This is a genomic window from Pseudomonas sp. MWU12-2029 (assembly GCF_023242425.1).
Lineage (GTDB): Bacteria > Pseudomonadota > Gammaproteobacteria > Pseudomonadales > Pseudomonadaceae > Aquipseudomonas > Aquipseudomonas kribbensis.
This window is the reverse complement of record NZ_JALJDY010000002.1, coordinates 461374-575246: the sequence shown is the minus strand read 5'-3', so window position 1 is coordinate 575246 and position 113873 is coordinate 461374. Positions and strand designations below refer to the sequence as shown.

Below are 113873 nucleotides of genomic sequence, written 5' to 3'. Positions count from 1 at the left end.
GGGAGGGCGAGCATGACTGCCGTCGAATTACCCGCTGTACCCCGAGTCCTGATTGCCGAGGCCGACCCTTGGTCTCGTGACCTGCTCAAACAGGTTTTGCTCAACGTGCGCTGCGATGCGCGGCTGGATCTGTGCGCCGATGGCCAGGAGGCGATGTCTCTGCTCGGCGAAGTGCCCTATGACCTGGCGATCGTCGACTGGGAGTTGCCCGGCGTCGACGGTTTGAACGTGTTGCGCAGTGTCCGCCAGCGCAAACGCAATCCGCCGTTGCCGTTCATTCTGATGAGCAGCCGCAACGACAGCGCCAGCGTGCGCGAAGCCCTGCCACTGGCACCCACGGCCTATCTGGCCAAACCCCTGAACATGGAAAGCCTGACCGAGCGTTTGCAGGGGCTGCTGCTCAATGCCGGTCAGGAAGTATTCTGCGAAGTGCCCGCACTGGCGCCGGGCATGACCCTGTCGGTGTTCCTTGAGCGCCGTCGCGAGCAGGCTGACGGCGCGCCGTTGATGACCGACGTGCAAGTGGCGGTCAAACGCAGCCTCCACCCCAACGGGCTGGATCTGAAGCTGCTGGAAGAGGAAATCCGCACCGACCCGCAGATCACTGCGGTGTTGATCGCAGCGGCCAACAGCGCCGCTCAGCACCACGGCGCGGCGGTGCAGACCCTGGCCCAGGCGCTGCATCGCCTGGGCACCGGGCAAAGCATGAACCTGATTCTTGGCCTGGCGCTCAAGCGCAGCGCCCGACTTAGCGATCCGTGTCTGGCGGACTATGCGGAGCGCTATTGGGGCCTGTCGCTGCACACCGCCGAATACGCGCGCACCCTGGCGCGTCTGCTCGATCTGGATCAGGAGCGCTGCTATTGCGCCGGAATGCTCCATCGTCTCGGCGATCTGGCGCTGCTGCGTTGTTTGCAGGAGTGGAAGCAGGCCGGCGGCGAGCTGGATGAACTGGAAGAAGTCGGTGATGCGCTGGCGGAGTTCGGTGCCGCCTACGGCTCGGCATTGCGCACCCGCTGGCGCTTGCCACTGGAGCTGCGCGAGTTGATTGCCTCGGTCTACCAGCTCGGTGGCGGGGTGTATTCCCGTGAGGCGCTGGTGATGAACATGGCGGCGCAGATGGCGCGACTGACCGAGCACGAGGGCGTCGAGGAACTGGCGAAGAGCCGCACGGCGCGTCTGCTCAAGATCGGCTTGCCGGAGCTGATGCGGATGCGCAAATAGCTATTGTCCGGCATCAGCGCGGTGTTCAGGCCGAAATGATCCGGTTCTTGCCCTGACGCTTGGCCTCGTACATCGCTGTATCGGCCCGGGCGAACAGGCTGTCGAGGCTTTCGTCTTCCGGGGTGAGGTTGGTCAGGCCCTGGCTGACGGTGATGCCGAACGTCTGTTCGCCATGGCTGAAGCTCAAGCGCTGGATTTCCTGTTGCAGCCGCTCGGCCACCTGCATCGCCATGTCCGGCGCGCAGCCCGGAAAAACCGCAGCGAACTCTTCACCGCCAATCCGTCCGAACAAGTCTCCCCGGCGCAGCGAGGCACGCCCGCATTCGGCGATCCGTTGCAGCACGTTGTCGCCTTCCGGGTGACCGTAGGTGTCGTTGATCACCTTGAAGTCATCGATGTCCAGCAGCAGAAACGCCAGTTGCGCCCCCTGCAGGCGGGCTTCTTCAAACTCGCGGTTGGCGCATTCGAAGAAATGTCGACGGTTGCTGCTCTGGGTCAGCACGTCGGTGGTGGCCAGGCGTTGCAGCTCGGTTTCCATCTGTTTCTTTTCGGTGATGTCTTCGGCGATGCCGACGATGATCACCGGTTGCCCCGGCTCTTCCTGGCGGTTGATGAAGCATTTGTCGCTTATCCAGCGCACCTGGCCGTCGGCGTCGATGATCCGGTATTCGCGGTCTTCCACGGCGCCCTTGTGCAGCACTTCGGCGAGGCTGCGTTCGGCGTACTCGAGGTCGTCGGGGTAGATGCTGTCACGCCACTGGTTGTAGTCGGCCAGCAGCAGGGCGGCCGAGCGGCCGAAAATCCGCTCATAGGCGGGGCTGACGTACAGCACCTGGCGGGTTTCCCAGTTGAAGGCCCACAGCACGGCGTTGACGCTGACCAGCAGCGAGCTGAACAACTGTTCGCGTTCGCTCAGGCGCGCGACTTCGCCCTGGGCGTGCATCAATGCCATCAGGGTTTGTGCGGCCTCGGGCCACTGGGGAAGGGATGAGTCTTTTTGATTGTTGTTGACCATCGACACGGATCTCAAAGGGCGTGCCGGGAAGTCGACAACAGCCACGGGATAGCCCGCCGGGGTGGCGAAGTGTCTTTGAGATAGGGGATCGGGGGTGAAGTTCCGAAGGGGGCGCCCGGGAGCCGGGCGCACCGATCAACGGCATCAGACGGCGGCAGGGCGCAGCGAGTAGGTTTTCAACTGGTCGGCGAATTCGCGCAGGGACTGGATGCCACTGGCCTCGGCCTCGTGGACCCATTCCTTGATGGCCGCGAGCATGTCGTGGCCATTTGCGCTGGTCTTGACCCAGATCTGCTGCAGGGCCAGGCGTTTCTCGTAGATTACCTTCAGCGCCTGACTGTGCTCGAGCATGTTCTGGATGCGCGCGTGGTGCCGATCCTCCAACAGGCTGGTTTCACGGGAAAGCAGACGCTTGGCGCGGTGGAACTGGTGGCGTACCGAATGATCGACCTTGTCCAGCTCCTGCTTCACCAGCGGCCCGATCACCAGCTTGCGGTACTGGGCCATGATCTGGAAGCGGTTGTTGAGGATCGCCATGGCGGTGTCCATGTCCAGGCTGCCCTTGCCTTCGACGCGGTGGGCGATCGGCGCAACGCGCTGCACCTTGGCCAGACGCAGGAAGCTGAAGACCTGGATCCAGGCCCAGCCGAGGTCGAACTCCCACTTCTTGACCGACAGCTTGGCCGAGTTGGGGTAGGTGTGATGGTTGTTGTGCAGCTCTTCGCCGCCGATCAGGATGCCCCATGGCACCAGATTGGTCGCGGCATCGCGGCATTCGAAATTGCGGTAGCCGATGGCGTGGCCGAGACCGTTGACCACGCCGGCGGCCCAGACCGGGATCCACATCATCTGGATCGCCCAGATGGTGATGCCGATGGTGCCGAACAGCAGCAGGTCGATGACCGCCATGATCGCGATGCCCAGCAGGCGATAGCGGCTGTAGAGGTTGCGCTCGATCCAGTCTTCCGGGCAGTTCTTTCCGTAGATGCGCAGGGTCTCGGGGTTCTGCGCTTCTTCGCGGTACAACTCGGCACCTTTGCGCAGGACCGTGGACAGGCCCTTGACGACCGGGCTGTGCGGGTCATCCTCGGTTTCGCATTTGGCGTGGTGCTTGCGGTGGATGGCGGTCCACTCGCGGGTGTTCTGCGCCGTGGTCAGCCACAGCCAGAAGCGGAAGAAATGCTTCAGCCCGGCATTCAGCTCCAGGGAGCGATGGGCCGAGTAGCGGTGCAAGTAGACCGTGACGGCAACAATCGTCACATGGGTCATCAACAGGGTCACGGCGACCAGTGACCAGGCCGACAAGCCAAGAAAACCTTCGTACCACATAGGCTATAGGGCCCTCGATAGAGAAAAAACAGCCGTTGCATTATCACCAAGCACACAGATAAAACCAGTCGCCCTTTCAGATAAGAGATGGCTGGATGTTTCTTGACCTATAATCCCGACATTTTTGTAGGGACATGGACGGCCGAATGTCTGCCACATACCGCGATGCCTTGCGTGCAGCGCTGCTTTACCTGGTTCTTGCCGTTGTCTGGCTGCAAGGCATTGGCTATTTATTGAACAGTTTCTTCGATAGCTCTGATCAGTTGCTGCGTTGGCAACTGATCAACGGCTATGCCTTTGTGGTGTTCAGCGCCGGTTTGATCTTTCTTGCCCGGGCGCGCCTGTTCGAATGTCTGGGCATCGGTGCCCGGTTGCGTGAGCGCCAGGCCGATCGCGAACGCTTGCGTCAGGCCGCTGCTGTGTTCGATTGCACCCGCGAAGGCGTGCTTGTGACGGACCGGCAGGGGCTGATCGTGCACGTCAATCGCGCGTTCATGGAAATCACCGGCTACCGGCGTGAAGAAGTCATTGGCCAGCAGCCCAGCCTGTTCAAGTCCGGGCACCATCCTCCGGGTTTCTATCAGGCGATGTTTGCCACGCTGCAGGCGAAGGATGAATGGAGTGGCGAGATCTGGAACCGGCGCAAGAGCGGTGAAATTTATCCACAGTGGCAAACCATCCGGGTGATCCGCGACGAGGACGGTCGGCTCAGTCATTACGTCGCGGTGTTTTCCGACATCAGCGCCATCAAGGACTCCGAGCACGAGCTCAAGCACCTGGCCCACCACGACCCGCTGACCGATCTGCCCAACCGTCTGCTGTTCAGCGATCGCGCCGAGCAGGCGCTGGCATCGGCACAGACCCACAAGCGCGGCTGCGCGCTGCTGATGATCGATCTGGACCACTTCAAACTGATCAACGACAGCCTCGGCCACAACATCGGTGACCGTTTGCTCAAGGCGGTCGCCGTGCGTTTGCAGGCGCTGTTCGGATCGGGCATCACGCTGGCGCGCCTGGGCGGCGACGAGTTCGCGGTACTGATGGAAAGTTGTCCACAGCCGGCGCAGGCCGCAGCCCTGGCCCAACGGATTCTCGATGCGCTCAAGGACCCGTTCTGTCTCGACGGCCACGAATTGTTCATCAACGCCAGCCTCGGCATCAGCCTGTTTCCCAGTGATGCCCTGAGCGCCGAACAGCTGTTGCGCAATGCCGACGCCGCGTTGTTCAAGGCCAAGAGCAGCGGCCGCAATGGCTACGCGTTGTACACCGAAGAACTCACCGCTCATGCCCAGCAACGGGTCGAAATCGCCTTCGAATTGCGCCGCGCTCTGGAGCAACAAGAGCTGCGGGTCTATTACCAACCGGTCCACGACCTGCAGACCAGCCGCCTGATCGGCGTCGAGGCCTTGGTGCGATGGGAGCACCCACAGCGTGGCCTGGTGTCACCTGCGGAGTTCATCCCGATCGCCGAGCGCACCGGGATGATCTCGGAAATCGACGCCTGGGTGATGCAGCAGGCCTGCCGCCAGATGTGCCAATGGCAGCAGGCCGGGGTGGTGCTGTCGTTTGTCGCGGTGAACGTGTCGTCGCGACTGTTCGCCCGTCGCGAGTTGTATCAACAGGTGGCGCAGGTGCTGCACGACACCGGTCTCGATCCGGCGTATCTGGAGCTGGAAGTCACCGAAAGCGCAGTCATGGATGACCCGGAAGTGGCGCTGGAGCAGATGCATCGTTTGCGCGAGCTGGGGATTCGCCTGGCCATCGATGACTTTGGCACCGGTTATTCGTCGCTGCTGCGGCTCAAGCGCCTGCCGGTGCAGAAGCTGAAGATCGACCAGGGTTTCGTCGCCGGCCTGCCCTGGGACGAGGACGATGCCGCCATTGTCCGGGTGATCATCGCCCTGGCCCGCAGCATGGGCATGCAAGTGCACGCCGAAGGTATCGAGCAGGCCGAGCAGGCGGCGTTCCTGCTGGAGCAGGCGTGCGATCTGGGGCAGGGCTACTGGTTCGGGCGGCCGGTGCCGGAAGCGCAGATCGACTGGGCCAGAGCGCCGGCAATCGGCTGAAGGCTGTGCGCAGCGGGTTTGCGAACGGGCAAATCCGCCGCAAACCCTTGCTGCATCACATAATGTTTTCCAGTTATATAAACATTCTTAAATAGTCTTTTTAAGAATATCTGCGCCTCTCTTATATTGCTCCCACGCCGAACGCAGTGCCGCCCACTGCCAGGCATATCCCATACAAAGGAGCAGCACCATGAGCGCATCCCTGCGTAGCGTTGACGGTCAGGACGAAACCACCATCTTGCGTGAAATCCAGAGCGCCCTGCGCGACCTGCGTTTCGGCGCGGTGGAGATCACTGTGCACAACGCCCAAGTCGTCCAGATCGAACGCAAAGAGAAATTCCGTCTGCAGCAACCTGGCAACAAGCAGGCCTGAAGATCGCATCTGCGACAGCTCCTGCAGGGGGCCATGCGCAGGAGTTGCCGCAGGCGCGATCACTGAATGAGCAACCCGATTCCCGCAATACATAAGAAAAAGCCACCACCAAGAATTCCAGGAGCTTTCACCATGTCGTCGATTCGCCGTTACGCTCTGGCCGCCCTGGCCAGCGCTGTGTTTGCCGGTTCCGCGGTTGCCAAGGATTACGAACTGCTCAACGTTTCGTATGACCCGACCCGCGAGCTGTATCAGGATTACAACGCCGAATTCGTGAAGTACTGGCAGGCAGAGCATGCCGGCGACACCGTGAAAATCCAGCAATCCCACGGCGGCTCGGGCAAGCAGGGCCGTGCGGTGATCGATGGTCTGCGCGCCGACGTCGTGACCCTGGCGCTGGCCGGCGACATCGACGAAATCGCCAAACTCGGCAAGACCCTGCCGGCCGACTGGCAGAAGCGTCTGCCGGACGCCAGCACTCCGTACACCTCGACCATCGTGTTCCTGGTGCGCAAGGGCAACCCGAAAGGCATCAAGGACTGGGGCGACCTGATCAAGAACGACGTCTCGGTGATTACCCCGAACCCGAAAACCTCCGGCGGTGCACGCTGGAACTTCCTCGCGGCGTGGGCCTACGGCCTGAAAGCCAACGGCGGTAACGAGGCGAAAGCCAAGGAATACGTACAGACCCTGTTCAAGCACGTTCCGGTTCTGGACACCGGCGCCCGTGGCTCGACCATCACCTTCGTCAACAACGGTCAGGGTGACGTGTTGCTGGCCTGGGAAAACGAAGCCTTCCTGGCACTGAAAGAAGACGGCGGCAAGGACAAGTTCGACATCGTCGTGCCTTCGCTGTCGATCCTCGCCGAACCACCGGTGGCCGTGGTCGACAAGAACGCCGAGAAGAAGGGCAACGAGCAGATTGCCGAAGCCTACCTCAAGCACCTGTACAGCCCGGCCGGCCAGGAAATCGCGGCGAAGAACTTCTACCGCCCGCGTGACAAGGACGTGGCCGCCAAGTACGCCCAGCAGTTCCCGAAACTGGAGCTGGTGACCATCGACAAAGACTTCGGCGGCTGGAAAACCGCACAGCCGAAATTCTTCAACGACGGTGGCGTGTTCGACCAGATCTATCAGGCGCAGTAAGTTTTTATAGCCATAAACGAGCCCCGGATTTACCTTCGGGGCTTTGTGCGTTTCTTGACCAAGGACTTTTATGTCGCGTCGTATCTCCCCCGTCATACCCGGCTTCGGGCTGACGCTGGGCTACACCTTGGTGTACCTCAGCCTGATTGTGCTAATCCCGCTGGCGGCGATGTTCATCCACGCCTCACAGCTCACCTGGGATCAGTTCTGGACGATCATTTCCGCGCCTCGCGTTCTCGCCGCATTGAAGCTGAGCTTCGGCACCGCGCTGTGCGCCGCGATCATCAACGGCATCATCGGCACGTTGCTGGCCTGGGTGCTGGTGCGCTACACGTTCCCGGGGCGCAAGGTGATCGACGCGATGATCGATCTGCCGTTCGCCCTGCCGACCGCGGTGGCCGGTATCGCGCTGACGGCGCTGTACACGCCGACCGGGCTGGTCGGGCAGTTCGCCGCCGACCTCGGTTTCAAGATTGCCTACACCCCGCTCGGGATTACCCTGGCGCTGACCTTCGTGACCCTGCCGTTCGTGGTGCGCACGGTGCAGCCGGTGCTGGCCGACATTCCGCGTGAAGTCGAAGAAGCCGCCGCGTGCCTCGGTGCCAAGCCGTTGCAGGTGTTCCGCCACATTCTGCTGCCGGCGCTGTTGCCGGCCTGGCTGACCGGTTTTGCCCTGGCGTTTGCCCGAGGTGTCGGCGAGTACGGTTCGGTGATTTTCATCGCCGGCAACATGCCGATGAAAACCGAAATCCTGCCGCTGCTGATCATGGTCAAACTCGACCAGTACGATTACACCGGCGCCACTTCCATCGGCGTGCTGATGCTGGTGGTTTCCTTCGTCCTGTTGCTGCTGATCAACTTGCTGCAGCGGCGCATCGAAACCCCATAAGGAGGCGCGAACCATGTCCCAATCGTCTATTGCGGCCGCTTCCTCGGCCAACGCCGCTCGCCGTGGCAGCGCCACTTCGCGCAGAGTGCTGATCGGCCTCGGCTGGCTGATTTTCTTCCTGTTTCTGGTGCTGCCACTGTTCATCGTGGTGTCGCAGGGTTTGAAGAACGGCCTCGGTGCATTCTTCACCGCGATCTTTGAACCGGATGCCTTGTCGGCGCTGAAACTCACCGTGATTGCGGTGCTGATTTCGGTGCCGCTGAACCTGGTATTCGGTGTCAGCGCCGCGTGGTGCGTGAGCAAATACTCGTTCCGTGGCAAGAGCATGCTGGTTACGCTGATCGACCTGCCGTTCTCGGTATCGCCGGTGATCGCCGGTCTGGTCTACGTGCTGATGTTCGGCGCCCAGGGCCTGTTCGGGCCGTGGCTGCAGGATCACGATATCCAGATCGTCTTTGCCCTGCCAGGCATCGTGCTGGCGACGATCTTCGTCACCGTACCGTTCGTGGCTCGTGAGCTGATCCCGCTGATGCAGGAACAAGGCACTCAGGAAGAGGAAGCTGCGCGGCTGCTTGGTGCCAATGGCTGGCAGATGTTCTGGCACGTGACCGTCCCCAATATCAAATGGGGCCTGATCTATGGCGTGGTGCTGTGCACCGCGCGGGCCATGGGTGAGTTCGGTGCGGTGTCGGTGGTCTCCGGGCACATTCGCGGGGTGACCAACACCTTGCCGCTGCACGTCGAGATCCTCTACAACGAATACAACCACGTGGCCGCGTTCGCCGTGGCGAGCCTGTTGCTGATCCTGGCGCTCTTCATCCTGCTGCTCAAGCAGTGGAGCGAAAACCGTATCAACCGCCTGCGCGCCAGCGCCGCGGAGGAATAATTCATGTCGATCGAAGTGCGTAACGTCAGCAAGAATTTCAACGCGTTCAAAGCGCTGGACAACATCAGCCTGGATATCCACAGCGGCGAGCTGGTGGCGCTGCTCGGCCCGTCCGGCTGCGGCAAGACCACCTTGCTGCGCATTATTGCCGGTCTGGAAACCCCGGATAACGGCAATATCGTGTTCCACGGCGAAGACGTGTCCGGCCATGACGTGCGGGATCGCAACGTCGGTTTCGTGTTCCAGCACTACGCCCTGTTCCGCCACATGACCGTGTTCGACAACGTCGCGTTCGGCCTGCGCATGAAGCCGAAGAACCAGCGCCCGACTGAAAGCCAGATCGCGACCAAGGTTCACGAGCTGCTGAACATGGTGCAACTGGACTGGCTTTCGGATCGTTATCCGGAACAGCTGTCCGGCGGTCAGCGTCAGCGTATCGCTTTGGCCCGCGCACTGGCGGTAGAGCCGAAAGTGCTGCTGCTCGACGAGCCGTTCGGCGCCCTCGACGCCAAGGTGCGTAAAGAGCTGCGCCGCTGGCTGGCGCGCCTGCACGAAGACATCAACTTGACCTCGGTGTTCGTGACCCACGACCAGGAAGAGGCGATGGAAGTGGCCGACCGCATCGTGGTGATGAACAAGGGCGTGATCGAGCAGATCGGCTCACCGGGCGACGTTTACGAAAACCCGGCCAGCGATTTCGTCTATCACTTCCTCGGCGATTCGAACCGCCTGCATCTGGGGGATGACAACCACGTGCTGTTCCGCCCGCACGAAGTGTCGCTGTCGCGGCATGAGCTGGAGGATCACCACGCCGCTGAAGTTCGCGATATCCGGCCGCTGGGCGCGACCACGCGGGTGACGTTGAAGGTTGAGGGCCAGACTGACCTGATCGAGGCGGAAGTGGTGAAAGACCACGACAGCCTGACCGGTTTGGCGAAGGGTGAGACGTTGTTCTTCAAGCCGAAGGTCTGGCAGAAAGTCGCCAGCCTTTAAAAGCATCGCTCGTTCCCACGCCGAGCGTGGGAACGAGCGAATCAGCCTGTGGCTCAGACGGCCGCACGATTCGGATTGACCCGCACCACACCCGCTCGTGCCTCGATCTGCTCTTTCAGTTCATGGCGCATCCCGAGCATGAACGCCAGTTCCGCCACCACAAACAGCGGCCCGACGATCAACCCGCTCAAATCATCAACGAACGCCGGTTTGCGCCCTTCGTAGTGATGCCCGACAAACTGGATAACCCAGCCGATCACAAACATCGCCAGACCGCTGCTGAGCCAGACCATGGTGCTCTGCTGCGCCAGAACATGCCCAGCCCAGACCGACAACCCCATCAGCACGGTCATCAAAACCCCGAGCTTCAGCTCCAGACGCAGGTAAAACCACGCCGAAGCGAGGGCAGCGATCACCGCCGGGGAAATCCACAAGCCGCCCACCGACCATTCCGGCCGCGACAACAGTACGGCCACCGCCACCACAATCAGCGGAATCCCGATAAAGTGGCTGGCGATGTTGCGCGGGTCACGGTGGTAAGCGGCGTATTGACTCAAATGATCGACGAGGCTTTTCATTGTTGTTCCTCCTGTAGGGTGATCGAATCATGCCTCGGGTTCACGGCTTGCTCTGTCAGGCAGGCGACAATCTTTGGGAGAACGCATGGAAAAGGTCTGGCGCGAGCGCCTGCTGACCGGGCAATGGTTCAGTCATCTGCCTTCGTCCTTTCAGGATAGTCTGCTGGCAGCGGCAAAGGAGCGGCGGTTGGCGGCGGGGCAGCGCTTGTTCCAGCGCGGTGATGCGCCGTGCGGGCTGTACGCGGTGCTCGACGGCGCAGTGCGCATCGGCGCGGTCAGCGAGCAGGGCAAGGAAGCGTTGCTGAGCCTGGTGGAGGCGCCGCACTGGTTCGGCGAAATCTGCCTGTTCGACGGCCAGCCCCGCACCCACGATGCCTACGCGGTCGGGCCATGTCTGTTGCTGAATATCCCGCAAGCCGCGCTGTTGAAACTGCTCGACGAACATTCCGTTTACTGGCGGCATCTGGCCCTGCTGATGAGCCACAAACTGCGTCTGACCTTCATCAATCTGGAACAACTGAGCCTGCTGCCGGCCCCGGCGCGTCTGGCTCATCGTTTGCTGATGATCGCCGAAGGCTACGGTGAACTCGACCCGCCGCGCCGCGTACTGCAACTGCCTCAGGAACAACTGGCGTCGATGCTGTCGCTGTCGCGGCAGACCACCAACCAGATCCTCAAGGAGTTGCAGGGGCAGGGGATAATCGGCTTGAGTTATGGCGAGATCGAAATCCTCGACGCTGCGCGATTGCGGGCGCTGGCGACACTTTGATCGCCACCGATCAATGGCCTACGAACCGCGATAAGTGGAGAAGCCATACGGGCTCAGCAGCAACGGAATGTGATAGTGCTGATCTGTCTGCTTCACTTTAAAGATCACAGGAATCTCCGGAAAAAACGTCTCGTGCTTCGCCTTCTCGAAGTACTCGCCGGTCTTGAACACCACCCGATATTCACCCGCCTCGAACGGTTTGTTCGCCGGGTACAGTTCGGCGATCCGTCCCTGTTCATTGGTGGTGCCCTGCGCCAGCGGCTGCCAGTCCTGGCCCACATGACGTTCCAGCGTCACGTTGATACCCGGCGAAGGCAGGCCGTTTTCCAGATTGAGCACGTGCACGCTCAACGGGTTGCCGGCGGCCAGCGCCAGGCTTGAAAAAGCGCTCAGGCCGAGCGCGGCGAAAGTCATGCGGAGTGGGGTCATGGTGATGCTCCTGGGTTCAAATACGATTGATGGACAGGCCGACGATTTCGGCAGACTTGATCGCGCAGTTTTCGTCCTGCTCGCCGCCGCCGGAACCGGCCACGCCCATGGCGCCGACGAGTTCCTTGCCAGCGAACAGCGGGATGCCGCCACCGAGCAAAAGCAACTCGACCAGGGTGTTGAGATTGGCGGTTTCCGGATTGCTACGTGCGCGCTCGGCGAACAATCGGGTCGGGGTTTTCGTCGATAGCGCGGTGTAGGCTTTGCGTTGGCTGGCGACGGTGTTGTGCGGGCCGATACCGTCGCCGCGCAAGGTCGCCAGCAGGTTGCCGCCACGGTCGAGCACCGACACCGTGCCGGTGCAGTTTTCCAGTGCCGCGTCGGCCAGCAGCCGTGCGGTTTTCAGATCGAGATCGGCGTGCCGGGGCAACTCAGGCGCGGCGAACGCGGCAGTGCCGAGGCCGATTGCCAGGCTGGCAACCAAGTATTTAGCGGACATGGACAGGCTCCAGAAGCGAAGACCGCCACCTTATCTGCCGGCCCCCGTCGAAACCTCGTCAGTCGGATTACAAGTTTGTAATGGGCAACGCCGCCGAAGGCGCCTAGCCTGTGCCTCTGAATAATCGAGGTGTGCCATGCGTTTGCTGGTCGTAGAAGATGAAGCCAAAACCGCGAATTTCCTCGCCAAAGGGCTGGGCGAGTCGGGTTTCGCCGTGGACGTGGCGCTCAATGGCCTCGACGGGCGCTACTTCATCGAGCAGCAGGCATATGACCTGATCATCCTCGACGTGATGCTGCCGGGCCTCAACGGCTGGCAATTGCTCCAGCTGATCCGCCAGCGCGGCGCCACGCCGGTGCTGTTCCTGACGGCGAAGGATGCTATCGAAGACCGCGTGCGCGGCCTCGAACTGGGGGCCGATGACTATTTGCTCAAGCCGTTCGCCTTCGCCGAGTTGCTCGCGCGGGTGCGCACGTTGTTGCGGCGCGGGCCGATGCGCGAAGCCGAGTCGTACAGCATCGCCGACCTGGAAATTGACGTGCTGCGCCGCCGGGTCAGCCGTGGCGGCCAGCGCATCGCCCTGACCAACAAGGAGTTCGCCCTCCTGCATTTGCTCGCCAGCCGACAGGGTGAAGTGCTGTCGCGCACGCTGATCGCTTCGCAGGTGTGGAACCTGAATTTCGACAGCGACACCAACATGGTCGAAGTCGCAGTGCGCCGGCTGCGTTCGAAAGTCGATGATCCGTACATGCCCAAACTGATCCACACCGTGCGCGGGGTCGGCTATCAACTTGAAGCGCCCGATGATGCGCTCTAGGTCAATCGCCTGGCGCCTGGCCCTGGCATTCGCTGCAGTCTGTGCCTTGGTGCTCAGCGCGATTGGCGTATTCCTGTATCGCTCACTGGCCTCGGAAATCGCCTGGCGCGACGACATGGCCTTGCTCGGTCGTCTGGAACAGGTACGCGCGCTGCTCGCCGACAGCGACAGCCTCGACGCCTTGCAGGCGCGGCCACGGCTGTACCAGAACATGCTTGGCAACCTCGACAGTTTGCTGCTGGTGCGCCGCGTGGACGGTTCGACTGTGATTGCGATCAACCCTCGGCAACGCGCACTGCCAGCCGTGCAGGCCATTCCCCGGGATCAGCCTCCGCAACTCAGCGATGTGCTGACCTGGCAGGCGCCGGACGGTGTCGAGCTCGCCCTGTTGTCAGGTCAGGCCCAAGGCCCCAACGGCGAATCGCTGACCGTGATTGCCGGCAAGGTATTGAGCGAGCGCGCGCAGATGCTCGGCAGCTATCGCCTGCGCTTGTATCTGGCCGTCGGCGTGGGTGCCTTACTCGCTTTCACACTGGGCCTGGTGCTGCTGCGCCGAGGTTTGCGACCTCTGCGCAAACTCAGTGAAGCGCTCCGTGGCATCGACCTGCGCAGCCTCGACCAACGCGTTCCCACCGCCGGCACGCCGGCGGAATTGCTGGAGCCGGTGCACGCGCTGAACGGCATGCTCGTGCGGCTGGACGACGGCTTTCAGCGTCTCTCACAGTTTTCCGCCGACCTCGCCCACGAAATCCGCACGCCCCTGCACACCTTGCTCGCCAGCAACGGGCAGGCACTGAATTATCCGCGCAGCAGCTCCGAGTATCAGGAAGTACTGGCGTCGAACATGGACGAGTTCGAGCGGCTCAAGCGCATGGCCGAAAACCTGATGTTTCTCGCTCGCGCAGAGCAGGCCGAGCGGGCGCTCGATCTGCGCACGCTGAAGCTGCACGAAGTCGGCGTTGAGTTGTGCGACTACTTCGAAGCCCTGGCCGATGACCGGGGAATCCGCCTCGAAAACACATTCAGCGGAGAATTGCTGGCCGATCAGCAACTGCTGCAACGCGCCTTGGGCAATCTGTTGGCCAACGCCGTACGCCACGCTGATGCGGGTTCGGTCATCAGCCTGTGCCGGCGCGATGAGCCAGGCGTGTGCTGGCTGCAAGTCCACAACCTCGGCCCGGTCATCGCGGATGAGCATCTTGGCAAACTGTTCGACCGCTTCTACCGCGTCGACCCGTCCCGCGCGGAGCCGGGAGACTCCGGCGGCTTGGGACTGGCGATCGTGCAGTCGATCATGCAATTGCATGGGGGGCGGGTGCGGGTGAGCAGTGATGCGCAGGGCACGGTTTTTGAGCTTGGATTTGTAACCAGTCGCTGATCGACCCGCACATGCCGCTTCATCTGAGCTAGACTCGTCCTGAATTGGCATCAAATACGATGCATATAATTTTAATTACGCTTTATTGCACTGCATATAATGCACTGGTGTGTCATGGAACAGTTGGGCGAACTGATCAGAACTCTGCGCAAAGCGCAAAAACTCTCGCAACAGGCGCTGGCGCAACGTTACGGCATGAGCCGCGCCACCATTTCGGGTATCGAAAACAATACGATTTCTGAAATTGGTCTGCGCAAAGTCGAGGCGATCCTCAACGGCTTTGGCTATGAGCTGACGGCGGTTCCCGTGAGAGCGCAACGCCCGACACTCGACGCGTTGCAGAAGGTCAATTTCCATGACTGAGCCGACAGATCGCTTGCACATCACCGTCGCTGATAGCCCTGTCGGAACGCTCGGTCGAGGGCAGCCGGGGATGGACAGTGTGTTCAGCTATCGCGAGGGCGCCATCGATGAAAATGCGGTGTCGCTGACAATGCCGACCCGGCTGGAGAGCTACGGCTGGGAGCGGGGCATTCATCCCGTTTTCGAAATGAATCTGCCGGAAGGCGCGTTACGCGATGAACTGGTTCGACGCTTCAGTAAGGCCGTCCGCGGTTTTGATGATTTCGCTTTGCTCGCTATTGTCGGACCGCATCAGTTGGGGCGGCTGGCGATTACCAGCGAGTCGGCAACCGAGCGTCAGCCCGAAACATCATTGGCTGAGCTTCTGGTGCATGACGGTGCCCAGGGACTGTTCGATGATTTGCTACAGAAGTACGGCCAATACTCCGGGGTTTCGGGTGTGCAGCCCAAAGTGCTGGTGCGCGATAGTGCGGCAGCAGTTGATCGCCTGACCCACCGAGGCTCCACACATCTGGTCAAAGCCTTCCGTCCCGAAGAGTTTCCCGAGCTGGCGACCAACGAGTACTTCTGTATGCGCGCCGCGGCGCTTAGCGGACTCGAAGTGCCAAAGTTTGAATTGAGTGAGCAGGGCAAGTTTCTGGTGGTCGAGCGTTTTGACCTGATTGAGCACGGCTATCTGGGTTTCGAGGACTTTTGTGTACTCAACGGCTGGCCTTCCAGAGCCAAATACGATGGTTCTTACGAAGGTGCTGCCCGTCAGATCAAAGCCTTTGTTTCGCCTGCGCTGTTGAGTCAGGCGCTGGAAGCTTTTTTCAAGATCGTGGCGCTGTCAGCGGGACTGAAAAACGGCGATGCGCACCTGAAGAACTTCGGTGTGTTGTATGACCATTGCGGCGCGCAGGCCTCGATCCGGCTGGCCCCGGCTTACGACATCATCACCACATCGGTTTACATCAGGAACGATAGCCTGGCCTTGCTGTTGGGCGGGTCGAAGGCATGGCCCAAGTACAAGGCGCTGATACGCTTCGGCCGTACGGCGTGCAATCTCACTGAAGGCCGGTGCAATGAACTACTGCGACAGCTTGTTCATGGCATGCAGAAGGCGATGGAGGAAATGCTTGAGCATTGCCGAACCCATGAGTCGTTCGCCGAGGTGGGTACGGCAATGATCGAGCAGTGGGAGTCCGGGATTGAACGCAGTCTGACCAAGGGTTGAATGCCCCATGTGCGCTCAGCGCAACTGATCCCGAAACTGCCCCGGTGTCATCCCCGTCCAGCGTTTGAACGCGCGGCTGAAGCTGCTCGTATCGGCAAACCCCAGCAGATAACTGACCTCGCTCAGCGAGCATTGCGGATCACGCAGGTGCAGCAGCGCGAGGTTCTCGCGGCTTTCATTCAATAGCGTATCGAAACGACAACCCTCGTCCGCCAGGTGCCGTTGCAGGCTGCGCAGGCTCAGGTGCAGGGCCTGGGCGATGCGTTCGGCGCTGGGTTCGCCTTCGGGCAGTTGTTCTTCGATGGCGTCGCGCACCTTGCGCTCCCAGGTCAGCGGTTTGAGCTGGGCGAGGGTGCGTTTGAGCACGGCTTCGTTGTGCTCGGCCAGTTCCGGGTTGGCGTCGTCGAGGTGGCTGTCGAAGTCGGTGAGGGCGAATTCGATGCGGTCTTCTTCGGCTGAAAAATGCACCGGCGAGCGGAACACCTTGTGCCATTGATGCGCATCGGCCGGTTCCGGGCGGCGCAGGTACACCGCCAGCGGCGCGTAGTCGCGGCCCAGGCGATTGCGGCAGGTGCGCACATAGATCGCGGCAAAGGCGTCGATGGCTTCGAAGGCCGGGGCCGGGTTGTCGGCCGGGATTTTCAGGCGAAACCGGTAGCGGTCTTCGCTGCGGGTCAGCTCCAGCTCCAGCGCGTCGCTGACCACTTGGTGATAACGCACGATCCGCTCGAACACTTCCCGCAGGCTGCCGCTGGCCACCAAGGCGTAGCCCAATGCGTGAAACGTCGTGGGACTGACGAACCGCGACACCCGCAAACCGATCGCCGGATCACCGCTGACCTGCACCGCGATTTCCCACAGGCGCGTGGTGGCGGACAACGGATAGCGGGCGTTCGGGTCGTCCATCAATTGCGGATCGAGCCCGGCCTGCTGGCACAGGGCAGTGCTGTCCAGCCCCAGCGCATCGAGTTGCTTGCGCAGGGCACGGGTCCAGCTGGCGAGAGAAGTCGGTTCCTTCATGCTGATTGGCGCTTCCGGTCAACAGGTTGGCGTTCTCGGCTACCGCGTCCGGACCCTGCGCGGGGCAGGATGCGAACATCAATAACCAGAGGATGGAAGCATGGACCGTACTTCTGCAAGTCCCCAGCGACACAATGCTGCCCAGCGATCAGCGCATATTCGCGAAGTGGTGCTGGCCAAAGGCGTCGAGCTGCGCGAGCGTTACCCGATTCTCAAGCATCAGGACGCCCTCGGTGCGGGGATTCTGGCGTTTGCCCTGGCCGGGATGATCGGTTCGGCGGCGCTCTACATCACCGGGCACATGGCGTGGTGGGCGTGCCTGTTGCTGAACGCGTTTTTTGCCTCGCTGACCCATGAGCTGGAGCACGACCTGATCCACAGCATGTATTTCCGCAAACAGCGCGTGCCGCACAACCTGATGATGGGCCTGGTGTGGCTGGCGCGGCCGAGCACGATCAACCCGTGGATCCGTCGCCATCTGCACCTCAACCACCACAAGGTCTCCGGCACTGAAACCGACATGGAAGAACGGGCGATCACCAACGGTGAACCCTGGGGTTTCGCACGGTTGTTGATGGTCGGCGACAACGTGATGTCGGCATTCATCCGCATGCTGCGGGCCAAGACCTGGGCGCACAAGTTCAGCATCATCAAGCGTTCGCTGAAGGTCTACGCGCCGCTGGCGCTGGTGCATTGGGGGGCGTGGTATGTGTTTCTCGGGTTCCACGCGGCCAACGGCATCGCTTACTTGATAGGCTCGCCGATTGAATGGTCAGCGACCACGTTATCGGTGATGCAAGTGATCGACATCGCCGCAGTGGTGATCATCGGCCCGAATGTGTTGCGCACGTTTTGCCTGCACTTCATCAGCTCCAACATGCATTACTACGGTGATGTGGAGCCGGGTAATGTGTTGCAGCAGTGCCAGGTGCTGAATCCGTGGTGGCTGTGGCCGTTGCAGGCGTTCTGCTTCAATTTCGGCAGCAGTCACGGGATTCATCATTTTGTGGTGAAGGAGCCGTTTTACATTCGCCAGCTGACGGTGCCGGTGGCGCACAAGGTGATGCGGGAGATGGGGGTTCGGTTTAATGATTTCGGGACGTTCGGGCGGGCGAACCGGTTTGTTCGCAAGGAAGAAGTCCTGCAGAAAGAAGTGCAGACTGCTCAGGCTTGAAAGTATCCGAAGCTATCGCCGGCTGACCGGCGATAGCCCTGCATCAGCCACCCTCAATCCGGCTGAAACGGCGACTCGCTCAGAATCACCCCTGTCTCCTCCACATACCGCTGCCAATGCTCGATCAGCGCCTCAAGCTTCTGCGGCTGACTCGACGCCAGGTCATGAATCTCCCCCGGATCACTCCCCAGATCATAAAGCTGCCAGGTCGCCGGCCCCACCGGCACGGGGATCCACACCGCCTTCCACTGCCCCTGCCGAATCGCCCGGCGCCCGAACAGTTCCCAACCGGTGACGGTATGTTCGTCATGCACCTGCGCCGTCTCGCCGGACAGGAAACCCAACCACGATTTACCACGCAACGGCGCCACCGGTTTGCCGTGCCACTGTTTGCCCGGATGCCGCACGCCGGCCAGATCGAGGATGGTCGGCGTGATGTCCATCACTGTGCCGAAACCGTGGCTGATCTGCCCCTTCAGCGGCAACTGCGGATAGTGCAGCAGCGCCGGAACGCGAATCCCGCCCTCTGTAGTGAACGCCTTGAACAGGCGTGACGGCGCGGTCGCCACCTGCGCCCAGTTCGGCCCGTACCAGACGTAGGAATTGGCGCGGCCGATGTTGTCGAGGCTGTTGTCGTAATGCTGGCTCAGATACGTCACCAGCTCCGGGCCGAATTTCGGAAAGGCTTCCAGCAGCGCGCCTTCGGCACCGTTGTCGGACATGAACAGGATGAAGGTGTTGTCGAGCTGGCCCTGCTGGCGCAGATAGTCGACGACGCGGCCGATGTTCCAGTCCATGCGCTCGACCATCGCGGCGTAGACCTCCATCGCCCGTGCGGAAATCTGCTTTTGCTCATCGCTCAGGGCGTCCCATTGCGCGGTCAGCTGGATCAGCGGATGCGGTTCTACATCCGGTTCGATCAAACCAAGCGATTTGAGCTTTTCCAGACGCTCGAGGCGCAGCACTTCCGGCCCCGCGTCGTAGCGGCCACGGTATTTTTCGACGATGTCGGCGGGAGCCTGCAACGGCCAGTGCGGTGCGGAAAACGGCAGGTAGGCGAAGAATGGCCGGCTCTGGTCGCGCTCCTTGAGGTACTGCAACAGCTTGTCGCCGAACGCGTCGGAGGAATAGAAATCCTTCGGCAGTTCGTCGATGAAGGTGTCGTCTTCGATGTACAGCGCCGGGGTGGATTTCAGCAGGCCGGGCGTGTGTTCATCGTAGGTCGGTTCGAATCCGTAGTGGTTGGCCGCGCCGGGCAGCAGCGAGAACGAACGCTCGAAGCCACGGGCGTGGGGCGCCAGTTCGGCGGTCAGGCCCAGGTGCCATTTGCCGCTCATCAAGGTCTGGTAACCGGCCTCGCGCAGCAACTCCGGCAACGCGACGACACGGTCGTTGAGGTAACCCTCGTAACCCGGTTTGCCGATCAGCTCCGGGGTCAGGGTTTCGGCCATGGTGCCGATGCCGGCGATGTGGTGATCGGTGCCGGTGAGAAGCATCGAGCGAGTCGGCGAGCAGGTCGGTGCGGTATGAAAATCGGTCAGTCGCAGGCCGTTGTTGGCCAGGGTATCGAGGTTCGGCGTGGCGATTTCGCCGCCGAAGGCACCGATGTCGGAGAAGCCGAGGTCATCGGCCAGAATCACCAGAAAGTTGGGACGTTGCGGCATCAACAGGCTCCTGTTCAGCAGGCAATGAACGACAACGGCAGATCACGGATCTGTACCGGCGCGCTCGGTTGGTAATGGTCATCACTGGTCAGTTCGTGCAGCAGTTCTTCGCGCAACTGATGGAAGTCGAAACTGCTGCGCTGGCGGGGATGTGGCAGGGCAATGTCCACCACCTGTTTGATCCGGCCGGGGCGCGGTTCCATCACCACCACGCGGTCGGCGAGGAAAATCGCTTCCTCGACATCGTGGGTGACCAGAATCGTGGTGATCTTTGCCCGCTCGCGAATCGCCAGCAGTTCGTCCTGCATCTGCTGGCGGGTCAGCGCGTCGAGGGCGCCGAAGGGTTCGTCGAGCAGCAGAATGCGTGGGCTCGCCACCAGCCCGCGAGCAATCGCCACGCGCTGGGCCATGCCGCCGGAAAGTTGATGCGGGTAGGCGCGGGTGAAGTCGCTCAGGCCCACCAGCTCGATGAAATCGTTGACGCGTTGCTGCTTTTCAGCGGCGCTCAACGGCTCGTTGACCAGGCCCAGGCCGATGTTGTCGGCCACTGTCAGCCACGGGAACAAACGGTGTTCCTGAAACACGATTCCGCGCTCGCCACCGATGCCGCTGACGGCTTTGCCATCGACGCTGATCTGCCCGCGAAACTGCGTGTCGAGCCCCACCAGCAAGCGCAACAAGGTGGACTTGCCGCAGCCGCTGGAGCCGACGATGGCGACGAACTCGCCCTCGGCGATGTCGAGGTTGAATTCGCGAATCGCCTCCAGTTCGAAGCCATCGACGTCGAAGGATTTGCCTACGTGGGTGAAGCTGACAATCGGTGCGTTCATGCGTGTCTCCAGCGGGTGGCGCGGATTTCCAGGCGTTGGCCAATGAGGTTGAGCAGGGCGCCGGTGAGGCCGACCAGCAGCATCCCGGCCATGATCAGATCCATGCGCAGCAGTTGTTGGGCGCCGATCATCTGGCTGCCGATGCCGCCGTTGGACGGCATGAAATATTCGGCGCCGATGGTGCCGAGCCAGGCGTAGATCAGGCTCAGTCGAAGGCCGGCGAAAATCCCCGGCGCAGCGCCCGGCAGCACCAATCGGCGCAGGCGCTGGCCGAGGTTCAGGCGCAGCACCTGCGCGGCTTCGTTGAGTTGTGGCGAGAGGTTGGCGACGCTGCGTTGAGTCGCGACAAACAACGGAAAGAAAGCGGCGAGAGCGACGAACACCCACTTCGCCAGTTCGCCCAGACCGAACCACGCGGTGAGCAGTGGCACCCAGGCGAAAATCGCAATCTGCCGCAGGGCGGCGAGTGTCGGGCCGAGCACGCGTTCGCTGGTACGCGACAGCCCCAGCTGCAAACCCAGCACGAGGCCGAGGCCGCCGCCAATCAATAATCCACCGAGGGTACGGCCCAGGCTCAGGGTCATCCCCGAAATCAACGTGCCGTCGAGCAATCCGTTTTTCGTTGCCTCAAGCACCACCCATGGACTGACCAGAATGTTGGCATCGATCCATTGCTGATCGACTGCCAGTTGCCACAGCGCAAACAACCCCAGCGGCAACAGCCACGGCTGCACGCGTTGCCAGCCTTCATAGCGCGGGCCGCGACGAATTTCTGCCGTGGCCGGATGCGGCCAGTGCACCAGTTTTTTGTCCAGCAGACCAATGCCGCGATCCATCGCCACGCCGATCAGACCGATCACCACGATGCACACGAACACGATATCGAGCATGAACAGCTGTCGCGCCCAGACCATCAGGTAACCGATGCCCTCGCTGGAGGCCAGCAGCTCGACGGCGAGCAACGAAGTCCAGCCAGCGGCCAGCGCCAGACGCACGCCGGCCATGAACGCCGGGAGGGCGGCGGGAAGCACCAGTCGGCGGATCAACAGGCGTGGCGGCAGGCGCAACACGGCGGCGGCTTCGCGCAGTTTCGGTTGTGCGTCACGCACGCCGACCAGCGTGTGCAGGGTCACCGGTACCACAATGGCCTTGACCAGCACCACCAGTTTCAGCGTTTCGCCGATGCCGAAAAACACCATGAACAGCGGAATCCACGCCAGCGTCGGCACCTGGGCCAGGCCGGCGAAGGTCGGGAAAATCAGGCGTTCTAAACGACGGCTGAAGCCCAGCGCCGCACCGAGCACCGCACCGGCGGCAACGCCCGCCAACAAGCCCCAGAACAAACGTTGCAGGCTGATCCACAAGTGACTCCACAACTCACCCTGGGACAGCTCGATCGCGCTGTTCCACACCAGCGATGGCGCCGGCAGTATCTGTTCGCTCATCCATTGATTACGCGCCGCCAGCCACCACAGGGCGAACAGTCCGAGCGGCAGTATCCAGGGTAAAACGCGGTGGCTCAGGCTTGGCCAAGTGCGCCGGTTTTTCAACGGCGGTGCGGCCAGTGGCAGGCTGAGCAGGGATTCACGGGCCATGGTGACCTCCGTTGTCGGGTTGGATCGAGTCAGCGGAATTAGCTAAAAACCAATTGTTATAAGTGAATTAAAAAATAATCATTTTGGAGATAAGCAGCGCCATTTAAGGCCTCCAGCCCTGCACGCATCCAATGCATTCGAAGAATATTTTTGATGCTCTCCATGCATACGGCTCTGCATGTCCCGAATTTTCTGACTTAGCTTTAAAAGCTATAAAAATGTTCTTTTTAAGTATTTAAGTGCTGATGCGGATTGCGCCTACTTTCGGCTCCTCAATGCCCGCCGTGATCAGGAGCCGCACCCATGAACCTTCCCTTCAAACGTGTCATCAGTCTGTTTGCCGCGCCGGCGCTGGCGGGTCTGCTGGCGTTCTCTGTTCAGGCCGAGGAGCTCAAGGAAATCAGGATTGCTGTGCCTGATCTGAGCGCCGGCACCCAGCACAGCGGCGGGGGCATCGTGGACGTGCTGCGCGATCAGCAGATCTTCGAAAAGGCCTTCGCCGAGCAGGGCATCAAGATTCAGTGGAGCTTCTTCAAGGGCGCCGGCCCGGTGATCAACGAGGCGTTCGCCAACGGCCAGGTGGATCTGGCTTATCTGGGGGATCTGGCGGCCATCATCGGCAAGTCCAACGGGCTGGATACACGGCTGCTGAGTGCCAGCGCCCGGGGTGTGAAGCAATATCTGGGCGTGGTGCCGGGTTCGGGGATCAAGACGTTGCAGGATCTCAAAGGCAAGCGCGTGGCGATCTTCCGGGGCACCGCGACCCAATTGTCGTTCGATGCGGCATTGGCCAGCGTGGGCTTGAGCGAGAAGGACGTGAAGGTGATCAACCTCGATTTCAACGCAGCGGTTGCCGCGCTGGCGGCGAAGCAGATCGATGCGTCGTGGGGCAGCTCCGGGCTCACCGCCTTGCAGGCCAAGGGCCTGGCTGAGCTGCCATTGAATACCAAGGACCTCGGCGGCGCCGGCAGCGTGCAGTCAGTTCTGGTGGGCACCGGCAAGTTTGTCGACGGGCATCCGGAAGCCGTGGCGAAGCTGCTCAAGGCGCAGCAACAGGCGGTGGAGTGGCTGACCCAGGACAGCAACAAGGACGCTTACGTGCAGCTTGTGTCGGGGCTGGCGAGCTATCCGCCGGTGATCCTGACCCAGGATCTGAAGGATCAGAGTCTGAGCGAAGTATTCCCTTCGACACTGGACCCGCTGTTCCTCGAAAACCTGCAGGGCAAGGTGGATCTGGCAGCTCAGCAGAAGCTGATCCGCAAGCCGTTCAAGGTGAACGAGTGGGTCGCGCCAGAGCTGGCGGCGGCGAAGCTCTGAGTCATGCGGTCATTCCCGCGCAATGCGTGGGAATGACCCTCAAACCGCGACGCTGATTTCCTGTTTATCCATTGCCACCAACGTCTCGATCATCGCCCGCGCCGCCGGTGACAGCCGGAATCCCGTGCGGCTCACAATCCCGCACCGCGCATTCATGCTTTCCAGGTTCTGCGGCAGGTTGCGCCAGTGCAGCAGCGCCAGCGAGCCTTGGGCGATGTCCTCGACAAACGCCTCTTCAGTGCCCACACCAATTGCGTTGGATTGCAGCACCACTTTCACCAGCGCCGGAAAATGCTCGGTCTCGATGGTCGGCGAAAAATCGATCCGCCCGCTGAGGTTCGCCAGCAGTTTGCGAATGCCCGGCGGGATCAGCGTGGTCGCCAGCGGATAGTCGAACATATCGTTGGTCGACAAGCTTTCCTTGGCCAGCAGCGGATGCCCCGGCCGGCAGAAAAACACCCCGCGCTTGGGTGTCAGCGGCTGGGTCTGGAAGTTCGGGTCGGACTCGAAATGGCGGATGTCGGCGATGAAGAATTCGATCTCTTCGCGGCTCAGGGCGCGGCTGAGTTTTTCCCAGTTATCCACCTGAAAACAGGTGCGCACTTTCGGGTGCGCATTGATGAATTGCGCCACCGCGTCCGGCACCAGTTTCACCGCCGGCGCCGGACCGCAACCGAAGTGCAGTTCGCCGGCGTCGAGCTTGGTCATCTGCGTCACTTCGGCGCTGAGCAATGCTGCGCCCTGCACCAGGGTCAGGGCGTGTTGCAGCACCACCTGGCCTTCGGGTGTCGGGCGCAGATCCTTGTTGCCGCGATCCACCAGCACACAGCCGAACTCCTGCTCCAGCCCCTGAATACTGCGGCTGAACGCCGGTTGAGTGATGCCCATGGCGTCGGCCGCGCGGACAAAACTGCGGTGTTCGTTGAGGGCGATGAAGTAGCGCAACTGGCGAAGATCCATATGCTTTTCCGGCATCCTAAAAATAGCTCGAAGGCATTTGCGACGAGGTTGCTTGAGGTTTTAAATGCAAGCTCTTATTCCGTCAACGAAGCATGTGAATATCTATTAGATATAAATGGAATATAGATAGAGCGTTGTTTCGCTGCCGTTCAACCGCAAGCAGTCGATGAGGGTCTACCCATGAGCAATGCCGCACTCGCTGTAAAACCCGCTGTCCACGCGCTGGACATTCATCCGGTGGCCGGCCGTATCGGTGCCGAAATCCGTGGCGTGCACCTGTCCGGTGAACTGGATGCTGCAACGGTTGAAGCCATTCAACAGGCGCTGGTCCAGTACAAGGTCGTGTTCTTCCGCGAGCAGACCCAGCTCGACGATCAGCGCCAGGAAGCCTTCGCGCATCTGCTCGGCGAACCGGTGGCGCACCCGACCGTGCCGTCCCGCGAGGGTACCCGTTACCTGCTGGAGCTGGACGGCGCCGAAGGGCAGCGAGCCAACTCCTGGCACACCGACGTGACCTTCGTCGATGCCTACCCAAAGGCCTCGATCCTGCGTTCGGTGGTGGCCCCGGCATTCGGTGGCGACACGCTGTGGGCGAACACCGCGACCGCGTACAACGAACTGCCGACCGAGCTGCGTGAGCTGGCGGACAAACTGGTGGCCGTGCACAGCAACGAATACGACTACGCCGGGGCGAAGCCGGACGTCTCGGCGGAGAAGCTTGAGCGCTATCGCAAGATCTTCACCTCGACGGTCTACGAGACTGAACATCCGGTGGTCCGCGTACACCCGATCAGCGGCGAAAAAAGCTTGCTGTTGGGGCATTTCGTCAAACGCATCAAGGGTTACTCCCAGGCTGATTCGGCGCACCTGTTCGGCTTGTTGCAGAGTCATGTGATTCGTCAGGAAAACACCGTGCGCTGGCGCTGGAAGGCCGGTGATGTGGCGATCTGGGATAACCGTTCGACGCAGCATTATGCGATTGATGACTACGGCACTCAGGATCGCGTGGTGCGTCGAGTGACGCTGAAAGGTGAGGTGCCGGTCGGGGCGAATGGGCAGCGTAGTCAGACCATCAAAGGCGCTGAAATCGTCGGCGTCTGATCGGGCCTCATCGCGAGCAAGCTCGCTCCCACAGTTTTGCGGCGTACGCAAAACCTGTGGGAGCTGGCTTGCCATCAATGCTTTTAATCACCACACGCCAATCTGAACGAGCTTCTCGGTCTCCGGCTCCCCATAACGAAACCGCTGCCCCCGCAAATCGATCTCCTGATGACTGATGGTCGTGCGCCGCTTCAACCCGCGCACCCACTCGAACAGATACCCCGCATGTTCCTCGCGCACCGCCGCATACGCCGGGTCCGCGCCCAGATCCTGCAGCTCCTGCGGATCATTCAACAGATCGAAAAGCTGCGGCCGGAAGCCGTCGTACGCCAGGTATTTCCAGCGTTCGCTGCGCACCATGGTCATGCGGCAACGGTCGATCGGCTGGCCCAGTCGCTCCCGCGCCGGGGCCTGGAAGGCGTAGTCGTATTCGCTGATCGCATAGCGGCGCCAGTCGGGATTCTCGCCGTGCAGCAGCGGAATCAACGAGCGACCTTCCAGTCGATGCTCCGCGCCCGTCACGCCCAGTGCTTCGAGAAAGGTCGGCACGCCATCGATGGTTTCCGCCATTCGATCCTCCACGGTGCCCCGCGTGACATCCGCCGCCGTACGCGGGTCGCGCACGATCAATGGCACGCCCACCGCTTGCTCCAGCAAAAACTCCTTCTCACCCAGCCAGTGATCGCCCAGAAAGTCGCCGTGATCGCTGGTGAACACGATCAGCGTGTCCTCCCAGCGTCCGTTGCTTTGCAGGAAATCGAACAGACGACCCAACTGATCATCGACCTGTTTGACCAGGCCCATGTACGTCGGGATCACGTTCAGTCGTACCGGATCTTTGGAGAAATTCAGGCTTTCCTCATGCTGGCGAAAGGCCTGGTAGACCGGATGGTCGCTTGGAGAGGCATTACGTACCGGTTCGAGAATCGATTTCGTACTGTACAATGTGTGGTACGGCGCCGGTACGATATAGGGCCAGTGGGGTTTGATATAGGACAGGTGTAAAAACCACGGTTTTTCACCTTGCTCACCGATGAAGTCGATGGCTCGATTTGTAGTGTAGACAGTCTCTGAATGTTGCTCGGGAATTCGCGCCGGCAGACGGGCATGGCGCATTTTCCAGCCGCTGAGGATTTCGCCGTTGTCGCCTTCGGCGGCGTTGGCCCAGTCGTGCCAGGGGTTACGCCCTTCGAAACCTTGCTCGCGCAGGTAATGGGTGTACGGCGCGGATTCGCGTTTGTCATCGAACAACGGGTCGTCGGGGAAGATGCCGTCGTGGCGAAAGTACGGCTCGAAGCCGACTTCGTTCAGCACTTCGGCCTGGGCGCTTGCAGGGTTGATCGCCAGCCGCTGCAAGGCATCCACGTTGGCCGTGGCGTGGGTCTTGCCGACCAGCGCAGTACGAATGCCGTGGGGTCGCAGGTAATCGCCGATGGTCAGTTCTTCCAGCGGCAACGGCACGGCGTTCCACGCCACTTGATGGCTGCTGACATAGCGCCCGGTGTAGGCCGACATTCGTGACGGGCCGCAGATCGTGCCCTGGGTGTAGGCGCGACTGAAGCGCACGCCGGCGGCGGCCAGGCGATCAATGTTCGGGGTGTGCAAATGCGGGTGGCCGTAGCAGGACAGGTAATCGCGGCGCAGTTGATCGCACATGATGTACAGCACGTTGCGCACGGGGTTTTGCGGGTTGGACATGGGGTTCACCAGTCAGAAAGACAGGCGAGGTTTTTCGCTTTCGGCGAGGGTGTTCGGCAAGTGCATTCGGGGAATGCTTGCCATGCATGAAACGCATGGGGTTAGACGGCGAGGTTTGCCAGCGAACATACCTCCTCATCCACTGTGTCAATCGCCTTGATCTGCTCGATCATCGCCTCGGCCAGCGGCGATAGCCGATACCCCGCGCGACTGACAATTCCGTAACGGGTGTAAAGCTCCTCGAGATCATCCGCCAACCCCTCGACTTTCAAACACACCAGTTCGCCCCTGGCTTGATGCAACGCATCCGAATAGGCACCGACGATGCCGATCGCATCGGATCGCAACACCACGCCCAGCAGGCTGGCGCTGTTCTCGCACTCCACGTTCGGGACGAAATCCGGCCGGCCACTGAGGTCGACGATGACCTTGCGCAGGTTCGGCGGACGAATGCTCACGGCCAGTGGATAACTCATCAATTGCTCGGCCGTGACCCGATCCGATCCGGCCAATGGATGCCCCGCGCGGCAGCAGAAATGCCATTTGCGTGGCCGCAATCGATGGGTCAGATAATCCGGATCCGCCTCGAAGTGACGGGTGTCGGCGACAAAGAATTCGAACTCTTCGCTCAGCAGTCGCTTGCTCAGGCTCTGCCAGTCATCGACCTGGTAATGCACCCGCGCTTTCGGATAGCGGCCGATGAAGCTGCCGATCGCTCGCGGGATCAATCCTGCCGCCGGTGCCGGGCCGCAACCGAAGCGCAATTCCCCCGCCTCCAGCCCGTTGAACTGGCTGATCTCGTTGGCCATCTGCTGCGCACCGCTGACCAGCCGCCGTGCGTGTTCAAGCAGCACCTGGCCTTGTTTGGTCGGTGGCAATTCCTTGCGTCCGCGATCCACCAACTGGCAACCGACGCTGTGTTCCAGCGCCTGAATGCTGCGGCTGAACGCCGACTGCGACAGGTTCACCGCCTGCGCGCCCGCGACGAAGCTGCGCTGTTCGGCGAGGGCGATGAAGTGTCTGAGCTGGCGCAAGTCGATATGCATTTTTCACATAAAAAATATCCGGGAAATGCATTGGATATGCATTAGGTCGACTCCTTATAAAGGCAATCTCTTATGCAGTAAATCTTTGTAAAAACATAAATAAATAACTTTAAAGAATATGCGACGCGAACAATGTCTGCGTGTTTTTTGACCAGGAGCAGCCCCATGAGTCCGTTGAACCTTGCTTCACCGCCGCCGCCACGACGGCTCAAACGTCTGCCTCTGGCCCTGTTGCTGGCGGGGAGTGCCAGTTGGACCCACGGCTACGCTGCGGAAACCGAAACCCCTGTGCCGGTACCGGCAGGCAAGACTGCGACCGCCACTTCGCAACTGGAAACCGTGACCGTCACCACTCGCCGTCGCGAAGAAAGTTCGCAGGATGTACCGACGCCGATGAGCGTGGTCAGCGGCCAGACCCTGGAGACGCAGCGGGTCTATCGCATCCAGGATCTGCAGCAACTGGTACCCAGCGTCAACGTCGCCTACATGCATGCGCGCCAGTCCAGCGTGTCGATTCGCGGCCTGGGTAACAACCCGGCCAGCGACGGTCTGGAAGGCAGTGTCGGTCTGTACATCGACAACGTTTATCTGGGCCGCCCGGGGATGGCGGTGTTCGACCTGATGGACATCGAACAGCTCGAAGTCCTGCGCGGGCCGCAGGGGACGTTGTTCGGCAAGAACACCACCGCCGGGGTGATCAACATCAGCACCCGCGCGCCGAGTTTCACCCCGGAGCGCAGCATCGAAACCTCGGTCGGTGAGGACGGTTATTTCCAGACCAAGGGCACGCTTTCCGGGCCGCTCAACGATCAACTGGCCGGCCGAATTTCCGCCTATCGCACTCGCAGCGACGGCGACATCAAAAACGAATACAACGGCCATGACCTGAACGGCGGCTCCCGCGACGGCTTCCGTGCGCAGCTGTTGTTCAAGCCCAACGAGAACTTCAATCTGCGCTGGATCGGTGACTACAACGAAGAGGATTCCAGTGCCGGCACCCGCGTGCTGTACAACACCGGGCCGACCATCAATGGCGTCAACCTCTATCAGTCACGGGCCAATGCTGCCGGCGCGACGCTGGTCAACGGCTCGCACCGCAAGGTCAATCTGGACAACGATCAGCACGTCACAGTGCATCAGGGCGGCACGTCGGTGGAGGCTAACTGGACGCTGCCGAGCGACTTCACCCTGACCTCGATCAGCTCCTATCGCTACTGGAATTTCACCCCGGCCAACGACGATGGCCTCAACGTTGCGGCAACCTACAACGCCGGTGTGTCGGTGGAGGACAAGCAGTACTCGCAGGAATTTCGCCTGGCGTCGCCCAAGGGCGAGTCCTTCGATTACGTGCTCGGCGCGTACTACTTCGGCTCAGATCTGGACAACAAATCCTTCGCCTATTACGGCCCCCAGGCAGACATCTGGAACGGCACGCCACGGGGCGCATTGGCCAATGTCGGCAGCGTCGGCCGCGGCCACATCCAGACCGACAGTTTTGCGCTGTTCGCCCAAGGCACCTGGCACCTGACTCCACGCCTGGATTTCACCGCCGGGGTGCGCGGCACCTATGAAGAGAAGAACGCCTGGGTCAATCGCGATGCGCCGGTCGGTGGCGCCACAGTTACCGGCGCCGCAGCCACTGCGCGACGCGGCCGGACCGGCGCCTACGATTCCGGCGATCTGAACCAGTACAGCTCCAGTCCATCCGGATTGCTCAACCTCAGCTATCGCATCACCGATGATCTGCTCGGCTACGCCACGCTGTCCCACGGCGAGAAATCCGGTGGGGTCAACCTCGTGGTCGGTTCCGCTCCGACCGCTGGCGCCGACTCGCTGCTGATAGGCACCGAGCGCGCCAACAACGCTGAACTTGGCTTCAAGAGCACCCTGTGGGACCGCCGCCTGCAACTCAACGCCAACCTGTTCTGGACTCAGGTCAACGCTTATCAGACCAACGCCTACGACGACGTCAACCGCGTGCAATACCTGACCAACGCCGGTTCAGTGCGCTCGCGTGGTGTGGAATTCGAAAGCACCGTGATCCCGTTGCGCGGCCTGACCCTGAACTTCAACGGCTCGTTCAACGACGTCAGTTATCTCTCGTACAAGGACGCGCCGTGCCCGCCGGAAGTCAGCCTGGCGCCGGGTGCTCCGGCCTCTTGCGACCTCAGTGGTCATCAGGTCGTCGGTGCCTCGAAATGGATCGGCAACGCCAACGGCAAATACGAATGGAATCTGGCCAACGGGCTGCAACCTTACGTCACCGGCAGCTACGCATTTCGCTCCAAAGCAGTGGGCACGGTCGAGGATTCCGACTACGGCCAGATCCCGAGTTACGCGGTGGTCAATCTCTCCACCGGCCTGCGCGGCGATTTCAATCAGGGCCAGTGGGACGTCTCGCTGTGGCTGAAAAACGCCTTCGACAAAACCTACTACACGACCCTGTGGACCGGCGGCAACGGCGGTTATGAAGGCCTGCTCGGCACGCCGCGCACCCTCGGCGTCACCGGTCGCTACGACTTCTGATCGATCCCTCAAGGAGCTGCATCATGTTGCGCATCAAAACCGCTTTACCGGTGTTGTTGTCCGGCGCAGTGCTCAGTGCAGGTGCGCTCGCCGCGCCCAGCGTCTACCCCACCGGCGTCACCCGATACGACCCGGCCAAGGCCTTCAATCAATATGTGATCTTCAGCGGTGCAGACAAGCAGACGCACCTGATCGACATGAATGGCAATGAAGTGAAGAACTGGCCGCAGGCCGGTTTCCCCTCGGCGATCATCGACCCGAAACTGGTCGGTGGCGAGCGTGGCCATGTGTTGCTGCAACTGAGCGATAAGGATCCGGGCAAGCTCGGTTCCGCCGGCAACGGCCTCGGCAATCAGAGCATCGGTGAGCTGGACTGGGGTGGCAAAGTCGTCTGGCAGTGGGGCGACAAGGCGCCCGGTGGCGCGGCGCAACAACATCACGACCAGCGTCGCCTGAGCAACGGCAACACCGTGGTGCTGGCGAACAAGGTGCACAAGGTCAAAGGCTTCAAAGTGCCCGAGGTGATCGACGATGCGATCTATGAAGTCAGCCCCGCAGGCGAGGTGAAATGGCAGTGGCTGGCGTCGGATCACTTGAAAGAATTCGGTTTCACTGCCGAGCAATTGAAGCTGGTGCGTGCCAGTGAAAATCCGGATTACCTGCACATCAACAACCTCAGCCTGGTCGGGCCGAACAAATGGTTCGATGCCGGCGACAAACGCTTCAATCCGGACAACCTGCTGCTCGACTCACGCAACGCCAATTTCATCGCGATCATCGACAAACACAGCGGCAAAGTGGTCTGGCGCCTGGGGCCGAACCTGCCGCTGGCCAACCCGAAAACCGCGCAGCAGATTCCACGTCCGGTGGACCAGTTCGTCGGTCAGCATGACGCACATATCATCCCGGCGGGATTGCCCGGCGCCGGCAATCTGCTGGTGTTCGACAACCAGGGTTCGGCGGGTTATCCCAACGTCACGCTGGGGCTGATTACCGGCTCGCGGGTGCTGGAGATCGACCCGGTGAAAAACGAAATCGTCTGGCAGTACAGCGCCGCCAATTCGAAGCAGCCGGGGTGGGCGTTCTACAGTTCGTTCATCAGCAGCGCGCGGCGTTTGCCCAACGGCAACACGCTGATTGATGAAGGCATGAACGGGCGGTTTTTCCAGGTAACGGCCAGCGGCGAAAACGTCTGGGAATACGTCAGCCCTTATTTGGGCAAGGCGCCAGGTAGCGATGCGATCAGCAACTGGGTGTATCGAGCACTGCCTGTGAGTTATGACTGGGTACCGGTCGGAACGCCGCGTTCGGAGACGGCCGTGATTGCGCCTGCGATCGGTGTGCAACAGATCAATGCAAGCCGTTAGTTGAAAGGTGATTAAGGCGCTTCGAATTCGAAATAAGTTATGAGTGACATGAATAGTGCATATAGCCATATCGTTGAAAAGTCGCGTGGACAATAAGTGAATAGCGAACCATCCTGAGTCTCGTGAGTTTCCAGGAGGAAACTTGCTCTCATCGGAAGACACTTATCCAACGATAAAGGAAATCTCGTTATGTCGAGCATTAATGGCAACTATGTAAACGCTAACGCTGGCGCCAAACTGACGATTACCGATGGCAACGACTCCAACGGCACCTTCAGCGGAAAATTCAGCCAGAACGGCGTGAACTACGACATCGCGTACGGTCACTACCACTTCCAGAACAGCACCGGGCAGCCTACGATCATTACTTTCGCGGCTCTGAATGAAGGCACTGGCTATCAGTCCTGGACCCTGTTCTCGCCGGATCACAACTACTCGAAAGTTCGTGCGGTGGGTTCTCGCACAAACTTTGACGGTGATGTAGTCGGTCTGGCCGGGGAGTTTGTGAAGCAATAAGAAATTCTGCAAGTCGAAGGCCGATGCATTAAACATGCATCGGCCTTTTTATTTGTCTCTTGAAAAGTTCGTCAACTATCACCTAGGTATTAGTTGTCACTGAATGCCGGGGCGTCGATAACCCGATGCCTTGGATGAATACTTTTTATGCCGGGAAAGCATGTCGATTCTGGCGAATCGCTGGAAGCCTTGCGGGCCGTGGCTTTGGCGGAAATGACCGTTTCTTATATTCCATAAACATCTATTCATAACATGAAAGATTACTTTCGGAGATAAGCCTCTAGCCCAATGATTGACCCATCGATCACGCCGTGGGGGATTCAACAAGCGGCGAATCGGCTACGCGAAAAAACGCAAAGAGACCGCAGGGAGTAAATCAATGGGCAATGTCCAGACCGCCGCCAGTGCACAGGAGGTGCTGTGGCGCCAGGCGCCGAGCGGCGAGTTGGTCGATCTCGGCCGGCCCCATCGCGTGCCGTTGGGGCAACTGCGTTTGCAGCGCGCGCCCAAGGGCATTCTGAGCCGCCGCGAAACGATTCTGCTCGGCGTTCTGGCGCTGGTGGTGCATGGCGCGGTGATCTACTGGATCAATCAGCATCCGACACCGGCGCTGCCGATCGTGCCGCCGGAAATTCCACCGATGACTATCGAATTTTCGCGCCCGGCGCCACCGGCTCCACCTGTGGTTGTACCGCCACCACCGGCGCCAGTGGTCGAGCCTCCGCCGCCGGTGGAAGACGAATTGGCAACCAAGCCGCCACCAAAACCGAAGCCGATTCCCAAACCGAAACCGGTCGCCAAACCCGTACCGAAACCGGCACCCAAAGCCGTCGAGCAACCACCGGCTCCGCCACAACCGGCCGCTCCAGTCGCCGCGCCAGCGCCACCTGCACCACCAGCGCCTGCTCCGGTGACGCCGGCCTCGGCCAACGCCGCGTACCTGAAGAACCCGGCGCCGGAATATCCGTCGCTGGCCCAGCGTCGTGGTTGGGAAGGCACGGTGTTGCTGCGGGTGCACGTATTGGCCAGCGGCAAACCGGGTGAGATCCAGATTCAGAAAAGCAGTGGCCGGCAACAGCTCGACGACGCGGCGCTGGATGCCGTGAAGCGCTGGAGCTTCGTGCCGGCCAAGCAGGGTGATGTCGCCCAGGACGGCTGGGTCAGCGTGCCCATCGATTTCAAGATTCACTAAACCGAAACCAAATTCGCGCGAAATGTTTACACGAGGGAACACATCATGACGTTACTGGCATCTCCACTGGAATCCATCGAAAGCGCGGTGATCTGGCTGCTGGTGGTCTTCTCTGTCGCCACTTGGGGCCTGGCATTGCTCAAGGCTGTGCAGTTCGGCCGGTTGAAGGCGCAGGACCGCAAATTTCACAAGCGCTTCTGGGCGGCGTCGAGTCTGGACTCCGCCGCCGAGTTGAGCGAAACCCAGCCCGGCGCGGCAGCGCGGGTGGCACAGGCCGGTTATGCGGCGATTCAAGTGGGCGAGGCGCCGCAGGCCAATGACCTGAGCCAGGCGATCAACCATCAGGATCGCCTCGAACGTGCCTTGCGTCAGCAGATCGTCCGCGAGCGTCGTTCGCTGGAAACCGGTCTGGCGGTGGTTGCGAGTATTGGCAGCACCTCGCCGTTCATTGGCCTGTTCGGCACGGTGTGGGGAATCATGGAAGCGTTGAAAGGCATCAGCGCGGCAGGCTCGGCGAGCCTGGAAACGGTGGCCGGTCCCATCGGTGCAGCGCTGGTCGCCACCGGGGTGGGGATCGCGGTCGCGGTGCCGGCGGTGCTGGTTTACAACTACTTTTTGCGTCGTCTGAAACTGACGGCGGCGGACCTGGACGACTTTGCCCACGACTTCTACAGCCTGGCGCAAAAGAGTTCGTTCCGCGTGCTGATCCATCCGACCGCGCACAAGGCTGCGGCCCAGGGCAACGCAACAAAAGTGAAGGAGGCGTCCTGATATGGCCTTCTCCACGCAAGACAGCGACGAGGTGCTGAGCGAGATCAACGTGACGCCGCTGGTGGACGTGATGCTGGTGCTGCTGGTGGTGTTCATCGTCACCGCGCCGCTGCTGACCAACGCGATACCGATCAACCTGCCGAAGACCGAAGCGGTGGCGCCGGTCGAGCAGAAAGACCCGTTGGTGGTGAGCATCGACGGTGCTGGAAAACTGTTTATCAACAAGGACGAAATCCAGCCGGACCTGCTGGAGTTCAACCTCAAGTCGGCCAAGGCCAAGGACCCGGAAGTGCGCGTGCAATTGCAGGCGGACGACGGGGTGAATTACGGCGAAGTGGCGCGAGCCATGGCATCGATTGAGCGGGCGGGCATCACCAAACTGTCGGTGATCACTGCACGATAAGGGTTTCACGTTTTTCCGGGGCCGTCTCCTTGGCAGGGTGCGGCCCCTTTTTTGTCTCAGACTTAATATTCTTTTCAGGTCTTAATAAATAGCTTCTTATTCCTTAACGAATATAAATCCCGTCCCTATACTCGACCAGGAACAGACACGACGCAGGAGAGCTCCCCCATGCGCAACGAATCAATCCGCTATCTGATTGTGCCGGGCTGGCAAGGATCGCCAGAAGATCATTGGCAAAGCCACTGGCAGAACAGCCTGCCGAACAGCGCGCGGGTGGAGCAGGCCGACTGGCTGACGCCGCGTCGTGAAGACTGGGTTGCGGCGCTGGCCGAGGCGATTGCCGCCGACAGCACGCCGGTAATCCTGATCGCCCACAGCCTGGGTTGCATCACTGTGGCGCACTGGGCGGCTACCGCGCCGCTGCAGCATTTGCGTCAGGTACGCGGTGCGCTGCTGGTCGCGCCGGCGGATGTGGAGCGTCCGGCCTGCGTGCCGGCACTGCGCAACTTTGCACCGATTCCGACTGATCTGTTGCCGTTCCCGAGTCAGGTCGTCAGTTCCGACAACGACGCCGCCGTCAGCGCGCCGCGTGCGCTGGAACTGGCGCGCAACTGGGGTGCCGAGGCGGGGATTCTCGCGGGCGCCGGCCATATCAATGTGAAGTCCGGGCATCAACGCTGGGAGCAGGGATTCGCTTATCTGTATCGCCTGCAAAACCGCATGGAACACCACGCCCGGCGTCGTGCCTGACCACTTTTATTTTTTCAGCGCCCCCGTCTCCCGGCGATTTGGGGCGGGAGTCTGCCATGAGTTTCGAAACCTTCGGTCAGCCGTTGCTGACCTTTCCCGATGCGGAAAAAAGTCCCCTGAGCATTCGCGCCAAGGCGCTGGTGTTCGTCGATCCACGCTCGCGCCAGTTGCGCGAGGAAATGGCCCGGCTCGCACCGCGCTCGATTTCGGTGTTGATTCGCGGCGAGACCGGCACCGGCAAGGAATTGCTCGCCCGCCATATCCACCGCGCCAGTGATCGCAGCGGCTTGTTCGTCTCGGTCAACTGCGGCGCGATCAGCCCGACCTACGCTGATGCCGAATTGTTCGGCTACGCCGCCGGCAGCTACAGCGGTTCGGCCAGCAGCCGTGCTGGCTGGTTCGGTTCGGCCAATGGCGGCACCTTGTATCTGGATGAAATCGGCGACCTGCCGCTGCCGATCCAGATCAAATTGCTTTCCGCCCTGGAAAACCACGAAGTCACCCGCGTCGGTGCGCATCAGCCGAGCCCGGTGGATGTGCGCCTGGTGGCGGCGACCAGCATCGATCTGGCGCAAGCAGTGGCGGCGGGGAAATTCCACGAGCGGCTTTATCACTATCTCAGCGAAGGGCATCTGGAACTGCCGGCGTTGCGGGCGCGAGTCGGTGACATTCTGTCGCTGGCCGAGTACTTCCTCGGCATCTACAGCCAACGCCTGGATCTGCCCGTGCCGCTGATCAGCGAAGCGGCGCAGGAGGTGCTGGAGCAGCACAGTTGGCCGGGCAACACCCGGGAGCTGGAAAACGTCATTCACTTTGCGCTGCTGGTGAGCACTGGCGATGAAATCCTGCCGGAGCACCTGAATCTGCCCGAGGTGTCTGGGTCGCTGGTTCAGATCGAACGTCAGGTGGCGAGCATCACTGCCAAAGGGACAGCCGGGGAACGTAAGGCATTGAAAGAATTACTGTTGAGCCTGAGCGAGGCGTTGTAACCATTTTGTTCAACATGAACAAAATGGAATATGAAGCTGAATAAACGTTATTGTCCGGGAATAAAAAATCCCGGTATTGTCCGACTCACGCCAGCAGTAGCACATCGCTGGCACACGTATTAATGCCGTCGTCGATGACGACCGTGATTTTCGACTAAGGACACTGCATGAAAAAGGTTCTGTTGTTTACCGCATTGGCGGCTGCTCTGACTGCTTCCCTGGCCCAGGCCGGCGAAAAACTGGTGGTCGCCGCGACCCCGGTTCCACACGCCGAGATCCTCGAGCTGATCAAGCCGACTCTCGCCAAAGAAGGCGTGGATCTGGAAATCAAGGTCTTCACCGACTACGTGCAGCCGAACGTGCAGGTGGGCGAGAAGCGTCTGGACGCCAACTACTTCCAGACCCTGCCGTACCTGAACAGCTTCAACCAGGGCAAATACAAGGACGACAAGGCCAAGTACCTGGTGACCGTACAAGGCGTTCACGTTGAACCGTTCGGTGGCTACTCGAGCAAGTACAAGACCCTGGCTGAACTGCCGGACGGCGCCACCATCGCCATTCCGAACGAAGGCAGCAACAGTGGTCGTGCACTGATCCTGCTGCAGAAGGCTGGCCTGATCGAACTGAAAGATCCTAAAAACGCCCTGGCCACGCCAAAAGACATCGCCAAGAACCCGCACAACTTCAAGTTCAAGGAACTGGAATCGGCCCTGCTGCCGCGTGTTCTGAAAGAAGTCGACCTGGACATGATCAACACCAACTACGCGCTGGAAGCCAAGTTGAACCCGACCAAGGACGCTCTGGTGATCGAAGGTGCCGATTCGCCTTACGTGAACTTCCTGGTCGCCCGTGAAGACAACAAGAACAGCGACGCCATCAAGAAACTGGCCGCTGCCCTGACCAGCCCTGAAGTCAAAGCGTTCATCGAGAAGAAGTACAACGGCGCGGTATTGCCGGCGTTCTGATCTGACGCAGCAACACAACCCCTTCAGGTATGAAAACGCCGATGGCCAGTGATGGTCATCGGCGTTTTTGTGTGTGCAGGTGAGGGTGTCTTTAAGCTCAGGCTATCCCGGTCTTCAACGCCCGGCGCAACGCCACCAACAATTTCACGATTTCCTGCGGATCCAGTCGCTGCGGCACTTTTACGTCCATGTTCTCTTCCTTGTTATGGGTTCGGCCGGGGGAGTCTGGCCAAAAGCTGTTCGTCCTTGGAGGGCTTTTATGCAAAAAAGATCCGTCCTACAGCGCTGGGGACAATAGCCTTCCTCCTTCTTCCCGGCAAACCCGTCGATTAGTTTTTTGCGTGATATCAATATGCTTTAACGGTATTTAAATTCTTCTTTTTATACCTTTAAAGTCGGTGCCTGCAGGACAGCTACCCGCTGTCCATGGACTGCACCACCGTCGCTTACCGAGCGGCGTCAGGATGTTTCATGACCTTCGATTACGCATTTATCCTCAGCACGTTGCCGGCGTTTCTCAAAGCCGTGGGCGTGACGCTGCAGGTCGGTTTGATCGCCATTGGCACCTCGCTGCTGGTGGCGTTGCTGAACGCGACGATTCTGGTGTTCCGCACGCCTTACCTGCAAAAACTGGTCGGGCTGTATGTGGAGCTGGCGCGCAACACGCCGCTGCTGATCCAGCTGTTCTTCGTCTACTTTGCGCTGCCGGCCCTGGGGATCAAGGTCTCCGGCTTCACCGCCGCGATCATCACCATGACGTTTCTCGGCGGCGCCTACCTCACCGAAGTGCTGCGTGCCGGTGTGGATGCGGTGCCCCAGGCGCAACTGGAATCGGGTCGCTCCATCGGCTTGTCCCATGGCCAGTTGCTGCGCTACGTGATCCTGCCGCAAGCGGGGATACTCAGCCTGCCGTCGCTGTTCGCCAATTTCATTTTCCTGCTCAAGGAGACCACCGTGGTCTCGGCCGTGGCGGTGCCGGAGATTCTCTACACCACCAAGAGCTACATCGCGCTCTACTACAAAACCTACGAAATGCTCGCCGTGCTGACGCTGATCTGCGTGCTGTTGTTCCTGCCGCTGTCGCTGCTGTTGAGCCATCTGGAAAGGAGGCTCCAGCATGGCCAGTTCGGGTCTTGAACTGCTCTGGGTGTCGTTGCCGCAACTGGCCAAAGGCGCCGGGCAAACCCTGTCGATCTCGTTCCTGAGCATTGCCATCAGTACCGTCGGCGGCGTGCTCTACGGTGTGCTGCGCACGCTCAACGTGACGTGGCTGAACGCGGTGCTGCGGATCTATCTGGAACTGTTCCGGGCGATTCCGGTGCTGGTCTGGTTGTACCTGCTGTTTTTCGGCCTGCCGATTTTCTTTGGTCTGAGCCTGCCGAGCTTCTGGTGCGCGGTACTGGTGCTGTCGTTGTGGGGTGCCAGCGAGGTTGGCGAAGTGGCGCGCGGTGCGTTGCATTCATTGCCGCGCGGGCAGCGTGAGGCGGGGCTGTCGATCGGCCTGAATGCGGCGCAGCTCTACGGCTATGTGCTGTTGCCCCAGGCGCTGAAACGCATGACGCCACCGACCATCAACGTCTACATGCGGATCATCAAGACCAGTTCGCTGGCGGTGCTGATCGGCGTGGTGGACGTGATCAAGGTCGGTCAGCAGATCATCGAGCGCACCTACGAATCGGTGCTGATCTACGGCGCGCTGTTCCTGTTTTTCTTTTTCATCTGCTACCCGCTGTCGGCCGCCTCGCGCGTGCTGGAGCGGCGCTGGACGCAAGCATGAGCGCATTGATCGAGTTTCAGGGTTTCAACAAATTCTTCGGCGAACAGCAGGTGCTCAAGGGCATCGACCTGCAAGTTAAGTCCGGCGAAGTCATCGTCATCCTCGGCCCCAGCGGCTGCGGAAAAAGCACCCTGCTGCGTTGCCTCAACGGTCTGGAAGTTGCCCACGGCGGCAGTCTGAAATTCGCCGGCCGCGAGCTGCTGGACAAGGCCACCGACTGGCGTGAAGTGCGTCAGCAGATCGGCATGGTGTTCCAGAGTTATCACCTGTTCCCGCACATGAGCGTGCTCGACAACTTGCTGCTTGGCCCGCTGAAAGTGCAGAAGCGCGAACGCCGCGAAGCACAGCGACAAGCCGAAGCGTTGCTCGAACGGGTGGGCCTGCTGGAGAAACGCGATGCCTTCCCGCGCCAGCTCTCCGGCGGCCAGCAGCAACGCATCGCCATCGTCCGCTCGTTGTGCATGAACCCGCGAGTGATGCTCTTCGACGAAGTCACCGCAGCCCTCGACCCGGAGATGGTCAAGGAAGTGCTGCAAGTGATTCAGGGCCTGGCCCGCGAAGGCATGACCCTGTTGATCGTCACCCACGAAATGGCCTTTGCCCGCGCGGTGGCCGACCGCATTGTGTTCATGGATGCCGGGCGCATCCTCGAACAGAACCCGCCCGAGCTTTTCTTTACGAACCCGCAAACCGCACGCGCGCAGCAGTTCCTGGAGAAGTTCTCCTACGTTGAAGCACTGCCCACAACGACTCAAACCAAGGAACCGGAACTGCCATGAAAACTGCCAAAGCCCTATTTGCATTACCACTGATCAGCCTCGCGTTGCTGGTCGGCTGCAACAAGTCCGAAGAGCCGGCCAAGCCGAAAGTCGCCAGCGAAAGCACTGCGCCGGCGGGTTACCTGGACAAGATCAAGGCCCGCGACAAACTGATCGTCGGCGTGTTCACCGACAAACCGCCGTTCGGTTTCGTCAATGAAGCAGGGCGCTATGTCGGCTTCGATACCGACATCGGCCGTCAATTCGCCAAGGATCTGCTGGGCGACGAAAACAAGGTCGAGTTCGTGGCAGTGGAGCCGGCGAGCCGCATTCCGTTCCTGCAAAGCGACAAGGTCGACCTGATCCTCGCCAACATGACCGTGACCCCGGAGCGCAAGGAAGCAGTGGAATTCACCAACCCGAACCTGAAAGTCGCGGTGCAGGCGTTGGTGGCTCAGGGCAGCGAAGTGAAGAAACTGGATGACCTGGCGACCCGCACCACCATCGTCACCACCGGCACCACGGCCGATATCTGGCTGACCAAGAATCACCCGGACTGGAAACTGCTGAAGTTCGAGAAAAACTCCGAGTCCCTGCAAGCCCTGGCCAACGGCCGTGGCGATGCTTACGCGCAGGACAATCTGGTGCTGTTCAGCTGGGCCAAGCAGAACCCGGGCTACCGCGTGCTGGATGAAAAACTCGGTGCCGAAGCCCCGATTGCACCGGCGGTGAAGAAGGGCAACATCGAATTGCGCGATTGGGTGAATGCGGAGTTGGCCAAGCTTGGAGAAGAGAAATACCTGCTCAAGCTGTATGACCAATATGTGCGTAAAGAACTGAGTGATGACACCAAGCCTGAGAGTGTGATTGTCGAAGGCGGGAAGTGGCAGGGCTAATCCGGCCAATTCCACGCCGGCTCATCCAGCACCCTCTGCCCGACAACGCCTGTCTGGCCGAGGGTTTTTTCCAGCACGATGCAATTGCATTCCTCATCTTCCTGCAACGCCGAAATCAATCGCCGTGCATGTGAAACCACCCACACCTGACACTCCTGCGATGCACGAATGATCAACCGCGCCAGCGCCGGCAACAGGTCCGGATGCAGACTGGTTTCCGGTTCGTTCAGCACCATCAGCGAAGGCGGGCGCGGCGTCAGCAGCGCGGCGACCAACAGCAGATAACGCAACGTGCCGTCCGACAATTCCGCTGCCGACAGCGGTCGCAACAACCCTTCCTGAAAGAACTCGATGGCAAAGCGTCCGCCCGCCAGCGGCGCGATGTTCAGCCGTGCGCCGGGAAACGCGTCGCTGATCGCCGCCTGCAAAGCCTCGGGGTCACCGATCTCGATGATGGTACGCAATGCCGCCGCCAGATCGCGGCCGTCGTGATGCAGCACCGGTGTGCGTGTGCCCAGTTGTGGCTGGCGCACCGGGGCGTCGGCGTCGCTGCGAAAGTGATCGTAGAAGCGCCAACGGCGGATGAACTCGCGCATCTGAAACACTTCCGGCGAGGTACGCAGGCTGCCGACCTGATCGAACAGGCTGTCGAAATTCGGCGTGTGCTGCGCCAGCACATCCCAACTGCGGCCGTCGCGGCTGCGGATCATCGGTCCATTGCGGTCCACCAGCAGACTGGCCGGACGATACAGCGGCCCGGCCCAGATGCATTCCTTTTTGATTTCCGGGTCGAGGGAAAAGAACGAAAGGCTCGGTTCGGGCAAGCCCAGCGCAATCGAATAGCTGAAATCTTCACCGGCAAAACCCAGCCTCAGACGTTTCACGCCCTGGCGTACCGTGGACTGGATCGGCACCTCACCGTTGCGCATGCGCCGGCTGATGGTTTCCGGCCCGGCCCAGAACGTCGATTCCAGCCCGCCTTCGCGAGCCAGTGCATTGACCACGCCGCCCTGAGCGGTCTCCGCCAGCAGCCGCAGCGCCCGGTAAAGGTTGGATTTACCGCTGCCGTTGGGGCCGGTGATCAGGTTCAGCCGACCCAGCGGAATCACCAATTTATTGATCGAGCGGTAATTGGCCACCGCGAGGGTCTTGAGCATGAAAATCCTTCCTGGGTGCTCCGGAATCCGGGTCAGGATACCTGCTGCACATAAATGCATATATCGCCCGGACGAAGGTTGAACCCTGTTCTAAGCTCACAGTCGTATCGTCACTTGCACGTTCGTACACAGGAAGGAGTCTGCATGGCGAGTCCCGGATTGAAAACAGCCGCCCTGTTGGGCCTGCTCGCTTTGCTCGCCGCCTGCGGTGAAAAAAAGGCGCCCCAGGAGTATCTGCCGCGAGTTTTCGTGCAAGTGGTCAAGCCCGCGGATTTCGCGGCATCCGTGACCCTTACCGGTGACGTTCAGGCCAGGGTGCAGACCGAATTGTCGTTCCGGGTCGGCGGCAAGATCATCCAGCGCATGGTCGATGTCGGTGACCGTGTCTCGGCCAAACAAGTGCTGGCCAAACTCGATCCCAAGGATTTGCAGACCAACGTTGACTCCGCCCAGGCCCAGGTGCTGGCCGAGCAGGCGCGGGTCAAACAGAGCGCTGCCGCGTTCGTCCGCCAGCAGAAACTGTTGCCCAAGGGCTACACCAGCCAGAGCGAATACGATTCCGCGCAAGCGGCATTGCGCAGCAGCCAGAGTGCGTTGAGCGCGGCTCAGGCGCAGTTGGCCAATGCCAAGGATCAACTGAGTTACACCGCGCTGATCGCCGATGCGCCGGGCATCATCACCCAGCGTCAGGCCGAGGTCGGTCAGGTGGTGCAGGCCACGGCGCCGATCTTCAGCCTGGCCCGGGACGGCGACCGCGACGCGGTGTTCAACGTGTACGAATCCCTGCTGGCCGAGCGTCCGGCCGAGCGTTCGATTGTCGTCAGCCTGCTCGACAACCCCGCCATCAAGACCACCGGCACCGTGCGCGAAATCACCCCGGCGGTGTCGGCGCAGTCCGGCACGGTGCAGGTCAAGGTCACCCTCGACAGCCTGCCTCAGGGCATGCAGCTCGGTTCGGTGGTCAGCGCCACCGCCAAGGGCAGCGGTAAATCGGCGGTGGAGCTGCCTTGGTCGGCGCTGACCAAGAACATCAGCGAACCGGCGGTGTGGATGGTGGACGACAAGGGTGAGGCGCAACTGCACAACGTCACTGTCGGCCGTTACCTGACCGGCCACGTGATCATCAGCGAAGGGCTCAAGGGCGGCGAAAAAGTCATCGTTGCCGGTGGGCAGCTGCTGCATCCGGGGATGAAAGTCGAGATCGCCGAGAACACCTACAAGGAACTGCAACCGGGAGCACAGCCATGAAGTCTTTGTGGGTGACGTCTGTCGGGCTGCTGCTGGTTGCCTGTTCCAAGAGCGAGCCACCGCCCGAACCGGTGCGGCCGGTGTTGTCGATCAAGGTACAAGCGCTGAACGAGGAAACCCTCGGTCGTTTCGCCGGCAGCATTCAGGCGCGTTACGAGAGCAACACCGGTTTCCGCGTCGGCGGCCGGATTGCCAGCCGTAACGTCGACGTGGGGGCCGAGGTGGAGAAGGGCACCTTGCTCGCCACCCTAGACCCTTCCGACCAGCAGAACCAGTTGCGCTCGGCCCAGGGCGATCTGGCGAAAGTCGAGGCGCAACTGATCAACGCCCAGGCCAATGCCCGGCGTCAGCAGGCGCTGTTTGATCGTGGGGTCGGCGCCCAGGCGCAACTGGACATCGCCACCACCGATCTGAAAACCACCCAGGCATCCCTCGACCAGGCGCGGGCGGCGGTCAACCAGAGCAAGGATCAGCTCGGCTATACCGAACTGCGCTCCGACCACAAAGCCGTGGTCACGGCGTGGAACGCCGAAGCAGGGCAAGTGGTGACGGCCGGCCAGCAAGTGGTGACGCTGGCGCAGCCGGATATCAAGGAAGCGGTGATCGATCTGCCGGACACGCTGGTCGATCAGATTCCCAGTGACGTGGTGTTTCTGGTGGCCGCACAACTCGATCCGAGTATCAACACCACCGCCGTCATCCGTGAAATCGAACCTCAGGCACAAAGCGCCACCCGTACCCGCCGCGCTCGCTTGACCCTGGCCAGCACGCCACCGGGCTTCCGCCTTGGCACTGCAATCAGCGTGACCCTCAGTTCGGCGATCAAGCCGCGAATCGAATTGCCAGCGACAGCCTTGCAGGAGGCCGACGGCAAAACCCGGATCTGGGTGATCGACCCGCAAAGCAAAACCGTTGCCCCGCGCGACGTCAGCGTGACCAGCCGCACCGACAGCACCGTGGTGCTGGCCGGCGGGGTCAAGTCCGGCGAGCGTGTGGTCAGCGCCGGCGTCAACAGCCTCAAACCCGGACAAGCCGTGAAACTCGACGAGGACAGTCAATGAAAGGGTCTTTCAATCTCTCCGAATGGGCCCTCAAGCATCAGTCGTTCGTCTGGTACCTGATGTTCGTCGGGCTGCTGATGGGGGTGTTCTCGTACTTCAATCTGGGGCGCGAGGAAGACCCGTCGTTCACCATCAAGACCATGGTGATCCAGACCAAATGGCCGGGCGCGACCCAGGAGGAAACGCTCAAACAGGTCACCGACCGCATCGAGAAAAAACTCGAAGAGCTCGACTCCCTCGACTACGTGAAAAGCTACACCCGCCCCGGAGAATCCACGGTCTACGTCTACCTGCGCGACACCACCAGCGCCAAGGACATCCCGGAGATCTGGTACCAGGTGCGCAAGAAGATCGACGACATTCGCGGCCAGTTTCCCCAAGGGATTCAAGGGCCGGGATTCAACGATGAGTTTGGTGATGTGTTCGGCTCGGTCTACGCGTTCACCGCCGACGGCCTGACGATGCGGCAACTGCGCGATTATGTGGAACAGGCGCGCGCCGAGATTCGTAATGTGCCCGGGCTGGGCAAGATCGAGATGGTCGGCCAGCAGGATGAAGTGATCTATCTGAACTTCTCCACCCGCAAACTGGCGGCGCTGGGCATCGATCAACGGCAAGTGGTGCAGAGCCTGCAATCGCAGAACGCCGTGACCCCGGCGGGTGTGATCGAGGCCGGGCCCGAGCGGATTTCGGTGAGGACGTCCGGGCAGTTCGCCTCGGAAAAGGACCTGGCCGAGGTCAATCTCAAACTCAATGACCGCTTCTATCGTCTGGCCGACATCGCTGAAATCAGCCGGGGTTACGTCGATCCGGCCACCCCGGAATTCCGCTTCGACGGCAAGCCGGCCATCGGTCTGGCAATCGCCATGCAGAAGGGCGGCAACGTCCAGGCTTTCGGTAAAGCGCTGCACGCGCGCATCGATCAACTCACCGCCGACTTGCCGGTAGGCGTTGGCGTGCACACCGTTTCCGATCAGGCGGTGGTGGTGGAAGAAGCCGTCGGCGGTTTCACCAGCGCGCTGTTCGAAGCGGTGGTCATCGTGCTGGTGGTGAGCTTCATCAGCCTCGGCGTGCGGGCCGGGCTGGTGGTGGCGTGCTCGATCCCGTTGGTGCTGGCGATGGTGTTCGTGTACATGGAGTACAGCGGCATCACCATGCAGCGGATTTCCCTCGGAGCACTGATCATCGCTCTCGGGCTGCTGGTGGACGACGCGATGATCACCGTGGAAATGATGGTCACGCGGCTGGAAATGGGCGAGACCAAGGAGCAGGCGGCGACGTTCGCCTACACCTCCACGGCGTTCCCGATGCTCACCGGCACGCTGGTGACCGTGGCCGGTTTCGTGCCCATCGGACTCAACGCCAGCTCCGCCGGTGAGTACACCTACACACTGTTTGCGGTGATCGCGGTGGCGATGATCGTGTCATGGATTGTGGCGGTGTTCTTCGCGCCGGTGATTGGCGTGCACATTCTCAGCACCAACGTGAAGCCCCACGAAGCGGAGCCGGGGCGTATCGGGCGAGCGTTCAATCACGGTTTGTTGTGGTCGATGCGCAACCGCTGGTGGTGCATCGGCATCACCGTGCTGTGCTTCGTGCTCTCGGTGTTTTGCATGCGCTTTGTACAGAACCAGTTCTTCCCGTCTTCCGACCGCCCGGAAATCCTGGTCGACCTGAACCTGCCGCAAAACGCCTCGATCGATGAAACCCGCAAGGCGGTCGACAAGCTCGAAGCCACGCTCAAGGGCGACCCGGATATCGTGCGCTGGAGCACCTACATCGGTCAGGGTGCGATCCGTTTCTACCTGCCGCTGGATCAGCAACTGCAGAATCCGTACTACGCGCAACTGGTGATCGTCAGCAAAGACTTCAAGGCCCGGGAAGCCTTGAGTCAGCGCCTGCGTGATCGCCTGCGCCAGGACTTCGTCGGCATCGGCAGTTACGTTCAGGCCCTGGAAATGGGCCCGCCGGTGGGGCGTCCGATCCAGTACCGGGTCAGCGGCAAGGACATCGATCAGGTGCGCAAACACGCCATCGACCTGGCCACCGAACTGGACAAGAGCCCGCACATCGGCGAGATCATCTACGACTGGAACGAGCCCGGCAAAGTCCTGCGCATCGACATCGCCCAGGACAAGGCGCGGCAGCTCGGCCTGTCCTCGGAGGATGTGGCCAACCTGATGAACAGCATTGTCAGTGGCTCGCCGCTGACTCAGGTCGACGACGATATCTACCTGGTCAATGTGGTCGGGCGGGCGGTGGATTCCGAACGCGGTACACCGGAAACCCTGCAGAACCTGCAGATCGTCACGCCCAACGGCACGTCGATTCCGCTGCTGGCCTTCGCCACCGTGCGTTATGAACTGGAGCAGCCGCTGGTGTGGCGTCGCGACCGCTTGCCGACCATCACCATCAAGGCTTCGGTGCGCGATGAAATCCAGCCGACCGATCTGGTGAAAGTCCTCAAGCCGACCATCGATGACTTCGCCGCCAGACTGCCGGTGGGCTACAAGGTCGCCACCGGCGGTACGGTCGAAGAGAGCGGCAAGGCCCAGGGGCCGATTGCCAAGGTCTTGCCGCTGATGCTGTTCCTGATGGCGACCTTCCTGATGATCCAGCTGCACAGCGTGCAGAAGCTGTTCCTGGTGGCCAGTGTTGCGCCGCTGGGGCTGATCGGCGTGGTGCTGGCGCTGGTGCCGACCGGTACGCCGATGGGCTTCGTGGCGATCCTCGGGATTCTGGCGCTGATCGGCATCATCATCCGCAACTCGGTAATTCTCGTGACGCAGATCGAGGAGTTCGAGCACAAGGGCTACTCGCCCTGGGATGCGGTGGTGGAAGCGACCGAGCATCGACGCCGGCCGATTCTGCTGACCGCTGCGGCGGCGAGCATGGGCATGATCCCGATCGCCCGGGAAGTGTTCTGGGGGCCGATGGCCTACGCGATGATCGGCGGGATTGTGGTGGCGACATTGCTGACGCTGCTGTTCCTGCCGGCGCTGTATGTGGCCTGGTACAAGATTCGCGAGCCGAAGAAAGAGGCACAGTAAGGCGAGCGCTCATCGCCAGCCTGCTGGCGATGAGATCCGAACGAGTTACACCGTTTTGCGCCAGACACTCGCCAGCCACGGCTGCTGCTCCCGCGGCAGCCCCGCCGGCCGGTAGTAATGTTCCAGCTCGACAAACCCGGCAGCGGTTAACAGACCGCGCCAGGCTTCCAGATCGTGATACGAGCCATAACGCGGCCCGTTCCAGCCCTCACGATTGTCCCCGCGTGGATTGGAGCTGAACAGCACGCCGCCCGGTTTCAGTGTCCCGTGCAACTGCTTTAAAACCCGTGGCAACTCCTGCAACGGCACATGAAACAGCACCGCGTTGGCGAAGATCCCGTCGAAGCGCTCTGCCGGCAGATCCAGCTTCAGAAAATCCTGGCACCACACTTCACAGCCACTGTCCTCCCGGGCCATCTGCGCGAATTTTTCCGCACCATCGAGGCCGACGGCGACGTGACCCAAACGGGTGAAGGTCTGCAAATCCCGGCCCGGCCCGCAGCCGAAGTCGAGAATGGAAAACGGCGCTTCAGCCTGAATATGCCGCAGCAGGGCGTCGATGTTCTGGCTGACATCATGGTCGCGGGTGCCTTCACGAAAATCCTCGGCCACCGAGTTGTAGTGGCCGAGGGTAGTGGAGGTGATCTGTTCCAGATCGATAGGCGTCTGTTTCATGGTCGGACTGCGCTGGCAAAGGATGTTGCCGACTATACGCCATGCAATTCAGCGCTTGTTCAACCCTCGCGCCAGACGGTCGCCGCCCAGTTGAATCACCGCCACCAGCGCCACCAGCAGTACGATCACGGTCAGCATGATCTGGCTGTCAAAGCGCTGATAGCCGTAGCGATAGGCGATGTCGCCCAGACCGCCGGCACCAATCGCTCCGGCCATCGCCGATGAGTTGACCATCGTCACCAGCGTAATGGTGAACCCGCCAACGATGCCCGGCAGCGCTTCGGGCAACAACACGTGCCAGACGATATGCCAGCGCCGGCAGCCCATGGCTTGCGCGGCTTCGATCAAGCCGTGGTCGACTTCGCGCAGGCTCACTTCGGCAATCCGCGCAAAAAACGGCGTGGCCGCGATGGTCAACGGTACGACCGCCGCCCACACACCGTATGTGGTGCCGACGATCAGCCGGGTGAACGGAATCAGCGCAACCATCAGGATTAGAAACGGAATCGAGCGAAACAGATTCACGAACGCACCCAGAGCACGATTCAGCACCGGTGCTTCGTAGATGCCGCCCTTGTCGCTGGTGACCAGAATCACCGCCATGGGAATCCCGGCGAGCAACGCGATCAACGATGACACGCCGACCATCAGAAACGTGTCGATGAAACCCTGCAGCAAGCGATCAAACCACATAACCCAACACCTCCGTGCGTTGTGCCCACTGGCTGGCACGCTGACGCAGTTCCTCGGCGTTCAGCTTCGAGCCTGCCACCGCCAGCAACAGTTGCCCGAGCGCGTGGCCCTGAATCCGTTCCACGCCACCCTGGAGCAATTTCACCCGGCCACCGAGGGCGGCGAACAGCGCGGCCAGATCCGGTTCGTCCTGCTGGCTGCCGGTGAACTGCAAACGCAGCACCACGGACGCATCGGACGATGACAGTTGCGCCTGCAAACGGCTTTGCAATTCTTCGGGCAAGGCGTGTTGCAGCGGTGCGAGCAAGGTCTGGCTGACTTCGTGCTGCGGGTTGCCGAACACTTCCCAGACCGGGCCTTGTTCGACGACGCGGCCATGTTCCAGCACGACGACGCGGTCGCAGATTTCCCGGATCACCGCCATCTCGTGGGTGATCAGCACGATGGTCAGGCCCAGGCGTTTGTTGATCTCGCGCAGCAGGCCGAGGATCGACTGGGTGGTTTCCGGATCCAGCGCCGAAGTGGCTTCGTCACACAGCAGAATGTCCGGGTCGTGCACCAGTGCGCGGGCAATGCCGACGCGCTGTTTCTGCCCGCCGGACAGCTGCGCCGGATAGGCCTTGTGCTTGGCTTGCAGGCCCACCAGTTCCAGCAGTTCGCGAACCGTTTTCTCCCGCTGTTCCTTCGGGACACCGGCGACTTTCAGCGGCAGTTCGACGTTCTGCCACACCGTTTTTGCCGACATCAGGTTGAAGTGCTGGAAGATCATGCCGATCCGCCGGCGCAGGGCGACGAGGCGATCCTCGTCGTACTCGCCGATGTCCACCTGATCGATCAGCACCCGGCCCGAGGTCGGTTGTTCGAGGCGGTTGATGGTGCGGATCAGCGACGACTTGCCGGCGCCGCTGCGACCGATGATGCCGAACACTTCTCCGCGCTGGATCGCCAGGTCGATGCCTTGCAGGGCGGCGACCGGGCCTTGCTTGCCGTCGTAGGTTTTGCCGAGGCCGACGAAGCGCACATGGGCGCGGTTCAGTTCGGGATGCAGCTCGGTGCGCTGTGCAAACGCGGGTGGCTCCGGAAGATCCAGTCGCCGTTGAATGGCTGCCGTCATCCTCAGCTTTCCCAACCGGCCTGGTACAGCTTGCCGTGGGCCTTATCCAGCGCGGCGCGAACGGCCGGCGAATGCTGGTAGATGTCGACGAACTTGATCAGACGCGGGTCGGTCTTGCTCTTTGGCTGGATCACGAACTGGATCACGTATTCCTTGTGGTCGAGGCCGTCGAACAGCAGCGCTGAGCCGGCATCGAAGGTCTTCGCCAGGCGGATGTAGGCCGGGTAGCCCTGGACCAGATCGGCATCATCGTAGGCGCGTACCAGTTGCACGGCTTCGACTTGCAGGATCTTGATCTTCTTCGGGTTGGCGACGATATCGTCTTCGGTGGCCTTGTAGCCGACGCCCGGTTTCAGGGTGATCAGACCGGCCTTGGCCAGCAGTTGCAGGCCGCGTCCGCTGTTGATCGGGTCGTTGGCGATGGCGACGCTGGCGCCCTCAGGCAACTCGTCGAAGCTTTTGTATTTCTTCGAGTACAGGCCGACGTTGTTGATGATCCCCGGAGCGAACGGCACCAGGTCGAAACCGGAGGCGGCCTTGGCGTTTTCCAGGAACGGGATGTGCTGGAAGTAGTTCACGTCGATGTCGCCGGCGGCGAGGCTGACGTTCGGCGCGATCCAGTCGGTGAACTCCACCAGCTCGACTTTCAGGCCTTGTTTGGAAGCCTCTTCGACGGCCGCTTCCAGCGGGATCGCGAAGGCTGCGGTGGTGCCGATTTTCAACGGCGCATCGGCGGCGAACACCGCCGAGCTGAACAGGCCGAAGGCCAGGGCCAGTGCTTTGACTGGGTGGGACAGGAGCTTCTTGGTCATGGTGGTTTTCCAGTCAGTGCGAGGAGGTGTGTCGGTAGTGGGCGCCGGTGTGTTGCTGCGGCAGATGTGCTTCGCCGTGAAACAGTTTTTCCCGCAGGCTGCCGGTGTCGTAGGCGGTCTTGTACGAGCCGCGCCGTTGCAGTTCCGGAATCACCAGGTCGATGAAATCCACATAGCTTTCCGGGGTCACGATGCGGGTCAGGTTGAAGCCGTCGAGGCCGGTTTCGGCGATCCACGATTCCAGTTCATCCGCCACTTGCTGCGGCGAGCCGACCACGGTGATGTAGCGTCCGCCGAGGGCGTGCTGGTCGAGCAATTTGCGGCGGGTCCAGTCGTTGTTCTGCAGGTTTTTGGTGGCGGACTGGATCGCGTTGCTCTTCACGTACTGGATAGGCTCGTCGATTTCGTACTGTGAAAAATCGATCCCGGTGGACGCCGAAAAATGCGCCACGCCTGCTTCGGCGCTGGCGTAGCTGAGGTACTCGGCGTGTTTGGCCCAGGCCGCTTCCTCGGTCTCGCCGACGATCACATTGAGGCCCATGAACACCTTGATGTCTTCGGGATTGCGACCTGCCTCGACGGCGCTGGCGCGGACCTTGTCCACCTGCACTTTGGTCGACGGCTTGTTCTGACCGCTGATGAATACGCACTCGGCATGACGCCCGGCGAACAGCAGACCGCGATCCGAACTGCCAGCCTGGAACAGCACTGGCGTGCGCTGCGGTGACGGCTCGCACAGGTGATACCCCTCGACCTGATAGAACTCGCCCTTGTGCTCGACCTTGTGCACCTTGTCCGGCTGCGCGTAGATCCGCTGCTGTGGATCGTTGAGCACCGCACCGTTTTCCCAACTGCCTTCCCAGAGTTTGTAGAGCACTTCGAGGTACTCGTCGGCCTGGTCGTAACGCCGGTCGTGCTCGACCTGTTCGCTCAGGCCCATGGCCTTGGCGGCGCTGTCCAGATAACCGGTGACGATGTTCCAGCCCACCCTTCCACGGCTCAGGTGATCGAGGGTCGACATGCGCCGGGCGAACAGATACGGCGGCTCGTAGGTGAGGTTGGCGGTCAGACCGAAACCCAGGTTTTTCGTCACCGCGGACATCGCCGACACCAGCAACAGCGGATCGTTGACCGGCAGCTGGATCGACTCTTTCAGGGTGACGTCCACCGAGTTCTGGTAGACGTCGTACACGCCGACGATGTCGGCGATGAACAGCCCGTCGAACAGCCCGCGTTCCAGCAGTTGCGCCAGTTCGGTCCAGTACTCGATGGTCTTGTATTGGGTCGAGGTGTCCCGTGGATGCGTCCACAGCCCGTGGTTGATGTGGCCGATGCAGTTCATGTTGAACGCATTGAGCAGGATCTTTTTCTTGCTCATCAGATGGTCCCCCGCAGCGGAGGGTTTTCATCGTTGAGGTAGTAATTGCCCACCGCGTGATACTTCCAGCGCACCGGGTCGTGCAGGGTGTGCACCCGGGCGTTGCGCCAGTGGCGGTCGAGGCCGTGTTCGATCAGGGTGGCCTGGCTGCCGGCCAGTTCAAACAGCGTGCTGCCGGCGGCCAGGGAGATTTCGGTGCTGATCGCCCGTGCTTCGGCGACGGCAATCGAAGCTGCCGCAACGGTTTCGGTGTTGGTCTCGGCCTGAGCCGCGTCGAGGAATTCGCCGGCGCGCTCGAGCAGGGCTTCAGTGGCGTGCAGGCGGATGCTCAGGTGGCCGAAGCTCTTGAGGGTCAGCGGGTCTTCGGTGGCCTTGTCGTTGCCCGAGTCGATCCACGGCCGGGTCTTGCTGCGCACGAAGTGCAATGCATCTTCGTAGGCGGCGCGGGCGATGCCGGTGTCGATGGCGGCGTGAAGGATCTGCGCCAGCGGGCCGACGGTGGTCGGGCGCTCGAAAGCGCTCTGGAACGGGATGATATCTTCGGCGGTGACATACACATCTTCGAACACCACAGAGCCACTGCCGGTGGTGCGCTGGCCGAAGCCGCTCCAGTCGTCGATCACGGTCAGGCCTTTGCTGTCGCGCGGGACGAAGGCCAGTTGCTGCACACCATCTTCATCGACCACTGAGGTCGGAATGCGTTGGGCATAAATGGCGCCGGTCGCATAGAACTTGCGGCCGTTGATGCGCCAGCCGCTGCCGTCGCGTTTGAGGCTGGTGACTCGGTCATGGGCAGTCTTGGTGCCCAGTTCTGCCAAGGCGTTGCCGAAACGCTGACCGGCGAGGACTTCGGCGTACAGACGTTGTTTTTGCTCGTGGCTGCCATTCACCCGCAGCACTTCGAGGGCATAGAAATGGTTCTGTGGAATCTGCCCCAGCGAGCCATCGGCCCGGGCGATCAGGGCGATGACTTTGGCCAGAGTCACGTTGGACACGCCGGCGCCGCCGTACTCCTTGGGCACGCTGATACCCCACAGGCCGGAGCGGGAAAACACGTCGAGTTCCGGCAGCGGCAGGCGGCGTTCGCGGTCGCGCAGGTTGCTGTCGCGCTGGAAGTCTTCGGCCAGGTCGCTGGCGACGATCAGGGCTTGCTCGTCGCTGGTGATGACCGCGACGGGATGGGAAAGAGTCATGTGTTTCTCCAGAGATCTGGTCAAAAGTGTTCTGGTCGTCAGATCCAGGAATGGCGAGCCGGAAGTTTTCCGTTCAGGCGGTAAGCGCCGACCGCGTGGTATTTCCAGCGCACCGGGTCGTGCAGGGTGTGGACCCGGGCGTTGCGCCAGTGGCGGTCGAGGTTGAATTCGGCGAGGGTGGCGCGGCTGCCGGCCAGTTCGAAAAGCTTTTCGCTGGCCAGCAGCGAGATCTCGGTAGTCAGTACCTTGGCTTCGGCCACGGCAATCGAGGCGCGGGCGGCGGACTCGGCGGTCAGCGGTGCGGCGTGCACCTGATCGAGCACTTGCCCGGCCTTGCGCAGCAGCGCTTCGGCGGCGTGCAGTTCGATTTTCAGTTTGCCGATGTCGGCGATCACGTAGAGATCGTCGCTGGCCCGCTCGACTTTGGCGTCGATCCACGGCCGGGCACGGGTCTTGACGAATTCGATGGCGTCATCGATGGCGCCACGGGCGATGCCGGCGTCGATGGCCGCTTGAATCAGCTGCGAAACCGCGCCCTGGGTGTTGGGCTTTTCGTTGATCTTCCAGTTATCCACCACGAGGCCTGCATCGACCCGCACGTTGTGCAGCAGGATCGTGCCGCTGGCGGTGGTGCGCTGGCCGAAACCCGACCAGTCATCGACGATGCGCAATCCCGGCGTGCCGCGACGGACGAAAGCCAGGACTTGCCTGCCGTCGTCGTTGAGTGCCTTGACCGCCACCCAATGGGCGAAGAGGGCGCCGGTGGAATAGAACTTCTGGCCGTTGATCACGTAGTCATCGCCGTCGGCGGTGATACGCGCTTTCAGTTCCAGCGTGTCCTTGGTGCCGCGCTCCGGCCCGGCATTACCGATGCGCCAGCCTTCGAGCACGCTCTGCAGCAACTGCTGTTTCTGCTCTTCAGTGGCGCTGCCGAGGATCAGGTTGATGATGCCGAACTGGTTCTGCGGGATTTGTCCCAGCGCCGGGTCGGCCGCGGAAATGATCGCGAACACCTCGGCCAGGGTGACGAAGGAAACCTGCGGGCCGCCGTACTCGCGCGGGATGGCGATGCTGCCCAGGCCGCTGCGGGTGAACTGCTCAATCTCCGACCACGGCAGCTTGCGCTGGCGGTCGCGTTTGGCGGCCTGCACGCGGGCGACTTGCGCCAGCTCCTGTGCAGCCTTGATGGCTTGAGCGTCGTTGCGCAGCACTTGCGCGGGCAACAACAACGGGGCGATGTCCAGGTCACTCTGGACGTTTGCGTCTGCCAGACTGGACATCAGTGCCACTCCTTGGCTGCACGCAATGCCCTGGCGATCTGCACTGGGGTGATTGGGTTCCGGACCATGTTACCTACCTCACATCTCATGAAAAACGCCGCAAAAGTGCGGCGAACGAAAGAATGTCCGGTGGTCCGGTTCATATACCCTAAGCGCGTATAAAATTTAAATAAACTAACTTTTAGGAATATGTATAGACGATCGAAAGCTCACTTGGCTTTGCGCTCCGCAGCCATGGGTATTTGCCTCAAGGGCACTTTCAGATAAGGATTCACGCAGCCAATCTTCAGGGTGCGGGGCGGTGCCCAGCGCGAGTTGTTGCCGACCCGGTCGATGATGCAATAGGTCACGTCAAGCCGCAGGTCTTCGCCCGCTTCGACGATGACTGCCGGTGGCACCCAGACCTGGATTCCCTGGCCGACATCGGCTTGCGTGACAGGGGGCAGATCCATTCGTGCATCACCCCAGCGCAGGGTGATTTCGTCACCCTCGGCCATGTTCAGGTAAGGCTCGATGGTCAGCGGGACGCCGCGCTTGATCTGGCTCGGGTTGACCCCGCGCCGGCGGATGACGTCTGGAAGGCTGACCGGCAGCAAATACTGGTTTTCCTCTGCGCTGCCTGTTGCGAACTGCCCGCCCGGGCAGTCGAGCTTCACCTGGAACCGGGCGCCGGCCGACAGCGCCGGGTTTCTCCCGACCTGCATGACCCGATAGTGCACGCAGGGTGAACCGTTGACGATGAAGCTCTCCGGCACCCTGAGGCTGACCGTGCTTCCGATATCGCCGGCAGTGAGCACACGGGAAGCGACATAGCAGTCATCCCAGAACAGCTCGATCAGATCGCCGCTGTCCATATCGTCATAAGGTCCGATTTCGACCGACAGGTTGGCGGCCGCCATGAGGTTGATTCCAGCCCCGTGGGTTTGCTCCAGGGTCGGTGGTGGCAATAGCGGGATGTTTGAAATGCAGGTCATCGGTTTCTCTCCTTGAAGCCTTGCAGCGAAGTCCGTATCTGAAAGAACGAATGGCGTGAATTGATCGGCAATAAAACTTAGGAGTTGCGTACAAGTTTGAAAGTGTCTTGTTGAACTAGCGTGCGCTGGTTGACGACTAGATAAGAGTTCGCCGGAAGAGGTGTCAAGCGAGTGGTTTAGTTAATCCGTGAATTACGGATTAATCAGAAGGTTCCTACGTTGTTGTAGCAGTCGGACTAGGCAGGGAGCGGAAAGAGGCTACAGGTTTTCGCGGTTTTCAGCGTGTTTGACCGTGCGTTCTGGTGAGGGATGGAATCAGGTCGCGGCGAATTTTATGCGCGGGGAGTTGTTGCAGGACATATATATGTACTGCCTTTTCAAGGGTTGGGTAGTTTATGTTTTGAGAGTGATTTGTATATCGGGGAGAACACTACTTCCATCCATGGAAGTGAGTGAGGGTGCAGGCGAAGTTCTCAGCCGTTGTTGCGAAACTTGCTGAGAAACTGTCGTGTGCGTTCTTCTTTCGGATTGGCGAACAGCGCCTTGGCTTCACCTTGTTCGACGATCACGCCTTTATCGAAAAACACCACGCGGTTGGCCACGTCACGGGCAAATGCCATTTCGTGGGTCACGATAACCATGGTGCGTTTTTCTTCGGCCAGACCGCGAATGGTCGCCAGTACTTCGCCCACCAGTTCCGGGTCGAGGGCCGATGTCGGTTCGTCGAACAGGATCACTTCCGGCTCCATCGCCAGCGCCCGGGCAATCGCCACGCGCTGTTGCTGACCGCCGGACAGGCGCCGTGGGTAGGCGTCTTCCTTGCCCGCCAGGCCGACCTTGGCCAGCAGCTTCTTGCCCAGGGCGATGGCTTCGTCGCGAGGCGTCTTCTTGACCACGATCGGGCCTTCGATGACGTTCTCCAGAGCGGTGCGGTGGGGGAACAGGTTGAAGTTCTGGAACACGAAGCCCACGTGCTGGCGCAAGGTGCGCACCAGATTCTGCTGCTGGTTCAAGGGGCGGCCGGTATCGATTTCGATATCGCCGACCTTGATCCGGCCACTGGTGGGTTGTTCGAGGAAGTTCAGGCAGCGCAGGAACGTGGTCTTGCCCGAGCCGCTGGGGCCGATGATGGCCACGACCTCGCCTTCCTTCACTTCAAGATCGATGCCGTTGAGCACGACTTGACCCTTGAACTGTTTTGTCAGTTTTTCCACGACAATCATGGGGTCAGGACTCCTGGTCGTGCCGATTGACCCGCTCTTCCAGCTTGTTCTGGAAGTGCGACAGCACTGTGGCCAGAATCCAGTAGATCAGCGCGGCGGCAAGATACATGGTGAAGACTTCGAAAGTCCGGGCGGTAATCAGTTGTGCCTGACGGAACAGCTCCGGCACCTGAATGGTGGCGGCCAGTGCGGTGTCCTTGACCAGTGAAATGAAGCTGTTACCCAGCGGCGGCAACGCCGTGCGCATGGCTTGCGGCAGGATGGCCCGGCGCAGGGTCTGCGCGCGGGTCATGCCGATACTTGCAGCCGCTTCCCACTGACCGCGTTCGATCGAACCGATTGCGGCGCGCAGGATTTCACAGGCATAGGCAGCCATGTTCAGCGAGAAACCGATCAGGGCTGCCGGCAGTGGGTCGAGTTCCAGCCCCAGTTGCGGCAGGCCGTAATAGATCACGAACAGCTGCACCAGCAACGGCGTGCCGCGAAAGAACGACACGTAGATGCGGGCCAGCCAGCTGACCGATTTGAAACGCGACAGGCGCATCAGCGCCAGGCCAAAGCCCAGCAGCAGGCCGAAGAACATGCCGCCGAGGCTGAGGACTACCGTGTAGTACGCGCCCTTGAGCAGAAAGGGCGCGGAGTCCAGTGCGAGTTGGAAAGCTGCTTCCATTATTTAGTGACGTCAGCTTGGAAGTACTTTTCCGAGATCTTGGCCAGGGTCCCGTCGGCACGCAGCTCGTCGAGGGCCTTGTTCACGGCCGCCAGCAGCTCAGGCTCGCCTTTGCGCAGGGCAATACCGGATTCCTGGCGGGAGAACGCCTGACCGGCCGCTACGGTTTTCGGTGCTTTCTTGGCGTACTCGAGGGCGGCCAGACGGTCGATCAGAATCGCGTCGGTACGGCCGTTGTTCAGGTCGGCGAACTTGGTCGGATCATCGTCGTAGGTGCGCACGTCGGCACCCGGTACGTTGGCACGAACCCACTGCTCGTAGTTGGTGCCCAGGCCTACGCCGACTTTCTTGCCGGACAGGTCGGCGGCGGTCTTGATGTTCAGCGCAGCTTCCTTGTCCTTCAGCACCAGCGCCTGAATCCCGGAGATGGTGTAAGGCTCGGAGAAGTCATACTTCTTCTTGCGCTCGTCGGAGATGGTCACCTGGTTGACTACAACGTCCAGACGCTTGGATTCCAGCGCGGCGAGGATGCCGTCCCACTTGGTTGGCTGGATCTTGGCCTTCACGCCCAGCTTCTTGGCCAGGGCTTCGGACAGCTCGACTTCGAAGCCGGACAGTTTGCCGTCGGCATCGACGAAGCTGAACGGTGGGTAAGTGCCTTCCAGGCCGACGTTGATAACGCCTTTGTCCTTGATCTGTTGCAGTTGCTCACCGGCAACGGCGCTGCTGATCAGACCGGCGCTCAGCGCCAGGCCCAGCGAACCTACCAGCAGATTTCGACGTAGTGCGGAAAGAATCATGACAAGCCCCTGTGTTTTCTTATGGAAGACGCTTAAGGAAAGTTGGCGAATCCGGGAATTGGACGACAGCGCTATCCTGCCTTAAAGCAGCTTATGCGTCTCTCGCGATATTCGCCTGCGGCGAGACTATAAGACTGTTCTTTTAGAATGGAAAATAATGAATTTTCCGTTTGTTATTCATATGTGGAATATGTGTTTTTGTATTCCGAGCGTTCCCTGGCTCCGCGTTCGCCTTTCAAATGGGACGCGGAGCGTCCCGGGCTGCGTTCCCACGCAGAGCGTGGGAACGAGCGCTGCAGTACGCGCTTCGAACTACAGAAAGTCCTTGTAGGCAAACAACGCCGGGGCGCCGCCGGTGTGCAGGAAGATGATCGGGCCTTCGTCGAAACGCCCGCGACCGATGCCGTCTAGCAACCCGGCCATGGCTTTGCCGGTGTAGACCGGATCGAGCAGCACCGCGTCCTGGCTGGCCAGCAGCTTCACCGCCGCCAGGGTTCCGGCATTCGGCTCGCCATAACGCGGGCCGAAGTATTCGTCCCACAACTCGACCTTGAAATTCTCCGGCAACGCCACGCCCAACAGATCGGCAGTGCGTTCGGCCAGACCCTGAACTTTCGGGCGCTGATCTTCTTCGCTGCGCGATACCGTCACGCCGATCACCGGCAAGTGCGGCAGCACTTCGCTCAAGGCCAAGGCCATACCGCTGTGCGTGCCGGCGCTGCCCGAGGCGAGCACCACGGCGGAAAATTGCAGACCGGTGTCCTCGATCTGCTGCGCCAGTTCCAGGCCCGCCCGTACATAACCCAGTGCGCCGATGGCGTTGGAGCCACCGATCGGCACCAGATACGGCTTCTTGCCGTTGCTGCGCAGGCGTACGGCGAGGGCGGCCAGCTGTTCGTCGGCGTTGTCGAGGTTGTCGACCAGCTCTACCTTGGTGTCGAACAGGTCCAGCAGCAGGCGGTTGCCGTTGCCGGTGTAATTGGCGTCGTCGGTGCCCAGCGGGTTTTCCAGCAGGGCCACGCAGCCCAGGCCCAGTTTCGCGGCCAGCGCAGCGGTCTGGCGGACGTGGTTCGATTGCAGTGCGCCGGCGGTGATCAGGGTGTCCGCGCCTTGGGCGAGGGCATCGGCGGCGAGGTATTCGAGCTTGCGTAATTTGTTGCCGCCCATGGCCAGCGGCGTCAGGTCATCGCGCTTGATGTAGACATCGCGGCCGAGCCAGGTGGACAGGCGTTCGAGTTTTTCCAGTGGGGTCGGTTGGCCAAGCAGGTCGAGGCGGTTGAAGCGGTCCAGCTGTTGTTTGATCATGAGTCCGTACTGATGCAAGGGGATGTCAGGACTATAGGCACGCCGTTTTACCGGGGCAACCGTCAATCGCTTATAGCCAAATGTGCTTAGGCCAGCACTATCGGTTCTTAATTCGCCTCCGGGACGTTGCCGTAAAGTAGTGGCCGTTGACGCGGCCAGACAGTCCGGCCGCCCGTGAGGAGTCTTTACCGTGAGCGAGCGTTCCAGCCATTGGCAATTGCAGACCATCGTCAGCCAGCTGCGTACCGCGCGGGATCAGTGGCGGGCACAAAATGGCCGCGCCAGCGGCGAGCAGGGCGGGCGCGAATTGCCGTCCCGTGATGCGATGGCGCAGATTCTCGAGGCCCTGTGCGGGGCGTTGTTCCCGATGCGTCTGGGGCCGGTGGATCTGCGGGAAGAGAGCGAGGATTTTTACGTCGGCCACACCCTCGACGTTGCGTTGAATGCGTTGCTGGCCCAGGCGCGACTCGAACTGCGTTACGTCGCCCGCCACAGCGCCCGGGATGACAACGAAGTCGAAGCGCAGGCCATCAGGATCATTCAGGATTTCGCCCTCGCATTGCCAGGCCTGCGCAGCCTGCTCGACACCGATGTGCTGGCCGCGTATCACGGCGACCCGGCGGCGCGCAGCGTCGATGAAGTGCTGCTGTGCTATCCGGGGATTCTGGCGGTGATCCACCATCGTCTCGCGCACCATTTGTATCGCGCAGGCCTGCCGCTGCTGGCGCGGATCAGTTCGGAAATCGCCCACTCGGCGACCGGCATCGATATTCACCCGGGCGCGCAGATCGGCCGCAGTTTCTTCATCGACCACGGGACCGGCGTGGTGATCGGCGAGACCGCGATCATCGGCGAGCGCGTCAGGATCTACCAGGCAGTGACCTTGGGCGCCAAACGCTTCCCGGCGGACGAGGACGGCCAGTTGCAGAAGGGCCATCCACGGCATCCGATTGTCGAGGACGATGTGGTGATCTACGCCGGGGCGACGATTCTCGGGCGGATCACCATCGGCAAGGGTTCGACCATCGGCGGCAACGTGTGGCTGACTCGCAGCGTGCCGGCGGGGTGCAACCTGACCCAGGCCAATCTGCAGCATGATGACGGGACGCAGAAGTAGCCTTTGCATCTCCTTCGACTGATCTGGCCCCATCGCGAGCAGGCTAGCTCCCACAGTGAATCGCGTTCCAAATGTGGGAGCGAGCCTGCTCGCGATGGGCGTTCACACAAAACCGATAACTGAACGAATCCTTCCAAACCCACGTCATACCCCTCCCTGAGCCAGCGTACGAAAGGTACCGCTGAGCCCTGCGATTAGTCCTGAGCGTGCTATCCATGTTTAACTTGAACGTTCATTCAAGTTAAACCGGTAGCTCGCTGCCCGCTCACAACAGGAGGCTTGCCTTTGCTGAGTCCGATCATTTCAGCCATTTTCCAACCCCTTGAGGTGCACCGTTCATGAGTGCATCGTCCACCCCCGCCAGTGGTCTGGTACGCATGAATCCGCCGGTGTTCTGGTTCGCCGCGACGGTGATCCTGCTGTTCGGCCTGACCGTTATCGCCATGCCGGAACAGGCCGGTGCCTGGCTGCTTGAAGCGCAAAACTGGGCGGCCAATACGGTCGGCTGGTACTACATGCTCGCGATGACCCTGTATCTGGTCTTCGTGGTGGTCACCGCGTTATCGGGCTACGGCAAGATCAAACTCGGTGCCGACCACGACGAACCCGAATTCAGTTACCTGTCCTGGGCCGGCATGCTGTTCGCCGCCGGGATCAGCATCACGCTGTTTTTCTTCTGTGTCTCCGAACCGCTGACCCACATGCTCCAGCCGCCACAAGGCGAGGCCGGAACGGCGGAGGCGGCGCGTCAGGCGATGCAGATACTGTTTCTGCACTGGGGCCTGCACGGCTGGGGCGTGTTCGCCTTCGTCGGCATGGCGCTGGCGTATTTTGCGTATCGACACAACCTGCCGCTGGCCCTGCGCTCTGCGCTGTACCCGCTGATCGGCAAACGCATCAACGGGCCCATCGGCTACGCGGTGGATGGCTTCGGCATCATCGCCACGGTGTTCGGCCTCGGCGCGGACATGGGCTTTGGCGTGCTCCACCTCAATTCCGGTCTGGACTACCTGTTCGGCATCGCCCACACCCAGTGGATTCAGGTGGGTTTGATCACGCTGATGATGGGCGCAGCGATCATCGTCGCCGTCTCCGGTGTGGATAAGGGCGTGCGGGTCATGTCCGACATCAACATGCTGCTGGCCTGTGCGCTGCTGCTGTTCGTGTTGTTCGCCGGCCCCACCCAGCATTTGCTCAACACCCTGATCCAGAATCTCGGCGATTACCTTGGCGCGTTGCCGACGAAGAGTTTCGACCTCTACGCCTACGACAAACCGAGCGACTGGCTCGGTGGCTGGACGGTGTTCTACTGGGCCTGGTGGATTGCATGGTCGCCGTTCGTGGGCCTGTTCATCGCACGGATTTCCCGTGGCCGGACCATCCGCGAATTCGTCTTCGGCGTGCTGCTGATCCCGCTCGGTTTCACCCTGGCGTGGATGTCGATCTTCGGCAACAGCGCCATCGATCAGGTGCTCAACCACGGCATGTCGGCACTGGGCATGTCGGCTCTCGACAACCCGTCGATGACCCTTTACCTGCTGCTGGAAACCTACCCGTGGAGCAAAACTGTCATCGCGGTGACGGTGTTCATCAGCTTCGTGTTCTTCGTCACCTCCGCCGACTCCGGCACCGTAGTGCTCTCGACCCTGTCGGCCAAGGGCGGCAACCCGGATGAAGACGGGCCGAAATGGCTGCGGGTGTTCTGGGGCGCGATGACCGCGCTGATCACCAGTGCGCTGCTGTTCTCCGGCAGCATCGATGCGCTGAAGTCAGCGGTGGTACTGACCTCGCTGCCGTTCTCGCTGATTCTGCTGCTGATGATGTGGGGGCTGCACAAGGCGTTCTATCTGGAGTCGCAGAAGCAGATTGCGCAACTGCATTCGCTGGCGCCGGTCTCCGGTTCGCGACGTGGCAAGGGTGGCTGGCGCCAGCGCCTGAGTCAGGCCGTGCACTTCCCGTCGCGGGACGAGGTGTACCGCTTCATGGACACCACGGTGAAACCGGCCATCGAAGAAGTAACGGCGGTATTCGTCGAGAAGGGTCTGAACGTCGTTACGCAACCCGATCCGGCCCACGACAGCGTCAGCCTGGAAATCGGACACGGCGAGCTGCATCCGTTCATCTATCAAGTGCAGATGCGCGGCTACTTCACGCCGTCGTTCGCCCGCGGCGGCATGGGCTCCAAGCAGCTCAACAACCGTCGCTACTACCGCGCTGAAGTGCATCTGAGCGAAGGCAGTCAGGACTACGATCTGGTCGGTTACACCAAAGAGCAGATCATCAACGACATCCTCGACCAGTACGAACGGCACATGCAGTTCCTGCATCTCGTGCGTTGATCGGAGCAGGGCGCCGGGACGGTTTCAGGTCTCGGCGCTGAGCACCATGAACAACACCATCGCCGCGATCGGCACCCCGAACACGGCGCTGCCGATCGCAATCTCCGACCCCAGCGGTTGCCCGGCATGCACCACGCCGACCGCGCCATTGATCACCGTCAGCGCCAGCCACAACGCCGCGAAACCGTAGGCCATGGTCTGGCGACTGAAGCCGATGCGCTCGCCGATGTAGAGCATCAGCGCCAGCAGGATCAGGCCGAAGAAGATGATGATTGCGGTGTGCATGGATGTGCCTGCGGGATGTGCGGTGTTTGATCGGACGCTTTCGCGGGCAAGCCCGCTCCCACAGGTTCTGTGTTGCGTACAAAATCTGTGGACGACGGAGAACCCTGTGGGAGCGGGCTTGCCCGCGAAGGCGCCACCTCGGTTTCATTTAGAGCATAGTCAATCCAGCCCACGCCACATTCGTCAGGTACTTTCCCGCTCAATCACGGTGCATTGCATCAGATTAAGTCGCTGCACCTCATCGCACGGCAACACGCCCAGACTTTCCAGCACCCGCGTCGCCGCCAGTACGCCGATCTCCAGCGCCGGCGGTTTGATCGTGCTCAGGCTCGGCAGCAGCATCTCGGCGAACGGGTAGTCGCCGAAACCGAGGACGGCGCAGTCTTCCGGGATCTTGAGGCCGGCGCGTTGCCCGGCGAGCAGGCCGCCGGCGGCGAGGTTGTCGTTGGCGAAGAAGATGGCGTCGGGGCGCGGCGAGGCGTTCATCAGCGCTTCCATCGCTTGCTTGCCGGCCTCGAACGGGGCGCAATCGGCGTCCGGTGCGAATACCCACGGTTCCAGGCCCAGCTCGCGAACCGTTGCGGCGTAACCGTCGCGACGCTCCAGCGCACTGAAGTCGCCGGGGGCGCTGTTCTGCACGAAGGCGATTCGCCGATAGCCTTTGCCGTGCAGATAACGGGCGGCGCTGACTCCCACTTCAAAGTGCGAAAAGCCGATCTGCATCGGCTCGCGATCCGGTTGGTAATCCCAGGTTTCGATCACAGGAATATCCGCTTCGGCCAGCATCTTTTCCGTGCCCGCGCTGTGGAAGTGACTGGTCACTACCAGCGCTGCTGGCGACCAGCCAAGAAAGGCCCGCACCGCGTTTTCTTCCTGCTCAGTGCTGAAGTAACTCGATGCCAGAAGAAGCTGATAGCCGTGGCGGCTGAGGGTGTCGCTGAAGCCCTGAATGGTGTTGGCGAAGATCGGCCCGGAGATGTTCGGGATCACCATGCCGACGATTTTTCCCCGCGCCGAAGCGAGGCCGCCGGCCACCAGATTCGGTACATAACCCAGCTCGGCAACCACCGCCGCGATCCGTTCGCGGCGTTCGGGCGAGACCTGTTCCGGCTGGTTGAAGTAGCGCGACACGGTGATTGCCGAAACACCGGCCTGGCGCGCCACCGCGTTGAGGGTCACGCGACCGGCGCCACGGCGTTTGCGGGGCTTTTCTTCGCTCAAGGCTCGATCCTTCTTAAAAACCAAAACGCATATAAAAGTAATTTTTCAGTATTGGACGCTCTATGCCGGGCTTGCCAATACTGGCGATGTTAGCGCTAACAAAACGTATTGTCTGCTACTCGCTCGAGCGAATGCCCAAGACACCGAGACAGGCGCTGTCGTCGCAGAACGGCAGCGGTTCAGGGCAACTTTTCGAGCGGGCAAACATGCACAACATTCCTGGGGCGATACACAAACTGGCGCAATCGATCCGCGCTGCGGGCTGGCTACTCACCGGGCTGGCCGCGCTGCCGCTACCCGCTGCGTTCGCCGCCGACAGCAGCGATCAGGAGCCGACACTCAAATCCGTCACGGTCACCGCCACCCGCCGCGAAGAGTCGCTGCAAAAGGTCCCGGTGGCGGTGTCGGTGATCGACGGCGAGCAACTGGAGCGCGACAACCGCAACAGCGTGGCGAGCATCGTCCAGCAAGTGCCGTCGCTGAATTTCCGCACTGGCGCATCGAACAAGGACACCTCGCTGTTCGTGCGTGGCGTGGGGACGATTTCCACCTCGCCGGGCGTCGAGCCGACGGTGGCCACGGTGATCGATGGCGTGGTCTACGCCCGTCCCGGTCAGTCGACTCTGGATCTGCTGGATCTGGAACGCGTCGAAGTCTTGCGCGGTCCGCAAGGCACGTTGTTCGGCAAGAACGCCTCGGCCGGCGTGCTGAATATCACCAGTAAGGCGCCGACCACCGAGACCCACGGTTACATCGATCAGTCGTACTACAGCGGCAACGAAAGCCGCACCCGTTTCGGCATCGGCGGCAGCCTGATTCCGGACACGCTCAAGGGTTCGATCAGCACCTTGTTCGGCACTTACGACGGCAACGTCGATAACAAGCACAACGATCAGGAGGTCAATGGCTACAACCATCGCGGCGTGCGCGGAAAGCTGGAATTCACCCCGAACGACGACGTCACCTTCACGCTGATCGCCGACTACATGCAGTCCCACGATGACGGCCCCAATGGCGTCGTGACCAAGTCGCTGACTCCGGCGTTCACCAATGCACTGAGCCCGGTCAGCGCCACCAGTCACAACCGCGATATCAACACCGACACCCGCACCCACGTCGAAGACACCAACAAGGGCCTGTCCGGCCAGCTCGACTGGCAACTCGGCGATTACACCCTGACTTCGATCACCGCGTGGCGCGGCTGGGACAACACCCAGTATCAGGACGGCGACCGTCTCGGCACGGTAACGGCGGCGTTCCCCGGCACGGCGGACAAGGGCAACCTGGCGTTCGACCAGTACTCGCAGGAGCTGCGTCTGGCGTCGCCGAAAGGCGGGTTCCTCGAATACGTCGGCGGCCTGTTCTACATGCACGGCAAGGATGACGAGACCTATCAGCGCACTTTGACCACCACCACGCGGACTGACCATGGCGTCGCCGACTACAGCACCACCAGCGACAGCTACGCGGTGTTCGGCGAAAGCACGCTGAATTTCACCTCGGACTTCCGAGGCATCGCCGGCCTGCGCTACACCCACGACGATCTCGAATACGATCACCGTCGCGTCTCCACTTCCGCCACTACTGTCAGCGGTATTCAACCGGCTACCAGTAGTTCCGGTTCGGTGGACGAGGACGGCTGGTCCGGCCGGCTTGGTCTGCAGTACGACCTGAGCGATACCGTCACCACCTACCTGACCTACTCGCGCGGCTACAAAGGCCCGGCCTACAACGTGTTCTTCAACATGCAGCCGCGCGACACCGAAGCTTTGAAACCGGAAACCTCCAACACCTGGGAGGCGGGGATCAAGGCCTCAAGCTGGAACAATCGCCTGACTACCAACCTCGCGGTTTTCCACAGTGACTACGACAACTATCAGGCGAACTTTTTTGACACCGTCGCCGGGCAAGTGGTGACGCGCCTGATCAACGCCGGCAGCGTCAGCACCGAAGGCGTGGAACTCGACTACGCCCTGCAGGCGACCCAGCAACTGAAGGTCTCCGGCGCACTGGCCTACACCCGCGCCCGCATCGATCAGTTCGCCTGCCCGGCGGGCGCGGCGGCGTCGTGCAACGTCAACGGCAAGCCGCTGCCGTTCAGCCCGGACTGGAAAAGCTACGTGCGTGCTGACTACACCATTCCGCTGGAGAACGGCCTGGATATCGAACTCGGCACCGACTACAGCTGGCAGAGCGAAGTGCAGTACGACATCAGCCAGAACACCGACACCAAACAAGGCGCCTACGGCCTCTGGAACGCCAGTGTCGCCCTGGCCGATTACACCAACGGTTGGCGCGTGGCATTGCTCGGCAAGAACCTCACAGACAAGTCGTATTCGCCGTTGCTCGCCAGCGGTGGCAATTACATCTACCGCGCCGTGCCTCGCGACGACGAGCGCTACTTCGGCGTGCAACTGCGCAAGGATTTCTGAGATGAGCAGACAGCTGAAACTCGGCGCGTTCCTCATGGCCACCGGGCACCACGTTGCTGCGTGGCGTCATCCGGACGTACCGGCCAACGCCGGGCTGGATTTCGCCCATTACAAACGCCTGGCGCAGACTGCCGAAGCGGCGAAGTTCGACACCTTGTTCGTCGCCGACAGCGTTGCCGCGCCGACTCACGAGATCGCCAGCCGCATGGCCCGTTCGGATCACTTCGAGCCGCTGACCTTGCTCTCGGCCTTGAGCGCGGTGACCGAGCACATCGGCCTGATCGCCACCGCCACCACCAGCTACAACGAGCCGTACCACGTGGCGCGTAAATTCGCGTCCCTCGATCACCTGTCCGGCGGGCGAGCGGGGTGGAATCTGGTGACCTCGGACAACGCCGCCGAAGCGCAGAATTTTGGCCGAGACGAACACATCGGCCATGCCGAACGCTACAGCCGCGCCCGGGAATTTCATCAAGTGGTGACCGGGCTCTGGGACAGTTGGCAGGACGATGCCTTCCTCCGCGACAAGGCCAGCGGCGCCTATTACGACCCGGAAAAACTGCACGTGCTGGATCACGTCGGCGAGCACTTCCGGGTCAAAGGCCCGCTGAATGTCGCGCGTTCGCCACAGGGTCAGCCGGTGATCGTGCAGGCCGGCTCATCGGAAACCGGGCGTGAACTGGCGGCGCAGACGGCCGAGGTGGTGTTCACCGCGCAGACCTCGCTGGCCAGCGCCCAGGCGTTCTACGCCGACCTCAAGGGGCGCTTGCCGAAGTACGGACGGAGTGCCGATTCGCTGAAAATCATGCCCGGCGTGTTTGTCGTGGTCGGACAGACGGAAGCCGAAGCGCAGGAAAAATGTGAAACGTTTCAGCAATTGGTCGAACCCGAGGTTGGCGTCGCTCTGCTTGGGCGTATGCTGGGCAACTTCGATCTGTCGAAGTACCCGCTGGACGGGCCGCTGCCGGAATTGCCGCTGACTGATAGCGGCCAGCAGAGCCGACAGAAACTGCTGACCGAACTGGCTGGCCGCGAGCATCTGACCCTGGCCGAACTGGGTCGCAGAATCGCTGGCGGTCGCGGGCATTACAGCGTTGTCGGTACGCCGGCGCAGATTGCCGACCGTTTGCAGGAATGGTTCGAGCAAGGCGCGGCGGACGGCTTCAACGTGCTGGTGCCGCACCTGCCCGGCGGGCTCGAAGACTTCGCCAATGGCGTGGTCCCGGAACTGCAACGGCGCGGGCTGTTCAGAACCGAATACGAGGGCCGGACCTTGCGCCAGAACCTTGGCCTCGCCCGACCCGCCAATCGCTTTGCGTAGCAATCGACACCCATTTCAAGACCGACAAGAGAGGATTCGATGACTTACACCGCTGCCGAAAACCGCTATGACTCCATCCCTTACCGCCGCGTCGGACGCAGCGGTCTGGTATTGCCGGCGCTGTCCCTGGGCCTGTGGCACAACTTCGGCGACAGCACGCCGATCGACACCCAGCGCGCGTTGCTGCGCACAGCGTTCGATCTGGGGATCAACCACTTCGACCTGGCCAACAACTACGGCCCGCCCTACGGCAGCGCCGAGACCAATTTCGGCCGCCTGCTGCGCGAAGACTTCAAGCAGTATCGCGATGAACTGATCATCTCCAGCAAGGCCGGTTGGGACATGTGGCCCGGCCCTTACGGCCAGGGCGGCGGCTCGCGCAAATACGTGCTGGCCAGCCTCGACCAGAGCCTGCAACGCCTCGGTCTGGACTATGTGGATATCTTTTATTCGCACCGCTTCGACCCGGACACCCCGCTGGAAGAAACCGCCAGCGCCCTCGCCACGGCGGTGCAGCAGGGCAAGGCGTTGTACATCGGTATCTCGTCGTACTCCGGGGTAAAAACCCGCGAAATCGCCGCGCTGCTCAAAGAGTGGAAAGTGCCGCTGTTGATTCACCAACCGGCCTACAACCTGCTCAACCGTTGGGTGGAAAAGGACCTGCTCGACACCACCGACGAACTCGGCACCGGCGTGATTGCGTTCACCCCGCTGGCGCAAGGTCTGCTGACTGACAAATACCTCAACGGCGTGCCGGCGGATGCGCGAGTCAATCGTCCGGGGGGTGGTTCGTTGCAGGCTTCGCATTTGTCCGAGGCCAACATCGCTCATGTGCGGGCGTTGAACGAGATCGCCAAGCGTCGTGGGCAGAGCCTGGCGCAACTGGCGTTGGCGTGGACGCTGCGGGATCCGCGAGTGACCTCGGCGCTGATCGGTGCGAGCCGACCGGAGCAGATTGTCGAGAACGTCGGGGCGTTGAAGAATTTGAATTTCAGTGCGGAAGAGTTGGCGGAGATTGACCGGTTTGCCCAGGAGGGCGGGATCAATCTTTGGGAGAAGCCTTCGACGGCTGAATAACTACAAGCTGATCGTTCCCACGCAGAGCGTGGGAACGATCAGTTGTTCAGCGGAAAAACGGCACATCCCCCAACACCGTCGCCCGCTGCATCACCCGCCGCGCCGGACGGTAATCATCCACCGCGTAATGCTGCGTTACGCGGTTGTCCCAGAACGCGATGTCATCTTTCTGCCAGCGCCAGCGAATGGTGAATTCCGGCCGCGTCGCGTGGGCGAACAAGAACTTCAGCAGCGCTTCACTCTCGGTTTCCGACAACTCATTGATCTTCGACGTGAAGCCTTCGTTGACGAACAGCGAGCGGCGCCCGCTCACCGGGTGCGTGCGAATCACTGGATGCGACAGCGGTGGATTCTTGCGCCGTGCCTCTTCCCACTGCGCCAGTGCTTCCGGCGTGTTGCCGTAACGCTCCAGCGGAAACGAGCGGGTGAAGTCGTGAGTCGCGGTCAGCCCTTCGAGCAGCGCTTTCATCGGCGCCGACAGCGCCTCATACGCGGCAATCCCGCTGGCCCACAACGTGTCGCCACCGAACTCCGGCAACAGCTTGGCGCTGAGCACCGCGCCCATGGCCGGGGTTGGCAGGAAGGTCACGTCGGTGTGCCAGATCGCGTTGTCGCGCACGTCGGTGACGGCGGTGTCGAGGATCAGCACTTCCGGTTGTTCCGGCACGTTCGGGTAGATCGGGTGAATGTGCAGGTCGCCGAAATAGTGGGCGAAGCGCGCCTGTTGCGACGGCTCGATCGGCTGATTGCGGAAGAACAGTACCTGGTATTTGAGCAGCGCCTGCTCGATGGCATCGCGCTGTTCCAGGATCAGCGGCTGGCTGATGTCGACGCCGCTGATCTGTGCGCCGAGGGCCGAGCTTAAAGGGGTGATGTTCAGGCTGCTCATGGTGGTTCTCTTCAATTCCGGGGCCCCGAAACTGTCGGGGTAGTCAGTGCTGAAAAATCAGTGGGCCTGGCCGTGCCACGGCACCAGTTTGCGTTGCAGGGCGCGCAGGCCCATTTCCATGGCGAAGGCGATCAGGGCGATGACCAGAATTCCCAGCACCACCACATCGGTGACCAGGAACTGCGCGGCCGACTGCACCATGAAGCCCAGGCCACTGGTGGCCGCGATCAATTCGGCGGCGACCAGAGTCGACCAGCCGACACCCAGACCGATGCGCACACCGGTCAGAATGTCCGGCAGGGCGCTGGGCAAAATCACGTGGCGAATCAGTTGCGCGCGAGTGGCCCCCAGCGACTGCGCGGCGCGCAGTTTGGCCGGGTCGACGGTGCGCACGCCGGTGGCGGTGGCAATCGCGATCGGGGCGAAAATCGCCAGGTAGATCAGCAGCACTTTCGACAATTCGCCGATACCGCACCAGATCACGATCAGCGGCAGATAGGCGAGTGGCGGAATAGGGCGGTAGAACTCGATCAGCGGATCCAGCACGCCACGGGCGATGCGGTTGGCGCCGATGGCAATGCCCACCGGCACGGCGGTCAAAATGGCGAAACCGAGGCCCAGACCGATGCGGCTGAGGCTCGCGCCCAGGTGCTGCCACAACGTCGAATCCATGTAGCCCGTGGTCGCCAGCAACCAGCCTTTTTGCAGCACGGCGGACGGTGGCGGCAGGAACAGCGGTTCGATCAGGCCGGTGGCCGTTACGGCCCACCAGATCACCAGCAACGCGAACAGGGTCAGCAGGCTGATCCAGCGGGTGCTGAGGCTGCGGCGCACGGGGATCACCACCGACGTGGCGGCGGGTTTCACTGCGGTGGCGGAAACGTCATAACTGCTCATGCGCGCTCCTGCCGCTGAACGGCGCTGCGTTGCGAAAACACTTTGGCGAGCACGTGTTCGCGGGTTTCGATGAAGCGCGGATCGGACTTGATCGCCCGCGCTGATTCACCGGCGGCGTAACGCTTGCCGAAATCCAGGTGCAGGCGCTCGACGATCTGCCCCGGATTCGGCGCCAGCAGAATCAGGTCGGTGGCGAGGAACACCGCTTCTTCAATGTCGTGGGTAATCAGGAATACCGGTTTGGCGGTGCGTTGCCAGACTTGCAGCAACAGCTCCTGCATCTGTTCGCGGGTGAAGGCGTCGAGGGCGCCGAAGGGTTCGTCCATCAGCAAAACGCGCGGGTCGGCGGCTAGAGCGCGGGCCAGGCCGACACGTTGCTTCTGGCCGCCGGAGAGCTGCCAGATGCGACGCTTTTCAAAACCGGAGAGATCGACCAGCGCGAGCATTTCCCGGGCGCGCTGTTCGCGTTTGTCCTTGGCCACACCTGCCAGCTCAAGGCCGAAGGCGACGTTGGCCAGCACGTCCTGCCAGGGCAGCAGGGCGTCGTCCTGGAATACCACGCCGCGCTCGGCGCTCGGGCCTTTGACCGGCACACCGTCGAGGGTGATACGCCCGGCGCTCGGTTCGACGAAACCGGCAATCAGGTTCAACAGCGAAGTCTTGCCACTGCCGGACGGGCCGAGAGCCACCAGCAATTGCTGGGGCCCCAGGGTCAGAGAGATATCCGCCAGTACCGGTTCCGGGCTGCCGGGATACTGTGCGCTGATGCGCTCCAGCTGTAGCAAGGCCATCGCAATTAACTCCCGATCAGTTGGTGATGTACTTGGCGCTGACGTACGGCGCGTAGTCCGGCAGTACCGCTTCGACCTTGCCTTGCTCCTTGAGGAACGCAGCGGTGTCGGTGATGGCTTTGGTGGTCGGCGCGCCGAGGTCACTGACCTGATCCGCCGCCAGCGGGTAGACGTTGCCCTGCAGCAGCAATGGAATGTCGCTGGCCTTGGCGCCGGACAGTTTCACCAGTTTGTCGACGTTGCTCTGATTGGCCAGCCAGGCTTTCGGATCCTTGCGGTAGTCGGCGTAGGCGTCGAGGGTGACCTTGGCGAACGCGGTGACGATTTCCGGATGCTTCTCGGCGAAGTCTTTGCGCACGATCCAGGCGTCGAAGGTCGGCGCGCCGAACTTGGCCAGCTCGCCGGAAGTGATCAGCACTTTGCCGTTTTCCTTGGCCACACCCAGCGCCGGATCCCAAACGTAGGTGGCATCGATGTCACCGCGCTTCCACGCGGCAATGATTGCCGGCGGGGCGAGATTGAGGACAGTGACTTTCGAAGGGTCGATGTTCCAGTGTTTCAGCGCGGCCAGCAGGCTGTAGTGACCGGTGGACACGAACGGCACGGCGATTTTCTTGCCGACCAGGTCCTGCGGCGTCTTGATGCCGGAGCCGTCGCGGGCGACCAGCGCTTCGGCGGCGCCGATCTGGGTGGCGATGAGGAAGGTTTCTACCGGGACTTTGCGGGTGACGGCTGCGGTCAGCGGGCTGGAACCGAGATAGCCGATCTGCACGTCGCCGGAAGCGATGGCCGAGATGACGTCCGCGCCGTTGTCGAACTTGCGCCAGCTGATGTCGGCCTTGGTGGCTTTTTCATAGGCGCCGTCGGCCTGGGCGACTTTCGCCGGGTCAACGGTGGTCTGGTAGGCGACGGTGAGGTCGGCGGCCTGGGCCAGGAAACTCGCAGCAGCCAGAGAGGCCACGGCCAGCAGGCGAAGCGGGACATTCAGTTTCATTGAAGAGCTCCATATCAGGCGACCGAGCGTCGGCGTGAAAGGAGACTAAATGATCTAAGAAACTAAAAATAAATAACTTTTTAGACTTAGCTTATGAGCGGAAAAATCTAAGGGAAGGCAGAGCAGATCGTTCCCACGCTCTGCGTGGGAACGATCAAAGATCACGGATGGAAGCGATCAGTTGCTGATCGCCAGAATGCTCGCCTGATACGACCCGACAAACACGTCGAAATCGCCCACCTCGTTCTGCTCCAGCTCAGCCTGTTGCGCCAGTGACGAGCGCGCCAGTTCTTCAAACTTCGCCTGTTCGTCAGCCGCCAACGGTTCGCTGCGGAAGAACTCGGCGTGGGCCTGGCTCTGGCGCAGGGAGAATTGCGCGAAGCTTTCCTTGTGCTCGGCCATGGCTGCCAGCACCTGGGCCGATGGCGTCAGGGACGAATCCTTGACCTTGGCCAGTTGCGCGTCGAGGGCCTTGCTGTGGGCATCGCCGCCATGGCTTTGATCCAGCAACGCCGCCAGCGGAGCGATTTTTTCCAGCAGCTCCGCTGCCCATTCCTTCATGTCGACCGGTTGGCCGTCGCGCTGCAATTGCAGGCCCGGACGGCGACCTTCCTTGACCACGCTGAGGAAGTTCGACGTGGCGTTGCCGCAGCTGATGTTGGTCAGCAGCGGGCTGTCGTTCAGCGCGCAGTACAGCAGGAACGCGTCGAGGAAGCGCGATTCGGTCAGATCGATGCCCATGGGCAGGAACGGGTTGATGTCCAGGCAGCGCACTTCGACGTACTGGATGCCACGGGCCATCAAGGCCTGGATCGGCCGCTCGCCGGTGTAAGTCACGCGTTTCGGGCGGATGTTCGAGTAGTACTCGTTTTCGATCTGCAGGATGTTGGTATTCAGTTGCACCCACTCGCCATCCTGGTGCGTTCCGACTTCGACGTACGGCGCGTATGGCGTGGCCACCGCCTTGCGCAGGCTGTCGGTGTAGCTCGCCAGGTCGTTGTAGCACGGCGTCAGGCCGGCCTGGGCGTTGCTCTGGTAACCGAGGTCGCTCATGCGCAAGCTGGTGGCGTAAGGCAGGTACAGGGTGTCCGGATCCAGTTGTTCCAGCTGATGCGAACGACCGCGCAGGAACCCCGCGTCCAGCGCCGGCGAAGCACCGAACAGGTACATCAGCAGCCAACTGTAGCGACGGAAGTTGCGGATCAGCGCGATATAGGACGACGACTGGAAATCCCGGTCGGTGCCAACGAAGCCTTCGGCTTCTTTCAGCAGCGGCCAGAGTTTTTCCGGCAGAGAGAAGTTGTAGTGAATCCCGGCGATGCACTGCATGGTCTTGCCGTAACGCAGGGCCAGGCCCTTGCGGTAGACGTACTTCAGCTGACCGATGTTGGAGGTGCCGTAATAGGCGATCGGGATGTCTTCCTCGGCCGGCAACGGGCACGGCATCGATGGACTCCACAGATACTCGTTGCCGAGCTTGCTGTAGGCGAAGCGATGAATCTTGTCCAGGCTCGCCAGCGTGTCGGCCGGATCGGGCAGGGCAGGCGTGATGAATTCCAGCAGCGACTCGGAATAGTCGGTGGTGATTTGTTCGTTGGTCAGCGCGGAACCCAGGCTTTCAGGGTGCGGCGTTTGCGCCAGTCGACCCTCGCCGGTCACGCGCAGGCATTCACGTTCGATGCCGTGCAGGCACTGTTCGAGCAGAGAGAGGTTGGCGCGCTCACCGAGCAGAGCCAGGCGGCGGTTGAGAAGTTCGCTCAATTTGGATTCCTTCACGCGTCAGTCGCCCCAATATGGGGGTGGGCAGGACGGTCTACAAGGGTGAAGTTGAAACTGGCGTTTTCGCCTGGTTTTCGGGCCATGAAAGCCCCATTGCAAACGCCAACTTCAGTCCCTGAATCTGGCAGACGCGGGCGAGGAAAACTCCGACGCTGCGATCACAGCGCCGAAATTAACTCAAATCGATGACGAGTAGCTACAGGACAGCGAACGTGCCTTGCGCTTTTGCGACCAGTTTGTCGCCCTGCATCACGTCGGCTTCGACCACCAGCGTGCGCCGGCCCGGGTGGATCACCCGCGCCGTGCACATCACCTCGCCTTCGGAGACGGCGCGGATGTAGTTGATCTTGCACTCGATGGTCGCGCTCTGCTGGTCAAAGCCGTGGGTACTGGAACAGGCCAGCCCCATGGCGATATCGACCAGACTGAACAGCGCGCCGCCGTGCAGCTTGCCGCCGCGGTTGCGCAGTTCCGGTTCCAGCACCAGGGCGACTTGCGCCACCCCGGTTTCCAGGCTGTGCAGGCGGCAGCCCAACAGCTTGAAAAACGCGCTCTCGACGAGCCCGGCCGGAATCTCCATCAGCGTTTCTTCAACTGCTTGGCGTTGGCGAACAGCGAGGCCATCGCGTTATTGGCTGGAGCCGCCGGGGTGCTTTCCTTGCGTGGAGCCGAACCCTGCGACTGGCGTGGTGCCGAGCCCGGACGCGAGCCACGGGCGCCGTCGATTTTCTCGCCCGGCGTGTCGCTCATGCGCATCGACAGGCCGACGCGTTTGCGCGGGATGTCGACTTCCATGACCTTCACTTTCACCACGTCACCGGCTTTCACTGCTTCGCGCGGATCCTTGATGAATTTCTCCGACAGCGCCGAAATGTGCACCAGACCGTCCTGATGCACACCGATGTCGACGAATGCGCCGAACGCGGTCACGTTGGTCACCACGCCTTCGAGGATCATCCCCAGTTGCAGGTCCTTCAGGTCCTCGACGCCTTCCTGGAACTCGGCGGTCTTGAACTCCGGACGCGGGTCGCGGCCCGGTTTCTCCAGTTCCTGCAGGATGTCGGTGACGGTGGGCAGACCGAAGGTCTCGTCGGTGAATTTCTTCGGATCCAGACGCTTGAGGAACGAGGCGTCGCCGATCAACGAGCGGATGTCGCGGTCGGTTTCAGCGGCGATGCGCTGCACCAGCGGATAGGCTTCCGGGTGAACGGCCGAGGAATCCAGCGGGTTGTCGCCGTTCATCACGCGCAGGAAGCCGGCGGCCTGTTCGAAGGTTTTCTCGCCCAGACGTGCGACTTTCTTCAGCGCGGCACGGGTCTTGAACGCGCCGTGCTCGTCACGGTGAGTCACGATGTTCTGCGCCAGGGTCGCGTTGAGGCCGGAGATCCGCGCCAGCAGCGCCACGGACGCGGTGTTCACGTCCACGCCCACGGCGTTCACGCAGTCCTCGACCACGGCGTCCAGGCCGCGCGCCAGTTTCAGCTGCGACACGTCGTGCTGGTACTGGCCGACACCGATGGATTTCGGATCGATCTTCACCAGCTCGGCCAGTGGATCCTGCAAGCGACGGGCAATGGACACGGCGCCACGGATCGACACGTCGAGATCCGGGAATTCCTTGGCCGCCAGTTCCGATGCCGAATACACCGATGCGCCGGCTTCGGAGACCATGACCTTGGTCATTTTCATCGCTGGATATTTTTTGATCAGCTCGATGGCCAGTTTGTCGGTCTCACGGCTGGCGGTGCCGTTGCCGATGGCGATCAGGTCAACCGAGTGCTTGGCGCACAGGGCGGCCAGGATGGCGATGGTCTGATCCCACTTGTTGTGCGGCACGTGCGGGTAAACCGTGGCGTGATCCAGCAGCTTGCCGGTGGAGTCGACCACGGCAACCTTGCAGCCGGTACGCAGGCCCGGGTCGAGGCCCAGGGTGGCGCGGGGGCCGGCCGGAGCGGCCAGTAGCAGGTCGTGCAGGTTGTGGGCGAACACGTTGATCGCTTCGGTTTCGGCACCGTCGCGCAGCTCGCCCAGCAGATCGGTTTCCAGGTGGGTGTAGAGCTTGACCTTCCAGGTCCAGCGCACCACTTCACCCAGCCATTTGTCGGCCGGACGGTTCTGGTTCTGGATGCCGACGTGCTGGCCGATCATGCCTTCGCACGGGTGCAGGGTGCCCGGCAGTTCTTCACCGACTTTCAGCGCGGAGCTGAGAATGCCTTCGTTGCGGCCACGGAAAATCGCCAGCGCGCGGTGCGACGGCATGCTTTTCAGTGGTTCGTCGTGTTCGAAGTAATCGCGGAACTTGGCGCCTTCCTCTTCCTTGCCGGCGATCACGCGGGCGCTGAGGGTGGCTTCCTGCTTCAAATAGTTGCGCAGTTTGTCCAGCAGGTTGGCGTCTTCGGCGAAGCGCTCCATGAGGATGTACTTGGCGCCTTCCAGGGCAGCCTTGGCGTCGGCCACGCCTTTTTCGGCGTCGATGAAGCGTGCGGCTTCGGTTTCCGGGGCCAGGCTCGGGTCGTTGAACAGACCGTCGGCCAGTTCGCCGAGGCCGGCTTCCAGGGCGATCTGGCCCTTGGTGCGGCGCTTCTGCTTGTACGGCAGGTACAAGTCTTCGAGGCGGGTCTTGGTGTCGGCGAGTTTGATTTCGCGCTCCAGCTCAGGGGTGAGTTTGCCCTGCTCCTGGATGCTGGAAAGGATGCTGATGCGCCGTTCGTCGAGTTCTCGCAGGTAGCGCAGACGCTCTTCCAGATGACGCAGCTGAGTGTCATCGAGACTGCCGGTCACTTCTTTCCGGTAACGGGCGATGAAGGGAACGGTAGAGCCTTCATCGAGTAGCGCGACGGCCGCTTCGACCTGTTGCGGGCGTACGCCGAGTTCCTCGGCGATGCGGCTGTTGATGCTGTCCATAAAACCACCTGACAAATTGTGAAAGCAGGCTCGCAGGCGCATAAATAAGGGCCCGGAGTCTGGTGGGGCGGCCTGACGCTTGCCGCTGCCTGGGTCAAAAGGCATCCCATTGACCCGTGAAATCGAACAATTACTGCGGCCACCCGGAAAATAAAGGACGGCCACCTGCGGTAACGATTCAGACGTTGCCTGGCACAAAAGGCCGCGCATTATAACCGGCGTTCTGTCATTCGGGGGCGACACGGTCTGTAGGCTCAAGCCCCGGTTTTCTGGCAGTGAAGGAAAAATCTGCTAACAATGCACACGGTGCGTATAACGGCAGCTACGCCATAATGCGCGCCGAGCTAAAAGGAGCATCCAATGAGCAGCACTGCACAAACTGCTGAAGGCGAAAAAATTCTTATTGTTGACGACGATCCGGGGCTGAGCAGCCTGCTGGAACGCTTCTTCGTCAGCAAGGGCTACCGTGCCCGCGCCGTACCGAACACCGAGCAGATGGATCGTCTGCTGTCCCGTGAAGTGTTCAACCTGGTCGTTCTCGACCTGATGCTGCCGGGCGAAGACGGCCTGACCGCTTGCCGTCGCCTGCGTGGCGCGAACAACCAGATCCCGATCATCATGCTCACTGCCAAGGGCGACGAGCTGAGCCGGATCAAGGGCCTGGAACTGGGCGCCGACGATTACCTGGCCAAGCCGTTCAACCCGGACGAGCTGATGGCCCGCGTCAAAGCCGTGCTGCGCCGTCAGGCCGCACCGGTACCGGGCGCGCCGGGCAGTGAAGAAGAGAACGTCACGTTCGGCGACTACGTGCTGTCCCTGGCCACCCGCGAACTCAAGCGCGGCGACGAAGTGCACATGCTCACCACCGGTGAGTTTGCGGTACTCAAGGCCCTGGTGATGAACGCCCGTCAGCCGCTGACCCGCGACAAGCTGATGAACCTGGCCCGTGGCCGGGAGTGGGATGCCCTGGAGCGTTCCATCGACGTGCAGATTTCCCGTCTGCGCCGGATGATCGAACCCGATCCGTCCAAGCCGCGCTACATCCAGACTGTCTGGGGCGTGGGTTACGTGTTCGTGCCGGATGGCAACTCCACCAAGTGACGGGTGATTTGTAGGAGCGGGTCTGCGGGGAACGGTCGAAAGTGCCAGCTCCGCAGACTCGTTATCCGCAATATGCGAGCATTGCTCGCTCCTGCAAGTGCGTAGCGGTTATCCATGAAAACCCCTGTCTGGTTCCCCCAAAGTTTCTTCTCCCGCACCCTGTGGCTGGTGCTCATCGTCGTATTGTTTTCCAAGGCACTGACCCTGGTTTATCTGCTGATGAACGAGGACGTGCTGGTGGATCGTCAATACAGCCACGGTGTCGCCCTGACACTGCGTGCCTATTGGGCCGCCGATGAAGAGAATCGCGCGAAGATCGCCGATGCCGCGACCCTGATCCGGGTGGTCGGTGCCGGTGTGCCGGAAGGCGAACAGCACTGGCCGTACAGCGAAATCTACCAGCGGCAGATGCAGGCGGAACTGGGTGCCGACACCGAGGTTCGACTGCGCATGCATTCGCCGCCGGCGTTGTGGGTGCGCGCGCCGAGCCTGGGTGATGGCTGGCTGAAAGTGCCGTTGTATCCCCATCCGCTGCGCGGCCAGAAAATCTGGAACGTGCTCGGCTGGTTCCTCGCCATCGGTCTGCTCTCGACCGCTTCCGCATGGATTTTCGTCAGCCAGCTCAACCAGCCATTGAAGCGTCTGGTGTATGCCGCGCGGCAGCTCGGTCAGGGCCGCAGCGTGCGCCTGCCGATCAGCGATACACCCAGCGAAATGACCGAGGTTTATCGCGCCTTCAACCAGATGGCTGAAGACGTCGAACAGGCCGGTCGTGAACGAGAACTGATGCTCGCCGGGGTTTCCCATGACTTGCGTACGCCGTTGACCCGCCTGCGACTGTCGCTGGAACTGATGGGCGACCGCACCGACCTGACCGACGACATGGTGCGCGACATCGAAGACATGGACGCGATCCTCGACCAGTTCCTCGCGTTCATTCGCGATGGTCGGGACGAGTCGGTGGAAGAAGTGGACCTGAGCGATCTGGTGCGCGAAGTCGCGGCGCCGTACAACCAGAGTGAAGAGAAAGTGCGCTTGCGTCTGGAGCCGATCCAGCCGTTTCCGCTGCGTCGGGTGTCGATGAAACGTCTGTTGAATAACCTGATTGGCAATGCGTTGAATCATGCCGGCGGTAGCGTGGATGTCGCAGCCTATGTGTCCGGCGACACCAGTGCGCCGTATGTGGTGCTAAGCGTGATGGACCGTGGGGCGGGGATTGATCCGTCGGAGCTTGAAGCGATCTTTAACCCGTTCACTCGTGGCGATCGGGCGCGGGGCGGGAAGGGCACCGGACTGGGGCTGGCGATCGTGAAACGGATTGCTTCGATGCACGGTGGCAATGTCGAGCTGCGCAACCGCTCCGGTGGCGGGTTGGAGGCGCGAGTGCGGTTGCCGCTGGGATTGATGTTGCCAAGAGATGCCGTTTGAGAGCAGCCCCGAGCCGCAAGCTTCGAGCTGCAAGCAAACGCGGATTTTACTCGCCGCTTGCAGCTCGTAGCTCGCTGCTGTTTTCTATCCTTTGCCTTTGGTGCGAGTCATGTTCGGCCCGCCGTTCTTCTCGAGATGCTCGATGATGATCCCCGCCACATTCTTGCCGGTGGTGGTCTCGATCCCTTCCAGGCCCGGCGACGAGTTCACTTCCATCACCAGCGGCCCGTGATTCGAACGCAGGATATCCACACCCGCCACCGCCAGGCCCATGACCTTGGCGGCGCGCAATGCGGTCATGCGTTCTTCCGGGGTGATCTTGATCAGGCTGGCGCTGCCGCCCCGGTGCAGGTTGGAGCGGAATTCCCCGGGCTTGGCCTGGCGTTTCATCGCCGCGATCACCTTGTCGCCGACCACGAAGCAGCGGATGTCGGCGCCGCCGGCCTCCTTGATGTATTCCTGCACCATGATGTTCTGTTTCAGGCCCATGAAGGCCTCGATCACCGACTCCGCCGCCGTTGCGGTTTCGCACAGCACCACGCCGATGCCCTGGGTGCCTTCCAGTACCTTGATCACCAATGGCGCGCCGTTGACCATGTCGATCAGGTCGGGAATGTCGTCCGGCGAGTGGGCGAACCCGGTCACCGGCAGGCCGATGCCCCGGCGTGACAGCAGTTGCAGCGAACGCAGCTTGTCCCGGGAACGGGCGATGGCCACCGATTCGTTGAGCGGAAACACCCCCATCATTTCGAACTGACGCAGCACCGCGCAGCCATAAAACGTCACCGATGCGCCGATCCGCGGGATCACCGCATCGAAACCTTCCAGCGGTTTGCCGCGATAGTGGATCTGCGGCTTGTGGCTGGCGATGTTCATGTAGGCGCGCAAGGTATCGATCACTACCATTTCATGCCCGCGTTCGGTTCCGGCTTCGACCAGACGGCGGGTGGAATACAGACGCGGATTCCGCGACAGCACAGCGATCTTCATGCAACACCTGTGGAGGAGGTAGATACCGGGAACACCGGCTTGTCTTGTACATATTTGATGCCCGGATTGACCACCAACTGGCCGTCGATCAGGGCTTTGGAACCGAGCAGCAGGCGATAGCGCATGGACTTGCGGCAGGCGAGGGTGAACTCGACCGGCCAGACCCGATCACCGAGGGCCAGGGTGGTGCTGATCACATAGCGCACCTGGGCCTGGCCGTTGGAACTCTTGATGGTCTTGCGGGTGACCAGCGGCGCTTCGCAACGCCGGTGGCGCAACTGCACCACCGTGCCCAGATGCGCGGTGAAGCGCACCCACTTCTCGCCGTCCCGTTCGAACGGCTCGATGTCGGTGGCGTGCAGGCTGGAGGTGCTGGCGCCGGTGTCGATTTTCGCCCGAAGGCCCGCGACTCCCAGATCCGGGAGCGCCACCCACTCGCGTAGACCGACAACGGTCAAATGGTCAAATGTCTTCAAAAAAATGCTCAACCGGTGAAAACCGATCAGCCCGCAGGGGGCCGGATTTGCGGTATTCACGCAGAATAGTGGTTAAAAGGCGACAGATATCTACGGCCCGGATAGGCACCATCTCAAGCACGCCCCGGAATGTGCGCATTGTAATCCGGGACGGTGCAATTCATGGCACGACAGAAACGGTAGTACAGTTCATCAATATTTCAGAATGAGGAAATTCCATGGCACAAAAAAGCGAAGAGGACGACAAGGTCCGTCTCGATAAATGGTTGTGGGCTGCACGTTTTTTCAAAACCCGTGCCTTGGCCAAAGCCGCCATTGAAAGCGGCAAGGTGCATTGTCGGGGAGAGCGCTGCAAGCCTGGCAAAGAGCCACGCATCGGCGATGAATTCGAGATTCGCACCGGCTTCGATGAAAAGACCGTTGTGGTACAAGCCCTGTCGATCGTGCGTCGTGGCGCGCCGGAAGCGCAGACGCTGTATGCCGAGACCGAGGCCAGTATCGCCAAGCGCGAGGCGGCTGCGGCGATGCGCAAGGCTGGCGCGCTGGGCGTGACCACCGATGGCAAACCGAGCAAGAAGCAGCGCCGGGATCTGTTTAAATTTCGTGGGAACAGTGGCGGAGAATAAAAAATCGCAGCCTGCCGGTCCTGACTCAGGACTCGTCAAAGGCTGCGATTTTTTTCAGCGGTCGTCGATTATCGTGCGGACACGACAGTCATCCGCGAAATCACCGGCAACTTGCCCAGCAGCCCGAAAATCGGCGCCGTCACCTTCAGCCAGAAGTTCGCCGCGTGATAGGCAAACGGCGTGTAATAGCCCCAGCCCAACGCCCACACCGCCAGCAGCAGACCACCGATGTAATCGTCCTGGCCCCAATGTGCACCGGCCACCAGCCGCGGCAGCATGAACAGCAGCGCCAGGCCCCAGACCGTCAGGAACTGGCCGGCTGACCGACTGAACACACCCATGAACAACGCCCAGATCAGCAGCACCGAAGCATGATCGCCGGGAAAGCTCTGGCTCGAGCGATCCTTCAGCTCAAAGGTTTTCTCCAGATGCGGGAAGTAGTCGCTCATATGGACGGCGCCTTCGAGCACCATGGAAGGGCTGTTGTGCTGCCAGCCCATGTGGTCGGCGAATTTGGAAAACAGCGCGCGGATCACCACCATCAGCATCAGGATCGAAAAAAATCCGAAGAACGCGCGACGTACGTCAATCGCCTTGAACACCCAGTCGCCCTTGATCAGCAGCGTCAGCAGAATCAGTCCGACGACAACGTCGAACGGGCGCAGACTTGCAATTGCCCAGATGTGGAGCCATATGGGGTTGCTGGCCAGCGGAGTATTGAGTGAGCGGAACAGCCACTCGTCGAAAACCACACACAGCATCTGGCCTGTAGGCCATAACCAGAAAGCCAGTAGTGCCAATGGCACCGCATTGCACAGAACCAGCCGGCCGAGGTTCCACCTTGATTGGAACAAACCCGGATTGTTCATAAAATGCCTCCCGTGGCTGAACATAGGCATCAAAATGGATGCCAGAAGCGCGGGATTTTCATTCTTTGTAACCTTTTTGTCATTAAAATCAGATACCTAGACCTATGAGCGATTTCCTCGATACCGATTACACCCAACGCTTCATCTTCGATGACAGCGACACGCGCGGCGAACTGGTGTCGCTGGAACGCAGCTACGCCGAAGTGCTCGCCAAGCACCCGTACCCGGAGCCGGTTGCGCAATTGCTGGGCGAATTCATGGCTGCCGCGTCGTTGCTGGTGGGCACCCTGAAATTCGATGGCTTGCTGATTCTTCAGGCACGCTCCGAAGGCCCGATTCCGCTGCTGATGATCGAGTGCTCCAGCGAGCGTGAAATCCGTGGCCTGGCCCGTTACGAGGCAGACCTGATCGCTCCTGACGCGACCCTCGCCGACCTGATGCCCAACGGCGTTCTGGCCCTGACGATCGACCCGACCGTAGGCCAGCGCTATCAGGGCATCGTCGACCTCGACGGCGAAACCCTGTCCGACTGCTTCACCAACTACTTCGTCATGTCCCAGCAGGTCGGCACCCGCTTCAAGCTCTGCGCCGACGGCCGTCGCGCCCGTGGCCTGCTGCTGCAGCAACTGCCGGCCGATCGCCTGAAAGATGAAGAAGAACGCGCCGCCAGCTGGCAGCACATTACCGCGCTGGGCAACACCCTGACTGCTGATGAACTGTTGAGCCTGGACAACGAAACCGTTCTGCATCGCCTCTACCATGAAGAGCAGGTCCGTCTGTTCGATGTGCAGAAACTGCGTTTCCACTGCAGCTGCTCCCGCGAGCGTTCGGGCAATGCACTGGTCAGCCTGGGTCTGGAAGATGCGCAGCAATTGGTGGCCGAACAGGGTGGCAGCGTCGAGATCGATTGCCAGTTCTGCAACCAGCGCTACCTGTTCGATGCGGCGGATATCGCTCAATTGTTCGCTGGCGCGGGCGTCGAGACGCCGTCAGATACCCGGCACTAAAACGGTTCAGCGCAGGTAAATTCACTGCTCAACGACGGAATAACGCCGTTACGACGGGAGGGCCCTACTCTTTTTGGGCTTTTCTGGCATAATCCGGCCCACTTTTTTCGCGGTAGTAGTGCACGACTTTCTACTACAAAACGTTTGGAGCACACTCGGCCACTGGCCGACGGGGAACCTCATGACGCAAGCCAATAACGCCGTGTACACCGATCTGAGTGTTGATGATCTGGTAAAAGAAGCCCTGAAACGCGGTGAAGGCGAGCTTGCCGATACCGGCGCTCTGGTTGTTCGCACCGGTCACCGCACCGGCCGTTCGCCAGTCGACCGTTTCATCGTTGAAGAGCCTTCCACCCAGGACGCGATTGCCTGGGGCCCGATCAACCGCAAGTTCCCGGCCGACAAGTTCGACGCGCTGTGGGCTCGTGTCGAGGCGTTCAACAACGCGCAAGAGCATTTCGTTTCCCACGTGCATGTAGGCGCGGCCGAAGATCACTACCTGGCCGTGAAGATGACCACCCAGACTGCCTGGCAGAACCTGTTCGGTCGTTGCCTGTTCATCAACCCGGCCCAGTACAACCCGGCCGGCCGTGAAGAGTGGCAAGTGCTGAACGTCGCCAACTTCGAGTGCGTGCCTGAGCGTGACGGCACCAACTCCGACGGTTGCGTGATCCTCAACTTCGCCCAGAAAAAAGTGCTGATCGCCGGCATGCGTTACGCCGGTGAAATGAAGAAAGCCATGTTCTCGGTGCAGAACTTCCTGCTGCCGGCTTCCGACGTGCTGCCAATGCACTGCGCTGCCAACATCGGCGAAGCAGGCGACGTGACCCTGTTCTTCGGTCTGTCCGGCACCGGCAAGACCACCCTGTCGGCCGACGAAAGCCGTTACCTGATCGGTGACGACGAACACGGCTGGGGCGAAGGCGTTGTCTTCAACATCGAAGGCGGCTGCTACGCCAAGTGCATCGACTTGTCCGAGAAGAACGAGCCGGTCATCTGGAAAGCCATCAAGCACGGCGCAGTCCTGGAAAACGTCGTGATCGACGACGCCAAGCACGCCGACTACGCCGATGTCAGCCTGACCCAGAACAGTCGCGCAGCCTACCCGCTGGAGCACGTTGCCAAGCGTTCCGAGAAGAACCTGGGCGGCGAGCCGAACGCTGTGATCTTCCTGACCTGCGACCTGACCGGCGTACTGCCGCCAGTGTCGATCCTGAACAACGAGCAAGCGGCCTACCACTTCCTGTCCGGCTACACTGCACTGGTGGGCTCGACTGAAATGGGTTCGGGCAGCGGCATCAAGTCGACCTTCTCCACCTGCTTCGGCGCACCGTTCTTCCCGCGTCCAGCTGGCGAATACGCCGAGCTGCTGATCAAGCGCATCAAGGGCTTCGGCTCCAAGGTCTACCTGGTCAACACCGGCTGGACCGGCGGTGGCTACGGCGTCGGCAAACGCTTCAACATCCCGACCACCCGTGCGGTGATCGCAGCGATCCAGAGCGGCGCGCTGATCGGTGCCGAAACCGAACACCTGGACACCATCAACCTGGACGTGCCACTGGCCGTACCGGGCGTCGAAACCAACCTGCTCAACCCGCGCAACACCTGGGCTGACAAGGCTGCATACGACGAAGCTGCCAAAGCACTGGCCGGTCTGTTCATCGAGAACTTCAAGAAGTTCGACGTGAGCGACGCGATCAAGGCTGCCGGGCCTAAGTTGTAAGGCTGAGTTCTGGTGAATGAAAAAGCCGCCTCTTGAGGGCGGCTTTTTTGTGCGTGACAAGTTAGTTACGGCTACTTCTTCTAATTTGCCGAAAGTCGAAAAGCAGGGGCCATTTTTTCCTGTTCACGCCTTGGAATGCCAAGCGCGTCAGCCAACTCCCGCCACTGCGATACGGTTTCTTTGAAGTCACTGATGATTTTGTCGGCATCCTCACGGTCAACTCGGAAATGACTTGCCACTTCCATAGCAAGCTCCAGATCCAAAGCATTGTCCGAATCAGTGATGTTCAGTTTCAACCCATCCGCATTCGCCACCGGATTCATGTCGTAAGCCTCGGACAACCGCCACCCGCGACCAGGGTCGAGAAGGAATCCGTGGTTACGCAGATGGTCGTCGGTGTTCGAAACGAGAATGTTGAAGACGATTCGCGACCAGAGCTCGCGCAGGTCGGTGTCGACTTCTGAGCCGTGTTCAATGATCGCTCGAGCCAGTTCGATGTAGCTGGCGTCATTCGAGGCATCGTCACCGTCGACGCGGTCGGTCATGGTCATGGCGGAGGCGAAGTGGAAGCGGCCACCGGATCTGCTCCGGTCAAAGCGTTTGACCATGAAGCAGTGGTGCTGGCTCGCGTAACGCTGGGCGGTGGCGGTTGCGACTCTTAAGCCGCAGCTTTTGGCGAGAGCATTTACCACCATTTCCCAGGCACCGACGTCGTAGTCATCTCGTATGCTCGGAAACTTGGCGATCCACAGATGACCGTGTTGGTCTGCAACGCTGGCTTTGGGTCTGGCGCCACCCAGCGAGCCGCCGGGTGCGATCAGCATTCTTAGCCACTCGCGTCCTTCCAATGCTGTGTTGTCCGGGTCGTTTTCCAGTGCGCGACTCGCTTGCTCCAATGCACGCAGCTCCAGAAAGGGTGGCGCTGCTATGCCATCGCGGTCATCGAGGAAGGGGCCTTCATCATTGAGCTTGTAGCGCAGGCCTCCCACGCGAAAGAGGTCATGTACGCCCAGCAGGTAGTCGGACTCGTACAGCTTGCTGCCTTTTGGCATCAAGCCGTCCCGGATGTCGCGCTCCTGCCGCCGCTTCATCAGTAGGCGTCCCCAGCGATCAGGGCTTGAGTCTGCGAATGCACCGAACTGAGTTTGGTGCCCACCCGGGAACTGGTGTCCTTCGAAAAGGTTGATACGGGGATCCAGCTTCATGAAGCTCAGTTCTGGATCGGCCAGTGCGGCTGGATCGTACTCAAACTCGAACACTTCGTTAGCACGGGCCTTTCTGGCATGCAGGAATCCGAGGCGCCTTGCGCCATTCAAGGATTCCCAATCTGCATAAACCGCAATTCGCGTCATTCTTCACCTGTTTTGGCGCCGCTTTTTTTCTTGTTCAACAGTTCTGAAAGCGAGTGGGTATTGAGGGGAAAGTCTTCCGTCAGGCTGGCGATGTAGGCGCTGTCTTCCCCCACTCTTGTGCTCTTTTCGCCGACCAGAGGCGACTTCTTGATCCTGGATGTTCCGCGTACTCGTTGGGGTTTTGCTCCTGGCAGCAATTGTGCGTCCTGCAATCGGCGCCCCATCTCATCGGCCTCGGCCAGTTTATTCAGGTCCTTTTCCAGCCCGAGTACCTGCATGACTGACAGATAGGCACCGATGGTTACTCCCGAGCCACCGGACTCCAGTGAGCGCAGGGTTGTCAGCGACATGCCTGATCGTTCTGCGACTTGCTTGGCCGTCAGTTTGCGGCGCAGGCGGGCCAGCTTCAGGCGCTCGCCAAACTCGGAAAGCAGTCTGGAAGTTGTGGGCAAGAGCGATGCTGTCTTATTAGCCATGTGCCAATATTCCTTCATTTTTAAGCCTTAACTACCAGAATAGTAGCACTTAAGGCTGAGAAGAATGTTCGGCAAGACAAGTGGAGGCAGAAACAGCTAACTGGAAGTATTCCACCTGTTTTTATGGCTAATGAGCAGAATTTTGGTACTTATTTGTCTTTTTCATTGTCAGGAATCGGTGCGCTTTGAAGGTGTTCTTCGATTTTCTGCGGCACCTTTGGAGCAGGTGGCGAGTTGAGGTCTCCGTGCTCGCGGCGAAAGATTTCATCCAACTGTTTGACGCTTTCCATCAGCTCATCAAAAAATTTGCTCACGAGAATCTCCATTGTTTGATTGCGTTTTTTCCATCGCTCTCAGGTAGTGCCTGAGAGCGATTCGATCACTCAGCTTCAGGCCGGGGCTTTCCAGCTCAGCATTTTCTGCTGGGCGACTTGCAGCAGGTCACAGCCGTCTTTGGTCAACAGGTAGAGGGCGTGGGTGATGTGCGGGATGTCTTCGACGTCGGCGTGTTTGAAGCAGAGGCAGTAGAGGGTTTGCAGCAGGTCGCTGGAGGCACGCAGGCGCTGGACGGCGCATTCGAGGATGTCTTGCGGGTTGGCATCGGTGTCGATGACCAGGGGCTTGGTGTCGGTGAGGTTGGAGTCGAGTGGACGGTAGCGATCGGAGTGGAGCTCGTTCCATGATTTCATTTTTTAGATCCTCAATTGCTTCGAATGAAGCCACCAAATCGTGACCAAGCGACTGGAGGCGACTGTGTTCGGGTTGGTCAACCGGTGAGGATCATGCACATACCCGGCACGCTCGAAAGCGTCCCAAACACAGCCACCATAACGCTGCTGGCAATTGAGTGCCGGCAGCATACAGCGGACGCGAATGCATGATCCAATCGGGTGACCAAGCCCGAGCCGCTGAATTGGCAGCGACAGTCACAACTATAGGTTTCGGCCCACTGGCGCCGATAGAAGACAAGGCGCCGGTGCGTGTAGGAACGGGATGCAGATTCGAGCAGGCCGTTCCTACAGATCGATCACTGTTTTCAACGAATCGCCCGATACGCCTCAACATCCAGCACACTCGTCGTCAGCCCGCTCGCCGGTGTGTAGATCGTGCCTTTCACCGTCGAGAACGGAACGCCTTTGCTGCCCAGTGACACGTAGCGTTCGCCTTGGTCCAGTTCGGTGAATCAGGTGTAGGAGCACTTCTCCATGGCCTTGTATTTCGCTGCCGCGTTGACGATGGTGTCGGTGAGGTTGAGGTTCTTGTCGAGCACGGTGCCCCAGCGTTTCAGGCACACCTCGGCAAAGTGACGGACGATCAGGCCAGGTTCGGCCACAACCTTCGGACCACTGACGCCATCGGCCAAAGAATTGCCGACCAGCGTGGCGTGACGGCCGGGCATGGGGAAAATGCTGGTTTTAGTGCCGGTCGCGGTTTGCGGGTGGAAACCAGTTCGCCATCCCAATAGTTTTCGTGGGTGTTATCAAACTTTGTGGAACCTGTACCGCAAAAGAAAATAGTCAGCGTAGTCATGTTGTTGCTCTTGGTTGATGAAAGAGCAAACAGGCTGGTTCTGAATTTTGCAGTAGTGGTAGTGAAGGGTTGTTGCGAACTTTGTAAGTTTGGCGGGTGTCGTCAATTGTTTATTCGTTGCCTGGCAACTTCCAGCAAGTCGCAGCCGTCCTGCGTCAATAAATAAAGCGCATTGACGATGTTGGGGATGTCTTTCACATCGGCCTGTTTGAAACACAGGCAGTAAAGAGTTTCCAGCAGGTTGTTGGCTGCACGCAGTCGCTGATCGGCGGCATCAAGGAGATCGCGGTGGCTCGCTTCGGTATCAATGACCAGCACGGGCGTTTCGCTATGGCTGGTTGTGAGTGAGCGGTATCGGGTGTTGAGCGGTTTGAACATGTTCATGATCGGGTGAGTTCCTTACGACGTCGCCATGGCGGGCCGATACAGTGTTTTCAGTCGCGCCGGCCACTATAGAAGGACGCCTTCGAGCGGAACAAGACAGCCACGATGGACAGAATTCGTAGGGGTTTTTCCTGGGTTCGGGCATTTGCCCTACGCGTTTTCCAAGCTTTTTCACAGCCAAACCCTGATCAGCGAAATTTCCCACGTGTTTGTCGGGCGATTCCCGATAAACCTCTGTATGGTGCGCGCCAGAATCCGTAGGGCGTTTCCAGACGTCCGACACACGCTTAAAGGGAATTAGGTATGCAGTGGCTACGAATGGCCTCGATCATTTTGCTGTGGGCCAGTGGTTGTCGTTTGGCGGTGGCCTCCGACACGGGCAACGGGTTGGCGCTGGCCAACCTGGAACGCAGCGGTTGGCCTGACGCACTCACTACTCAGGCCAACATCGACACAGCCTCCCGCGCTGAGGTGCTGATCTTCGGCAAGGCCCTGTTGGCCAGTGAAGCGCTGGACGAAACGGGACTCAAGCAACGACTGGGTGTGCAGCAGATGCAGCTCAAGTCGATCCGGCAAGTGCGCGACGGTCTGTGGGATCGCCTGCTCAACACCTATCGCAATGCCAGTCAGAACTGTGATGAACAAGCGTTTTGCCCACGGGTGCGCAGCGTCGCCGATCTGCGCCAGCTGGCGGCGGCATTCACCGGTGATATCAGCCCGGCCCATGCACAATGGGCAAGCAAGAGCCTGGACGTGCATGAGCGGGTACTGGATGAGCAACTGCGGGTGGCCGTGTTGCGGCCATAAAGCTGCTTTTGCGGGTGTCAGGCCGAAAGGGTTTCACCGGTTGTCGCGGCGCAAGCCCAGGGCGGGGGGAAGTTGTCGGGAGAGGGCGTACATCCACTCAGTAACAGGGATGCAAAGATCAGGGCCAAGGGCAGTTTCAAACGGTTCGACATGTTCACTCCTTGATAAAAATCCATGGGCATCGGCCGTCCTGGCTCGACGCGTGACGGACATTACCTTCAGCTCGATTCACACGGCGATGAACAAAGTGTTTCATTTGTTTGATCCCGTGGCGTGGCCGCCGACGCTGTATCATCCCGTATCGATTTGCCCCCCGACCTTTTCTCGATTCGCTGCGATCGCCCGCTAGGCTGTTGGCATCACAGCGGTCAACGGAGTGACAGCGAATGCACAACACCCTGGAACAGGTTTTCGGTTATCCACAGTTTCGACCCGGTCAGGAAGCGGCAATCAGCGCTGTGCTCGCTGGGCGCTCGGCGGCGGCGATCTTTCCCACCGGGTCGGGAAAATCCCTTTGCTACCAGGTGCCGGCTCTCCTGCTGCCACACCTGACGCTGGTGGTCTCGCCGTTGCTGGCGCTGATGCAGGACCAGCTCGAATTCTTGCGGCGTCACGGCATTTCGGCGGGGAGCATCGACTCGGCACAAAGCCGCGAAGACGCCAACGATGTGATGGCCCGCGCCCGTTCGGGTGAGCTGAAGATCCTGATGATTTCCGTCGAGCGCCTGAAGAACGAGCGTTTTCGCAATTTTTTGCAGCAGGTGCCGATCTCGTTGCTGGTGGTGGATGAGGCGCACTGTATCTCCGAATGGGGCCACAACTTCCGGCCCGACTACCTCAAGTTGCCGGACTACCAGCGTCAGTTCAACATTCCGCAGACCCTGCTGCTGACCGCCACGGCAACGCCGAAAGTCATCGCCGACATGCAGGCGAAATTCGCTATCGCCGCTGAAGATGTGGTGACCACCGGTTTCTATCGGCCCAACCTCAACCTGCTGGTGGAGCCAGTGCGCGGCGAGGACAAGCGTCGACGGCTGGTGCAGTGGATGGCCGAGCGGGCAGGCCAGCCGACCATCGTCTACGTCACCCTGCAGAAAACCGCCGAACATATCGCCGAGCATCTTGGGCGCCATGGCATTCAGGCCGAGGCTTATCACGCCGGGCTGCCTCACGAACAACGGGACGCGATCCAGAAGCGCTTCATGGGTGGGCAGTCCAATTGCATCGTCGCCACCATTGCGTTCGGCATGGGTATCGACAAGAGCGACATCCGCAACGTGGTGCATTTCGACCTGCCCAAATCCATCGAGAACTACAGCCAGGAAATCGGCCGCGCCGGGCGTGACGGGCAACCTTCCGACTGCCTGGTGCTGGCCAACCGCGACAGCCTCAATGTGCTGGAAAACTTCGTCTACGGCGACACACCGGAGCGCGATGGCATTCGCCATGTGCTGGACGAGTTGCAGGCCGCTGCACCTGAAGGTCAGTGGGAGTTTTTGCTCGGGCCGCTGGCGGATCAGAGCAACATCCGTGCGCTGCCATTGAAGACGTTGCTGGTGCAACTGGAGCTGCGAGGTCTGATTGCCCCGCGCTACGCGTATTACGCCGAATACCGCTTCAAATACCTGCTGGAACCCGAGGCGTTGCTTGAGCGCTTCGAGGGTGAGCGCAGGGATTTCGTCGCGGCGATCATCCATACCTCGAGCCGCGCACGGACCTGGGCCACGGTGAATTTCGAGGCGATGTACACGCAACATTCCGCTGAGCGCAACCGCGTGGTGAAGGCGCTGGATTACTTCCAGGAGAAGGGCTGGGTCGAGCTGGAAAGCAAACAGATGACCGAGGTCTACAACGTGCTGCACAGCAGCTTCGACAGCCAGGTCTTGAGTGGCGAGCTGCATGATTACTTCTCCCGCCACGAACAGACCGAAGTGGCGCGGATTCACGCGATGCTCGAATTGTTCGCCACCGAGCGCTGCCTGGGCTATCGACTGGCGGAGTACTTCGGTGATCACAATGCCCCCGAGCAGTGCGGGCATTGCTCGGTGTGTCACGGGCAGATTGCCCGGTTGCCGGCGCCTCCGGAATTGCCGGCGCTTGTGGATAAAAGTTTCCCGGCGTTGTGCGGCGACTTTATCCACAGGCACGAGCAGCAGACCGGCAGTGCGCCTTCGGCGGAGCGGCTGACGCGGTTTCTGTGCGGGATCAGCGTGCCGCTGTTCACCAGGCTCAAGGCGCGGACGATTGCCGGGTATGCGGCACTGGAGGAGTATCCCTACGCGGATGTGCGGGCCTGGGTTCAGGCGCATCTCTGAAGCGGCGAATCCATCTGCTGAATGTCGATCATCACGGCAATAAACTTCAAAAATGTCCGTTGGCTGGCTATGGTGAAGGCTGTCTTTGGATCTCCAACAAGAGCACAACATGAGCCAGACATCCTTCGAAATCCGCCAGGCCGCCGTGATCGGCGCCGGCACCATGGGCCGCGGCATTGTCATGTGCCTGGCCAACGCCGGCGTGTCAGTGCAATGGGTCGATAACAATCCGCAGATGCTCGAGCAGGCGCTGAAGGCGGTGGCCGATACCTATGCGCATAACGTGCGTCAGGGACGGATCGATCAGGCCGAGGCCGATGCGCGAGTCGCCCGGGTCAGCGCGGCGGCGGACTATGTGGCGATTCGCAATGTCGATCTGGTGATTGAAGCGGTGTACGAGAATCTCGAGCTCAAGCAGAAGATCTTCCGTGAGCTCGATGGCTTGCTGAAGCCGGAGGCGCTGCTGGCGAGCAATACCTCGGCGCTGGACATCGATGCAATTGCCGCCGCGACACGACGCCCGGCTCAAGTGCTGGGCCTGCATTTCTTCAGCCCGGCGCACATCATGAAATTGCTGGAAATCGTCCGTGGCGCGCGAACCTCGCCAGCCGTGCTGGAAGCGGCACTTGAGCTGGGCAAACGCATGGGCAAGGTCAGTGTGGTGTCGGGTAACTGCCACGGATTCATCGGCAACCGCATGCTTCATCCTTACGTGCTCGAGGCGCGCAAGATGCTGCTCGAAGGCGCCTGGCCACAGCAGATCGACGCGACGTTGCAGGGCTTCGGTTTTGCCATGGGGCCGTTTCGCATGTACGACGTGGTCGGCATCGATCTTGAGTGGCGTGCTCGTGAGCTGGCCGGCAAGGGTCAGGATGCACCAGAGGTTCAGGTGGATAACCGCTTGTGCGAGCTGGGGCGGTTCGGACAGAAGTCCGGTAACGGCTACTACCACTATGAGCCCGGCAGTCGTCAGGCCGAGCATGACCCCGAGGTGGATGCGCTGGTGTTGAGCGTCAGCGAAGGTCTGGGGTTTCATCGCCGTGACATCGGGACCGAGGAGATCCTTGAGCGTTGCCTTCTGGCGTTGGTCAACGAGGGCGCGAAAATTCTGCAGGAGGGGATTGCCGAGTCGGCCCATGACATCGATCAGGTCTACCTGAATGGCTACGGCTTTCCGGCAGAGAGGGGCGGGCCGATGGCCTGGGCGGATGATCAGGGGCTGGCAGACATTCACAAGCGGTTGCTGGCGCTGGAGACCCGGCAGGGTGAGCAATGGCGCCCGGCGCAATTGATTGGCGAGCTGGCAGCGCGAGGAAAGGGTTTTTACCTTTAGACTGGGCCGATCACTCAAGGAATCGACACTGATGTCCAACCCGATGCCGCAACGCGCCGATTACCCGCATTTCCAGCCGATCACCACGCGCTGGCATGACAACGATGCCTACGGTCACGTCAACAACGTCACCTACTACAGCTTTTTCGACACGGCCGTGAACACCTACCTGATTCAGGTCGGTGGCCTGGATATCCATGATGGCGAGGTGGTGGGGTTTGTGGTGAGTTCGTCTTGCGATTACTTCGCCTCGATTGCTTTCCCGGACTTGATCGAAGTCGGCTTGCGGGTCGGCAAACTGGGCAACAGTTCAGTGCAATACGAGCTGGCCGTGTTCAAGTCTGGCGAGCATGAAGCCTGCGCGGCGGGGCGTTTCGTGCATGTGTTCGTTGATCGTGCATCGAACCAGCCGGTGGCGATTCCTGCGGGTTTGCGCGGAGCGCTGGAACGGCTGGCGGTTTGACAGGCAAAAAAAATCGCAGCTCGGGGGAGCTGCGATCTGGCTGTACCGGCGATGAGGTCAAGCCTCAGTCGCGGTAGTAGCGGTGATGCTTGCGATGGCCGTAGGCGTGACCACGACCGCGGTGGTCGTCGCGGTAGTAGCGACCACGGTCACGGCCGCGATCGTAATTGCGGTCTTCGCGATTGCTCTCGTTGCCCATGTAGTTACCCAGCGCGCCACCGGCGCCGCCACCTGCTGCGGCGCCGATCAGGCTGCCGGTGGTGCCGCCCATGCTGCGGCCGACCACGTTACCGCCGGCTGCGCCCAGCGCACCGCCAATGGCGGCTTCGCCACGGCTGTGCTTGTTGGCGCCAACCGCGCTACCACCCGCGCCGCCCAGGGCCGCGCCAATGGTTGAACCTGTGCTGCCGCCCAAAGACTGACCGACGACCGAGCCAAGAACCCCGCCCAATGCGCCGCCCACACCTGCTTCGGTGGTGCCTCCGGCAGAAGCGAAGCCACTGACCAGGCCAAGGGACAACAAGAGAATCTGGGAGAACTTCATAGAGGAGCCTCAAAGGGATGACGGCGCGATCCTGAGGCTGTGTAACAAGGCTGACAATCGAAATCCGACGAATAACACGACTTGTATACAATTATGCAAGTTACTGATTTTTGGGTGGAACTTAACCGATTTTGGCCGGTCTTTAGCTACTTCACAAAGGCCGCTTTTATGCAAAAGCGGCCTTTTTTGTGGGCGCAGAAAAGTTTTGTATCAGGCCGACTTGGCCATGATCAACCCCGTCTCACTCGCCGCTTCCAACCGGATCGCGATGAACTTCGACGTCGGCGTATGGCTGCCATCCCCGGTGCTTTCCAGCGGCACCAGCGGATTCACCTCTGGATAGTAGGCAGCTGCCTGACCCGCCGGAATATCGAACGCCAGCAGCGTGAAGCCTTTTACCCGACGCTCGCGGCCATCGTCCCACAGCGACACGATGTCTGCCTTCTGCCCCGGTTTGAAGCCCAGGCGAATGATGTCCGCCTCGTTGGCGAACAGCACGTCACGCTGTCCCTTCACGCCGCGATAACGGTCGTCGAGGCCATAAATCGTTGTGTTGTACTGATCGTGAGAACGCATCGATTGCAGGATCAGGTCCGGCAGTTTGCCCGTGGCGCGGGTGCGCTCGTGAATCAGGTCTTTTGGCAGCATGTTCGGTTTGAAGTTGGCCCGGCCCGACGTGGTGTTCCACTTGCGCGCGCCGGCGCTGTTGCCGAGGTAGAAGCCGCCAGGGTTCTTGACCTTCTCGTTGAAGTCCTTGAAGCCCGGAATGGTGTCGGCGATCAGTTCGCGGATGCGCCGGTAGTCGGCCACCAGCCAGTTCCAGTCCACCGGTTTGCTGCCCAGTGTGGCGGCGGCGATGCCGGCAATGATCGACGGCTCCGAGCGCATCTGGTTCGACAGCGGCTGCAACTGACCGTTGGAGGCGTGCACCATGCTGAACGAGTCTTCCACAGTGACGGCTTGCGGGCCTTCGGTCTGGATGTCGATGTCGGTACGGCCCAGGCACGGCAGGATCAATGCGTCCTTGCCGTGGGCCAGGTGGCTGCGGTTGAGCTTGGTGCTGATCTGCACGGTCAGGTCGCAGTTGCGCAGGGCCTGGAAGGTGCGCGGGCTGTCCGGTGTGGCCTGGGCGAAGTTGCCGCCCAGACCGATGAACACCTTGGCGCGACCTTCGGCCATCGCGTGAATCGCTTCGACCACGTTGTGCCCGTTGTGGCGCGGCACCTTGAACTGGAAGCGACGCTCCAGGGAATCGAGGAACGCCACCGGCGGACGCTCGTTGATGCCCATGGTGCGGTCGCCCTGCACGTTGCTGTGGCCGCGCACCGGGCACAGACCGGCACCGGGCTTGCCGATGTTGCCGCGCAGCAGCATCAGGTTGGCGATTTCCTGGATGGTCGGCACCGAATGGCGATGCTGGGTGATGCCCATCGCCCAGCACATGATCACGTTCTTGCCTTTGGCGTACATGCGCGCCGCTTGCTCGATTTCCACCAGGGTCAGGCCGGACTGCGCGACGATCTGCTCCCACGGCGTGTCATCGACGACACCGAGGTATTCCAGCACGTTGACGCTGTGTTCATTGAGGAAGTCGTGATCGAACACCGCCGGCGCACCGGCCTTCTGCGCATCCCGCTCCCATTGCAACAGGAATTTGGCCATGCCGCGCAGCACCGCCATGTCGCCGCCCAGTGCCGGGCGGAAATAGGCGGTGTTGGTCGGTTTGTCGCCGTTGGTGAGCATTTCGATCGGGTGCTGCGGGTGCTGGAAGCGTTCCAGGCCGCGCTCTTTCAGCGGGTTGATGCAGACCACCTGAGCGCCGCGCTTCACCGCTTCACGCAGCGGTTCGAGCATGCGTGGGTGGTTGGTGCCCGGGTTCTGACCCCAGACGAAAATCGCATCGGCGTGTTCGAAGTCGTCGAAGGTCACGGTGCCTTTGCCGACGCCGACGCTTTGTGCGAGCGCCACACCGCTGGCCTCGTGACACATGTTCGAGCAGTCGGGGAAGTTGTTGGTGCCGAAAGCGCGGACGAACAGTTGATACAGATACGCCGCTTCGTTGCTGGCGCGCCCCGAGGTGTAGAACTCGGCCTGGTCCGGGCTCGACAACGCTTGCAGGTGTTTGCCGATCAGCGCGTAGGCATCGTCCCAGCTGATCGGTTTGTAGCGATCGGTTTCGGCGTCATACACCACCGGCTCGGTCAGACGCCCTTGATACTCGAGCCAATAGTCGCTCTGTTCCAGCAACGCGGTGACGCTGTGCTTGGCGAAGAACTTTGCATCCACGCGACGCTTGGTCGCTTCCCAGTTCACTGCTTTGGCGCCGTTCTCGCAGAACTTGACCATGCCGCTCTCCGGCGAATCGCCCCAGGCGCAGCCCGGGCAGTCGAAGCCGCCGTTCTGGTTGGTCTTGAGCATCATGCGCAGGTTTTTCAGCGCGTTGTCGCTGGTCAACCAGGCCTGGGCCACGCTGATCAGTGCGCCCCAGCCGCCGGCGGCACCCTTGTAGGGCTTGTAGCGCGGGACGGGTTTCTGGTCGGCTTGATGGTGTTGGCTCACGGGTGTTTCTCCATTTCTGGGCTATACACCCGCGGCGCGTTTTTCTGCGGCAGGTGGATGAGATTGAGGTTGTGGCGGCGGGACCACTGCACGGCGAGGCCGGTGGGTGCGGACAGACTGACGAGGGTCTGGATCCCGGCGCGCAGGACTTTCTGGATCAATTCGAGGCTGCAACGGCTGGTGACAATCGCCAGGCCGCCGGTTGTGGATATCTTTTGCCGGATCAGGCCACCGATCAGTTTGTCGAGGGCGTTGTGCCGGCCGATGTCTTCACGGCCCAGCAGCAATTCACCGCTGGCGTTCATGAACACCGCCGCGTGTACCGCGCCGCAATGCTGGCCGAGCGGCTGGAACGCGCCGATGCGCTGGCGCAGACCGTCGAGCCATTCCACCGGCGGCAAAGGCGCGCCGGGCAAGACCTTGAGGTCGGGCAACGCCTGTTCCACCGCTTCCACACCGCATAACCCGCAGCCGCTGGTGCCGGCCAGTTGCCGACGCTGCTGCTTGAGGTTCCAGAACGCGCGATTGGCGATGGTTACCTGGGCGTATTGCGCCGAGCCTGATCCGGTCAGTTGCAGGTCATAGATGTCGTTGGCGTCTTCGATGATGCCGCTGCCGAGGCTGAAACCGACGATGAAGTCTTCGAGGTCGGTCGGTGTCACCAGCATCACGGCCTGGCTGATGCCGTTGTAGGCAATCGCCAAGGCGACTTCCTCGGCCAGCGCGGTGCTGGCCGACTCCGCCAGGGGCAGGTCGCTGTAGCTGTAGGTCTGACTGGCGGCGGGCGCGGGCGTTTCGAGTGCAGGCGCCGCGCAGGCCGGGCGCTTGGCGTTCATGGCATCACCGACGGATTGATCAACGTTAAGACTAGGCGCGGCAACTTGTCGCGTCTAATCGCTAGTGTCGATCTATCGATAGATGCCGTCGATCAAGCGGCGGCTGGCGATTTCTGATACAGCGCGAAACAGGCCTCGGCAAGTGCCGAGCGCGGGGCGCCGCGGCGCATGATCAGGCCCAGTCGGGCGAGGGTCTGGGCATTTTCGATCGGTTGCAGGCGCAGGTGATCGGTGAGGCTTTCGAGGCCGCCGTCCAGCGGCATGATTGCGCAGCAGAATCCGCCGTGCACAGCTTGTAACAATTGATGCACGGCGTCGGTCTGCAACAGTGGCTGCGGTGTCAGGCCGCGACTATGGAAGTTGTGGTCGATGGACTGGCGAAAGTGCATGCCGCTGGTGAGCATGCCCAGTGGCAGTTCGATCAGCGCCTGCCAGCTCAGCGGTGCTTCGCCGAAACTGAAGGAACGCTGATCGTAAAGCAGGCCCATGCGGGTTTCGTCGAAGGCCAGGGATTCGAAACGTTCGTTGTCGAGACGATCCAGATAGGACACGCCGATGTCGATCCGGTTGTCCGCCAGTTGTTCGAGGATCTGCTCGGAGCTCAGTGCCGACAGTTCGAAACGCAGTTCCGGGTGTGCAGCGTGCAGGCGTTGCATCAGCGGCAGCGGATCGAAACTCGACAGCGGCACGACCCCCAGGCGCAGGGTACCGATCAGGTTGCCGCGACAGGCTGCCGCTTCCGCCTGCAAGCCGTCATAGGCCGCCAGCACTGTGCGCGCCCAGGCCAGCACCCGTTCGCCCGGCGCAGTGAAGCCTTCAAAGCGCTGACCACGATTTACCAGCGGCAGATCGAGTTCTTCTTCGAGGCTGCGCAGGCGCATCGACAAGGTCGGCTGGGTAATGTGGCAGCGGGCGGCGGCCTGGCCGAAATGGCGGGTTTCGTCGAGGGCGATGAGGAATTTCAGCTGCTTGATGTCCATCTTCGCTCCGGGGCGCTGGCAAGGGTGGGCGATTCTACCGCTTGCACGGGGGCAGGGTCATTGGTCGGGCCGGAACCGGTTGGGTTCGGGGTGGTCTAGGCTTGGGCGTCTGGAACTTAAATCAAGGAGTGTGCGCTATGAGTCTTTTGAGCTTTGTAAAAGAGGCGGGTGAGAAGTTGATCGACCTGCTGACCCCCGGCAACGCCAATGCCAGCGAGCAGTTGAAGGAACACATCAGCAAAGTCGGGTTGGGTAACCCGAATGTCCAGGCCACCGTGGACGGCGACAAGGTGACGGTCACCGGCGAGGTGGCGAGCCAGGAAGAGAAAGAGAAGATTCTGCTGGCTGTCGGCAACATCGAAGGCGTGGGCAGTGTCGATGACCAGATCACTGTGACCGGGCCGGTGGTGGCCGCCGCACGTTTTGTGGTGGTGAAAAAGGGCGACACCCTCAGCGCGATTTCCCTGGCGGTGTACGGCAATGCCAACCAGTACAACAAGATCTTCGAAGCCAACAAACCAATGCTCAAGGATGTGAACAAAATCTATCCGGGGCAGACGCTGCGTATTCCTGATTGACAACAAACCTGCAGGAGCTGCTTCGGCAGCTCCTGCAACGTTCAGAGTCCGCTGATCAAATCCCGATAATCCTCGACCGCCGCAAATTCCGCCGTGTCCTTCGGCCCTTTGCGACTGTCCGGTTCCTTCACCGCCAACAGATGCGCTACCCCGAAATCCCGCGCACTGCGCAGGATCGGCAAGGTGTCGTCGATGAACAGGCTGCGCGCCGGGTCGAATCCGATATCGGCCTGCAAGGCGTCCCAGAACTGCGGGTTCTCCTTGGGGAATCCGTAATCGTGAGAGCTGATCAGCCGCTCGAAGTAGGGCGCCAGTTCAACCCGTTCCAGTTTCAGTGACAGTGAATCGCGGTGCGCGTTAGTGATCATCACCACGCGTTTACCGGCCCGTTTGATCGCGGCCAGAAAGGTGTCGGCATCGGGGCGCAGGGCGATCAGGTGGGCGGTTTCCAGTTTCAGTTCACGCACCGACAGCTTCAGTTCCGCGCTCCAGAAATCCAGGCAATACCACTGCAATTGACCGGCATGGCGCTCGAACAATGGCTGCAATTCCATTTCCGCCATGGCCCGGCTCACGCCATGCAGTTCGGCGTAGCGCTGCGGCAGGTGTTCCAGCCAGAAGTGGTTGTCGAAGTGCAGATCCAGCAACGTGCCGTCCATGTCCAGCAGAACGGTATCGATGTCGGACCACGGTAATGAAGGCATGGCAACGTCTCGAACGGTAGAAAGATATCCGACACAAACAATCGGAAAAGCCGCGTTATAGTAGCGCGTTCACGCCAAGGAGCTTTGCATGCGCCAGAAACCAACCGTACTCGCCCGGGAAATCGTCGCCACCAGCCGTCTGTTCTGCGTCGAAGAGCTGAAGCTGCGCTTTTCCAACGGCGTCGAGCGCACCTACGAGCGGCTGGTGGGCAAGGGCGCCGGTTATGGCGCGGTGATGATCGTGGCGATGCTCGATGCCGAGCATGCGGTGCTGGTCGAGGAATACTGCGGCGGCACCGACGAGTACGAACTGTCCCTGCCCAAAGGCTTGATCGAGCCGGGCGAGGATGTGCTGGCGGCGGCCGAGCGTGAGCTCAAGGAAGAGGCCGGCTTTGGCGCGCGGCAACTGGAGCATCTGACCGAGTTGTCGTTGTCCCCCGGTTACATGAGCCAGAAAATCCAGGTGGTGCTTGCCAGCGATCTGTACGAAGAACGACTGGAAGGCGATGAACCGGAGCCGATGCGGGTGGACAAGGTCAACCTGCGGGATCTCTCTTCATTGGCGCAAAATCCGCAATTTTCCGAAGGTCGTGCCCTGGCGGCGTTGTACTTGGCCCGCGATCTGCTGACCCAGCGCGGCGTTTTCCAGTCATGAGTGAGATGTCGATGAGTTTTCCCCATCCGATGATGGCGCCGGTGGTTGAGTTGGCGCTGCGGGCCGGTGAGGCGATTCTGCCGTTCTGGCGCGCCGATGTGGCGGTCACCGCCAAGTCCGATGATTCGCCGGTGACCGCTGCGGACCTCGCCGCGCACCATGTGATTGTCGCCGGCCTGACGGCGCTGGATCCGAGCATCCCGGTGTTGTCCGAAGAGGACGCCAACATCCCGCAAGGCGTGCGTGCCGGCTGGCAGCGCTGGTGGCTGGTGGATCCGCTGGATGGCACCAAGGAATTCATCAGCGGCAGCGAAGAGTTCACTGTCAACATCGCCCTGATCGAAAATGGCCGCGTGGTGTTCGGGGTGGTTTCGATGCCAACCAATGGGCGCTACTACGTCGGCGGTGCCGGGCTCGGTGCCTGGCGGGGCGATACGGGCGGCACGCCGGTGGCGATTCAGGTGCGTGACGTGCCTGGCCCTGGCGAAGCGTTCACCGTGGTCGCCAGCCGCCGTCATTCCAGCCCGCAGCAGGAGCGCTTGCTGGCCGGCTTGAGTGCAAGCCTCGGCGAGTTGCAACTAGCTAACATCGGCAGTTCGCTGAAGTTCTGTCTGTTGGCCGAAGGCGCGGCGGATTGTTATCCGCGACTGGCGCCGACATCCCAGTGGGACACGGCGGCAGCGCAAGGCGTGCTGGAAGGCGCGGGTGGCGAGGTACTGGGGTTGAACGGTGAAGCCTTCTGCTACCCGGCGCGGGAATCACTGCTGAACGAGTTCTTCCTGGCGCTGCCGGCAAAAGCTGCATGGCGTGCGAAGCTGCTGGAGCTGGCCCGCTCCTGAGCACATTTCCGCACCTCAGCGGTGCAGCACGTACTGCCCGCTGAAGGTCACCGCCTCCTCATCACTGCCCGCATTGACGATCCGCGTCTGCAGGGTCAGTCGAGCCCGCCCGTAACGCTGATACATCGCCAGGAATTTCTTCCACACGGTTGCACTCGGCGCCGGGCAGATCGCGATGGCATCGCCGGTCACCGGCAGCGGATAACTGATCTGTCCTTCCTGAATGACGATGTGTCCGTCGTCGATGCCTTCTTCCTTCAAACGCAGATGCAGCCAGCCCCAGCCGGCCAGCACCGCGCCGCAATACAGACTGCCGCCGAACATGGTGCTCTTGTGATTGACGTTGGCCTCCAGCGGCAAGTGCAGGCGCAGTTGCTGTTCCTGCCAGTCGAGCACTTTGAGGCCCATGTCCCGGGTCAGCGGAATGTCGTGATGGAGGACGGATTCCAGATAATGGCTATCGTGCTTCATTCGGATTCGTCTCCATGGTTGCTGCTGTCGGCGAAGTTCAGCCCGTGCTTGCGCAGTTTGTCGTGCAGGGTCTTGCGCGGAATGCCCAGGGCTTCGGCGAGGCTGCGCACCGAGCTGTGCGAGCGGGCCAGCTCGGCGGCGATCAAGGACTTCTCGAAATGTTCCACCTGTTCACTGAGGCCACCGCTGGTGACTTCGATGGTCGCGCCGCTGCCGTCGGGCTGAGAGTTGTCCAGCGCCAGTTCGAGGCCGAGGGCGAAACGCTCCGCCGCGTTCTGCAATTCCCGCACATTGCCCGGCCAGGAGTGACGCAGCAGCAACGCCCGTTGTGCCGGTTGCAGTTCATGAGGTGGCAGACCGTGGCGGGCGCTGGCTTCGTCGGCATAGTGCTGGAACAACACCAGCGCGTCTTCGCCTCGTTCACGCAGTGGCGGAATGCGCAGCGGCGCCACGTTGAGGCGGTAATACAAGTCCGCCCGGAACCGACCCTGATCGGCGGCCTGACGCAGGTCTTCCTTGGTCGCGGCGATGACGCGGATGTCCAGCGGGATCAACTGATTGCCACCGAGGCGTTCGACGACTCGTTCCTGCAGCATGCGCAGCAGTTTTACCTGCACGTCCATGCTCATGCTTTCGATTTCATCGAGGAACAACGTGCCGCCATTGGCGAATTCGAACTTGCCGATCCGGCGCTTCTGCGCGCCGGTGAAGGCGCCGGGCTCATGACCGAACAACTCGCTCTCCACTACCGACTCGGCCAGTGCCCCGGCGTTGATTGCCACGAACGGGCCGTTACGCCGGCTCGACAGGTCGTGCAGCGCACGGGCGACGACTTCCTTGCCGGCACCGGTTTCGCCGAGGATCAGGACGTCAGCCTTGGTCGCGGCCAGTGCGCCGATCTGCTCGCGCAGGCGTGCCATCGGGGCCGAGTGGCCGACCAGTCGGGCGCTCAGTTCGTTGCGGTCGCTCAGGGCCATGCGCAGGCTGCGGTTGTCCAGCACGAGACGGCGCAGGGCCAGTGCGCGGCGCACGCTGTCGAGCAGGGCGTCACTGGCGAAGGGTTTTTCCAGAAAATCGTAGGCGCCGGCGCGCATGGCTTGCACGGCCAGCGGCACGTCGCCATGACCGGTGATCAGCAGTACGGGCAACTCAGGGTCCTGGGCGTGCAGTTCGCTCAATAACTCAAGTCCGTCCATGCCGGGCATGCGGATGTCGCTGACCACCACGCCCGGCCAGTCACGCTCCAGTTGGGTGGCCAGGCCCTTGGCTTCGGACAGCGGAAGGATTTTCAGGCCGGCCAGATCCAGCGTCTGGCCCAGGGCCTGACGCAGGTGCGGATCGTCGTCGATCAGCACCACCTGAATGCGGTTGTCGATGGTCATGCACTTCGATCCTCGGACGGTTGCAGGCTGACCCCGGGCGCGCCGGCGCGCAGCCGCAGGGTGATCAAGGCGCCACCTTGCTTGTGGTTGGCGAACGACAGTTCACCACCAAAGGCGCGCATCAGGGTTTCGCAAATGGCCAACCCCAGACCAAGCCCCTGGGTGCGGGTCTTGGTGGTGTAAAACGGTTCGCTGGCGCGGCCCAGGGCTTCCATGCAGAAACCCGGACCGTTGTCGCGAATGTACAGATTGACGCCCTCGCCGGTGGATTCGGCACTCAGCCACAATTTGCGCGGCGGGCCTTTCTCGGTCAGGGCGTCGAGGGCGTTGGCCAACAGATTGCCGAGGACCTGGCGAAGACGGGTTTCCCCGGCCTCGACCCACAAGGTTGCGGCGGGCAGGTCGCGGATCAGCTCGACATCCATGCTCCGGCGACGTTTGGCCAGCAGCGCCAACGCATCGTCCAGCGCCGGTTGCAGGGCCACGCTTTCCGGGGCGTGGCGATCGCGGCGGGCGAAGGCGCGCAGGTGGGCGATGATCGATGCCATGCGCCCGGTCAGTTCGCTGATCAACTTGAGGTTGCCGCGAGCATCTTCAGTGCGCTGATGATCAAGCAACACTTCGGCGTTTTCCGCGTAACTGCGGATCGCTGCCAGCGGTTGATTGAGTTCGTGGCTGATGCTCGCCGACATGGTGCCCAGCGCCGACAGCTTGCCGGCCTGCACCAGATCGTCCTGGGCGCGTACCAGTTCCTGCTGGGCCTGTTCGCGTTCCAGCACTTCCTGTTTCAGACGCCGGTTGAGCCCTTCCAGATCGCTGGTGCGTTCGGCGACCCGGCCTTCGAGTTCCCGTCGCGCCTTGGCTTCGAATGCGATTCGCTCCAGGTAATGGCGACGGCGCTGCATCATCAGACCGAGCAACAGCATGACCACCAGCAACGTGGCGCCGCCGACGGCCACCACGGTGCGCACCGGACGGTCGATCAGCGTGCGCGGCGCAAGAATGCTGACGCTCCAGCCGGTTTCTTCGATGTCCCGGGTCTGGGTCAGCCAGGCGGTCGGGCTGAGGTTCAATGGACGCGGCTCGCGGGTCGGGTATGGCTGGATCGCGGTGATGGCCGAGCGTTCGTCGCCACTCAATGGGCGGGTCGAGCGGAAGCGCCATTCCGGACGCGACGTCAGGATGACCACGCCGTTGTGATCGGTCACCAACAGTTGCTCCGGGGTTTTGCCCCACAGACTTTCGGTGTGATCGAGGTCGACCTTGATCACCAGCACGCCGATGATTTTTTCGCCATTGCGCACGGCCGCGGCGAAAAAGTAGCCGCGCTTGGCAGAGGTGGTGCCAAGGCCGAAGAAGCGACCCAGGCGCCCGGCCATGGCTTCACTGAAATAAGGCCGGAACGAGAAATTGCGCCCGACGAAACTGTCGTGTTTATCCCAGTTCGACGCTGCCAGCGTACGGCCGGAGGTGTCCATCAGGTACATGACTTCGGCGCCGGTCTGGGCAGCAATGTTTTTCAGCAGGCGGTTGGCGTTGCCCTGGGTGACGCCGTCGTCTGGCGCACCGATGATCGCCCGCAGGGCCGGCAGATCCCCGAGGATCTGTGGCAGCACTTCGTAGCGATGCAGTGTGCCCAGCAGGTTGGCGACGTAGAGGTCGAGGGTCTGGCGGTTCTGCCCGATCAGTTCGCTGCGGTAGTAGCGCTCGGCCAGATGTTCCAGCGGCCACAGCAGCGGGGCCAGGCACAGGGCCAGCAGGGCGAGGCTGCGCCAGCGGGGGCGGCGGGGAAGGGTCGGAGTCATGAGCATCGGGCGCCTGTGGATACAGGCGCATTATGCCTAGGCTTGGGGCACTTCAGGAAAAGACGTCGGCATCCTTGAGCAAGGCCGCTGTCTGATCCTTGGCGGACAGTTTCGGTGCTTCGTCCAGTTGCCAGTCGATGCCCAGATCCGGGTCGTCCCAGCGAATGCTGCGCTCGGCCGACGGGGTGTAGTAGTCCGTGGTCTTGTAGAGGAATTCGGCGAATTCGCTCAGTACCACGAAACCATGGGCGAAGCCTTCCGGTACCCACAGCTGACGGTGATTGTCGGCGGACAGACGCACGGCAACCCATTTGCCGAAGTGCGGCGAGCTGCGACGGATATCGACGGCCACGTCGAGCACTTCACCGGCCGTGACGCGGACCAGTTTGCCCTGGGTGTTTTCCAGCTGGTAATGCAAACCGCGCAGGACGCCTTTTTGCGAGCGGGAATGGTTGTCCTGAACAAATTGTGTATCCAGGCCGGTTGCGTCCTGAAAAGCCTTGGCATTGAAGCTTTCGTAAAAGAAACCGCGCTCGTCACCAAATACCTTGGGTTCGATGATCAGAACACCGGGCAGGTCGGTGGTGATTACATTCATGAAAATTTTCCAGTGACTGGTTTGGATGGCCGACATTCTTGCGCAAAGTGCCGGTGGGCGCGAGTGCAGACTTGCAAATATGCCCGCCACACAGCGCACGGGGGACGGATGGTCGGGGGTTGCTTATCGCCCGAAGCAGTGGCGATATAGGCGCCTAATAAAATTTCAGGGGTCGTTCCATGTCGTTCGCCACGTTGATTCACCGCGCCAGTCTTCCAGGCCCACAGGTCACTGCTGAGCAGGCCTTGCAGGTACTGTCGCAGCATTACGGGCTGAGCGGCACGCTGCAGGCGCTGGGCAGTCAGCAGGACCTCAACTATCGCGTGGACAGTGAGCGCGGGAGGTTCGTGCTGAAGATCTGCCGGGGCGACTATTCACTGGTGGAGTTGCAGGCCCAGCACGCCGGCCTGAAGTATCTGGCCGAACATTGCGATGTCCATGTTCCCCGGGTCATTCCGGCCAATGACGGCCAGGACCTGTTGTCGCTGGAGATCGGCGGTGAAGCGGTGCACGTGCGGCTGCTCGACTACATCGAAGGTCAGCCGCTGACCGCGCTCGATCATCTTGGCCACGAAGTCGTTGCCGGATTCGGTCGGCTCTGCGGCGAAATGGACCTGGCCCTGGCCGGGTTCGACCATCCGGGACTCGAACGCACCTTGCAGTGGGACGCGCGCCACGCCAGCGCGCTGATCGAGCATCTGCTGCCGGTGATCGAGGAACAGCAGCGGCGCGCACTGATCGCCGAGGCCGCCGAACAGGCCCGTCGCCGACTGCAACCGTTGCTGGAAAAGCTGCCGGTGCAAGCGATCCACATGGACATCACCGACGACAATGTGGTCTGGCAACGTGATGCCCGGCGGCACTGGCAATTGCAGGGCGTCATCGATTTCGGCGATCTGGTGCGTACCTGGCGCATCACCGATCTGTCGGTCACCTGTGCCGCGTTGCTGCATCACGCCGGGGGCGATCCGTTCGTGATCCTGCCGGCGGTGCAGGCCTATCACGCGGTCAATCCGCTGCAACACGAAGAATTGCAGGCGCTGTGGCCGCTGATCGTGACGCGGGCGGCGGTGCTGGTGCTCAGTGGCGAGCAACAGGTCAGCATCGACCCGGGCAATACCTACAGCCGCGACAACCTCACCCATGAGTGGGAAATCTTCCGGGTCGCGACGTCGGTGCCGCTGGCGCTGATGGAGGCGGCGATTTTCTCGGCGGTCGGGCAGGCATTGCCGGCCATCGACAGTGAAGGCTTCGTGCCGTTGTTGCCGGGGCTGGTCGGGCGCGAGTTCGCGCTGATTGATCTGGGTGTATTGAGCGCGCATTTCGAGGCCGGTAACTGGGAACAGCCAGGCATCGATCAACGCCTGCTGAATGAAGCCGCCGCGATCCATGGACTGGCTGCCAGTCGATACGGGCAATTCCGTTTGTCCCGCACCCGGCCTGACAGCGCCGAAGAACCAGAGACGTTCCCGCTGCACGTCGAATTGCGTGTGCCTCAAGGGACAGCGGTCGAAGCGCCGTTCGCCGGCGTACTGCATTTGTCAGCCGACGGTGCGCTGCGACTCGACGGCCCGCAACTGAGCCTGCGTCTGTGGGGCGTGACGCCGTCGTTGCAGGGCGGTGCGGCGTTGGTCAAAGGTCAGGTGCTGGGATCGGTGGACGGGCCGCTGATTGTGCAACTGGTCCGCGATGCGCATCTGGAGGTGCCGCTGTTCTGTACGCCGACCCGCGCGCCGGCGTGGCAGGCGCTGTCTCCATCGCCGGCAGCACTGCTGGGCCTGGCCTGCGACGCCGAGCCGGAGCTGGACGCGAAAACCCTGCTGGCCCGCCGCGACGCCAGTTTCGCCCGCACCCAGAAACACTATTACGTCGACCCGCCGCGTATCGAACGCGGCTGGCGCAATCACCTGATCGACATGCAGGGCCGCTCCTACCTCGACATGCTCAACAACGTCGCAGTGCTCGGGCATGGTCATCCGCGCATGGCGGCAGTCGCGAGCCGGCAGTGGTCGTTGCTCAACACCAATTCGCGGTTCAACTATGCGGCGGTCGCGGAGTTTTCCGAACGTCTGCTGAAACTGGCGCCGGAGGGCATGGACCGGGTGTTCCTGGTCAACAGCGGCAGCGAGGCCAACGATCTGGCAATCCGTCTGGCTTGGGCCTACAGCGGCGGTCGCGACATGCTCAGTGTGCTGGAGGCCTATCACGGCTGGACGGTCGGTGCGGACGCGGTATCGACGTCGATTGCCGATAACCCGCAAGCCCTGAGCAGCCGTCCGGACTGGGTGCACCCGGTGACTGCGCCGAACATCTATCGCGGCGAATTCCGTGGCCTCGATTCGGCACCGGACTATGTGCGCAGCGTCGAACACAACCTGGCGAAAATCGACGCGCAGAAACGCCAGTTGGCCGGGTTCATCTGCGAGCCGGTCTACGGCAATGCGGGCGGGATTTCGCTGCCGCCGGGCTACCTCAAGAAAGTCTATGAGTTGGTGCGCGCCCGGGGTGGGGTGTGCATCGCCGATGAAGTGCAGGTCGGCTACGGGCGCATGGGTCACTTCTTCTGGGGCTTCGAAGAGCAAGGCGTGGTGCCGGACATCATCACCATGGCCAAAGGCATGGGCAACGGCCAGCCATTGGGCGCGGTGATCACCCGTCGGGAAGTCGCCGAGGCGCTGGAGGCCGAGGGCTACTTCTTCTCGTCCGCCGGCGGCAGCCCGGTGAGTTGCCAGATCGGCATGGCGGTGCTCGATGTCATGGAAGAAGAAAAACTCTGGGAAAACGCTCAGGTCGTCGGCGGGCACTTCAAGCAGCGGCTGGAGGCGTTGATCGATAAACATCCGCTGGTCGGCGCGGTGCATGGCTCGGGGTTCTATCTGGGGGTCGAACTGATCCGCAATCGGCAGACCCTGGAGCCGGCAACCGAAGAAACCACGCTGCTGTGCGATCGTCTGCGGGAGCTGGGGATTTTCATGCAGCCGACCGGCGATGACCTGAACATTCTCAAGATCAAACCGCCGATGGTCACCTCGCGCCAGAGTGTGGATTTCTTTGTCGACATGCTGTCGAAGGTGCTGGAAGAAGGGCTCTGAGCCTGTGGTAGTCCGATTAATGCCGATTTCTATCGGTATTAATCGGCAAAAACAAAGCTCGGTATTTGTTTATCGCTTTTAAAGTCGATATTTATCGTTTATAAAGTCGCCATCGTCCGTCGTCCAAACCTGTTCGGCGCGTTGAACATCCTCGACCGTTCCCTGGAGTCCTGATCGACATGACCACCTTGAAAAGTACCCCACGCGCCGATGGCTTCTACATGCCGGCCGAATGGGCGCCGCAAACCCAGACCTGGATGATCTGGCCCGAGCGTCCGGACAACTGGCGTCTGGGCGGCAAGCCGGCGCAGGCTGCCCACGCTGCGGTGGCCAAGGCCATTGCGCGTTTCGAACCGGTGACCGTGGCGGTCTCCGCCGGCCAGTACGAAAACGCTCGCGCTCGCCTCGATGTACCGAATATCCGCGTGGTCGAGATGTCCAGCGATGACGCCTGGGTCCGCGACAGCGGTCCGACCTTCGTGATCAACAACAGCGGCGAAGTGCGCGGTGTGAACTGGGACTTCAACGCCTGGGGCGGTTTTGATGGCGGTCTGTATTCGCCGTGGAACCGCGATTCCCAGGTCGGCGGCAAGATCCTCGAAATCGAGCGCAGCCCGCGCTACCGCACCGAAGGCTTCGTGCTGGAAGGCGGTTCGATTCACGTCGACGGTGAAGGCACCCTGATTACCACCGAGGAATGCCTGCTCAACCGCAATCGCAACCCGCACCTGAACCGCGAAGACATCGAAGCGGTGCTGCGCGACAACCTGTCGGTGGATAAGATCATCTGGCTGCCGGACGGCCTGTTCAACGACGAAACCGACGGCCATGTGGATAACTTCTGCTGCTACGTGCGTCCGGGTGAAGTGCTGCTGGCGTGGACCGACGATCCGCAGGATCCGAACTACCCGCGCTGCCAGGCTGCGATGAAAGTGCTGGAAAGCAGCACCGACGCCAAGGGTCGCCCGTTCACGGTGCACAAGATGCCGATCCCGGGGCCGCTGTTTGCCACCGAAGAGGAGTGCGCCGGTGTAGATCCGGTGGACGGCACTCAGGAGCGCAATCCGAGCGTGCGTCTGGCCGGTTCCTACGTGAACTTCCTGATCGTCAACGGCGGCATCATCGCGCCAAGCTTCGACGATCCGATGGACGCGCCAGCCCGGGAGATCCTGCAGAAGCTGTTCCCGCAGCACGAAGTGGTGATGGTGCCGGGCCGCGAACTGTTACTGGGGGGCGGCAACATTCACTGCCTTACCCAACAGCAACCCGCGCCGCACAAAGAGTGAGTGCGGATGTAACAGCTTGAGTTGATTGGAAAATCGACCGGGCAGTCATTTGTTGCCCACGCTTGAAGAGAAACCCGCAGCCCGTCAGGACTGCGGGTTTCTTTATGTCCGCCGGTCGACAATTTCATTACGTTGGCATAGCTCTTGTATCGCTCATGACGCACTAGGGAGGGGGGAGAACTTCAACAGTTCTGTCATAAACCTTGGATAACGTAGCCGCTCACGAACGGGGAGAGAGCGCTGAAATGAACGCCGAAGTGAACGTAATCAGCGAGCGGACGTTGCATCCCATGGCTGTAAATAGTGAGTCGCTCCAGATTGTCGCGCACTGGTTGAAGTCCAATGGAACGCGTCAGATCAGGGAACCTGATCCGCGCCGGATGATGATCGAGCGTTACCCCGCTGGCCTGTTCAGCGAGGCCGAACTGGATGCACTTTGGGATGTGATGGAAGGATAAGAAGAACAAACAAGGATTGTAAAAAGCGCTGCCGGGATGGCAGCGCTTTTTTTATGGGCGCGAATCAGAAGCTGTAGGTACCGGTCATGACCAGGCTGCGCGGTGCGCCCGGCTGGATCTGGAAGGCGCTGGTGGCCGAAGCGTAATACTCGCGGTCGGTGATGTTGTTCAGCGCTGCACGCAGGTCCCAGTCCTTGTGGCGGTAGCCGACCAGGGCGTCCCAGCGACCGTAGCCCGGCAACACGGTGGTGTTGGCGTTATCGGCGTAACGCTGGCCGACCAGGGTCAGGCCGGTTTCGCCGTACCAGCCCATTTCCGGTTTCCAGGTCAGGAACAGGCTGCCGTTGTGCTTGGCGACGTTGTTGACGCGCTTGCCTTCCAGGCCGTTGTTGTCCTTCTCGATGGTCGCGTCCTGCACACCGACGCCACCGCGCACATACCAGTTGCCGACGATCTTGCCGGTGCCGGTCAGCTCGATCCCGCGTGAACGTTGCAGGCCGCTGAGTACGGTCAGGGTCGGGTCGTTTGGATCGGTGGTGCGGCGGTTGTAGAGCTCCAGTTCGTAGATCGCCAGAGTGGTGCTCAGGCGATCGTCGAGCCAGTCGCTCTTGACGCCGATTTCCTTCTGCTTGGTCAGCTCCGGGCTCAGGTCGTTGGTGTTGCCGGCCGCACCCGGGGTGATTCCGATCAAACCGCCGCCGACCGGCGAAAACGTCTTGGTCCACGACGCGTAGAACGAGTGGTTCTGCAACGGCGTCCAGACCACGCCGAAGCGCGGGCTGGTGCTGTGGCTGTCGCGGTCTTCGGAAATGTTGCGCAGTTTGTTGGTCGACTCGATGTCGAAGGTGTCGTAGCGCAGGCCGGCCAGCAGTTGCCACTGATCGTTCAGGCGCAGTTGATCCTGAACGTAGATCGCGCGGCTTTCGACTTCGGTGTGGCTGCTGCTCGACACCTGCATGCGCCCGGTGTGGCGCTGGCTGCGATCCGGGTTGTATAGATCCAGCGACGGCACCGGCTGAGTGCCCCGGCCGGTGGCCGCGTTGTACAGCGTCGGGTCGCGGCGCTGGCTGCCGGTTTCGATCCCGGTCAGCAGACGATGCTCAAGGCCGAAGGTGTCGAATCCGCCTTCCAGTTCGACGTTGTTGTAGACGTTGCGGGTGGTCAGGTCCTGTTGCCAGTGCTGGCGGGTGACCTTGTTGGTTTTCGCGTCGAAACCGGTGAGGTAGGTGTTGTCGAAATCGCTGTCGAGCTTGAACACACCCAGCGTGTGGCGCAGTTGCCAGTTGTCGTTGAGTTCATAGCTGAGTCGCGAGCGCAGGGATTGCGTCTTGTCGTCGATGAAGTCGTGGTCGTTGCCGTAGGTCGTGTCCCGGCCAACGTCGGCCGGACGCCCGTTGACCCCGGGAATGCCGCGATCCGGCGTGCGGTTGTAGCGGCTGTATTCGTATTGCACCAGCCAGTTCAGGTCAGGCGTGAGCTGCCAGCTCATCGATGGCGCGAACAGTTTGCGGTTGCCGCTGACGCCGTCGCGGAAGCTGTTTTCGTCCATGTTGCCCGTGTTCAGGCGCAGGCTGATGTTCTCGCTCGGGTCAGCGCTGAGGTCGGCGTACAGACTGCGCAGATCTTCGCTGCCACCCTGGGCCTCGAGGGTCGAGCGGCGGCCGGCCTCGGGTGCCTTGCTGACGCGGTTGACGATCCCGCCCTGGCTGCCACGGCCGTACAGCACGGCAGCGGGGCCCTTGAGCACCTCAACGCGTTCGATGTTGTGCAGGTCGCGCTTGTACTGGCTGTCGTCGCGAATGCCGTCCAGATAGAAGTCGTTGCTGGCATCGAAACCTCGGATGCGCAGGCTGTCGAAGCGTGTGTCGCCTCCACCGCTGACGTTGGGAATCCCGCTCAGGGCGTCTTCGATGTCATTGATGCCGTAGTCCGCGACGTTGGCGGTCTTGATCGAGTCGATCGCCTGCGGCACGTAGCGCACCGGGGTGGAGGTGCGGGTCGCGGTGTTGCTGACCTTTACGCGCGGGTCGTCGGCCTGCGCTTCGGCGCTGATCGACGTGGCAGGAAGCTCGGTCGCGGAGTAAGCGAAACCGGAGGACAAAAAGGCAGAAAGCCCAAGCGTGACGGGCGTGAGACGGAACGGGGCAGGCATTGAAAAGCGCATCCGAAAGGGTGGAAGAATTCGAGCGCGCGAATGGTAATGCTTTGCATTTGCTTCCGTTAATTATTCCGGAAAAGTTCC

At 61.2% G+C, this 113873-nt stretch carries 103 protein-coding genes and 1 pseudogene; 51 read left to right on the top strand and 53 right to left on the bottom strand.

Features of this window, described 5'->3' with window-relative positions; all coding sequences use genetic code 11:
* Nucleotides 1-12 precede the first annotated feature (12 nt).
* Nucleotides 13-1224, top strand: coding sequence for a response regulator (locus M5B44_RS07525; RefSeq protein ID WP_114880967.1), 1212 nt, complete (start codon nt 13-15; stop codon nt 1222-1224).
* A gap of 25 nt (nt 1225-1249) precedes the next feature.
* On the opposite strand, the gene M5B44_RS07520 is transcribed toward M5B44_RS07525, so the two are convergent.
* Nucleotides 1250-2239, bottom strand: coding sequence for a GGDEF domain-containing protein (locus M5B44_RS07520; protein ID WP_248738706.1), 990 nt, complete (start codon nt 2237-2239; stop codon nt 1250-1252).
* Between the two features lie 144 nt (nt 2240-2383).
* Entirely contained in the window at nt 2384-3568 is a 1185-nt protein-coding gene (desA, locus tag M5B44_RS07515; RefSeq protein ID WP_248738705.1) for a delta-9 fatty acid desaturase DesA, read from the bottom strand.
* Between the two features lie 146 nt (nt 3569-3714).
* On the opposite strand from desA, the gene dibA reads away from it, so the two are divergent.
* From dibA to M5B44_RS07485, 6 genes are all read left to right on the top strand, one after another.
* The gene (dibA, locus tag M5B44_RS07510) at nt 3715-5634 is read left to right on the top strand and encodes a phosphodiesterase DibA (protein WP_248738704.1); all 1920 of its coding nucleotides are present in this window, start codon (nt 3715-3717) and stop codon (nt 5632-5634) included.
* 190 nt (nt 5635-5824) lie between these two features.
* Nucleotides 5825-6007 carry a sulfur starvation response protein OscA gene (oscA, locus tag M5B44_RS07505; RefSeq protein WP_085712654.1) on the top strand — a complete coding sequence of 61 codons (183 nt, stop codon included), beginning with the start codon at nt 5825-5827 and terminating at the stop codon, nt 6005-6007.
* A 132-nt stretch (nt 6008-6139) separates the two neighbouring features.
* Entirely contained in the window at nt 6140-7153 is a 1014-nt protein-coding gene (locus M5B44_RS07500) for a sulfate ABC transporter substrate-binding protein (RefSeq protein ID WP_065257482.1), read from the top strand.
* A 70-nt stretch (nt 7154-7223) separates the two neighbouring features.
* Nucleotides 7224-8042: a sulfate ABC transporter permease subunit CysT gene (cysT, locus tag M5B44_RS07495; protein WP_085712655.1), complete on the top strand. Its 819-nt coding sequence runs from the start codon at nt 7224-7226 to the stop codon at nt 8040-8042.
* A 13-nt stretch (nt 8043-8055) separates the two neighbouring features.
* Nucleotides 8056-8928: a sulfate ABC transporter permease subunit CysW gene (cysW, locus tag M5B44_RS07490; RefSeq protein WP_003220512.1), complete on the top strand. Its 873-nt coding sequence runs from the start codon at nt 8056-8058 to the stop codon at nt 8926-8928.
* Nucleotides 8929-8931: 3 nt separating this feature from the next.
* Nucleotides 8932-9921, top strand: coding sequence for a sulfate/molybdate ABC transporter ATP-binding protein (locus tag M5B44_RS07485; protein ID WP_114880971.1), 990 nt, complete (start codon nt 8932-8934; stop codon nt 9919-9921).
* Nucleotides 9922-9974: 53 nt separating this feature from the next.
* Here the strand turns inward: M5B44_RS07485 and M5B44_RS07480 are convergent, their stop codons facing one another.
* Entirely contained in the window at nt 9975-10499 is a 525-nt protein-coding gene (locus M5B44_RS07480; RefSeq protein WP_085684269.1) for a DUF962 domain-containing protein, read from the bottom strand.
* A gap of 85 nt (nt 10500-10584) precedes the next feature.
* Between M5B44_RS07480 and M5B44_RS07475 the strand changes: the two genes are divergently transcribed.
* Nucleotides 10585-11268, top strand: coding sequence for a Crp/Fnr family transcriptional regulator (locus M5B44_RS07475; RefSeq protein WP_248738703.1), 684 nt, complete (start codon nt 10585-10587; stop codon nt 11266-11268).
* Nucleotides 11269-11286: 18 nt separating this feature from the next.
* Here the strand turns inward: M5B44_RS07475 and uraH are convergent, their stop codons facing one another.
* Both uraH and M5B44_RS07465 read right to left on the bottom strand, forming a co-directional pair.
* On the bottom strand, nt 11287-11697 hold the full coding sequence (gene uraH, locus M5B44_RS07470) for a hydroxyisourate hydrolase (RefSeq protein WP_248738702.1): 411 nt from the start codon (nt 11695-11697) through the stop codon (nt 11287-11289).
* Between the two features lie 16 nt (nt 11698-11713).
* Nucleotides 11714-12196, bottom strand: a complete 483-nt coding sequence (locus M5B44_RS07465) for a GlcG/HbpS family heme-binding protein (RefSeq protein ID WP_248738701.1) — start codon at nt 12194-12196, stop codon at nt 11714-11716.
* Between the two features lie 136 nt (nt 12197-12332).
* On the opposite strand from M5B44_RS07465, the gene M5B44_RS07460 reads away from it, so the two are divergent.
* From M5B44_RS07460 to M5B44_RS07445, 4 genes are all read left to right on the top strand, one after another.
* Nucleotides 12333-13013 carry a heavy metal response regulator transcription factor gene (locus M5B44_RS07460; RefSeq protein WP_119428570.1) on the top strand — a complete coding sequence of 227 codons (681 nt, stop codon included), beginning with the start codon at nt 12333-12335 and terminating at the stop codon, nt 13011-13013.
* The gene (locus M5B44_RS07455) at nt 13003-14391 is read left to right on the top strand and encodes a heavy metal sensor histidine kinase (protein WP_248738747.1); all 1389 of its coding nucleotides are present in this window, start codon (nt 13003-13005) and stop codon (nt 14389-14391) included. The genes M5B44_RS07460 and M5B44_RS07455 overlap by 11 nt, the downstream gene beginning before the upstream one ends.
* 114 nt (nt 14392-14505) lie before the next feature.
* Nucleotides 14506-14754, top strand: coding sequence for a helix-turn-helix domain-containing protein (locus M5B44_RS07450; RefSeq protein ID WP_085746304.1), 249 nt, complete (start codon nt 14506-14508; stop codon nt 14752-14754).
* The gene (locus M5B44_RS07445) at nt 14747-15970 is read left to right on the top strand and encodes a type II toxin-antitoxin system HipA family toxin (protein ID WP_248738700.1); all 1224 of its coding nucleotides are present in this window, start codon (nt 14747-14749) and stop codon (nt 15968-15970) included. Before M5B44_RS07450 ends, M5B44_RS07445 begins: the two co-directional genes overlap by 8 nt.
* Before the next feature lie 15 nt (nt 15971-15985).
* On the opposite strand, the gene M5B44_RS07440 is transcribed toward M5B44_RS07445, so the two are convergent.
* A complete protein-coding gene (locus M5B44_RS07440; RefSeq protein WP_085733379.1) occupies nt 15986-16990 on the bottom strand; it encodes an AraC family transcriptional regulator in 1005 nt (334 codons plus the stop codon).
* Between the two features lie 100 nt (nt 16991-17090).
* Between M5B44_RS07440 and M5B44_RS07435 the strand changes: the two genes are divergently transcribed.
* On the top strand, nt 17091-18164 hold the full coding sequence (locus M5B44_RS07435; RefSeq protein WP_248738699.1) for a fatty acid desaturase: 1074 nt from the start codon (nt 17091-17093) through the stop codon (nt 18162-18164).
* A 53-nt stretch (nt 18165-18217) separates the two neighbouring features.
* Here M5B44_RS07435 and M5B44_RS07430 read toward each other — a convergent pair whose 3' ends face one another.
* The 3 genes from M5B44_RS07430 to M5B44_RS07420 are packed head-to-tail and all read right to left on the bottom strand — an operon-like array spanning nt 18218 to nt 22253.
* Nucleotides 18218-19828, bottom strand: a complete 1611-nt coding sequence (locus M5B44_RS07430) for an arylsulfatase (protein ID WP_248738698.1) — start codon at nt 19826-19828, stop codon at nt 18218-18220.
* Between the two features lie 14 nt (nt 19829-19842).
* Nucleotides 19843-20658 carry an ABC transporter ATP-binding protein gene (locus M5B44_RS07425; protein ID WP_248738697.1) on the bottom strand — a complete coding sequence of 272 codons (816 nt, stop codon included), beginning with the start codon at nt 20656-20658 and terminating at the stop codon, nt 19843-19845.
* A complete protein-coding gene (locus M5B44_RS07420; protein ID WP_248738696.1) occupies nt 20655-22253 on the bottom strand; it encodes an ABC transporter permease in 1599 nt (532 codons plus the stop codon). Before M5B44_RS07420 ends, M5B44_RS07425 begins: the two co-directional genes overlap by 4 nt.
* A gap of 303 nt (nt 22254-22556) precedes the next feature.
* Between M5B44_RS07420 and M5B44_RS07415 the strand changes: the two genes are divergently transcribed.
* The gene (locus tag M5B44_RS07415; protein WP_248738695.1) at nt 22557-23570 is read left to right on the top strand and encodes an ABC transporter substrate-binding protein; all 1014 of its coding nucleotides are present in this window, start codon (nt 22557-22559) and stop codon (nt 23568-23570) included.
* 39 nt (nt 23571-23609) lie between these two features.
* Here the strand turns inward: M5B44_RS07415 and M5B44_RS07410 are convergent, their stop codons facing one another.
* Nucleotides 23610-24530 carry a LysR family transcriptional regulator gene (locus tag M5B44_RS07410; protein WP_248738694.1) on the bottom strand — a complete coding sequence of 307 codons (921 nt, stop codon included), beginning with the start codon at nt 24528-24530 and terminating at the stop codon, nt 23610-23612.
* Between the two features lie 180 nt (nt 24531-24710).
* Here M5B44_RS07410 and M5B44_RS07405 point away from each other — a divergent pair, with 180 nt between their 5' ends.
* A complete protein-coding gene (locus M5B44_RS07405; protein WP_085712666.1) occupies nt 24711-25631 on the top strand; it encodes a TauD/TfdA dioxygenase family protein in 921 nt (306 codons plus the stop codon).
* A gap of 87 nt (nt 25632-25718) precedes the next feature.
* Here the strand turns inward: M5B44_RS07405 and M5B44_RS07400 are convergent, their stop codons facing one another.
* Together M5B44_RS07400 and M5B44_RS07395 are read right to left on the bottom strand one after the other, a co-directional pair.
* On the bottom strand, nt 25719-27329 hold the full coding sequence (locus M5B44_RS07400) for an alkaline phosphatase family protein (RefSeq protein ID WP_248738693.1): 1611 nt from the start codon (nt 27327-27329) through the stop codon (nt 25719-25721).
* A gap of 101 nt (nt 27330-27430) precedes the next feature.
* Nucleotides 27431-28375: a LysR family transcriptional regulator gene (locus tag M5B44_RS07395; RefSeq protein ID WP_248738692.1), complete on the bottom strand. Its 945-nt coding sequence runs from the start codon at nt 28373-28375 to the stop codon at nt 27431-27433.
* Between the two features lie 165 nt (nt 28376-28540).
* Here M5B44_RS07395 and M5B44_RS07390 point away from each other — a divergent pair, with 165 nt between their 5' ends.
* The 13 genes from M5B44_RS07390 to M5B44_RS07330 all read left to right on the top strand — a co-directional run bounded on the left by M5B44_RS07390 (nt 28541) and on the right by M5B44_RS07330 (nt 41285).
* Nucleotides 28541-30901: a TonB-dependent receptor gene (locus M5B44_RS07390; RefSeq protein WP_248738691.1), complete on the top strand. Its 2361-nt coding sequence runs from the start codon at nt 28541-28543 to the stop codon at nt 30899-30901.
* A 23-nt stretch (nt 30902-30924) separates the two neighbouring features.
* Nucleotides 30925-32268: an aryl-sulfate sulfotransferase gene (locus tag M5B44_RS07385; protein ID WP_248738690.1), complete on the top strand. Its 1344-nt coding sequence runs from the start codon at nt 30925-30927 to the stop codon at nt 32266-32268.
* A gap of 189 nt (nt 32269-32457) precedes the next feature.
* Nucleotides 32458-32784: a hypothetical protein gene (locus M5B44_RS07380; protein WP_008081769.1), complete on the top strand. Its 327-nt coding sequence runs from the start codon at nt 32458-32460 to the stop codon at nt 32782-32784.
* A gap of 379 nt (nt 32785-33163) precedes the next feature.
* Entirely contained in the window at nt 33164-33976 is an 813-nt protein-coding gene (locus M5B44_RS07375; protein ID WP_041475106.1) for an energy transducer TonB, read from the top strand.
* Nucleotides 33977-34021: 45 nt separating this feature from the next.
* Entirely contained in the window at nt 34022-34747 is a 726-nt protein-coding gene (locus M5B44_RS07370) for a MotA/TolQ/ExbB proton channel family protein (protein WP_011331927.1), read from the top strand.
* Nucleotide 34748: 1 nt separating this feature from the next.
* Entirely contained in the window at nt 34749-35150 is a 402-nt protein-coding gene (locus M5B44_RS07365; RefSeq protein WP_003220570.1) for an ExbD/TolR family protein, read from the top strand.
* Between the two features lie 168 nt (nt 35151-35318).
* Nucleotides 35319-35900 (top strand): alpha/beta hydrolase, encoded by a 582-nt coding sequence (locus M5B44_RS07360; RefSeq protein WP_085712674.1) that lies wholly within the window; start codon nt 35319-35321, stop codon nt 35898-35900.
* Between the two features lie 56 nt (nt 35901-35956).
* Nucleotides 35957-36889 carry a sigma 54-interacting transcriptional regulator gene (locus M5B44_RS07355; RefSeq protein ID WP_248738689.1) on the top strand — a complete coding sequence of 311 codons (933 nt, stop codon included), beginning with the start codon at nt 35957-35959 and terminating at the stop codon, nt 36887-36889.
* Between the two features lie 167 nt (nt 36890-37056).
* Nucleotides 37057-37854, top strand: coding sequence for a MetQ/NlpA family ABC transporter substrate-binding protein (locus M5B44_RS07350; RefSeq protein ID WP_007952772.1), 798 nt, complete (start codon nt 37057-37059; stop codon nt 37852-37854).
* A gap of 471 nt (nt 37855-38325) precedes the next feature.
* The gene (locus tag M5B44_RS07345) at nt 38326-38991 is read left to right on the top strand and encodes an amino acid ABC transporter permease (RefSeq protein WP_248738688.1); all 666 of its coding nucleotides are present in this window, start codon (nt 38326-38328) and stop codon (nt 38989-38991) included.
* Complete coding sequence (locus tag M5B44_RS07340; RefSeq protein ID WP_248738687.1) at nt 38972-39631, top strand: amino acid ABC transporter permease; 660 nt, start codon at nt 38972-38974, stop codon at nt 39629-39631. The genes M5B44_RS07345 and M5B44_RS07340 overlap by 20 nt, the downstream gene beginning before the upstream one ends.
* Nucleotides 39628-40410, top strand: a complete 783-nt coding sequence (locus M5B44_RS07335; protein ID WP_248738686.1) for an amino acid ABC transporter ATP-binding protein — start codon at nt 39628-39630, stop codon at nt 40408-40410. The genes M5B44_RS07340 and M5B44_RS07335 overlap by 4 nt, the downstream gene beginning before the upstream one ends.
* On the top strand, nt 40407-41285 hold the full coding sequence (locus M5B44_RS07330) for a transporter substrate-binding domain-containing protein (RefSeq protein WP_248738685.1): 879 nt from the start codon (nt 40407-40409) through the stop codon (nt 41283-41285). The genes M5B44_RS07335 and M5B44_RS07330 overlap by 4 nt, the downstream gene beginning before the upstream one ends.
* Here M5B44_RS07330 and M5B44_RS07325 read toward each other — a convergent pair.
* Nucleotides 41282-42442 carry an AAA family ATPase gene (locus tag M5B44_RS07325; protein WP_248738684.1) on the bottom strand — a complete coding sequence of 387 codons (1161 nt, stop codon included), beginning with the start codon at nt 42440-42442 and terminating at the stop codon, nt 41282-41284. The two genes, M5B44_RS07330 and M5B44_RS07325, sit on opposite strands and share 4 nt — an antisense overlap.
* Nucleotides 42443-42586: 144 nt before the next feature.
* Here M5B44_RS07325 and M5B44_RS07320 point away from each other — a divergent pair, with 144 nt between their 5' ends.
* Genes M5B44_RS07320 through M5B44_RS07310 form a run of 3 tightly spaced genes read left to right on the top strand, consistent with a single transcriptional unit; the run spans nt 42587 to nt 47801 of the window.
* Nucleotides 42587-43690, top strand: coding sequence for an efflux RND transporter periplasmic adaptor subunit (locus tag M5B44_RS07320; protein WP_085712681.1), 1104 nt, complete (start codon nt 42587-42589; stop codon nt 43688-43690).
* Nucleotides 43687-44751: an efflux RND transporter periplasmic adaptor subunit gene (locus tag M5B44_RS07315; protein WP_248738683.1), complete on the top strand. Its 1065-nt coding sequence runs from the start codon at nt 43687-43689 to the stop codon at nt 44749-44751. Before M5B44_RS07320 ends, M5B44_RS07315 begins: the two co-directional genes overlap by 4 nt.
* A complete protein-coding gene (locus M5B44_RS07310) occupies nt 44748-47801 on the top strand; it encodes an efflux RND transporter permease subunit (RefSeq protein ID WP_248738682.1) in 3054 nt (1017 codons plus the stop codon). Before M5B44_RS07315 ends, M5B44_RS07310 begins: the two co-directional genes overlap by 4 nt.
* A gap of 45 nt (nt 47802-47846) precedes the next feature.
* On the opposite strand, the gene M5B44_RS07305 is transcribed toward M5B44_RS07310, so the two are convergent.
* The 12 genes from M5B44_RS07305 to M5B44_RS07250 form a co-directional block, all read right to left on the bottom strand.
* Complete coding sequence (locus M5B44_RS07305) at nt 47847-48476, bottom strand: class I SAM-dependent methyltransferase (RefSeq protein WP_248738681.1); 630 nt, start codon at nt 48474-48476, stop codon at nt 47847-47849.
* Between the two features lie 48 nt (nt 48477-48524).
* The gene (locus tag M5B44_RS07300; RefSeq protein ID WP_248738680.1) at nt 48525-49169 is read right to left on the bottom strand and encodes a methionine ABC transporter permease; all 645 of its coding nucleotides are present in this window, start codon (nt 49167-49169) and stop codon (nt 48525-48527) included.
* Nucleotides 49159-50283 carry a methionine ABC transporter ATP-binding protein gene (locus tag M5B44_RS07295; RefSeq protein WP_248738679.1) on the bottom strand — a complete coding sequence of 375 codons (1125 nt, stop codon included), beginning with the start codon at nt 50281-50283 and terminating at the stop codon, nt 49159-49161. Before M5B44_RS07295 ends, M5B44_RS07300 begins: the two co-directional genes overlap by 11 nt.
* A gap of 2 nt (nt 50284-50285) precedes the next feature.
* Nucleotides 50286-51095, bottom strand: coding sequence for a MetQ/NlpA family ABC transporter substrate-binding protein (locus M5B44_RS07290; protein ID WP_007952748.1), 810 nt, complete (start codon nt 51093-51095; stop codon nt 50286-50288).
* A 13-nt stretch (nt 51096-51108) separates the two neighbouring features.
* Nucleotides 51109-52473, bottom strand: a complete 1365-nt coding sequence (locus tag M5B44_RS07285; protein WP_248738678.1) for an LLM class flavin-dependent oxidoreductase — start codon at nt 52471-52473, stop codon at nt 51109-51111.
* The gene (locus M5B44_RS07280) at nt 52473-53666 is read right to left on the bottom strand and encodes an SfnB family sulfur acquisition oxidoreductase (protein WP_248738677.1); all 1194 of its coding nucleotides are present in this window, start codon (nt 53664-53666) and stop codon (nt 52473-52475) included. Before M5B44_RS07280 ends, M5B44_RS07285 begins: the two co-directional genes overlap by 1 nt.
* Nucleotides 53667-53704: 38 nt before the next feature.
* Nucleotides 53705-54946 (bottom strand): SfnB family sulfur acquisition oxidoreductase, encoded by a 1242-nt coding sequence (locus M5B44_RS07275; protein ID WP_248738676.1) that lies wholly within the window; start codon nt 54944-54946, stop codon nt 53705-53707.
* Between the two features lie 209 nt (nt 54947-55155).
* The gene (locus M5B44_RS07270; RefSeq protein WP_248738675.1) at nt 55156-55920 is read right to left on the bottom strand and encodes a hypothetical protein; all 765 of its coding nucleotides are present in this window, start codon (nt 55918-55920) and stop codon (nt 55156-55158) included.
* Between the two features lie 473 nt (nt 55921-56393).
* Nucleotides 56394-57143, bottom strand: coding sequence for an L-cystine ABC transporter ATP-binding protein TcyN (gene tcyN, locus M5B44_RS07265; RefSeq protein ID WP_085712691.1), 750 nt, complete (start codon nt 57141-57143; stop codon nt 56394-56396).
* Between the two features lie 4 nt (nt 57144-57147).
* Complete coding sequence (tcyL, locus tag M5B44_RS07260; protein WP_114881003.1) at nt 57148-57813, bottom strand: cystine ABC transporter permease; 666 nt, start codon at nt 57811-57813, stop codon at nt 57148-57150.
* Nucleotides 57813-58613, bottom strand: coding sequence for a cystine ABC transporter substrate-binding protein (tcyJ, locus tag M5B44_RS07255; protein ID WP_085712693.1), 801 nt, complete (start codon nt 58611-58613; stop codon nt 57813-57815). Before tcyJ ends, tcyL begins: the two co-directional genes overlap by 1 nt.
* Nucleotides 58614-58925: 312 nt before the next feature.
* Nucleotides 58926-59918: a D-cysteine desulfhydrase gene (locus M5B44_RS07250; RefSeq protein WP_248738674.1), complete on the bottom strand. Its 993-nt coding sequence runs from the start codon at nt 59916-59918 to the stop codon at nt 58926-58928.
* A 190-nt stretch (nt 59919-60108) separates the two neighbouring features.
* Here M5B44_RS07250 and epsC point away from each other — a divergent pair, with 190 nt between their 5' ends.
* Together epsC and betT are read left to right on the top strand one after the other, a co-directional pair.
* Complete coding sequence (gene epsC, locus M5B44_RS07245; protein ID WP_248738673.1) at nt 60109-61035, top strand: serine O-acetyltransferase EpsC; 927 nt, start codon at nt 60109-60111, stop codon at nt 61033-61035.
* A 377-nt stretch (nt 61036-61412) separates the two neighbouring features.
* Nucleotides 61413-63374: a choline transporter BetT gene (gene betT, locus M5B44_RS07240; protein ID WP_167443790.1), complete on the top strand. Its 1962-nt coding sequence runs from the start codon at nt 61413-61415 to the stop codon at nt 63372-63374.
* 24 nt (nt 63375-63398) lie between these two features.
* Here the strand turns inward: betT and M5B44_RS07235 are convergent, their stop codons facing one another.
* Both M5B44_RS07235 and M5B44_RS07230 read right to left on the bottom strand, forming a co-directional pair.
* Nucleotides 63399-63659, bottom strand: coding sequence for a hypothetical protein (locus M5B44_RS07235; RefSeq protein WP_114881008.1), 261 nt, complete (start codon nt 63657-63659; stop codon nt 63399-63401).
* Between the two features lie 183 nt (nt 63660-63842).
* The gene (locus M5B44_RS07230) at nt 63843-64880 is read right to left on the bottom strand and encodes a LacI family DNA-binding transcriptional regulator (protein WP_248738672.1); all 1038 of its coding nucleotides are present in this window, start codon (nt 64878-64880) and stop codon (nt 63843-63845) included.
* 206 nt (nt 64881-65086) lie between these two features.
* On the opposite strand from M5B44_RS07230, the gene M5B44_RS07225 reads away from it, so the two are divergent.
* The 3 genes from M5B44_RS07225 to mgrA are packed head-to-tail and all read left to right on the top strand — an operon-like array spanning nt 65087 to nt 69710.
* Nucleotides 65087-67312, top strand: coding sequence for a TonB-dependent receptor (locus M5B44_RS07225; protein ID WP_248738671.1), 2226 nt, complete (start codon nt 65087-65089; stop codon nt 67310-67312).
* Nucleotide 67313: 1 nt separating this feature from the next.
* Nucleotides 67314-68633: an LLM class flavin-dependent oxidoreductase gene (locus M5B44_RS07220; RefSeq protein WP_248738670.1), complete on the top strand. Its 1320-nt coding sequence runs from the start codon at nt 67314-67316 to the stop codon at nt 68631-68633.
* Nucleotides 68634-68672: 39 nt separating this feature from the next.
* Nucleotides 68673-69710, top strand: a complete 1038-nt coding sequence (gene mgrA, locus M5B44_RS07215) for an L-glyceraldehyde 3-phosphate reductase (RefSeq protein WP_248738669.1) — start codon at nt 68673-68675, stop codon at nt 69708-69710.
* Between the two features lie 46 nt (nt 69711-69756).
* Here the strand turns inward: mgrA and tauD are convergent, their stop codons facing one another.
* The 7 genes from tauD to M5B44_RS07180 form a co-directional block, all read right to left on the bottom strand.
* The gene (gene tauD, locus M5B44_RS07210) at nt 69757-70599 is read right to left on the bottom strand and encodes a taurine dioxygenase (RefSeq protein WP_248738668.1); all 843 of its coding nucleotides are present in this window, start codon (nt 70597-70599) and stop codon (nt 69757-69759) included.
* A gap of 57 nt (nt 70600-70656) precedes the next feature.
* Entirely contained in the window at nt 70657-71496 is an 840-nt protein-coding gene (tauC, locus tag M5B44_RS07205; protein ID WP_064382739.1) for a taurine ABC transporter permease TauC, read from the bottom strand.
* Complete coding sequence (gene tauB, locus M5B44_RS07200) at nt 71493-72287, bottom strand: taurine ABC transporter ATP-binding subunit (protein WP_248738667.1); 795 nt, start codon at nt 72285-72287, stop codon at nt 71493-71495. Before tauB ends, tauC begins: the two co-directional genes overlap by 4 nt.
* A gap of 16 nt (nt 72288-72303) precedes the next feature.
* Nucleotides 72304-73281 (bottom strand): taurine ABC transporter substrate-binding protein, encoded by a 978-nt coding sequence (gene tauA / locus M5B44_RS07195; RefSeq protein WP_248738666.1) that lies wholly within the window; start codon nt 73279-73281, stop codon nt 72304-72306.
* A 177-nt stretch (nt 73282-73458) separates the two neighbouring features.
* Entirely contained in the window at nt 73459-75042 is a 1584-nt protein-coding gene (gshA, locus tag M5B44_RS07190; protein WP_085712708.1) for a glutamate--cysteine ligase, read from the bottom strand.
* Nucleotides 75043-75256: 214 nt separating this feature from the next.
* On the bottom strand, nt 75257-75640 hold the full coding sequence (locus M5B44_RS07185; protein ID WP_085712709.1) for a PaaI family thioesterase: 384 nt from the start codon (nt 75638-75640) through the stop codon (nt 75257-75259).
* The gene (locus tag M5B44_RS07180) at nt 75640-77964 is read right to left on the bottom strand and encodes a Tex family protein (RefSeq protein ID WP_248738665.1); all 2325 of its coding nucleotides are present in this window, start codon (nt 77962-77964) and stop codon (nt 75640-75642) included. The genes M5B44_RS07185 and M5B44_RS07180 overlap by 1 nt, the downstream gene beginning before the upstream one ends.
* A gap of 360 nt (nt 77965-78324) precedes the next feature.
* Here M5B44_RS07180 and ompR point away from each other — a divergent pair, with 360 nt between their 5' ends.
* Together ompR and M5B44_RS07170 are read left to right on the top strand one after the other, a co-directional pair.
* Nucleotides 78325-79065 carry a two-component system response regulator OmpR gene (ompR, locus tag M5B44_RS07175; protein WP_007952694.1) on the top strand — a complete coding sequence of 247 codons (741 nt, stop codon included), beginning with the start codon at nt 78325-78327 and terminating at the stop codon, nt 79063-79065.
* A 114-nt stretch (nt 79066-79179) separates the two neighbouring features.
* The gene (locus M5B44_RS07170) at nt 79180-80493 is read left to right on the top strand and encodes an ATP-binding protein (RefSeq protein WP_085712711.1); all 1314 of its coding nucleotides are present in this window, start codon (nt 79180-79182) and stop codon (nt 80491-80493) included.
* Nucleotides 80494-80577: 84 nt separating this feature from the next.
* Here M5B44_RS07170 and rimK read toward each other — a convergent pair whose 3' ends face one another.
* Both rimK and M5B44_RS07160 read right to left on the bottom strand, forming a co-directional pair.
* The gene (gene rimK / locus M5B44_RS07165) at nt 80578-81483 is read right to left on the bottom strand and encodes a 30S ribosomal protein S6--L-glutamate ligase (protein ID WP_007949201.1); all 906 of its coding nucleotides are present in this window, start codon (nt 81481-81483) and stop codon (nt 80578-80580) included.
* Nucleotides 81480-81941 carry an ATP-dependent zinc protease gene (locus tag M5B44_RS07160; RefSeq protein WP_263860145.1) on the bottom strand — a complete coding sequence of 154 codons (462 nt, stop codon included), beginning with the start codon at nt 81939-81941 and terminating at the stop codon, nt 81480-81482. Before M5B44_RS07160 ends, rimK begins: the two co-directional genes overlap by 4 nt.
* Before the next feature lie 236 nt (nt 81942-82177).
* Between M5B44_RS07160 and M5B44_RS07155 the strand changes: the two genes are divergently transcribed.
* Nucleotides 82178-82585: an RNA-binding S4 domain-containing protein gene (locus M5B44_RS07155; RefSeq protein WP_085712712.1), complete on the top strand. Its 408-nt coding sequence runs from the start codon at nt 82178-82180 to the stop codon at nt 82583-82585.
* Nucleotides 82586-82653: 68 nt separating this feature from the next.
* On the opposite strand, the gene M5B44_RS07150 is transcribed toward M5B44_RS07155, so the two are convergent.
* Nucleotides 82654-83454: a phosphatase PAP2 family protein gene (locus M5B44_RS07150; protein WP_248738664.1), complete on the bottom strand. Its 801-nt coding sequence runs from the start codon at nt 83452-83454 to the stop codon at nt 82654-82656.
* Nucleotides 83455-83558: 104 nt separating this feature from the next.
* On the opposite strand from M5B44_RS07150, the gene hslO reads away from it, so the two are divergent.
* Both hslO and M5B44_RS07140 read left to right on the top strand, forming a co-directional pair.
* Nucleotides 83559-84461, top strand: a complete 903-nt coding sequence (gene hslO, locus M5B44_RS07145) for an Hsp33 family molecular chaperone HslO (protein WP_248738663.1) — start codon at nt 83559-83561, stop codon at nt 84459-84461.
* Nucleotides 84462-84642: 181 nt separating this feature from the next.
* Nucleotides 84643-86184: a phosphoenolpyruvate carboxykinase gene (locus tag M5B44_RS07140; RefSeq protein WP_085733328.1), complete on the top strand. Its 1542-nt coding sequence runs from the start codon at nt 84643-84645 to the stop codon at nt 86182-86184.
* A gap of 80 nt (nt 86185-86264) precedes the next feature.
* Here M5B44_RS07140 and M5B44_RS07135 read toward each other — a convergent pair whose 3' ends face one another.
* The 6 genes and pseudogenes from M5B44_RS07135 to M5B44_RS07110 form a co-directional block, all read right to left on the bottom strand.
* Nucleotides 86265-87536: a type II toxin-antitoxin system HipA family toxin gene (locus M5B44_RS07135; protein ID WP_248738662.1), complete on the bottom strand. Its 1272-nt coding sequence runs from the start codon at nt 87534-87536 to the stop codon at nt 86265-86267.
* A complete protein-coding gene (locus tag M5B44_RS07130; RefSeq protein ID WP_248738661.1) occupies nt 87533-88012 on the bottom strand; it encodes a helix-turn-helix domain-containing protein in 480 nt (159 codons plus the stop codon). Before M5B44_RS07130 ends, M5B44_RS07135 begins: the two co-directional genes overlap by 4 nt.
* A 149-nt stretch (nt 88013-88161) precedes the next feature.
* A complete protein-coding gene (locus tag M5B44_RS07125; RefSeq protein ID WP_248738660.1) occupies nt 88162-88326 on the bottom strand; it encodes a hypothetical protein in 165 nt (54 codons plus the stop codon).
* A gap of 75 nt (nt 88327-88401) precedes the next feature.
* Nucleotides 88402-88701 carry a hypothetical protein gene (locus tag M5B44_RS07120; RefSeq protein ID WP_085712718.1) on the bottom strand — a complete coding sequence of 100 codons (300 nt, stop codon included), beginning with the start codon at nt 88699-88701 and terminating at the stop codon, nt 88402-88404.
* 347 nt (nt 88702-89048) lie between these two features.
* Nucleotides 89049-89450 (bottom strand): annotated as a pseudogene (locus M5B44_RS07115) (hypothetical protein); the annotation flags it as partial.
* 194 nt (nt 89451-89644) lie between these two features.
* Nucleotides 89645-89926, bottom strand: coding sequence for a hypothetical protein (locus M5B44_RS07110; protein ID WP_248738659.1), 282 nt, complete (start codon nt 89924-89926; stop codon nt 89645-89647).
* Between the two features lie 303 nt (nt 89927-90229).
* On the opposite strand from M5B44_RS07110, the gene M5B44_RS07105 reads away from it, so the two are divergent.
* The 4 genes from M5B44_RS07105 (at nt 90230) to M5B44_RS07090 (ending at nt 94844) form a co-directional block, all read left to right on the top strand.
* Nucleotides 90230-90733, top strand: coding sequence for a polysaccharide deacetylase (locus tag M5B44_RS07105; RefSeq protein WP_248738658.1), 504 nt, complete (start codon nt 90230-90232; stop codon nt 90731-90733).
* Between the two features lie 386 nt (nt 90734-91119).
* Nucleotides 91120-93048 (top strand): ATP-dependent DNA helicase RecQ, encoded by a 1929-nt coding sequence (locus tag M5B44_RS07100; RefSeq protein WP_248738657.1) that lies wholly within the window; start codon nt 91120-91122, stop codon nt 93046-93048.
* A gap of 109 nt (nt 93049-93157) precedes the next feature.
* Nucleotides 93158-94381 (top strand): 3-hydroxyacyl-CoA dehydrogenase, encoded by a 1224-nt coding sequence (locus tag M5B44_RS07095; protein ID WP_248738656.1) that lies wholly within the window; start codon nt 93158-93160, stop codon nt 94379-94381.
* A gap of 31 nt (nt 94382-94412) precedes the next feature.
* On the top strand, nt 94413-94844 hold the full coding sequence (locus tag M5B44_RS07090) for an acyl-CoA thioesterase (protein ID WP_248738655.1): 432 nt from the start codon (nt 94413-94415) through the stop codon (nt 94842-94844).
* Nucleotides 94845-94908: 64 nt separating this feature from the next.
* On the opposite strand, the gene M5B44_RS07085 is transcribed toward M5B44_RS07090, so the two are convergent.
* The 4 genes from M5B44_RS07085 to M5B44_RS07070 form a co-directional block, all read right to left on the bottom strand.
* A complete protein-coding gene (locus M5B44_RS07085; protein WP_248738654.1) occupies nt 94909-95388 on the bottom strand; it encodes a glycine zipper domain-containing protein in 480 nt (159 codons plus the stop codon).
* Nucleotides 95389-95598: 210 nt separating this feature from the next.
* Nucleotides 95599-97947, bottom strand: coding sequence for an FdhF/YdeP family oxidoreductase (locus M5B44_RS07080; RefSeq protein ID WP_114881025.1), 2349 nt, complete (start codon nt 97945-97947; stop codon nt 95599-95601).
* Entirely contained in the window at nt 97944-98783 is an 840-nt protein-coding gene (gene fdhD / locus M5B44_RS07075; RefSeq protein ID WP_248738653.1) for a formate dehydrogenase accessory sulfurtransferase FdhD, read from the bottom strand. Before fdhD ends, M5B44_RS07080 begins: the two co-directional genes overlap by 4 nt.
* A gap of 92 nt (nt 98784-98875) precedes the next feature.
* The gene (locus M5B44_RS07070; protein ID WP_085712727.1) at nt 98876-99763 is read right to left on the bottom strand and encodes a LysR family transcriptional regulator; all 888 of its coding nucleotides are present in this window, start codon (nt 99761-99763) and stop codon (nt 98876-98878) included.
* 137 nt (nt 99764-99900) lie between these two features.
* Between M5B44_RS07070 and lysM the strand changes: the two genes are divergently transcribed.
* Entirely contained in the window at nt 99901-100341 is a 441-nt protein-coding gene (gene lysM, locus M5B44_RS07065) for a peptidoglycan-binding protein LysM (protein ID WP_065257779.1), read from the top strand.
* Nucleotides 100342-100382: 41 nt separating this feature from the next.
* Here lysM and yrfG read toward each other — a convergent pair whose 3' ends face one another.
* Nucleotides 100383-101045 carry a GMP/IMP nucleotidase gene (gene yrfG / locus M5B44_RS07060; RefSeq protein WP_085712728.1) on the bottom strand — a complete coding sequence of 221 codons (663 nt, stop codon included), beginning with the start codon at nt 101043-101045 and terminating at the stop codon, nt 100383-100385.
* A gap of 88 nt (nt 101046-101133) precedes the next feature.
* Here yrfG and nudE point away from each other — a divergent pair, with 88 nt between their 5' ends.
* A complete protein-coding gene (gene nudE, locus M5B44_RS07055; RefSeq protein WP_085712729.1) occupies nt 101134-101700 on the top strand; it encodes an ADP compounds hydrolase NudE in 567 nt (188 codons plus the stop codon).
* A gap of 5 nt (nt 101701-101705) precedes the next feature.
* Nucleotides 101706-102539: a 3'(2'),5'-bisphosphate nucleotidase CysQ gene (gene cysQ, locus M5B44_RS07050; RefSeq protein WP_248738746.1), complete on the top strand. Its 834-nt coding sequence runs from the start codon at nt 101706-101708 to the stop codon at nt 102537-102539.
* A gap of 15 nt (nt 102540-102554) precedes the next feature.
* Here the strand turns inward: cysQ and M5B44_RS07045 are convergent, their stop codons facing one another.
* Genes M5B44_RS07045 through rfbC form a run of 4 tightly spaced genes read right to left on the bottom strand, consistent with a single transcriptional unit; the run spans nt 102555 to nt 106795 of the window.
* Nucleotides 102555-103010 (bottom strand): YiiD C-terminal domain-containing protein, encoded by a 456-nt coding sequence (locus tag M5B44_RS07045; protein ID WP_248738652.1) that lies wholly within the window; start codon nt 103008-103010, stop codon nt 102555-102557.
* Complete coding sequence (locus tag M5B44_RS07040; RefSeq protein WP_248738651.1) at nt 103007-104392, bottom strand: sigma-54-dependent transcriptional regulator; 1386 nt, start codon at nt 104390-104392, stop codon at nt 103007-103009. Before M5B44_RS07040 ends, M5B44_RS07045 begins: the two co-directional genes overlap by 4 nt.
* A complete protein-coding gene (locus tag M5B44_RS07035) occupies nt 104389-106197 on the bottom strand; it encodes a sensor histidine kinase (protein WP_248738650.1) in 1809 nt (602 codons plus the stop codon). Before M5B44_RS07035 ends, M5B44_RS07040 begins: the two co-directional genes overlap by 4 nt.
* Nucleotides 106198-106249: 52 nt before the next feature.
* A complete protein-coding gene (gene rfbC / locus M5B44_RS07030; RefSeq protein ID WP_248738649.1) occupies nt 106250-106795 on the bottom strand; it encodes a dTDP-4-dehydrorhamnose 3,5-epimerase in 546 nt (181 codons plus the stop codon).
* Between the two features lie 179 nt (nt 106796-106974).
* Between rfbC and M5B44_RS07025 the strand changes: the two genes are divergently transcribed.
* The 3 genes from M5B44_RS07025 to M5B44_RS07015 all read left to right on the top strand — a co-directional run bounded on the left by M5B44_RS07025 (nt 106975) and on the right by M5B44_RS07015 (nt 111631).
* Nucleotides 106975-109887, top strand: a complete 2913-nt coding sequence (locus M5B44_RS07025; RefSeq protein ID WP_248738648.1) for an aminotransferase — start codon at nt 106975-106977, stop codon at nt 109885-109887.
* Nucleotides 109888-110066: 179 nt separating this feature from the next.
* On the top strand, nt 110067-111173 hold the full coding sequence (gene aguA, locus M5B44_RS07020; protein WP_248738647.1) for an agmatine deiminase: 1107 nt from the start codon (nt 110067-110069) through the stop codon (nt 111171-111173).
* A 245-nt stretch (nt 111174-111418) separates the two neighbouring features.
* Nucleotides 111419-111631 carry a hypothetical protein gene (locus tag M5B44_RS07015; RefSeq protein ID WP_065257771.1) on the top strand — a complete coding sequence of 71 codons (213 nt, stop codon included), beginning with the start codon at nt 111419-111421 and terminating at the stop codon, nt 111629-111631.
* A gap of 64 nt (nt 111632-111695) precedes the next feature.
* Here the strand turns inward: M5B44_RS07015 and M5B44_RS07010 are convergent, their stop codons facing one another.
* The gene (locus tag M5B44_RS07010) at nt 111696-113783 is read right to left on the bottom strand and encodes a TonB-dependent receptor (protein WP_248738646.1); all 2088 of its coding nucleotides are present in this window, start codon (nt 113781-113783) and stop codon (nt 111696-111698) included.
* Nucleotides 113784-113873: the final 90 nt, after the last annotated feature.

Bases quoted from the DNA above. Each gene is read 5' to 3' on its own strand.
- M5B44_RS07525 (WP_114880967.1), top strand. From the start codon at position 13: ATGACTGCCGTCGAATTACCCGCTGTACCCCGAGTCCTGATTGCCGAG.
- M5B44_RS07520 (WP_248738706.1), bottom strand. From the start codon at position 2,239: ATGGTCAACAACAATCAAAAAGACTCATCCCTTCCCCAGTGGCCCGAG.
- desA (WP_248738705.1), bottom strand. From the start codon at position 3,568: ATGTGGTACGAAGGTTTTCTTGGCTTGTCGGCCTGGTCACTGGTCGCC.
- dibA (WP_248738704.1), top strand. From the start codon at position 3,715: ATGTCTGCCACATACCGCGATGCCTTGCGTGCAGCGCTGCTTTACCTG.
- oscA (WP_085712654.1), top strand. From the start codon at position 5,825: ATGAGCGCATCCCTGCGTAGCGTTGACGGTCAGGACGAAACCACCATC.
- M5B44_RS07500 (WP_065257482.1), top strand. From the start codon at position 6,140: ATGTCGTCGATTCGCCGTTACGCTCTGGCCGCCCTGGCCAGCGCTGTG.
- cysT (WP_085712655.1), top strand. From the start codon at position 7,224: ATGTCGCGTCGTATCTCCCCCGTCATACCCGGCTTCGGGCTGACGCTG.
- cysW (WP_003220512.1), top strand. From the start codon at position 8,056: ATGTCCCAATCGTCTATTGCGGCCGCTTCCTCGGCCAACGCCGCTCGC.
- M5B44_RS07485 (WP_114880971.1), top strand. From the start codon at position 8,932: ATGTCGATCGAAGTGCGTAACGTCAGCAAGAATTTCAACGCGTTCAAA.
- M5B44_RS07480 (WP_085684269.1), bottom strand. From the start codon at position 10,499: ATGAAAAGCCTCGTCGATCATTTGAGTCAATACGCCGCTTACCACCGT.
- M5B44_RS07475 (WP_248738703.1), top strand. From the start codon at position 10,585: ATGGAAAAGGTCTGGCGCGAGCGCCTGCTGACCGGGCAATGGTTCAGT.
- uraH (WP_248738702.1), bottom strand. From the start codon at position 11,697: ATGACCCCACTCCGCATGACTTTCGCCGCGCTCGGCCTGAGCGCTTTT.
- M5B44_RS07465 (WP_248738701.1), bottom strand. From the start codon at position 12,196: ATGTCCGCTAAATACTTGGTTGCCAGCCTGGCAATCGGCCTCGGCACT.
- M5B44_RS07460 (WP_119428570.1), top strand. From the start codon at position 12,333: ATGCGTTTGCTGGTCGTAGAAGATGAAGCCAAAACCGCGAATTTCCTC.
- M5B44_RS07455 (WP_248738747.1), top strand. From the start codon at position 13,003: ATGCGCTCTAGGTCAATCGCCTGGCGCCTGGCCCTGGCATTCGCTGCA.
- M5B44_RS07450 (WP_085746304.1), top strand. From the start codon at position 14,506: ATGGAACAGTTGGGCGAACTGATCAGAACTCTGCGCAAAGCGCAAAAA.
- M5B44_RS07445 (WP_248738700.1), top strand. From the start codon at position 14,747: ATGACTGAGCCGACAGATCGCTTGCACATCACCGTCGCTGATAGCCCT.
- M5B44_RS07440 (WP_085733379.1), bottom strand. From the start codon at position 16,990: ATGAAGGAACCGACTTCTCTCGCCAGCTGGACCCGTGCCCTGCGCAAG.
- M5B44_RS07435 (WP_248738699.1), top strand. From the start codon at position 17,091: ATGGACCGTACTTCTGCAAGTCCCCAGCGACACAATGCTGCCCAGCGA.
- M5B44_RS07430 (WP_248738698.1), bottom strand. From the start codon at position 19,828: ATGCCGCAACGTCCCAACTTTCTGGTGATTCTGGCCGATGACCTCGGC.
- M5B44_RS07425 (WP_248738697.1), bottom strand. From the start codon at position 20,658: ATGAACGCACCGATTGTCAGCTTCACCCACGTAGGCAAATCCTTCGAC.
- M5B44_RS07420 (WP_248738696.1), bottom strand. From the start codon at position 22,253: ATGGCCCGTGAATCCCTGCTCAGCCTGCCACTGGCCGCACCGCCGTTG.
- M5B44_RS07415 (WP_248738695.1), top strand. From the start codon at position 22,557: ATGAACCTTCCCTTCAAACGTGTCATCAGTCTGTTTGCCGCGCCGGCG.
- M5B44_RS07410 (WP_248738694.1), bottom strand. From the start codon at position 24,530: ATGGATCTTCGCCAGTTGCGCTACTTCATCGCCCTCAACGAACACCGC.
- M5B44_RS07405 (WP_085712666.1), top strand. From the start codon at position 24,711: ATGAGCAATGCCGCACTCGCTGTAAAACCCGCTGTCCACGCGCTGGAC.
- M5B44_RS07400 (WP_248738693.1), bottom strand. From the start codon at position 27,329: ATGTCCAACCCGCAAAACCCCGTGCGCAACGTGCTGTACATCATGTGC.
- M5B44_RS07395 (WP_248738692.1), bottom strand. From the start codon at position 28,375: ATGCATATCGACTTGCGCCAGCTCAGACACTTCATCGCCCTCGCCGAA.
- M5B44_RS07390 (WP_248738691.1), top strand. From the start codon at position 28,541: ATGAGTCCGTTGAACCTTGCTTCACCGCCGCCGCCACGACGGCTCAAA.
- M5B44_RS07385 (WP_248738690.1), top strand. From the start codon at position 30,925: ATGTTGCGCATCAAAACCGCTTTACCGGTGTTGTTGTCCGGCGCAGTG.
- M5B44_RS07380 (WP_008081769.1), top strand. From the start codon at position 32,458: ATGTCGAGCATTAATGGCAACTATGTAAACGCTAACGCTGGCGCCAAA.
- M5B44_RS07375 (WP_041475106.1), top strand. From the start codon at position 33,164: ATGGGCAATGTCCAGACCGCCGCCAGTGCACAGGAGGTGCTGTGGCGC.
- M5B44_RS07370 (WP_011331927.1), top strand. From the start codon at position 34,022: ATGACGTTACTGGCATCTCCACTGGAATCCATCGAAAGCGCGGTGATC.
- M5B44_RS07365 (WP_003220570.1), top strand. From the start codon at position 34,749: ATGGCCTTCTCCACGCAAGACAGCGACGAGGTGCTGAGCGAGATCAAC.
- M5B44_RS07360 (WP_085712674.1), top strand. From the start codon at position 35,319: ATGCGCAACGAATCAATCCGCTATCTGATTGTGCCGGGCTGGCAAGGA.
- M5B44_RS07355 (WP_248738689.1), top strand. From the start codon at position 35,957: ATGAGTTTCGAAACCTTCGGTCAGCCGTTGCTGACCTTTCCCGATGCG.
- M5B44_RS07350 (WP_007952772.1), top strand. From the start codon at position 37,057: ATGAAAAAGGTTCTGTTGTTTACCGCATTGGCGGCTGCTCTGACTGCT.
- M5B44_RS07345 (WP_248738688.1), top strand. From the start codon at position 38,326: ATGACCTTCGATTACGCATTTATCCTCAGCACGTTGCCGGCGTTTCTC.
- M5B44_RS07340 (WP_248738687.1), top strand. From the start codon at position 38,972: ATGGCCAGTTCGGGTCTTGAACTGCTCTGGGTGTCGTTGCCGCAACTG.
- M5B44_RS07335 (WP_248738686.1), top strand. From the start codon at position 39,628: ATGAGCGCATTGATCGAGTTTCAGGGTTTCAACAAATTCTTCGGCGAA.
- M5B44_RS07330 (WP_248738685.1), top strand. From the start codon at position 40,407: ATGAAAACTGCCAAAGCCCTATTTGCATTACCACTGATCAGCCTCGCG.
- M5B44_RS07325 (WP_248738684.1), bottom strand. From the start codon at position 42,442: ATGCTCAAGACCCTCGCGGTGGCCAATTACCGCTCGATCAATAAATTG.
- M5B44_RS07320 (WP_085712681.1), top strand. From the start codon at position 42,587: ATGGCGAGTCCCGGATTGAAAACAGCCGCCCTGTTGGGCCTGCTCGCT.
- M5B44_RS07315 (WP_248738683.1), top strand. From the start codon at position 43,687: ATGAAGTCTTTGTGGGTGACGTCTGTCGGGCTGCTGCTGGTTGCCTGT.
- M5B44_RS07310 (WP_248738682.1), top strand. From the start codon at position 44,748: ATGAAAGGGTCTTTCAATCTCTCCGAATGGGCCCTCAAGCATCAGTCG.
- M5B44_RS07305 (WP_248738681.1), bottom strand. From the start codon at position 48,476: ATGAAACAGACGCCTATCGATCTGGAACAGATCACCTCCACTACCCTC.
- M5B44_RS07300 (WP_248738680.1), bottom strand. From the start codon at position 49,169: ATGTGGTTTGATCGCTTGCTGCAGGGTTTCATCGACACGTTTCTGATG.
- M5B44_RS07295 (WP_248738679.1), bottom strand. From the start codon at position 50,283: ATGACGGCAGCCATTCAACGGCGACTGGATCTTCCGGAGCCACCCGCG.
- M5B44_RS07290 (WP_007952748.1), bottom strand. From the start codon at position 51,095: ATGACCAAGAAGCTCCTGTCCCACCCAGTCAAAGCACTGGCCCTGGCC.
- M5B44_RS07285 (WP_248738678.1), bottom strand. From the start codon at position 52,473: ATGAGCAAGAAAAAGATCCTGCTCAATGCGTTCAACATGAACTGCATC.
- M5B44_RS07280 (WP_248738677.1), bottom strand. From the start codon at position 53,666: ATGACTCTTTCCCATCCCGTCGCGGTCATCACCAGCGACGAGCAAGCC.
- M5B44_RS07275 (WP_248738676.1), bottom strand. From the start codon at position 54,946: ATGTCCAGTCTGGCAGACGCAAACGTCCAGAGTGACCTGGACATCGCC.
- M5B44_RS07270 (WP_248738675.1), bottom strand. From the start codon at position 55,920: ATGACCTGCATTTCAAACATCCCGCTATTGCCACCACCGACCCTGGAG.
- tcyN (WP_085712691.1), bottom strand. From the start codon at position 57,143: ATGATTGTCGTGGAAAAACTGACAAAACAGTTCAAGGGTCAAGTCGTG.
- tcyL (WP_114881003.1), bottom strand. From the start codon at position 57,813: ATGGAAGCAGCTTTCCAACTCGCACTGGACTCCGCGCCCTTTCTGCTC.
- tcyJ (WP_085712693.1), bottom strand. From the start codon at position 58,613: ATGATTCTTTCCGCACTACGTCGAAATCTGCTGGTAGGTTCGCTGGGC.
- M5B44_RS07250 (WP_248738674.1), bottom strand. From the start codon at position 59,918: ATGATCAAACAACAGCTGGACCGCTTCAACCGCCTCGACCTGCTTGGC.
- betT (WP_167443790.1), top strand. From the start codon at position 61,413: ATGAATCCGCCGGTGTTCTGGTTCGCCGCGACGGTGATCCTGCTGTTC.
- M5B44_RS07235 (WP_114881008.1), bottom strand. From the start codon at position 63,659: ATGCACACCGCAATCATCATCTTCTTCGGCCTGATCCTGCTGGCGCTG.
- M5B44_RS07225 (WP_248738671.1), top strand. From the start codon at position 65,087: ATGCACAACATTCCTGGGGCGATACACAAACTGGCGCAATCGATCCGC.
- M5B44_RS07220 (WP_248738670.1), top strand. From the start codon at position 67,314: ATGAGCAGACAGCTGAAACTCGGCGCGTTCCTCATGGCCACCGGGCAC.
- mgrA (WP_248738669.1), top strand. From the start codon at position 68,673: ATGACTTACACCGCTGCCGAAAACCGCTATGACTCCATCCCTTACCGC.
- tauD (WP_248738668.1), bottom strand. From the start codon at position 70,599: ATGAGCAGCCTGAACATCACCCCTTTAAGCTCGGCCCTCGGCGCACAG.
- tauC (WP_064382739.1), bottom strand. From the start codon at position 71,496: ATGAGCAGTTATGACGTTTCCGCCACCGCAGTGAAACCCGCCGCCACG.
- tauB (WP_248738667.1), bottom strand. From the start codon at position 72,287: ATGGCCTTGCTACAGCTGGAGCGCATCAGCGCACAGTATCCCGGCAGC.
- tauA (WP_248738666.1), bottom strand. From the start codon at position 73,281: ATGAAACTGAATGTCCCGCTTCGCCTGCTGGCCGTGGCCTCTCTGGCT.
- M5B44_RS07185 (WP_085712709.1), bottom strand. From the start codon at position 75,640: ATGGAGATTCCGGCCGGGCTCGTCGAGAGCGCGTTTTTCAAGCTGTTG.
- M5B44_RS07180 (WP_248738665.1), bottom strand. From the start codon at position 77,964: ATGGACAGCATCAACAGCCGCATCGCCGAGGAACTCGGCGTACGCCCG.
- ompR (WP_007952694.1), top strand. From the start codon at position 78,325: ATGAGCAGCACTGCACAAACTGCTGAAGGCGAAAAAATTCTTATTGTT.
- M5B44_RS07170 (WP_085712711.1), top strand. From the start codon at position 79,180: ATGAAAACCCCTGTCTGGTTCCCCCAAAGTTTCTTCTCCCGCACCCTG.
- rimK (WP_007949201.1), bottom strand. From the start codon at position 81,483: ATGAAGATCGCTGTGCTGTCGCGGAATCCGCGTCTGTATTCCACCCGC.
- M5B44_RS07155 (WP_085712712.1), top strand. From the start codon at position 82,178: ATGGCACAAAAAAGCGAAGAGGACGACAAGGTCCGTCTCGATAAATGG.
- M5B44_RS07150 (WP_248738664.1), bottom strand. From the start codon at position 83,454: ATGAACAATCCGGGTTTGTTCCAATCAAGGTGGAACCTCGGCCGGCTG.
- hslO (WP_248738663.1), top strand. From the start codon at position 83,559: ATGAGCGATTTCCTCGATACCGATTACACCCAACGCTTCATCTTCGAT.
- M5B44_RS07140 (WP_085733328.1), top strand. From the start codon at position 84,643: ATGACGCAAGCCAATAACGCCGTGTACACCGATCTGAGTGTTGATGAT.
- M5B44_RS07135 (WP_248738662.1), bottom strand. From the start codon at position 87,536: ATGACGCGAATTGCGGTTTATGCAGATTGGGAATCCTTGAATGGCGCA.
- M5B44_RS07130 (WP_248738661.1), bottom strand. From the start codon at position 88,012: ATGGCTAATAAGACAGCATCGCTCTTGCCCACAACTTCCAGACTGCTT.
- M5B44_RS07120 (WP_085712718.1), bottom strand. From the start codon at position 88,701: ATGAAATCATGGAACGAGCTCCACTCCGATCGCTACCGTCCACTCGAC.
- M5B44_RS07110 (WP_248738659.1), bottom strand. From the start codon at position 89,926: ATGAACATGTTCAAACCGCTCAACACCCGATACCGCTCACTCACAACC.
- M5B44_RS07105 (WP_248738658.1), top strand. From the start codon at position 90,230: ATGCAGTGGCTACGAATGGCCTCGATCATTTTGCTGTGGGCCAGTGGT.
- M5B44_RS07100 (WP_248738657.1), top strand. From the start codon at position 91,120: ATGCACAACACCCTGGAACAGGTTTTCGGTTATCCACAGTTTCGACCC.
- M5B44_RS07095 (WP_248738656.1), top strand. From the start codon at position 93,158: ATGAGCCAGACATCCTTCGAAATCCGCCAGGCCGCCGTGATCGGCGCC.
- M5B44_RS07090 (WP_248738655.1), top strand. From the start codon at position 94,413: ATGTCCAACCCGATGCCGCAACGCGCCGATTACCCGCATTTCCAGCCG.
- M5B44_RS07085 (WP_248738654.1), bottom strand. From the start codon at position 95,388: ATGAAGTTCTCCCAGATTCTCTTGTTGTCCCTTGGCCTGGTCAGTGGC.
- fdhD (WP_248738653.1), bottom strand. From the start codon at position 98,783: ATGAACGCCAAGCGCCCGGCCTGCGCGGCGCCTGCACTCGAAACGCCC.
- M5B44_RS07070 (WP_085712727.1), bottom strand. From the start codon at position 99,763: ATGGACATCAAGCAGCTGAAATTCCTCATCGCCCTCGACGAAACCCGC.
- lysM (WP_065257779.1), top strand. From the start codon at position 99,901: ATGAGTCTTTTGAGCTTTGTAAAAGAGGCGGGTGAGAAGTTGATCGAC.
- yrfG (WP_085712728.1), bottom strand. From the start codon at position 101,045: ATGCCTTCATTACCGTGGTCCGACATCGATACCGTTCTGCTGGACATG.
- nudE (WP_085712729.1), top strand. From the start codon at position 101,134: ATGCGCCAGAAACCAACCGTACTCGCCCGGGAAATCGTCGCCACCAGC.
- cysQ (WP_248738746.1), top strand. From the start codon at position 101,706: ATGTCGATGAGTTTTCCCCATCCGATGATGGCGCCGGTGGTTGAGTTG.
- M5B44_RS07045 (WP_248738652.1), bottom strand. From the start codon at position 103,010: ATGAAGCACGATAGCCATTATCTGGAATCCGTCCTCCATCACGACATT.
- M5B44_RS07040 (WP_248738651.1), bottom strand. From the start codon at position 104,392: ATGACCATCGACAACCGCATTCAGGTGGTGCTGATCGACGACGATCCG.
- M5B44_RS07035 (WP_248738650.1), bottom strand. From the start codon at position 106,197: ATGACTCCGACCCTTCCCCGCCGCCCCCGCTGGCGCAGCCTCGCCCTG.
- rfbC (WP_248738649.1), bottom strand. From the start codon at position 106,795: ATGAATGTAATCACCACCGACCTGCCCGGTGTTCTGATCATCGAACCC.
- M5B44_RS07025 (WP_248738648.1), top strand. From the start codon at position 106,975: ATGTCGTTCGCCACGTTGATTCACCGCGCCAGTCTTCCAGGCCCACAG.
- aguA (WP_248738647.1), top strand. From the start codon at position 110,067: ATGACCACCTTGAAAAGTACCCCACGCGCCGATGGCTTCTACATGCCG.
- M5B44_RS07015 (WP_065257771.1), top strand. From the start codon at position 111,419: ATGAACGCCGAAGTGAACGTAATCAGCGAGCGGACGTTGCATCCCATG.
- M5B44_RS07010 (WP_248738646.1), bottom strand. From the start codon at position 113,783: ATGCCTGCCCCGTTCCGTCTCACGCCCGTCACGCTTGGGCTTTCTGCC.